This window comes from Microlunatus flavus (assembly GCF_900110855.1).
Lineage (GTDB): Bacteria > Actinomycetota > Actinomycetes > Propionibacteriales > Propionibacteriaceae > Microlunatus > Microlunatus flavus.
This window is the reverse complement of sequence record NZ_FOFA01000009.1, coordinates 1-111,946: the sequence shown is the minus strand read 5'-3', so window position 1 is coordinate 111,946 and position 111,946 is coordinate 1. Positions and strand designations below refer to the sequence as shown.

General features: G+C 72.0%; 122 protein-coding genes, 5 tRNA genes and 1 pseudogene (1 of these 128 cut by a window edge). 103 read left to right on the top strand and 25 right to left on the bottom strand.

Annotated features, from left to right (window positions below):
* The 6 genes in view from BMY04_RS18465 to BMY04_RS23420 are tightly spaced (at most 44 nt apart) and all read left to right on the top strand, a layout consistent with a single transcriptional unit that may run on beyond the window.
* On the top strand, positions 1–2,273 hold the 3' portion of the coding sequence (locus tag BMY04_RS18465) for an Ig-like domain-containing protein (protein WP_091184765.1). It extends 724 nt beyond the left edge of the window; 2,273 of the gene's 2,997 nt are visible here — the last part of the coding sequence; its start codon lies off the left edge, out of view; it ends in the stop codon at positions 2,271–2,273.
* A gap of 26 nt (positions 2,274–2,299) precedes the next feature.
* The gene (locus tag BMY04_RS18460) at positions 2,300–4,573 is read left to right on the top strand and encodes an Ig-like domain-containing protein (RefSeq protein WP_091184760.1); all 2,274 of its coding nucleotides are present in this window, start codon (positions 2,300–2,302) and stop codon (positions 4,571–4,573) included.
* A complete protein-coding gene (locus tag BMY04_RS22905; RefSeq protein WP_170854215.1) occupies positions 4,570–6,087 on the top strand; it encodes an Ig-like domain-containing protein in 1,518 nt (505 codons plus the stop codon). The genes BMY04_RS18460 and BMY04_RS22905 overlap by 4 nt, the downstream gene beginning before the upstream one ends.
* Before the next feature lie 44 nt (positions 6,088–6,131).
* Entirely contained in the window at positions 6,132–6,539 is a 408-nt protein-coding gene (locus BMY04_RS22900; protein ID WP_170854214.1) for an NADH-quinone oxidoreductase subunit B, read from the top strand.
* Entirely contained in the window at positions 6,536–7,108 is a 573-nt protein-coding gene (locus BMY04_RS18450) for an NADH-quinone oxidoreductase subunit C (RefSeq protein WP_198410260.1), read from the top strand. The genes BMY04_RS22900 and BMY04_RS18450 overlap by 4 nt, the downstream gene beginning before the upstream one ends.
* The gene (locus BMY04_RS23420) at positions 7,105–7,440 is read left to right on the top strand and encodes a 4Fe-4S binding protein (protein WP_091184754.1); all 336 of its coding nucleotides are present in this window, start codon (positions 7,105–7,107) and stop codon (positions 7,438–7,440) included. Before BMY04_RS18450 ends, BMY04_RS23420 begins: the two co-directional genes overlap by 4 nt.
* A 93-nt stretch (positions 7,441–7,533) precedes the next feature.
* Here the strand turns inward: BMY04_RS23420 and BMY04_RS18440 are convergent, their stop codons facing one another.
* The 8 genes from BMY04_RS18440 to BMY04_RS18405 all read right to left on the bottom strand — a co-directional run bounded on the left by BMY04_RS18440 (position 7,534) and on the right by BMY04_RS18405 (position 13,271).
* Entirely contained in the window at positions 7,534–8,061 is a 528-nt protein-coding gene (locus BMY04_RS18440; RefSeq protein WP_091184751.1) for a GNAT family N-acetyltransferase, read from the bottom strand.
* Positions 8,062–8,136: 75 nt separating this feature from the next.
* Entirely contained in the window at positions 8,137–8,580 is a 444-nt protein-coding gene (locus tag BMY04_RS18435; protein WP_091184748.1) for a hypothetical protein, read from the bottom strand.
* 54 nt (positions 8,581–8,634) lie between these two features.
* The gene (locus BMY04_RS18430; protein ID WP_091184745.1) at positions 8,635–9,042 is read right to left on the bottom strand and encodes a VOC family protein; all 408 of its coding nucleotides are present in this window, start codon (positions 9,040–9,042) and stop codon (positions 8,635–8,637) included.
* A 4-nt stretch (positions 9,043–9,046) separates the two neighbouring features.
* Positions 9,047–10,150 (bottom strand): alpha-hydroxy acid oxidase, encoded by a 1,104-nt coding sequence (locus tag BMY04_RS18425; protein WP_232506492.1) that lies wholly within the window; start codon positions 10,148–10,150, stop codon positions 9,047–9,049.
* 8 nt (positions 10,151–10,158) lie between these two features.
* Complete coding sequence (locus BMY04_RS18420) at positions 10,159–10,860, bottom strand: hypothetical protein (protein WP_091184741.1); 702 nt, start codon at positions 10,858–10,860, stop codon at positions 10,159–10,161.
* Between the two features lie 28 nt (positions 10,861–10,888).
* Positions 10,889–11,380 (bottom strand): YajQ family cyclic di-GMP-binding protein, encoded by a 492-nt coding sequence (locus BMY04_RS18415; RefSeq protein WP_091184738.1) that lies wholly within the window; start codon positions 11,378–11,380, stop codon positions 10,889–10,891.
* 33 nt (positions 11,381–11,413) lie between these two features.
* Positions 11,414–12,226, bottom strand: a complete 813-nt coding sequence (locus BMY04_RS18410) for a class I SAM-dependent methyltransferase (protein ID WP_198410259.1) — start codon at positions 12,224–12,226, stop codon at positions 11,414–11,416.
* Positions 12,227–12,236: 10 nt separating this feature from the next.
* Positions 12,237–13,271: a methylenetetrahydrofolate reductase C-terminal domain-containing protein gene (locus BMY04_RS18405; protein ID WP_198410258.1), complete on the bottom strand. Its 1,035-nt coding sequence runs from the start codon at positions 13,269–13,271 to the stop codon at positions 12,237–12,239.
* A gap of 108 nt (positions 13,272–13,379) precedes the next feature.
* Here BMY04_RS18405 and BMY04_RS18400 point away from each other — a divergent pair.
* Positions 13,380–13,462: transfer RNA gene (locus BMY04_RS18400), tRNA-Tyr, on the top strand.
* Positions 13,463–13,631: 169 nt separating this feature from the next.
* On the opposite strand, the gene BMY04_RS18395 is transcribed toward BMY04_RS18400, so the two are convergent.
* On the bottom strand, positions 13,632–14,363 hold the full coding sequence (locus BMY04_RS18395) for a dienelactone hydrolase family protein (protein ID WP_170854213.1): 732 nt from the start codon (positions 14,361–14,363) through the stop codon (positions 13,632–13,634).
* A gap of 19 nt (positions 14,364–14,382) precedes the next feature.
* Here BMY04_RS18395 and BMY04_RS18390 point away from each other — a divergent pair, with 19 nt between their 5' ends.
* The 9 genes from BMY04_RS18390 to treZ all read left to right on the top strand — a co-directional run bounded on the left by BMY04_RS18390 (position 14,383) and on the right by treZ (position 20,460).
* On the top strand, positions 14,383–15,021 hold the full coding sequence (locus BMY04_RS18390; protein ID WP_139209981.1) for a hypothetical protein: 639 nt from the start codon (positions 14,383–14,385) through the stop codon (positions 15,019–15,021).
* Between the two features lie 111 nt (positions 15,022–15,132).
* Positions 15,133–15,205: transfer RNA gene (locus tag BMY04_RS18385), tRNA-Thr, on the top strand.
* 88 nt (positions 15,206–15,293) lie between these two features.
* A tRNA-Met gene (locus BMY04_RS18380) sits at positions 15,294–15,366 on the top strand.
* 131 nt (positions 15,367–15,497) lie between these two features.
* Positions 15,498–15,665 carry a 50S ribosomal protein L33 gene (rpmG, locus tag BMY04_RS18375; protein ID WP_091184730.1) on the top strand — a complete coding sequence of 56 codons (168 nt, stop codon included), beginning with the start codon at positions 15,498–15,500 and terminating at the stop codon, positions 15,663–15,665.
* Positions 15,666–15,698: 33 nt separating this feature from the next.
* Positions 15,699–16,454 carry a sirohydrochlorin chelatase gene (locus tag BMY04_RS18370; RefSeq protein WP_091184727.1) on the top strand — a complete coding sequence of 252 codons (756 nt, stop codon included), beginning with the start codon at positions 15,699–15,701 and terminating at the stop codon, positions 16,452–16,454.
* 70 nt (positions 16,455–16,524) lie between these two features.
* Positions 16,525–16,947, top strand: a complete 423-nt coding sequence (locus BMY04_RS18365) for an FAS1-like dehydratase domain-containing protein (protein WP_091184725.1) — start codon at positions 16,525–16,527, stop codon at positions 16,945–16,947.
* Complete coding sequence (locus BMY04_RS18360) at positions 16,944–17,381, top strand: MaoC/PaaZ C-terminal domain-containing protein (RefSeq protein ID WP_198410257.1); 438 nt, start codon at positions 16,944–16,946, stop codon at positions 17,379–17,381. Before BMY04_RS18365 ends, BMY04_RS18360 begins: the two co-directional genes overlap by 4 nt.
* On the top strand, positions 17,378–18,439 hold the full coding sequence (locus BMY04_RS18355; protein WP_232506491.1) for a UDP-N-acetylmuramate dehydrogenase: 1,062 nt from the start codon (positions 17,378–17,380) through the stop codon (positions 18,437–18,439). Before BMY04_RS18360 ends, BMY04_RS18355 begins: the two co-directional genes overlap by 4 nt.
* A 200-nt stretch (positions 18,440–18,639) precedes the next feature.
* Entirely contained in the window at positions 18,640–20,460 is a 1,821-nt protein-coding gene (gene treZ, locus BMY04_RS18350) for a malto-oligosyltrehalose trehalohydrolase (protein ID WP_091184722.1), read from the top strand.
* Positions 20,461–20,503: 43 nt separating this feature from the next.
* Here the strand turns inward: treZ and BMY04_RS18345 are convergent, their stop codons facing one another.
* Positions 20,504–21,259 carry a response regulator transcription factor gene (locus BMY04_RS18345; RefSeq protein WP_456299057.1) on the bottom strand — a complete coding sequence of 252 codons (756 nt, stop codon included), beginning with the start codon at positions 21,257–21,259 and terminating at the stop codon, positions 20,504–20,506.
* Positions 21,260–21,389: 130 nt separating this feature from the next.
* On the opposite strand from BMY04_RS18345, the gene BMY04_RS22480 reads away from it, so the two are divergent.
* From BMY04_RS22480 to BMY04_RS18335, 3 genes are all read left to right on the top strand, one after another.
* The gene (locus BMY04_RS22480) at positions 21,390–22,187 is read left to right on the top strand and encodes a phosphatase PAP2 family protein (RefSeq protein WP_139209979.1); all 798 of its coding nucleotides are present in this window, start codon (positions 21,390–21,392) and stop codon (positions 22,185–22,187) included.
* On the top strand, positions 22,184–23,641 hold the full coding sequence (locus BMY04_RS22475) for a sensor histidine kinase (protein WP_139209977.1): 1,458 nt from the start codon (positions 22,184–22,186) through the stop codon (positions 23,639–23,641). Before BMY04_RS22480 ends, BMY04_RS22475 begins: the two co-directional genes overlap by 4 nt.
* A 134-nt stretch (positions 23,642–23,775) precedes the next feature.
* Positions 23,776–24,828 carry an alpha/beta hydrolase gene (locus BMY04_RS18335; RefSeq protein ID WP_091184711.1) on the top strand — a complete coding sequence of 351 codons (1,053 nt, stop codon included), beginning with the start codon at positions 23,776–23,778 and terminating at the stop codon, positions 24,826–24,828.
* Between the two features lie 27 nt (positions 24,829–24,855).
* Here BMY04_RS18335 and BMY04_RS18330 read toward each other — a convergent pair whose 3' ends face one another.
* A complete protein-coding gene (locus BMY04_RS18330) occupies positions 24,856–26,430 on the bottom strand; it encodes a long-chain-fatty-acid--CoA ligase (protein WP_232506490.1) in 1,575 nt (524 codons plus the stop codon).
* Between the two features lie 50 nt (positions 26,431–26,480).
* Here BMY04_RS18330 and BMY04_RS18325 point away from each other — a divergent pair, with 50 nt between their 5' ends.
* The 8 genes from BMY04_RS18325 (at position 26,481) to BMY04_RS18290 (ending at position 33,331) form a co-directional block, all read left to right on the top strand.
* Positions 26,481–27,752, top strand: a complete 1,272-nt coding sequence (locus tag BMY04_RS18325) for an aspartate aminotransferase type Ic (RefSeq protein WP_091184704.1) — start codon at positions 26,481–26,483, stop codon at positions 27,750–27,752.
* A 358-nt stretch (positions 27,753–28,110) separates the two neighbouring features.
* Positions 28,111–28,183 (top strand) — tRNA-Trp (locus BMY04_RS18320).
* Positions 28,184–28,213: 30 nt separating this feature from the next.
* Positions 28,214–28,648, top strand: a complete 435-nt coding sequence (secE, locus tag BMY04_RS23415; RefSeq protein WP_232506489.1) for a preprotein translocase subunit SecE — start codon at positions 28,214–28,216, stop codon at positions 28,646–28,648.
* A 141-nt stretch (positions 28,649–28,789) separates the two neighbouring features.
* Positions 28,790–29,572, top strand: coding sequence for a transcription termination/antitermination protein NusG (gene nusG, locus BMY04_RS18310; protein ID WP_232506504.1), 783 nt, complete (start codon positions 28,790–28,792; stop codon positions 29,570–29,572).
* Positions 29,573–29,633: 61 nt separating this feature from the next.
* On the top strand, positions 29,634–30,065 hold the full coding sequence (rplK, locus tag BMY04_RS18305; protein ID WP_091184693.1) for a 50S ribosomal protein L11: 432 nt from the start codon (positions 29,634–29,636) through the stop codon (positions 30,063–30,065).
* A 233-nt stretch (positions 30,066–30,298) separates the two neighbouring features.
* The gene (gene rplA / locus BMY04_RS18300) at positions 30,299–31,003 is read left to right on the top strand and encodes a 50S ribosomal protein L1 (protein WP_091184688.1); all 705 of its coding nucleotides are present in this window, start codon (positions 30,299–30,301) and stop codon (positions 31,001–31,003) included.
* Positions 31,004–31,037: 34 nt separating this feature from the next.
* Complete coding sequence (locus BMY04_RS18295) at positions 31,038–31,850, top strand: hypothetical protein (RefSeq protein WP_091184684.1); 813 nt, start codon at positions 31,038–31,040, stop codon at positions 31,848–31,850.
* 47 nt (positions 31,851–31,897) lie between these two features.
* Complete coding sequence (locus tag BMY04_RS18290; protein ID WP_198410256.1) at positions 31,898–33,331, top strand: DHA2 family efflux MFS transporter permease subunit; 1,434 nt, start codon at positions 31,898–31,900, stop codon at positions 33,329–33,331.
* Here the strand turns inward: BMY04_RS18290 and BMY04_RS18285 are convergent.
* Together BMY04_RS18285 and BMY04_RS18280 are read right to left on the bottom strand one after the other, a co-directional pair.
* Positions 33,289–33,825, bottom strand: a complete 537-nt coding sequence (locus tag BMY04_RS18285) for a GNAT family N-acetyltransferase (RefSeq protein ID WP_091184677.1) — start codon at positions 33,823–33,825, stop codon at positions 33,289–33,291. The genes BMY04_RS18290 and BMY04_RS18285 overlap by 43 nt on opposite strands.
* 44 nt (positions 33,826–33,869) lie before the next feature.
* Positions 33,870–34,457, bottom strand: a complete 588-nt coding sequence (locus BMY04_RS18280; RefSeq protein WP_091184673.1) for a C40 family peptidase — start codon at positions 34,455–34,457, stop codon at positions 33,870–33,872.
* 400 nt (positions 34,458–34,857) lie between these two features.
* Between BMY04_RS18280 and rplJ the strand changes: the two genes are divergently transcribed.
* The 5 genes from rplJ (at position 34,858) to BMY04_RS18255 (ending at position 44,995) form a co-directional block, all read left to right on the top strand.
* Entirely contained in the window at positions 34,858–35,535 is a 678-nt protein-coding gene (gene rplJ / locus BMY04_RS18275; RefSeq protein WP_091184670.1) for a 50S ribosomal protein L10, read from the top strand.
* A 15-nt stretch (positions 35,536–35,550) separates the two neighbouring features.
* Positions 35,551–35,943, top strand: a complete 393-nt coding sequence (gene rplL, locus BMY04_RS18270; protein WP_091184665.1) for a 50S ribosomal protein L7/L12 — start codon at positions 35,551–35,553, stop codon at positions 35,941–35,943.
* A 943-nt stretch (positions 35,944–36,886) separates the two neighbouring features.
* Positions 36,887–40,372, top strand: a complete 3,486-nt coding sequence (gene rpoB / locus BMY04_RS18265) for a DNA-directed RNA polymerase subunit beta (protein WP_091184661.1) — start codon at positions 36,887–36,889, stop codon at positions 40,370–40,372.
* A 112-nt stretch (positions 40,373–40,484) separates the two neighbouring features.
* On the top strand, positions 40,485–44,339 hold the full coding sequence (locus tag BMY04_RS18260; RefSeq protein WP_091184658.1) for a DNA-directed RNA polymerase subunit beta': 3,855 nt from the start codon (positions 40,485–40,487) through the stop codon (positions 44,337–44,339).
* A 206-nt stretch (positions 44,340–44,545) separates the two neighbouring features.
* Positions 44,546–44,995: a hypothetical protein gene (locus BMY04_RS18255; RefSeq protein WP_091184655.1), complete on the top strand. Its 450-nt coding sequence runs from the start codon at positions 44,546–44,548 to the stop codon at positions 44,993–44,995.
* Between the two features lie 74 nt (positions 44,996–45,069).
* Here BMY04_RS18255 and BMY04_RS18250 read toward each other — a convergent pair whose 3' ends face one another.
* Both BMY04_RS18250 and BMY04_RS18245 read right to left on the bottom strand, forming a co-directional pair.
* Positions 45,070–45,870, bottom strand: a complete 801-nt coding sequence (locus BMY04_RS18250; RefSeq protein ID WP_091184650.1) for an ABC transporter permease — start codon at positions 45,868–45,870, stop codon at positions 45,070–45,072.
* Positions 45,867–46,865, bottom strand: coding sequence for an ATP-binding cassette domain-containing protein (locus tag BMY04_RS18245; RefSeq protein ID WP_332452338.1), 999 nt, complete (start codon positions 46,863–46,865; stop codon positions 45,867–45,869). Before BMY04_RS18245 ends, BMY04_RS18250 begins: the two co-directional genes overlap by 4 nt.
* A 153-nt stretch (positions 46,866–47,018) precedes the next feature.
* On the opposite strand from BMY04_RS18245, the gene BMY04_RS18240 reads away from it, so the two are divergent.
* The 8 genes from BMY04_RS18240 (at position 47,019) to BMY04_RS18205 (ending at position 55,695) form a co-directional block, all read left to right on the top strand.
* Positions 47,019–47,714 (top strand): MOSC domain-containing protein, encoded by a 696-nt coding sequence (locus BMY04_RS18240; RefSeq protein ID WP_091184644.1) that lies wholly within the window; start codon positions 47,019–47,021, stop codon positions 47,712–47,714.
* A 326-nt stretch (positions 47,715–48,040) separates the two neighbouring features.
* A complete protein-coding gene (gene rpsL, locus BMY04_RS18235) occupies positions 48,041–48,412 on the top strand; it encodes a 30S ribosomal protein S12 (protein ID WP_091184640.1) in 372 nt (123 codons plus the stop codon).
* The gene (gene rpsG, locus BMY04_RS18230; protein WP_091184636.1) at positions 48,412–48,882 is read left to right on the top strand and encodes a 30S ribosomal protein S7; all 471 of its coding nucleotides are present in this window, start codon (positions 48,412–48,414) and stop codon (positions 48,880–48,882) included. Before rpsL ends, rpsG begins: the two co-directional genes overlap by 1 nt.
* A gap of 123 nt (positions 48,883–49,005) precedes the next feature.
* A complete protein-coding gene (fusA, locus tag BMY04_RS18225) occupies positions 49,006–51,099 on the top strand; it encodes an elongation factor G (protein ID WP_091184632.1) in 2,094 nt (697 codons plus the stop codon).
* A 164-nt stretch (positions 51,100–51,263) separates the two neighbouring features.
* The gene (gene tuf / locus BMY04_RS18220; protein WP_091184629.1) at positions 51,264–52,457 is read left to right on the top strand and encodes an elongation factor Tu; all 1,194 of its coding nucleotides are present in this window, start codon (positions 51,264–51,266) and stop codon (positions 52,455–52,457) included.
* Between the two features lie 120 nt (positions 52,458–52,577).
* A complete protein-coding gene (locus BMY04_RS18215; RefSeq protein ID WP_091184626.1) occupies positions 52,578–53,291 on the top strand; it encodes a GNAT family N-acetyltransferase in 714 nt (237 codons plus the stop codon).
* Between the two features lie 110 nt (positions 53,292–53,401).
* Positions 53,402–54,904 (top strand): ABC transporter permease subunit, encoded by a 1,503-nt coding sequence (locus BMY04_RS18210; RefSeq protein ID WP_232506487.1) that lies wholly within the window; start codon positions 53,402–53,404, stop codon positions 54,902–54,904.
* Positions 54,901–55,695, top strand: a complete 795-nt coding sequence (locus BMY04_RS18205; RefSeq protein WP_091184623.1) for an amino acid ABC transporter ATP-binding protein — start codon at positions 54,901–54,903, stop codon at positions 55,693–55,695. The genes BMY04_RS18210 and BMY04_RS18205 overlap by 4 nt, the downstream gene beginning before the upstream one ends.
* Positions 55,696–55,716: 21 nt before the next feature.
* Here BMY04_RS18205 and treY read toward each other — a convergent pair whose 3' ends face one another.
* Positions 55,717–57,987 carry a malto-oligosyltrehalose synthase gene (gene treY / locus BMY04_RS18200; RefSeq protein WP_091184619.1) on the bottom strand — a complete coding sequence of 757 codons (2,271 nt, stop codon included), beginning with the start codon at positions 57,985–57,987 and terminating at the stop codon, positions 55,717–55,719.
* Positions 57,988–58,184: 197 nt separating this feature from the next.
* A complete protein-coding gene (locus BMY04_RS18195; RefSeq protein WP_198410255.1) occupies positions 58,185–59,612 on the bottom strand; it encodes a gamma-glutamyltransferase in 1,428 nt (475 codons plus the stop codon).
* Between the two features lie 443 nt (positions 59,613–60,055).
* Between BMY04_RS18195 and rpsJ the strand changes: the two genes are divergently transcribed.
* The 32 genes and pseudogenes from rpsJ (at position 60,056) to BMY04_RS18035 (ending at position 82,167) form a co-directional block, all read left to right on the top strand.
* Positions 60,056–60,364, top strand: coding sequence for a 30S ribosomal protein S10 (gene rpsJ, locus BMY04_RS18190; protein ID WP_091075623.1), 309 nt, complete (start codon positions 60,056–60,058; stop codon positions 60,362–60,364).
* A gap of 13 nt (positions 60,365–60,377) precedes the next feature.
* On the top strand, positions 60,378–61,064 hold the full coding sequence (rplC, locus tag BMY04_RS18185) for a 50S ribosomal protein L3 (RefSeq protein WP_091184615.1): 687 nt from the start codon (positions 60,378–60,380) through the stop codon (positions 61,062–61,064).
* Positions 61,061–61,777: pseudogene (gene rplD / locus BMY04_RS18180) on the top strand (50S ribosomal protein L4); the annotation flags it as partial. The gene rplC and the pseudogene rplD, both read left to right, overlap by 4 nt.
* Positions 61,778–61,899: 122 nt before the next feature.
* Positions 61,900–62,208, top strand: coding sequence for a 50S ribosomal protein L23 (gene rplW / locus BMY04_RS18175; protein WP_170854212.1), 309 nt, complete (start codon positions 61,900–61,902; stop codon positions 62,206–62,208).
* Positions 62,209–62,226: 18 nt separating this feature from the next.
* On the top strand, positions 62,227–63,063 hold the full coding sequence (gene rplB, locus BMY04_RS18170; RefSeq protein ID WP_091184608.1) for a 50S ribosomal protein L2: 837 nt from the start codon (positions 62,227–62,229) through the stop codon (positions 63,061–63,063).
* An 18-nt stretch (positions 63,064–63,081) separates the two neighbouring features.
* Entirely contained in the window at positions 63,082–63,363 is a 282-nt protein-coding gene (gene rpsS, locus BMY04_RS18165) for a 30S ribosomal protein S19 (RefSeq protein WP_091184604.1), read from the top strand.
* Between the two features lie 28 nt (positions 63,364–63,391).
* Positions 63,392–63,793 (top strand): 50S ribosomal protein L22, encoded by a 402-nt coding sequence (gene rplV, locus BMY04_RS18160; RefSeq protein ID WP_091184600.1) that lies wholly within the window; start codon positions 63,392–63,394, stop codon positions 63,791–63,793.
* 2 nt (positions 63,794–63,795) lie between these two features.
* Positions 63,796–64,641, top strand: a complete 846-nt coding sequence (gene rpsC, locus BMY04_RS18155; protein ID WP_091184597.1) for a 30S ribosomal protein S3 — start codon at positions 63,796–63,798, stop codon at positions 64,639–64,641.
* A 2-nt stretch (positions 64,642–64,643) separates the two neighbouring features.
* Complete coding sequence (gene rplP, locus BMY04_RS18150; protein WP_091184594.1) at positions 64,644–65,063, top strand: 50S ribosomal protein L16; 420 nt, start codon at positions 64,644–64,646, stop codon at positions 65,061–65,063.
* A complete protein-coding gene (gene rpmC, locus BMY04_RS18145) occupies positions 65,063–65,311 on the top strand; it encodes a 50S ribosomal protein L29 (protein ID WP_091184590.1) in 249 nt (82 codons plus the stop codon). The genes rplP and rpmC overlap by 1 nt, the downstream gene beginning before the upstream one ends.
* Positions 65,308–65,601, top strand: coding sequence for a 30S ribosomal protein S17 (rpsQ, locus tag BMY04_RS18140; RefSeq protein ID WP_091184586.1), 294 nt, complete (start codon positions 65,308–65,310; stop codon positions 65,599–65,601). Before rpmC ends, rpsQ begins: the two co-directional genes overlap by 4 nt.
* 112 nt (positions 65,602–65,713) lie before the next feature.
* On the top strand, positions 65,714–66,085 hold the full coding sequence (rplN, locus tag BMY04_RS18135; protein WP_091184582.1) for a 50S ribosomal protein L14: 372 nt from the start codon (positions 65,714–65,716) through the stop codon (positions 66,083–66,085).
* Between the two features lies 1 nt (position 66,086).
* Positions 66,087–66,497 (top strand): 50S ribosomal protein L24, encoded by a 411-nt coding sequence (gene rplX / locus BMY04_RS18130; protein ID WP_091184579.1) that lies wholly within the window; start codon positions 66,087–66,089, stop codon positions 66,495–66,497.
* The gene (rplE, locus tag BMY04_RS18125) at positions 66,497–67,087 is read left to right on the top strand and encodes a 50S ribosomal protein L5 (RefSeq protein WP_091184576.1); all 591 of its coding nucleotides are present in this window, start codon (positions 66,497–66,499) and stop codon (positions 67,085–67,087) included. The genes rplX and rplE overlap by 1 nt, the downstream gene beginning before the upstream one ends.
* Positions 67,088–67,099: 12 nt before the next feature.
* Complete coding sequence (locus BMY04_RS18120) at positions 67,100–67,285, top strand: type Z 30S ribosomal protein S14 (protein ID WP_091184572.1); 186 nt, start codon at positions 67,100–67,102, stop codon at positions 67,283–67,285.
* Between the two features lie 85 nt (positions 67,286–67,370).
* The gene (rpsH, locus tag BMY04_RS18115; RefSeq protein ID WP_091184570.1) at positions 67,371–67,778 is read left to right on the top strand and encodes a 30S ribosomal protein S8; all 408 of its coding nucleotides are present in this window, start codon (positions 67,371–67,373) and stop codon (positions 67,776–67,778) included.
* 30 nt (positions 67,779–67,808) lie between these two features.
* Entirely contained in the window at positions 67,809–68,351 is a 543-nt protein-coding gene (gene rplF / locus BMY04_RS18110) for a 50S ribosomal protein L6 (protein ID WP_091184567.1), read from the top strand.
* Positions 68,351–68,734: a 50S ribosomal protein L18 gene (rplR, locus tag BMY04_RS18105; RefSeq protein WP_091184563.1), complete on the top strand. Its 384-nt coding sequence runs from the start codon at positions 68,351–68,353 to the stop codon at positions 68,732–68,734. The genes rplF and rplR overlap by 1 nt, the downstream gene beginning before the upstream one ends.
* 39 nt (positions 68,735–68,773) lie before the next feature.
* A complete protein-coding gene (gene rpsE / locus BMY04_RS18100) occupies positions 68,774–69,379 on the top strand; it encodes a 30S ribosomal protein S5 (protein WP_091184560.1) in 606 nt (201 codons plus the stop codon).
* The gene (rpmD, locus tag BMY04_RS18095; RefSeq protein WP_091184558.1) at positions 69,376–69,558 is read left to right on the top strand and encodes a 50S ribosomal protein L30; all 183 of its coding nucleotides are present in this window, start codon (positions 69,376–69,378) and stop codon (positions 69,556–69,558) included. The genes rpsE and rpmD overlap by 4 nt, the downstream gene beginning before the upstream one ends.
* A 1-nt stretch (position 69,559) precedes the next feature.
* Positions 69,560–70,003 (top strand): 50S ribosomal protein L15, encoded by a 444-nt coding sequence (rplO, locus tag BMY04_RS18090; RefSeq protein ID WP_091184555.1) that lies wholly within the window; start codon positions 69,560–69,562, stop codon positions 70,001–70,003.
* A 208-nt stretch (positions 70,004–70,211) separates the two neighbouring features.
* A complete protein-coding gene (locus BMY04_RS18085) occupies positions 70,212–71,204 on the top strand; it encodes a YncE family protein (RefSeq protein ID WP_232506486.1) in 993 nt (330 codons plus the stop codon).
* A 359-nt stretch (positions 71,205–71,563) separates the two neighbouring features.
* Complete coding sequence (gene secY / locus BMY04_RS18080; protein WP_091184551.1) at positions 71,564–72,871, top strand: preprotein translocase subunit SecY; 1,308 nt, start codon at positions 71,564–71,566, stop codon at positions 72,869–72,871.
* A complete protein-coding gene (locus tag BMY04_RS18075; RefSeq protein WP_198410254.1) occupies positions 72,871–73,467 on the top strand; it encodes an adenylate kinase in 597 nt (198 codons plus the stop codon). The genes secY and BMY04_RS18075 overlap by 1 nt, the downstream gene beginning before the upstream one ends.
* 22 nt (positions 73,468–73,489) lie before the next feature.
* Positions 73,490–74,344: a type I methionyl aminopeptidase gene (gene map / locus BMY04_RS18070; protein WP_091184548.1), complete on the top strand. Its 855-nt coding sequence runs from the start codon at positions 73,490–73,492 to the stop codon at positions 74,342–74,344.
* A gap of 49 nt (positions 74,345–74,393) precedes the next feature.
* Positions 74,394–75,443 (top strand): sigma-70 family RNA polymerase sigma factor, encoded by a 1,050-nt coding sequence (locus BMY04_RS18065; protein ID WP_091184544.1) that lies wholly within the window; start codon positions 74,394–74,396, stop codon positions 75,441–75,443.
* Positions 75,444–75,452: 9 nt separating this feature from the next.
* Positions 75,453–75,827 (top strand): DUF1707 SHOCT-like domain-containing protein, encoded by a 375-nt coding sequence (locus tag BMY04_RS18060; RefSeq protein WP_091184540.1) that lies wholly within the window; start codon positions 75,453–75,455, stop codon positions 75,825–75,827.
* A 134-nt stretch (positions 75,828–75,961) separates the two neighbouring features.
* The gene (locus BMY04_RS18055) at positions 75,962–76,837 is read left to right on the top strand and encodes a GTP-binding protein LepA (protein ID WP_091184536.1); all 876 of its coding nucleotides are present in this window, start codon (positions 75,962–75,964) and stop codon (positions 76,835–76,837) included.
* 37 nt (positions 76,838–76,874) lie between these two features.
* A complete protein-coding gene (locus BMY04_RS18050) occupies positions 76,875–78,200 on the top strand; it encodes a type I glutamate--ammonia ligase (protein WP_091184532.1) in 1,326 nt (441 codons plus the stop codon).
* Positions 78,197–79,357 carry an amidohydrolase family protein gene (locus tag BMY04_RS18045; protein WP_091185057.1) on the top strand — a complete coding sequence of 387 codons (1,161 nt, stop codon included), beginning with the start codon at positions 78,197–78,199 and terminating at the stop codon, positions 79,355–79,357. The genes BMY04_RS18050 and BMY04_RS18045 overlap by 4 nt, the downstream gene beginning before the upstream one ends.
* Before the next feature lie 133 nt (positions 79,358–79,490).
* Positions 79,491–81,131 (top strand): L-glutamate gamma-semialdehyde dehydrogenase, encoded by a 1,641-nt coding sequence (gene pruA, locus BMY04_RS18040; RefSeq protein ID WP_091185051.1) that lies wholly within the window; start codon positions 79,491–79,493, stop codon positions 81,129–81,131.
* Between the two features lies 1 nt (position 81,132).
* Positions 81,133–82,167: a proline dehydrogenase family protein gene (locus tag BMY04_RS18035; protein ID WP_232506485.1), complete on the top strand. Its 1,035-nt coding sequence runs from the start codon at positions 81,133–81,135 to the stop codon at positions 82,165–82,167.
* Positions 82,168–82,320: 153 nt separating this feature from the next.
* Here the strand turns inward: BMY04_RS18035 and BMY04_RS18030 are convergent, their stop codons facing one another.
* Both BMY04_RS18030 and BMY04_RS18025 read right to left on the bottom strand, forming a co-directional pair.
* Positions 82,321–83,184 carry a universal stress protein gene (locus BMY04_RS18030; protein ID WP_091184529.1) on the bottom strand — a complete coding sequence of 288 codons (864 nt, stop codon included), beginning with the start codon at positions 83,182–83,184 and terminating at the stop codon, positions 82,321–82,323.
* Positions 83,185–83,209: 25 nt separating this feature from the next.
* Positions 83,210–85,054, bottom strand: a complete 1,845-nt coding sequence (locus BMY04_RS18025) for an amino acid permease (protein WP_091184525.1) — start codon at positions 85,052–85,054, stop codon at positions 83,210–83,212.
* A gap of 327 nt (positions 85,055–85,381) precedes the next feature.
* On the opposite strand from BMY04_RS18025, the gene infA reads away from it, so the two are divergent.
* The 8 genes from infA (at position 85,382) to BMY04_RS17985 (ending at position 89,967) form a co-directional block, all read left to right on the top strand.
* The gene (gene infA, locus BMY04_RS18020) at positions 85,382–85,603 is read left to right on the top strand and encodes a translation initiation factor IF-1 (protein WP_091075514.1); all 222 of its coding nucleotides are present in this window, start codon (positions 85,382–85,384) and stop codon (positions 85,601–85,603) included.
* Positions 85,604–85,682: 79 nt separating this feature from the next.
* Complete coding sequence (gene rpmJ / locus BMY04_RS18015) at positions 85,683–85,796, top strand: 50S ribosomal protein L36 (RefSeq protein WP_091075509.1); 114 nt, start codon at positions 85,683–85,685, stop codon at positions 85,794–85,796.
* Positions 85,797–86,054: 258 nt separating this feature from the next.
* Positions 86,055–86,429: a 30S ribosomal protein S13 gene (rpsM, locus tag BMY04_RS18010; RefSeq protein ID WP_091075506.1), complete on the top strand. Its 375-nt coding sequence runs from the start codon at positions 86,055–86,057 to the stop codon at positions 86,427–86,429.
* Positions 86,430–86,473: 44 nt separating this feature from the next.
* Positions 86,474–86,878 (top strand): 30S ribosomal protein S11, encoded by a 405-nt coding sequence (rpsK, locus tag BMY04_RS18005; RefSeq protein WP_091075503.1) that lies wholly within the window; start codon positions 86,474–86,476, stop codon positions 86,876–86,878.
* Positions 86,879–86,910: 32 nt separating this feature from the next.
* Positions 86,911–87,516 carry a 30S ribosomal protein S4 gene (gene rpsD, locus BMY04_RS18000; RefSeq protein ID WP_091184521.1) on the top strand — a complete coding sequence of 202 codons (606 nt, stop codon included), beginning with the start codon at positions 86,911–86,913 and terminating at the stop codon, positions 87,514–87,516.
* A gap of 147 nt (positions 87,517–87,663) precedes the next feature.
* On the top strand, positions 87,664–88,680 hold the full coding sequence (locus BMY04_RS17995) for a DNA-directed RNA polymerase subunit alpha (protein WP_091184517.1): 1,017 nt from the start codon (positions 87,664–87,666) through the stop codon (positions 88,678–88,680).
* Positions 88,681–88,764: 84 nt separating this feature from the next.
* Positions 88,765–89,433, top strand: a complete 669-nt coding sequence (gene rplQ, locus BMY04_RS17990; RefSeq protein WP_091184513.1) for a 50S ribosomal protein L17 — start codon at positions 88,765–88,767, stop codon at positions 89,431–89,433.
* A gap of 81 nt (positions 89,434–89,514) precedes the next feature.
* Entirely contained in the window at positions 89,515–89,967 is a 453-nt protein-coding gene (locus BMY04_RS17985) for a rhodanese-like domain-containing protein (RefSeq protein WP_232506484.1), read from the top strand.
* A 62-nt stretch (positions 89,968–90,029) separates the two neighbouring features.
* Here BMY04_RS17985 and BMY04_RS17980 read toward each other — a convergent pair whose 3' ends face one another.
* The gene (locus BMY04_RS17980; protein ID WP_091184508.1) at positions 90,030–90,710 is read right to left on the bottom strand and encodes an HAD family hydrolase; all 681 of its coding nucleotides are present in this window, start codon (positions 90,708–90,710) and stop codon (positions 90,030–90,032) included.
* Between the two features lie 134 nt (positions 90,711–90,844).
* Between BMY04_RS17980 and BMY04_RS17975 the strand changes: the two genes are divergently transcribed.
* The 3 genes from BMY04_RS17975 to BMY04_RS17965 all read left to right on the top strand — a co-directional run bounded on the left by BMY04_RS17975 (position 90,845) and on the right by BMY04_RS17965 (position 95,206).
* The gene (locus BMY04_RS17975; RefSeq protein WP_139209973.1) at positions 90,845–92,230 is read left to right on the top strand and encodes a glycosyltransferase 87 family protein; all 1,386 of its coding nucleotides are present in this window, start codon (positions 90,845–90,847) and stop codon (positions 92,228–92,230) included.
* 7 nt (positions 92,231–92,237) lie between these two features.
* Entirely contained in the window at positions 92,238–93,797 is a 1,560-nt protein-coding gene (locus BMY04_RS17970) for an ATP-dependent DNA ligase (RefSeq protein WP_091184503.1), read from the top strand.
* A 494-nt stretch (positions 93,798–94,291) separates the two neighbouring features.
* Positions 94,292–95,206 carry a phosphotransferase enzyme family protein gene (locus BMY04_RS17965; protein WP_139209971.1) on the top strand — a complete coding sequence of 305 codons (915 nt, stop codon included), beginning with the start codon at positions 94,292–94,294 and terminating at the stop codon, positions 95,204–95,206.
* A gap of 27 nt (positions 95,207–95,233) precedes the next feature.
* Here the strand turns inward: BMY04_RS17965 and BMY04_RS17960 are convergent, their stop codons facing one another.
* Entirely contained in the window at positions 95,234–96,631 is a 1,398-nt protein-coding gene (locus BMY04_RS17960) for a cryptochrome/photolyase family protein (RefSeq protein WP_091185043.1), read from the bottom strand.
* A gap of 83 nt (positions 96,632–96,714) precedes the next feature.
* Here BMY04_RS17960 and BMY04_RS17955 point away from each other — a divergent pair, with 83 nt between their 5' ends.
* The 3 genes from BMY04_RS17955 (at position 96,715) to trxA (ending at position 98,675) form a co-directional block, all read left to right on the top strand.
* Positions 96,715–97,404, top strand: coding sequence for an iron-dependent transcriptional repressor DtxR (locus BMY04_RS17955; RefSeq protein ID WP_091184496.1), 690 nt, complete (start codon positions 96,715–96,717; stop codon positions 97,402–97,404).
* Positions 97,404–98,177 (top strand): class I SAM-dependent methyltransferase, encoded by a 774-nt coding sequence (locus BMY04_RS17950; RefSeq protein WP_091184493.1) that lies wholly within the window; start codon positions 97,404–97,406, stop codon positions 98,175–98,177. The genes BMY04_RS17955 and BMY04_RS17950 overlap by 1 nt, the downstream gene beginning before the upstream one ends.
* A 108-nt stretch (positions 98,178–98,285) precedes the next feature.
* On the top strand, positions 98,286–98,675 hold the full coding sequence (gene trxA, locus BMY04_RS17945) for a thioredoxin (protein WP_091184488.1): 390 nt from the start codon (positions 98,286–98,288) through the stop codon (positions 98,673–98,675).
* Between the two features lie 51 nt (positions 98,676–98,726).
* On the opposite strand, the gene BMY04_RS17940 is transcribed toward trxA, so the two are convergent.
* The gene (locus tag BMY04_RS17940; RefSeq protein ID WP_091185040.1) at positions 98,727–99,707 is read right to left on the bottom strand and encodes a nucleoside hydrolase; all 981 of its coding nucleotides are present in this window, start codon (positions 99,705–99,707) and stop codon (positions 98,727–98,729) included.
* Positions 99,708–99,847: 140 nt separating this feature from the next.
* Between BMY04_RS17940 and BMY04_RS17935 the strand changes: the two genes are divergently transcribed.
* The 6 genes from BMY04_RS17935 to BMY04_RS17910 all read left to right on the top strand — a co-directional run bounded on the left by BMY04_RS17935 (position 99,848) and on the right by BMY04_RS17910 (position 102,307).
* A tRNA-Arg gene (locus BMY04_RS17935) sits at positions 99,848–99,920 on the top strand.
* Positions 99,921–100,124: 204 nt separating this feature from the next.
* The gene (locus BMY04_RS17930; protein WP_091184485.1) at positions 100,125–100,574 is read left to right on the top strand and encodes a hypothetical protein; all 450 of its coding nucleotides are present in this window, start codon (positions 100,125–100,127) and stop codon (positions 100,572–100,574) included.
* Positions 100,493–101,224, top strand: a complete 732-nt coding sequence (locus BMY04_RS17925; protein WP_091184482.1) for a tyrosine-type recombinase/integrase — start codon at positions 100,493–100,495, stop codon at positions 101,222–101,224. The genes BMY04_RS17930 and BMY04_RS17925 overlap by 82 nt, the downstream gene beginning before the upstream one ends.
* A gap of 22 nt (positions 101,225–101,246) precedes the next feature.
* Positions 101,247–101,711 carry a hypothetical protein gene (locus tag BMY04_RS17920; protein WP_091184478.1) on the top strand — a complete coding sequence of 155 codons (465 nt, stop codon included), beginning with the start codon at positions 101,247–101,249 and terminating at the stop codon, positions 101,709–101,711.
* 15 nt (positions 101,712–101,726) lie between these two features.
* A complete protein-coding gene (locus tag BMY04_RS17915; protein WP_091184475.1) occupies positions 101,727–102,077 on the top strand; it encodes a hypothetical protein in 351 nt (116 codons plus the stop codon).
* Complete coding sequence (locus BMY04_RS17910; protein WP_091184472.1) at positions 102,074–102,307, top strand: hypothetical protein; 234 nt, start codon at positions 102,074–102,076, stop codon at positions 102,305–102,307. The genes BMY04_RS17915 and BMY04_RS17910 overlap by 4 nt, the downstream gene beginning before the upstream one ends.
* 413 nt (positions 102,308–102,720) lie before the next feature.
* Here BMY04_RS17910 and BMY04_RS22470 read toward each other — a convergent pair whose 3' ends face one another.
* Positions 102,721–103,059, bottom strand: a complete 339-nt coding sequence (locus BMY04_RS22470; RefSeq protein WP_139209970.1) for a hypothetical protein — start codon at positions 103,057–103,059, stop codon at positions 102,721–102,723.
* Between the two features lie 29 nt (positions 103,060–103,088).
* On the opposite strand from BMY04_RS22470, the gene BMY04_RS17900 reads away from it, so the two are divergent.
* Genes BMY04_RS17900 through BMY04_RS17880 form a run of 5 tightly spaced genes read left to right on the top strand, consistent with a single transcriptional unit; the run spans position 103,089 to position 107,427 of the window.
* Positions 103,089–104,582 (top strand): terminase large subunit domain-containing protein, encoded by a 1,494-nt coding sequence (locus BMY04_RS17900; protein WP_091184464.1) that lies wholly within the window; start codon positions 103,089–103,091, stop codon positions 104,580–104,582.
* Positions 104,570–105,913 carry a phage portal protein gene (locus tag BMY04_RS17895; protein ID WP_091184461.1) on the top strand — a complete coding sequence of 448 codons (1,344 nt, stop codon included), beginning with the start codon at positions 104,570–104,572 and terminating at the stop codon, positions 105,911–105,913. Before BMY04_RS17900 ends, BMY04_RS17895 begins: the two co-directional genes overlap by 13 nt.
* A complete protein-coding gene (locus BMY04_RS17890; protein ID WP_091184458.1) occupies positions 105,910–106,605 on the top strand; it encodes a hypothetical protein in 696 nt (231 codons plus the stop codon). The genes BMY04_RS17895 and BMY04_RS17890 overlap by 4 nt, the downstream gene beginning before the upstream one ends.
* Positions 106,602–107,027: a hypothetical protein gene (locus BMY04_RS17885; protein WP_139209968.1), complete on the top strand. Its 426-nt coding sequence runs from the start codon at positions 106,602–106,604 to the stop codon at positions 107,025–107,027. Before BMY04_RS17890 ends, BMY04_RS17885 begins: the two co-directional genes overlap by 4 nt.
* A gap of 4 nt (positions 107,028–107,031) precedes the next feature.
* The gene (locus BMY04_RS17880) at positions 107,032–107,427 is read left to right on the top strand and encodes a hypothetical protein (protein ID WP_091184451.1); all 396 of its coding nucleotides are present in this window, start codon (positions 107,032–107,034) and stop codon (positions 107,425–107,427) included.
* Here the strand turns inward: BMY04_RS17880 and BMY04_RS17875 are convergent.
* The gene (locus BMY04_RS17875) at positions 107,424–107,687 is read right to left on the bottom strand and encodes a hypothetical protein (RefSeq protein ID WP_091184449.1); all 264 of its coding nucleotides are present in this window, start codon (positions 107,685–107,687) and stop codon (positions 107,424–107,426) included. The genes BMY04_RS17880 and BMY04_RS17875 overlap by 4 nt on opposite strands.
* Before the next feature lie 457 nt (positions 107,688–108,144).
* On the opposite strand from BMY04_RS17875, the gene BMY04_RS17870 reads away from it, so the two are divergent.
* From BMY04_RS17870 to BMY04_RS17850, 5 genes are all read left to right on the top strand, one after another.
* On the top strand, positions 108,145–108,648 hold the full coding sequence (locus tag BMY04_RS17870; protein ID WP_139209966.1) for a hypothetical protein: 504 nt from the start codon (positions 108,145–108,147) through the stop codon (positions 108,646–108,648).
* Between the two features lie 12 nt (positions 108,649–108,660).
* Positions 108,661–109,317, top strand: coding sequence for a hypothetical protein (locus BMY04_RS17865; protein WP_091184444.1), 657 nt, complete (start codon positions 108,661–108,663; stop codon positions 109,315–109,317).
* 44 nt (positions 109,318–109,361) lie between these two features.
* The gene (locus BMY04_RS17860; RefSeq protein WP_091184440.1) at positions 109,362–109,724 is read left to right on the top strand and encodes a hypothetical protein; all 363 of its coding nucleotides are present in this window, start codon (positions 109,362–109,364) and stop codon (positions 109,722–109,724) included.
* A 246-nt stretch (positions 109,725–109,970) separates the two neighbouring features.
* Positions 109,971–110,861 carry a phage major capsid protein gene (locus BMY04_RS17855; RefSeq protein WP_091184436.1) on the top strand — a complete coding sequence of 297 codons (891 nt, stop codon included), beginning with the start codon at positions 109,971–109,973 and terminating at the stop codon, positions 110,859–110,861.
* Between the two features lie 2 nt (positions 110,862–110,863).
* The gene (locus BMY04_RS17850; RefSeq protein WP_091184433.1) at positions 110,864–111,199 is read left to right on the top strand and encodes a hypothetical protein; all 336 of its coding nucleotides are present in this window, start codon (positions 110,864–110,866) and stop codon (positions 111,197–111,199) included.
* A 29-nt stretch (positions 111,200–111,228) separates the two neighbouring features.
* Here BMY04_RS17850 and BMY04_RS17845 read toward each other — a convergent pair whose 3' ends face one another.
* Positions 111,229–111,420: a helix-turn-helix domain-containing protein gene (locus BMY04_RS17845; RefSeq protein ID WP_091184431.1), complete on the bottom strand. Its 192-nt coding sequence runs from the start codon at positions 111,418–111,420 to the stop codon at positions 111,229–111,231.
* Positions 111,421–111,697: 277 nt separating this feature from the next.
* On the opposite strand from BMY04_RS17845, the gene BMY04_RS17840 reads away from it, so the two are divergent.
* A partial coding sequence (locus BMY04_RS17840; protein ID WP_139209965.1) for a helix-turn-helix domain-containing protein occupies positions 111,698–111,946 on the top strand: 249 nt, incomplete at its 3' end.

Below are 111,946 nucleotides of genomic sequence, written 5' to 3'. Positions count from 1 at the left end.
GTGACGAGGGCGACCCGCTCACCTACGAGGTGCAGGACACGACGCGGACGGCGGACGGGCACGTCACGCACCACCTGCTCGGCTCCGCGCTGCGCTGGAAGGTCACGCCGGCGCCGGCCGCCGCGGACGGCCTGTCGGTCACGGCCACGGCCAGCCCGACGTCGGTCGCCACGGCCGGACAGCAGGTGGGCTACCGCGTGAGCGTCCGCAACCGCGGCGACCGGGCGGCGCGCGCCCTCCTCGTCTCGGCACCCGGGCTGCCGGCCCTCACCTGCTCGCCCGTCGCGCTCGGGGGCTCGCTCGGTGCGGGTGCGGCGACGACCTGCCGCGGGACGAGGACCGTCGTCCCCGCCCACCTGTCGACGTCTGCGCTCACCGCCCGGGTGAAGGCCTCGGCGGTGCCGGTCGGCGCCACCGCCGCCGTCAACGCCGTGGTCAGCGTCTCGGTCCGCGTCGCCGCGGCGTCGCCGGTCGCCACCGACGACACCGTCCCGGCCGTGGACGGAGGACCGTCGGTGCTGCTGCCGGGGGCGACGAACGACCGCCCCTCCGCGGCCGGCGGACCGGCGCTCGACCCGACCCGGACGGTCCTGGTCGGCGGAACGCCGGACGCGGCGTACGGGGACCGGGCGGTGACGACCGCCGACGGACGCTGGGCCGTCCTGCCCGACGGCTCGGTCCGCTTCACGCCCGCCGCCGGCGGCCACGCGGGGACGACCGCGCAGCTCTCCTACCGCGTCTACGACGTCGCTGGGCGCAGCGCCGTCGGCCGGCTGGCCGTACCCCTGCGACGAGGGCCGACGGCCGCGCCGATCGCGGTGACGACCGCGCAGGGCACGGCGGTGACGGTGGACGTGCTGGCCGAGGCGGACCCGGGGCTGAACGCCGACGGGTCGCCCGCCACGTTCGACCGGACCACGCTGGAGCTGGCGTCGGTGTCCCCGACGGCCGGGCGGCGGATCAGCACCGTCGCCGACCGCTCGAGCATCCGGATCCAGGGCGTCGGCGACTTCGTCCAGACGCGGGACTGGACGCTCACCTTCGACGCGAGCCCGTACCCCGGCTTCGCCGGCACGGTGCCCACCCTGACCTACGAGGCGCTGACGACCGGCGGCACGCGGCTCACGGGGACCCTCAGCGTCACCGTGCCCGGCACGCCCGTCCCGCCGACGCCCGCCGCGCTGCCGGAGGCGTCCGACGACCACGGCGTCACCACCACCCAGCTCCCGGTCACCCTCGCGGCCCAGTCGAACGACGTCCCCGGGATCCACCCGCTCGTGAACGCGAAGCTCGGCTTCCTGCGCGACCAGGTGCCGCTGCTCCCGGCCGGCACCCGGATCGAGGACGTCGGCAGCGAGCAGCGCCTGGTCGTCCCCGGCCAGGGCGTCTACCAGACCCGTCGCGCGGCCGGGACGATCGTCTTCACCCCGAGCCCCGACTTCGTGGGGACCGTGCCGCCGGTGGCGGGCTACGTCGGGGACACGATCCCGGTCGGCTACTCGATCACCGACACGTACGGCAACCACGACTACGCCACCCTGACCGTCACGATCCTGCCGGGCGCCTCCGCGGAGCCGGACGCCGCGACCACGCGGCAGGGCCGGCGCGTGGACGTCAACGTGCTCCTGAACGACTACCCGGGCCGGAGCCCCCAGATCGGCACGCCGTCCCGTTGGCTGGACCCGCGGCTCACCACCCGTGGCCTCCCCGCCGGGTCGACGACGAGCGCGGGCGGCTCCCGCCTGACCGTGCCGGGCCAGGGCTCGTACGCGGTGAGCCCCGGCAACCAGACGGTCGGCTTCACCCCGGAACGCGGGTTCCGCGGGACGGCCGGCCCGGTCACCGTCGCGCTGCGCGACCGCGTGCCCGTGCTCGGCGCGAACCCGGCCGTCCTCGACCTCACCTCCACCCTGACCGTCACCGTGCTGGGGTCCGACCCGGTCGCGAAGCCGGACACGGCGACGACCGCGGCGGGCGAGCCGGTCGTCGTCCCGGTGCTGGCGAACGACCTGCCCGGCTCACCCGCGGTGCCGCTCGTCGCCCCGAGCGTGCGGCTGCGGACCACGCCCGGCCTGCCGTCCGGATCCGTCCTCGCGGGCGACGCGAAGACGCTCGCGGTCGCCGGTCACGGGACCTTCCTGGTCTCCGTGAGCGGCCAGATCACCTTCGTCCCGTCCGGCACGGCGACCGGTCCCGTGCCGCCGGTCGGCTACCAGGTCGCCGACGTGAACGGCACGACGGCGCGCTCGACGTTCGACGTGACGGTTCGCTGATGCCCGGCCAGGAGCGAGGAGACGAGATGACGACGACGGTGGGGTCGCCTGCGGCGGCGACCGGAGCGGCCGCGAGGCGTACGGGTCGGGCGAGGGCGCTGCTGCCCGGTGCCCTGGCCGCAGGCCTCGCGCTGGCGGCGCTGCTCACGGCGCCGCCCGGTGCGTCGGCGGCCACGACGGGTCTGTCGCTGACGGCCACGGCCAGCCCGGCCTCGGTCGCGCAGGCCGGAGACCACGTCGACTACACGGTCGTCGTCCGCAACCGCGGCGACCAGGGCGTGCGCGACCTGCTCGTCACGCTCCCGACGCGAGGCGTCTCCGCGCCGGTGTGCGCACCGGTGCCGCTCGGCGGGACGCTCGGTGCCGGAGCCACCACGACCTGCCGGGCATCACGGACGGTGGGCCTCGAGGACCTGGGCGGCGCCGAGGTGGACGCCACGGTGCGGGCGACCGGCGTGCCCGTGGGCAGCAGGACGGCCGTCAACGCCTCGGCCACCGTGTCCGTCTCCGTCGCCACGGCGCGGCCCGTCGCGACCGACGACACCGCGGGCGCGGTCGACGGCGGTCCGAGCGTCCTCCTGGCCGGGGCGTCCGACGACCGGCGCGGGCCGTCGGGCGGCGCGCCGATCGTCCCGGCGCGCACGGTCCTCGTCGGCTCGGCGTACACGCTCTCCTACGACGGTCGCCGCGCCGACAGCAACGCCGGGAACGGGACCTGGTCGGTCCTGCCGGACGGCCGGGTCCGGTTCAGCCCCGGCTACCAGACCGCCTTCACGAACCAGACGATCGACTACCGCGTCTTCGACGCGGCGGGGCGGAGCGCGCTCGGCACGCTGGCGGTCCTGGTGCAGCCGGGACCCGCGAGCCCGACGGTGCACGCCTACACGACCCCGCAGGGCAGGGCCGTCGCCCTCGACCCGCTCGGCGCCGACGACCCCGGGCGCAACGCCGACGGCTCACCCAGCTCCTTCGAGCCGACCTCGCTCAAGGTGAACGCCGGGGGCTTCCCGCCGCCGTACCCCACGACCAACGGCCTCGACGGCAAGAGCGTCGACCTCGGCCTCGTGGGTCGCTTCGTCGTCGACTCGGGCAAGGTCGTCTTCACCCCGGTCACGGGCTTCGTCGGGAAGGCGTCGGTGTCCTACCTCGCGACGACGACCTCGGGCGTACGGGTCTCGGGCACCCTCGACGTCACCGTCACGGCGGTCCCCGGCGGACCGACCCTGGTCCGCCCGGCGCTCCCGGTCGCGACGGACGACCACGTCGTCACCACGACGCAGATCGCCACCGCCCTGCCCGCCCAGCTGAACGACATCCCGGGCGCCAACCCCTTCGTCAACTCCAAGCTGACCTTCCCGGGCGACCAGCTCTCGAGGCTCCCGGCGGGCAGCACGATCGTCTACCGCGACGGCGTCACGCTGACCGTGCCCGGGCAGGGCGTCTACCAGACCCAGTTCGGCACCCAGCAGGTCCTGTTCACGCCCAAGGCCGGTTTCGTCGGGGACGCCGCCCCGGTGCAGTACCGCGTGACCGACACCGCGGGGAACACCGCACGGGCGACCCTGTCGGTGACGGTGCTGCCCGGCATCACCGAGCGTGCCGACTTCAAGGGGACCGCGCAGGGCCGCCCGGTGACCGTCGACGTCCGGGCCAACGACGACCTCGGTCCGAGCGACCGGACCTGGACGTCGGCCCCGGTCACCGAGCCCCGGCTGACGACGCACGGCAACCCGGGATCGGTCCTGTCCGGGACCTACCAGGAGAAGCTCACGGTCCCGGGCCAGGGCGTCTACACCGTCGACCCCGGGAGCGGGACGGTCACCTTCGCCCCGGCGCCGGGCTTCGTCGGCGCGTCGACCGCCAGCATCGGGCTCCGGATCCAGGTCCAGCGTCCGGACATCGGGTCGGAGGAGCTGGGCTTCGAGACCAGGCTGACCGTCACCGTCACGGCCAGCACCCCGGTCGCCCGGGGCGACAGCGCCTCGACCTCCGTCGGGCAGCCGGTCACCGTGCCGGTCCTGGGCAACGACAGCGCCGGGTCCGCCGCCGTCCCGCTCGTGGGCTCGAGCGTCCGGCTCCGGACGACCTCCTCGCTGCCGGCGGGCTCCGTCCTCTACGGCGACGCCAAGACGCTCAAGGTCGCCGGCCGGGGCGTGTTCCTGGTGTCGGGGACCGGGCAGGTCACGTTCGTGCCGCTCGGCACGTCGACCGGGCCGGTACCGACCATCGGCTACCAGGTCGCCGACGCGAACGGCACGACCGCGCGCTCGAGCCTCACCGTGGCGGTGGTCTCCCGATGACCGTGCTGACCCGACGCGGGCCGGTGCTCCTGCTCGCGGCGGTCCTCGTCGCGGCTCCGCTGACGCTGGGGGCGCAGGTCGCCTCCGCGGCGACCGGACCGACCGCGGTGGACGACACCGCGACCCTGCCGAGCGGCGGGTTCGCGGTGCTGGCGGGTGCCAAGAACGACAGGCCGGGGTCGGCGGCGATCCAGCCCGGGCTCACGGTCTTCCCGACCGAGGGGCAGCCCGCCGGTTCGACGATCAGCGACGCCGGCCGGACGATCCAGGTGCCCAAGCACGGGACCTTCCAGCTGGCCGGCGACGGGACGGTGGGCTTCACGTCCTGGGCGCGTCTGACCGGCACCGCCTCCGTGCGCTACCGGATCACCGACGCCGCCGGCGCGACCGACGACGGGCTGCTCACCGCCGTCGTCACCGGGGGCGGGACCGGAGACGACGCCTTGACGGAGTTCGGCACCGAGCTGGCGGTCACCGACCTGCTCGCGAACGACACCCCCGGCCGGAACGCCGACCAGACGTTCGGCACCCTCGACCGGACGTCGGTCCGCTTCCAGCCGGATCAGTACGCCGCCACCATCACCGACGACGGGCGCACCGCCACCGTCGGGACCGTCGGGGTCGCGACCCTCGACGGCCAGGGCCTGCTGACCTGGCGGGCGAACCCCTCGTCCTCGCCGTACGGGCTCGGCGCCGGGCTCGCCTACACCGCGCGAGACACCACGAGGGCCGCCGACGGCTCGATCGAGCACCACGCGTACGACAGCACCGTCAACGTGGGCGGCTACCCGAACTCGAACCCCGAACGCGTCCGAACCACCGACGACCGTGCGAGCACGCCCTACAACGCCTCGGTGACCCTGCCCGGCGGCGTGAACGACCACCCCTATCGGGCAGGGGCCACGATCGTGCCCCGGTGGAGCACGTTCGACGTCGGGGCGGTCGCGCCCGACGCGTCCCTCTCGTCGGACAAGCGCAAGATCCGCTACCCGGGCCGCGGCACCTGGACGATCAACCCCGACGGCTCGGTCCTCTACGTGCCCCGCCGGGGCTTCGTCGGCCGGGACGCCGTCAACCTCCGGGTCGTCGACGACAGCCACGAGGACGGCTACGAGGAGCTCGTCGTCGTCGTCCAGCCGGGCCCGAAGGGCACCCCGGACACGGCCACCACGCCGCGGGGCGTCGCGGTCACGGCGGCCGTGCTCGCCAACGACGTCTCCGGGCGGGACGCCGACGGCACGGCGGGGTCCCTCGACCAGACGTACGTCCGGTTCCCGACCGACGGGCAGCCCTCCGGTGCGGTCGTGTCCGCGTACGCACGGACGCTGACGGTGCCGGGCCAGGGGGTCTACGTGGCCGACCGGGCGACGGGCAAGGTCACGTTCCGCCCGGCGGCGGGGTTGGTCGGGCGGGCGTCGCCGATCACCTGCTCCGCCCGCGACACCGTCACCCGCACCGACGGCCGGGTGGTCCACACCCCCTTCACCTCGACGCTGACCGTGACGGTCGGCTGAGGCGGGCACCTGGTCCGGCCGCCCGGCCCGCGTACGGTGTGGCCGTGCGCTGGGTGGACTGGTACTCCGACGGGTCCCTGCACGTCCTCGACGTCGCCCTCGCCTGCTGCTCGCTGGAGTTCGACGCGGCGGCGCGCGGGGCCGCGCTGGTCGCTGAACCGTCCCCGGACGCGCGGACGGCGGTCGTCGTCTCCGGCACCGTGACCGACCGGCTCGCGCCCGCCGTCGCGGCGGTGGTGGACGGGCTCCGCGCCCGGCAGGAGGTGGCGCCGGTCGTGGTCGCGTACGGGGTCTGCGCCTGCACCGGCGGTCCCTACTGGGACTCCTACGCGGTGACGAAGGGCGTGGACACGCTCGTGCCCGTCGACGTCTACGTGCCCGGCTGCCCGCCCACGCCCGCCGCGCTGCGCGAGGTGCTCGACACGGTCGCCGACCGCGGGGGCGTGGCGTGAGGGACGTGCCGCCGCAGGACTGGCACGCGGCCGTGGTGGCGGCCCGCGAGGACGGTCATGGGTGGTTCGACTGGCTGGGCTGCGTCGACGAGATCGGCGTCGCCGACGAGCTGCGGGTGGTGCTGTCGCTGCGGCGCCTCGACGACCCGGGCGCGCCCGAGCTGCTGCTGCAGTGCCGGCTGCCGCGCTCCGAACCCCGCATCGACAGCGTCCGGGACGTCTTCGCCGGCGCGGCCTGGCACGAGCGGGAGGCGGCGGAGGAGTTCGGGCTCGACGTGGTCGGCGGCGACCGGCGCCGGCTGCTGCTCGACCCCTCGTTCACCGGGGCGCCGCTGCGCAAGGACGAGGTGCTCGCGTCCCGGACGGCGCAGCCGTGGCCGGGGGCGAAGGAGCCGGGGGAGAGCGACGCCGGCGCGGGCGGGCGGTCACCGAGCCGGCGCCGGATGGTTCCGCCGGGGGTCCCCGCCCCGGAGGTGTGGGGCGACCGCGACCCGGCCGAGCCGCCCCCGGACCCGGGCGAGGTGGCGGCCGCGACGAGCGGCGGGCGCGTACGCCGGAGGGCACGATGAGCGGCGCGCCGGACGAGGCTCAGCAGCCTGTCCACGGGCGGATCCGGCTCATCGAACCCGCCTGCACCTCCTGCATGCTCTGCGTCCGCGAGTGCCCGGTCTGGTGCATCTCGCTCGACTCCCACACCGAGCCCGACCCCGACGTCCCCACCGGCGCGCGGCCCCGGATGGTCAACGTCCTGGACCGCTTCGAGATCGACTGGGGCACCTGCATGTACTGCGGCATCTGCGTCGAGGAGTGCCCCTTCGACGCGCTCGAGTGGGACACGGCCCACCCGGCCGCGGCGGACGGTTCCGCGGACCTGCACCACGGGATCGCCGAGCTCGCCTGACCTCGTTCCTTGCGGCGGGAGGCCGTCGTACCTCGACTGCCCGGAAACCGGGCGACGCGCCGGGTGCGTCGCCTGCTTTCCGCGCACTCGGCGTCAGGTCTCGATCCAGAAGCGGAGCTTGGACCCGCGCTGGTCCTCCAGCCGGCCCCCGTTGTGCTCGATCACCCGGCGCGAGCCGACGTTGTCGGCGTCGCAGGTGACGAGCGCGCGTTCGACGCCGAGCGCACGCGCCACGACGAGCGCCTCGGTCAGCATCGCCGTGGCGTGGCCCTGCCGCCGCGCGCTGGGCCGGACGGCGTAGCCGATGTGCCCACCCACCTCCGTCAGCGCCGGCGTGAGCCGGTGCCGCACGTCGATCCGCCCGAGGTAGCGCTCGCCGTGGGTCCACCACAGCCGGGTGCTCGGCACCCGGCCCGGCGCGACCCGTGACTCGTCGACGGCGTCGGTGGTGACCGCGCGGACGTACGCGGCGAAGCCGGTCGGCGAGGCCCAGTCGCCGTGCAGGTCCTGGTCGCTGCGGGTGCGGTCGCTCAGTCCCTCGGCCCGGAACTCGGCGACCGCGTCGACGAAGGAGGCGCGGAAGCGGGTGCTGGGTCGGCGCAGGTGGGGTTCGGCGGGCACGAGACCCACGTTCCGTCGCGGCGTGGGGCGGCGCAACGGGATTCAGCCGAGGCGCACGTTCCGCTGCGAGGGAGATCAGCGGGCGAGCGCGGTGGCCAGGCCGAGGTAGACGACCACGCCTGCCAGCGGGACGAGGGCGGCGGCGACCACGATCGAGGCCGGCCGGTCCTCGCGGCGCAGGAGCGCGGCGCTGCCCATCGCGCTGGCCACGGCGACCAGGCCCCCGAGCGCGCCGCCGAGCCCGACGCCGACGACGAGCAGCACGAGGTACGCCACCCGCACCCAGCCCGGGATGGGGCGACCGAGCAGGACGTCGGTGTCGCCGACGCGCAGGCGCGGGCCGAACTGGCGCCAGTCGAACGTGGTCGTCACGGTGCGCACCCCGCGCCGGTCGCGCAGCTGGTAGTGCCCGAGCTCGTCCTTGGGCAGCTCGCGCCCGCCGGCGGTGATCACCGGGCGCCGGGACCACAGGCGGGCGATCTCCAGCTCGGTGCCGTCGACCTTCGCGCTCATCACCACGGGCCGAAGGCTAGGCGATCCGGGACCGGCCCCGGCTCACCGACGGCACCCGCCTCAGCGCACCAGGTGCGCGTACGGGTCCGGTCGGTCGAGCTCCGAGGTGAGGACGCAGAGCTCGTTGCCCTCCGGGTCGGCGAGCGTGATCCAGCCGGTGCCGTCGGGCCGGCGGTGGTCGGCCAGCTGCGTCGCGCCAAGATCGAGCAGGCGCTCGACCTCCTCCTCGCGGCTGCGGTCGGTGGGCACGAGGTCGAGGTGCAGCCGGTTCTTGACGGCCTTGGCGTCGGGCACCTCGATGAACAGCAGCCGTCGGCGCCCGTCCGGGGAGAAGATCATGCACTCCTCGTGGCCGGGCAGGTTCGGGTCCTCGGGGTCCTCCGACCAGCCGAGCACCTCCGACCACCAGTGGGACTGGGCGTGCGCGTCGTGCGAGTCGACGCTGAGGTGGCTGATGCGCAGGGCCATGGCCTCACACCACCAGATCGGGTCCGAGCTCGGCCAGGGCATTGACGCCCAGGGAGCGCAGCACCCGCTCGAGCTGGGTCTCGAAGCCCTCCAGCAGCTGCTCGACGCGGCGGTCGCCGCCGGTCGCCAGCGCCCAGAGCACCGGCCGGCCGAGGAACACCGCCCGGGCGCCCAGGCACAGCGCCGCCGCCACGTGCTCCGGCGTGCGCAGGCCGCTGTCGACGTAGACCTCGGCCTGGTCGCCTACCGCCGCCACGACCTCGGGCAGGGCGTCCGCCGAGCGGACCGTCTGGTTGAGGCAGCGGCCGCCGTGGGTGGAGACGACGACACCGACCGCTCCCGCGTCGACGCAGGCGCGGGCGTCGTCCCCGCGCAGCACGCCCTTGACGACCACCGGCAGCCCGGTGAGCTCGCGCAGCCACCCGATGTCGCGCACGGAGAGGTCCCGCGTCCCGCGGAACACGCGCCGTCCGTCCTCGCCGCCGGGGATGTTCACCTGCATGCCGTAGCGCTCCGGCCACGACCGCGGCTCGAACCGGGGCCGGCGCGGGTCGACGCCCGGCGTGTCGACGGTGAGGACCAGGGCGCGGGCCCCCGCCTGCGCCGCGCGGGTGACGAGCTCGGCGGTCGCCTCGCGGTCGTCCATCACGTACACCTGGAACCACCACGGAGCGCCCACCGCGTCGATGTCGGCGAAGCGCACCCCGGTGTTGCTCGAGACCCCGAGCAGGGTGCCGCGGCGCCCGACGGCCCGGGCCGTGGCCACCTCACCGTCGGGGTGCGCCGCCCGCTGCTGCGCCATCGGCGCCACCAGCACGGGGCTGGCGACCGGCGTGCCGAGCACCGTCGTCGCCAGACCGAGACCGCTCGTGTCCCGCAGCACGTGCGGCCGGAACCGCACCTGCGACCACCGGTCGGCGTCGGTCGCGATCCCGTACGCGCCCGTCGGCCCGCGGAAGTAGCCGACGACGTGGTCCGGGAGGACCTCGGCCGCCTCGGCCTCGAGGCCGTCGACGTCCGGCAGCGCCTCGTCGAGCGGCTCGGCCCCCGTCGTGGCCGGGTCGTCGACCGCCGTCCCGGCGCGCGCGGCGTCCTCCGGGCCGCGCACCCCCGCGGTCAGGAGTCCTGCCCCGGGCGGCCGGACGACCCGCCCTCGACCGCCTCGGTCAGCGCCTCGCGGTCCGCGTCGGACAGCTCCGCACCGATCGACTCCGACAGCGGCTCGTCGTACGGGTCGACCTCGGTCGCGAGCGGCTCCAACGGCGCCTCGTCGGCCGCGTCGTCACCGACCGTCCCCGACGTCGCGTCGTCGCCCGCGTCGTCGCTCGAGGCGTCCGCACCGTGGTCGACGCCCTCGGCGCCCGCCGGGTCGACGGTGTCGAGCGCGTCGGCGGAACCGGCGGCGCCGTCGGCGTCAGCGGCGTCGGTCTCGGTGGTCGTCGCGCTGTCCGGCTCGGCGACGAGGGCCTCCTCCTCGACGACGGCGTCGTCGGCAGCGGCTGCCGGGTCCTGCGCGTCCGGGTCGGCCTCGGCCTCGTCGGCGTCGGTCTCGTCGTCGAGGGCGTCCTCGCCGGTGCCGGCGCCCACGACGTCGTCCTCGCCGGTCACGTAGCCGGGCTGGACCGCGTCGGTGCTGCTGGAGTCGGGGCCGATGTCGCTGCTCTCGCCGGTCGGGGCGTGGTCGCCCTCGTGCTGGCCGACGCGCTCCTTCACGTCGTCGACGAGGTCGCCGGCCTTGTCGCGGGCGACGTCGAGGCCCTCGCGGGCCTTCTCGCCCAGCGCTTCGGCCTTGTGCTTCAGGTCGTCGAGGATCCCCATGGCTGCGCTCCTGAGTCTGCGGTGGTGGTCAGCGGTAGTTGGTGAACTGCACGGCGAAGTCGTAGTCGGCGCCCTTGACGAGGGCCTGCACGGCCTGCAGGTCGTCGCGGCTCTTGCTGCTCACGCGCAGCTCCTCGCCCTGGACCTGCGTCTTGACGCCTTTGGGGCCCTCGTCGCGGATGAGCTTGGCGACCTTCTTGGCGTTCTCGGTGCTGATGCCCTCGGTCGTCGTCGCGGTGATCTTGTAGACCTTGCCGGAGGAGCGTGGCTCGCCGGCGTCCAGCGACTTGAGGCTCACGCCGCGGCGGACGAGCTTGGACTCGAAGACGTCCAGCACCGCCTTCACGCGCTCCTCCGAGACGGCCTCCATCTCGATGGCCTCGCCGGACCAGGCGATGGACGCCTCGGCGTTCTTGAAGTCGAACCGTTGCCGGATCTCCTTCGCCGCCTGGTTGAGGGCGTTGTCGACCTCCTGGCGGTCGACCTTGCTGACGATGTCGAACGAGCTCTCCGCAGCCACGGCCCCATCCTGCCCCGTTCGCGGTCCGCGGGCTCAGGCGGGCCGGGAGGTCCGTACGGGGCGCGGGCGGACGACGAGCATCGTCCCGCGCACCTCGCCCGACGCGATCAGGCGACCGATCCGGCCCGACTGCTCCTCGGCCGTCCGCCAGCGCGGGTCGTCGCCGTGGCGCCGCTCGAGCTCGGCGTCCACGGCGTCGGCCCGCTCCTGCCACAGGGCCGGGGTGCCGGCGAAGTCGGCGAGGTGGGCGCTGTCCTCCACGTCCAGCCCGGCTCCGTCGAGCAGGCGCGCCAGTCCGTCAGCGGTGGGGAAGTGGTTGCCCTCGGGTGCGTCGGCCACGTCCGCCCGCTCCGCCACGTAGACGAGCAGCCCCAGGCGGGCGCCCGGCGCGAGCACCCGGCGCAGCTCGGCGACGAAGGCCGGCTGGTCGGCGACCGTGCACAGCACGCCCAGGCACCACCCGACGTCGACGCTCGCGTCCCGCACGGGCAGCGCGCTGCCCGCCTGCACGACCGGCACCCCGAACAGCCGACGCGCCGCCCGGCAGGCGCCCGCCTGCGGCTCGGTGAGGACGGGGCGTACGCCGGCCTCCTGGGCCGCGAAGCCGGCCGGCCCGCCGACCCCGGCGCCCACGTCGAGGAACGTTGCGCGCGGCTCCGGGGCGAGCCGGTCGAGGAACCAGTGCAGCGCCGCCGGGCCGCCGCTGCCCCGGCAGCCCGCCGGGACGTGGTGCTCGGGCCCGAGGTCGAGCGCGACGTCGGCGGTCCAGGCGGCGACCGTGTCGAACTCGGCGTCCATCGCGGCCGACTCGCCCTGGCCGTCGACGTCGGTCGCCTCCTGCTTCACGGTGCGCTCGTCAGCGGCTGGTCTCGGGGCTCGCTCCACGCGCCTGCGTTACCCGCGCGCGGACCGCCCGACCCGTCTCCGCCTGGATCTCCGCCGCCTCGAGGACCCCGCGCGCCGAGGCCATGCCGGACAGGTTCACGCCGGCGACGCCCGGGACGGCGAGCAGCGCCTCGGCCTCCCGGACGGCGCGGTCGATGCCCGCCGCCACGGGGTCGTCGGCGCCGAGGACCTCCTCGACCTGGTCGGGGTCGATCTCGAGGCCGGGCAGGGCGCGCAGGACCGCGGCCGAGCGGGCGTCGGTGAAGACCGGCACCGAGGCGACGACCGGCATCCAGAGCCCGAGGCGCCGGGCCTCGCCGACGAACGTGGCGACGTCGGCCGTACGGGGCACGTGGTTGAGCACCGCGACCCCGGCGCCGGCTCGCTGCTTGTGGACGAGGCGGGCCGGCCGGAACCGTCGCGGCGGCGCGGTCGGCGTCTCCGGCACCGCCACGGGCAGGCCCAGGGCCGCCGCCAGGGAGGCGAGGCGGGTGCCGTCGAGGTCGAACACCTGCGTGACGTCGGGGCGGACGTCGTACGCGCGCCCGTCCCCGGTGACGCAGAGCACCGTCGCCAGGCCGTCGAGGGCGAGGGCCCGCAGCTCCTGCTCGAGGGTCACGCGGTTGCGGTCGCGGCAGGCGATCGTCACCCAGGGCACGCCGCCCGCGGCGTCGACGAGGCGGGCCAGCGTGCTCGGCGGGAAGTCCGGGCGGTCCTGGTGGTCGCCCACCAGGACGGCGTCGCAGGTGGGGGCGAGCACCTCGACCACGCGGGCGAGGGTCGCCGCGTCGGCGGGTGGCGCGCTGAGGTCGGTGAGCACCAGCGGGGCGCGGACGGCGGTCCGCGTCGTCGCGGGCTCCGGGGCGGAGGGCCAGTCGGGCGGTTCGAGGAACACGCACGGCGTCGCCGCCATCTCGCACAACCCGTCGGCCCGGACGCCCCCGCACGGCCCGTGGTGCATCCGCTTCGGGCAGCCGGGACGCGGCGGTTCGGTGACCACGTGCACCGCCCCAGCCTTCCACCGTCGGGCGAACCGACCGTCCCGCGGTCGTGAACGGTTTCGCGGCAGCCGCCCGGCGTTGGTAGTGTTCCGCTGCGCCGGTCCGCCGGCGATGGCAGGTTGCCCGAGCGGCCAAAGGGAGCAGACTGTAAATCTGCCGGTGTACACCTACGTTGGTTCGAACCCAACACCTGCCACACCACGACGAAGGCCGACGCTCCCACCGGGAACGTCGGCCTTCGTCGTCCCCCGGCCGCCGGCGTACGACGCGTCCGGTCCGGCGTGCGCCCGGGCAGTGGCCGGTCCGGGGCTCCGACACACCGTGCGACCCGCTGCGGACGACCACTTCCCTCGGTGGCGCGATGGTCAGGAGCGGCCGTGCAGGAAGGACACCGCCTCCACCAGCGCCCGGTCGGTGAGCTCCGGGTCGTGCCGCGCGCCGACGTCGCGCATGAAGGCGTGCTCCCCGCCGGCGAACACGTGCAGCTCCAGGTGCTCGTGCCCGGCCTCGTACAGGGCGGTGATCGTCCGCAGCCGCGCGGGCGCCGGGACGTGCGGGTCGGCGCTGCCGAAGATCACCATCAGCCGGCCCTGCACGTCGGCGGCCCGCTCGAGCGAGTCGGCCACGTCGGCGCCGAGCTTTCCGTCGTGCAGGCCGGTGGGGTAGAAGCAGACGGTCGCCGCGACCCGCGGGTCGAAGGCGGCCCGGAACGCCAGGTGGCCGCCGAGGCAGAAGCCGACGGCCACCACTTCGTCGAGGTCCTCCCGCGCGGCGAGGTGGTCCAGGACGACGGCGGCGTCCGCGTCGAACTGCGCGGTGGTCGTCCGCGCGGCCCCCTCCAGCCCGTCGGCCTTGCCGGCGTCGTCGAACTCCAGCGCGACGCCGGGGAAGTCGCGCGGGTAGATCTCGGGCAGGCAGACCAGGAAGCCCTCGGCGGCGAGCCGGCGCGCGGTCCGCAGCGTCGACTCCGTGACCTGGAAGATGTCGGTGAAGTAGAGGACCCCGGTCCGTGCCGGAGCGCCCACCGGCTCGATGACGACGGCCTGGATCTCGACGTCGGCGGCAGGGATGACGATGCGGTGCTCCCGGGTCTTCACGCGCGGCACCCTAGGGCACGTGACGCCGAACGCCAGCGGTCGTGCGAACCGGGTCGCACCGGACGGTTCGCTGCACGCCGTCGCGGCCCGCGGCATCCTGTGGGGCAACCGCGGCGCGCTGCTCGACGAGCGCGGGCGGCTCGCCCGTCACGCCCGCGGCCTGGGCTGGGTCTGCTGCGTGCTGGAGTTCCACGGTCGGCACCGGGATCAGTGGCGCCCTGGTCGGCTCACGGAGCTCTACGTGCTCGACGAGCCGACGGCCCTGGCCGCCGGTCACCGGCCGTGCGGCGAGTGCCGGTCCGCCGACCACCGGCGGTTCCGTGAGGCGTGGACGCAGACCTTCCCGGCCGACACGACCGCGGCCCTGGTCGACCGCCGCCTGCACGCCGCCCGGCTCGTCGCTCCCGGGGTGCACCGCACGTACGAGGCGCCACTGGCCACCCTGCCCGACGGGACGTTGGTCGAGCACGACGACGGAGCCTGGCTCGTCGCGGGGAAGCGGGTGCTGCGCTGGTCGTTCGAGGGCTACGGCGAGCCCCTCGTCCGCGAGTCTCTGCCGGGCATCGTCACCGTTCGTACGCCGGCCCCCACCGTCGCCGCGCTCGCCGCCGGCTACGTCCCCCTGCTGCACCCGTCGGCGCTGCGGGCGGCGGACTGAGCGGGCGCCGGGGGACCACGTCTCGTTCCGGTTCGCTTCCGGGGGTCAGGTCTGTGTACATTTGTGCGCCGGTGCCGGGCCCCAGGGTCAGGCGCCGACCAGCAGGGAAGTGCCCCTATAGCTCAGTAGGCAGAGCGTCTCCATGGTAAGGAGAAGGTCTGCGGTTCGATTCCGCATGGGGGCTCGGTCAGACGCTCCGGTGCCGCCGCGCACCGGCGGAACATCCGGGGTTCGCGCCTCGTTGGACCGACCGGTCACCGGTAGCCGACCACGGCGGGATAGCTCAGGCGGTAGAGCAAGCGGCTCATAATCGCTGTGTCGCGGGTTCGAGTCCCGCTCCCGCTACGCGCACGACCAGCACGGCAGCAGCACCGCCCCGCGAGGGGCGCGCCCCGTCAGGGGCACGTCTCGTGAGAGACACAGGGCTCGGGCATCACACAGTCGGTCCGGGCACCCCACCAGGAAGAAGCACCACCATGGCCAAGTCCTCGGACGTCCGACCGAAGATCACGCTCGCCTGCACCGAGTGCAAGGAGCGCAACTACATCACCAAGAAGAACCGGCGCAACGACCCCGACCGCCTGGAGCTGAAGAAGTTCTGCCCCAAGGACCGGCGTCACACGGTCCACCGCGAGACCCGCTGAGGTCCGCGGGGCCTGCGCCCGCATGATCCCCGCATGACGTTCTTCCACGAGCCGCCCGCCACCGCGGGCGGCTCGTCTGCTTCCTCCTCCGTCGCGGCCGCCGACGTGGTCCCCGTGGTCGGGCTCGCCCACGGCAGCCGCCACCCCCGCGGGTCCGACGCCATCGAGGCGCTGATGATCGCCGTCGGGGCCGCGGCCGGCGTCCCGGCGCACGCGGCGTACCTGGACCTGGCCGAGCCGGACCTCGGCGCCGTCGCCGCCCTCCTGGCCGAGGAGGGCCACGAACGTGCGGTGGTCGTCCCGCTGCTGTTCACGCAGGCGTTCCACGCCCGGGTCGACGTTCCCGAGGCGGTCGCGGCCGCGTCCGCGTCCAGCGGGCTCGACCTCGTCGTCGCCGACGTCCTCGGGACCGGCGACGACGTGGGCGACGTGCTCCGCGGCGCGCTGGACGGGGCCGGCGTCGACGGCGACCTCGACGCCGTGCTGCTCGCGGTCGGCTCGTCGCGCGCCGAGGCCAACGAGGCGGTCGCCGACCTCGCCGCCCGGCTGTCGGACGGCCGCCGCGGCCGCGTCCGCGCCGCCTTCGGCACCTGCGACCCGCGGGTGGACCAGGTCCTGGGCGACCTGGGCGAGCCGGTCGCGCTCTGGCCGCTGTTCCTGGCCGACGGGCTGCTGCTCGACCCGGTCCGCGCCCGGTTCGAGGAGCGCGGCTGGCCCGTCGTCGAGCCGCTCGGCGCCTTCGCCGCACCGCTCGTGCTCGCGCGCTACGCAGCGGCGCTCGGCCGGTAGGTGCCGGCCCGGCGCGTGCCGTCCCCGCTCAGCAGGCGGGGCCGGCCCGCTCCCGGCTAGCCTCGTCCCCGTGCCGATCACGCCCGACCACGCCGGCAAGGCGTACGCACCCACCGAGCCGTACGAGGTCACGCGCGTCAAGCTGGCGGAGTTCGCGGCGGCCGTCGGCGAGCCCGCGCTGGTCGAGGAGGCGCACCCGGCGGCGCCGCCGACCTTCGCCGCCGTCGTCACCAACGCGGCCTGGGGCTCGCTGTTCACCGACCCCGAGCTCGGGCTCAGCCTGGAGCGCGTCGTGCACGCCGACCAGCAGTTCCGCTACACCCGCGAGCTGCGCGCCGGCGACCTGGTCACGGCCACGCTGCGGATCGACAAGGTGCGGGTGCGCGGGGCGACCGAGATCGTCTCGGTGACGGTCGACGTCGCCGACGTCCTCGGCGCCCCGGTGCTCAGCGCCGCGTCCACGTTCGTGCACACCCGCGAGGAGGCCGCGTGACCACCGAGACCACGGAGACCGCTGGGACCGTCGGGACCGGGACGGTCCTGCCGCCCCTCACCGCCCACCTGACGCGTGAGTCGCTCGTGCGCTACGCCGGCGCGTCCGGCGACTTCAACCCCATCCACTACTCCGACCACGCGGCGACCTCGCTGGGGCTGCCCGGCGTCGTCGCCCACGGCATGCTCACCATGGCCGTCGCCGCGCGGGCGGTGACCGCCTGGGCCGGCCCGGACGCGCGGCTCGTGTCGTACGGGGCGCGGTTCACGCGTCCGGTGCCCGTGCCCGACGACGGGGTCGGCGCCGAGCTGCTCGTCTCCGGAACGGTCACCGCCGCCGACGAGGAGACCACCACGGTGACCCTCGAGGTCACCTGCGGCGGCGAGAAGGTGCTCGGCGCGGCCCGCGTCGTCCTCGCCCGGGACCCCGCGTGACGGCGGCGGTGCTGGGCGGGCTCCCCGCCCGCCACGGCGTGCCCCTCGCGACGCAGACCACCCTCCGCGTCGGTGGCCCCGCCCGCGACTACGTCGAGGTCACCTCCGCCACCGAGCTCGTCGCGGTCGTCCGCGCCCTCGACGCGGCCGGCGAGCCCGTCCTGGTGCTCGGCGGCGGGTCGAACCTCCTCGTCGGCGACGCCGGCTTCGACGGCACCGTGGTCAAGGTGGCGACGCGCGGCGTCGCCGACGACGTGGCCGCCTGCTCCGGCGCGGTCCTCACCGTGGCCGCCGGGGAGCCGTGGGACCCGTTCGTCGCGCTGACCGTCGAGCGCGGCTTCAGCGGGCTCGAGGCGCTGTCCGGCATCCCCGGCTCCGTCGGCGCGACGCCGATCCAGAACGTCGGCGCGTACGGGGCCGAGGTCGGCCAGCACATCACCACCGTGCGGACGCTCGACCGCAGCACCGGGAAGGTGCGCACGCTCTTCGCGGTGGAGTGCGGCTTCGGCTACCGCAGCTCGGTGTTCAAGGCCCACCCCGGGCGCTACGTGGTGCTCGACGTGACCTTCCAGCTGCGGCTCGGCTCGCTGTCCGCGCCGGTGCGCTACGCCGAGCTCGCGCGCGTCCTGGGGGTCGAGGCGGGCGCGCGGGTGCCGGCCGCCGAGGTGCGCGAGGCGGTGCTCCGGCTGCGCTCGTCCAAGGGCATGGTGCTCGACGACGTCGATCCCGACACCTGGTCGGCCGGGTCGTTCTTCACCAACCCCGTCCTCGACGAGGCCGCCGCAGCGGGGCTACCCGAGGGCGCGCCGCGCTACCCGCAGCCCGACGGGCAGGTCAAGACCAGTGCCGCCTGGCTCATCGAGCGTGCCGGCTTCGGCCGTGGGTTCGGCGACGGGCCGGCCCGGCTCTCGACCAAGCACACGCTCGCCCTGACCAACCGCGGGTCGGCGCACGCCTCCGACGTCCTGGCCCTGGCCCGCGAGGTCCGCGACGGGGTCCGCCGCGCGTACGGCATCACCCTCGAGCCCGAGCCGGTCCTGGTCGGCTGCGAGCTCTGAGCGACGGCTCGCCGTCCTCCCCCCACTCGATGGCGTCGGCGGCCGCGGCCGGGCGGGGACCCGGGGCCGGCCGCGCATCGAGCGGGTCGATCCCAGCGGGTGCCGGGCAAGACCCGCAGCCACTCCGGCTCCCGGGCCGGTAGCGTCACCGCGACGCGCGGCCCTTCGTAGACCGTGCGCCTGATCAGAGAGACGACGCCGTGAGCATCCCCCCGTTCGCCGTGTGGGCGCCGATCCCCTCCTCGGTGACCCTCCACGTCCGCCCCGTCGGCGGCACCGCGACCACCGTGCCGATGACGCGCGACGACGAGGGCTGGTGGACCGTCGACGGCGCGCTGCCGTCCGGCCCCTCCGGCGAGCCCGGCGTGGGGGAGTTCGACTACGGCTACGAGCTCGACGGTTCCGGCGAGGTCCGCCCCGACCCCCGCTCGCGCCGGCAGCCCGAGGGCGTGCACGGCTGGTCGCGCACCTACGACCCCTTCGCCTTCGGCTGGACCGACGAGCGCTGGACCGGCCGGCAGCTGCCGGGCGGCGTGATCTACGAGATGCACGTCGGGACGTTCACGCCCGAGGGGACCCTCGACGCGGCCGCCGGGCGGCTCGACCACCTCGTCGAGCTCGGTATCGACTTCGTCGAGATCATGCCGGTCAACGACTACAACGGCACCTGGAACTGGGGCTACGACGGCGTGCTCTGGTTCGCCGTCCACGAGGCGTACGGCGGCCCGGTCGCCTACCAGCGCTTCGTCGACGCCTGCCACGCCCGGGGCATGGGCGTCATCCAGGACGTCGTCTACAACCACATGGGCCCGAGCGGCAACTACCTGCCCGAGTTCGGCCCGTACCTCAACGCCGGCGGCACCAACACCTGGGGCGAGTCGCCGAACCTCGACGGCGAGGACTCCGACGAGGTCCGCGCCTACATCGTCGACAACGTGCACCAGTGGCTGCGCGACTACCACGTCGACGGCCTGCGCCTCGACGCCGTGCACGCGCTGCACGACACCCGCGCCATCCACATCCTCGAGGAGCTGGCGATCGAGGCCGAGGTGCTGAGCGCCTTCGTCGGTCGCCCGCTGACCCTGATCGCCGAGTCCGACCTCAACGACCCCCGCCTCATCACCTCGCGCGAGGGCGGCGGCTACGGGCTCGACGCGCAGTGGAGCGACGACTTCCACCACGCCCTGTACGTCAGCCTCACCGGCGACACGAGCGGCTACTACGCCGACTTCGACTCCCTCGACGCGCTCGGCAAGGTCACCGAGGCGGGCTTCTTCCACACCGGTACGCGCTCGTCGTTCCGCGGGCGCAGCCACGGCAGCCCGATCGACACGCTGCGGACCCGCACCTGGCGCCTGGTCGTCTGCAGCGACAACCACGACCAGATCGGCAACCGGGCCACCGGCGAGCGGCTCTCGGCGCGGCTGAGCACCGACCAGCTCTCCATCGCCGCGGTCGTCACGCTGCTCAGCCCCTTCACGCCGATGATCTTCATGGGCGAGGAGTGGGGCGCGAGCACGCCCTGGCGGTTCTTCACCTCCCACCCCGAGCCCGAGCTCGCCACGGCCGTCCAGGAGGGGCGGATCGAGGAGTTCAAGGCGATGGACTGGGACACCTCGAACATCCCCGACCCGCAGGACCCCGAGACCTTCTACGGCTCCAAGCTGGCGTGGGACGAGGTCGACTCCGACGGGCACGCCGAGCTGCTCGACCTCTACCGCCGCCTGCTGGAGATCCGCCGGACGGAGCCCGCCTTCACCGACCCGCGCTTCGAGGCCGGCCACGCGCAGTCCGACGACGACGAGGGCTGGCTGCTGATGACGCGCGACGACACGGTCGTCGTCGTGAACTTCGGCCAGCAGCCCGCCGACGTCGAGCTCGAGCACCCGGTGGTGGGCGAGCTGCTGAGCGTCGGCAAGGTCGAGCTCGGCGACGCGACCGTGCACCTCGGCCCGACCAGCGCCCTCGTGGCCCGCGTCGAGCTGCCGACGCTGCCGACCTCGTACACGCCGGGCGGCTAGGGCCCCGGCGCCCGATCAGTCCGACCGCACGGGCGGTCCGCGCTCAGCGGCGCGGGCCGCGGGCGCGGACGGGGCCGGTCGGCACCCGCACGGGCTCGGCCCCCGAGTCGGGGACGAGGCGGTAGCCGACGCCCCGGACGGTGGTGAGCGTCGTGAGGCCGAACGGTTCGTCGATCTTGCGGCGCAGGTAGCCGACGTAGATCTCGACCACATTGGTGCCGCCCTCGAAGGCCGGGTCCCAGACGTTGTCGAGGATCTGGCCCTTGGTCACCGTCGCGCCGGCGTTGCGGACCAGGTACTCCAGCAGGCCGAGCTCGCGGGCGGTCAGCGGCACCTCGGTCGACCCGCGGTGCACGGTCCGCCGCACCGGGTCGAGCGCCAGCGACCCCACCTTGAGCACCACCGGCCGGGTGCCCGGCCCGCGCCGCGCGAGCGCGTGCAGCCGGGCGACGAGCAGCGAGAAGGCGAAGGGCTTGGTCAGGTAGTCGTCGGCGCCGAGCTCGAAGGCGTCGGTCTGGTCGTACTCGCCGTCCTTGGCCGTGAGCATCAGCACGGGGGTCCAGATCTCGCGCGCCCGCAGCTGCTTGAGCACGTCGTAGCCGTTGAGGCGCGGCAGCATGATGTCGAGGACGATCACGTCGTACGCGTGCTCGGTCGCTGCCCACAGCCCGTCGACCCCGTCGGCCTGGTGGTCGACCCGGAAGCCCTCGGCCCCCAGCCCGGCCACCAGGGTGCGCGCCAGCAGCGGCTCGTCCTCCACCAGCAGCACCCGCATGTCCGCCTCTCCCGTTCCTCGCACGGCGCAGCCGCCTCGTCCGGGCCCGCCTCGCACGAGGCTCGGGCACCGGGCTGTGCGCACGCTGTGCAGGCGGGCGGAGGTGGCTCGACGTGCTCAGTCTGACCACAGCCCGTCGTGCGGACCATGGCCCATGCCTGCTCCCGTCCCCCTCCTCGGGCGGCGCCGCCGCGCGGGTGCCGGCCCGCCCGCCCCGCCGCCGACCCCCCAGGTGCTGCCGCACCGGGTCGTCGCGGTCGGCGGCGCGACGGTCGCCGCGGCCGCGCTCGCGCTGTTCGGCGTCGTCGCGGCCGTGGTGCTGCGCAGCGACGGCCGGGACCGCTGGGACGCCGCGGTGCGCCGCGACCTCGGGCACGGCGGGGGACCGGTGGGCTCGGAGGTGGCCCGCGTCGCGGTCGGCCTGGCAACGCCGCTGGTGCTCGTGCTGGTCACGGTCGTGGCGGTCGTGCTGCTGTGGCGCTGGGCCCACCGGCCGCTGCTGGGGGCCGCCGTCCTGGGAGTGGCCGTGGCCACCGCCGCGCTGGTCCAGCTGCTCGCGCTCGCCCTGGGCACCGTCCGGCCCGCGCCGGCGGTGATGCTCGGGGTGCCGCTCTTCGACGGCTCGTTCCCGTCCGTCCGCACCGCCGACGCCGAGGCCCTGTGGGGCGTGCTCGCCCTGGCGGGCGTCCTGCTGGTGCACCGTGGGAGCGCCCGGGCCGCCTGCCTCGTCGCCGGCCTCCTGCTGAGCGCCGGCGTGGCCTGGGGCCAGCTCGACCGGGCGCACGCCTGGCCCACCGACGTGCTCGGCGGGTGGCTGCTCGGCCTCGCCGCCGCCGGCGTCGCGGCCGCGCTGGTCGCGGCCTGGCCGGTCCTGCCGACCTCGGCCCCGCCGACCGGTCGCGGGGACGAGGAGGAGCACGCCCGCGACGGCGGCTCCGCACCCCGCTGGTGACCCGGGCGTCCCCACCCCGCCGCGAGCCGGGGCAGGCCGCCGCCGACGACGGGGGGCGCGACGCCGTACGGATCTGGGGGCCGGCGCGCTGGGGCCTGCGGCGCCGCTCGGTGGTGACGGCCGTGGTCGTCGTCGGCGTGGCCCTGCTCGCCGGCTCGGCCGTGCTGCTGGTCCTGCTCCAGGCCGCCCTGGTCACGACCGAGCGGACCGAGGTGTCCAACCGGGCCAGCGACATCACGGCGCTGGTGCGCAGCGACGGGCTCGCGGCGGCCGAGCTCGCCGTGCAGCGTGGCGGCCGGCGCGGCGAGGTGACCCAGGTGGTCGGGGCCGCCGGCGACGTCCTCGCCACCTCGGACCCGCGCCTCGCCGGGACCCCGCTGTCGTCGCTGCGGCCGACGACGGACTCCACGGTCATCACGACGCTGCCCGAGCTGCCCCTGCTCGACGACCCCGACGACCACCTCGTCGCGGTCCGGCGCGTGGTCGCCGACCGCGGGCCCGTCTGGGTGCTGGTCGCCTCACCGGTCCAGGTGCAGGCCGACACCGTCCGTACGGTCGCGCTCTTCCTGCTCCTCGCCCTGCCGCTGCTGCTGGTGCTCGTCGGGCTGGCCGTGCGGTTCCTCGTGGGGCGCTCGCTGCAGTCGGTGGAACGCATCCGGCGGCAGGTCGAGGCCGTCGACGCGGCGCACCTCTCGGCCCGCGTCCCGGTGCCGCCGACCGGCGACGAGGTCGCGCTGCTCGCCCAGACGATGAACGCGATGCTCGGCCGTCTCGAGGACTCCGACGAGGCCCTGCGCGCCTTCCTCTCCGACGCGGGGCACGAGCTGCGCAGCCCGCTCGCGACCCTCGTCGCGGCGCTCGACCTCACCGCGGCCGACCCCGGCGCCGCGGCCCGCCTGGAGCTGGCGCCGGTCGTCCGTGCGGAGGTGCAGCGGCTGCAGGGCCTCGTCGAGGACCTCCTGACGCTGGCCAAGGCCGACGCGCACACGCTGCTCCCGGTGCTGCGCGACGTCGACCTCGACGACGTGCTGGAGGGCGAGGTGCGCCGGCTGCGCGCCCTCGGCGGACCCGTCGTCCGCGCCGAGCTGCCGCCCGCCCAGGTCAGCGGCGACGCGGGCCGGCTGGGGCAGGTGTTCCGGAACCTGCTCGACAACGCCGTACGGCACGCCGTGGCCGAGGTCGCGGTCACGCTCCGGCCGGGGGAGTCGGAGGTGCGCGTCGACGTCGACAACGACGGCCCGCCCGTGCGCGCCGAGGACCGCGAGCGCGTCTTCGAGCGCTTCGTCCGGCTCGAGCCGGGCCGGGCCCGCGAGGCCGGCGGCACGGGTCTCGGCCTCGCCATCAGCGCGGCGGTGGTCCGTCTGCACGGCGGGACGATCAGCACCGGGGCCACGCCCGAGGGCTGGTGCCGCTTCAGCGTCGTGCTGCCGGTGGTGGAGGTGGACGCTCCCTGAGCCTGCCGGTGGGCTTTCAAGAGGTCGGCGGCTGCGGGTCCGGGAGGCAGGAGCCGTGCACAGCGCTGGCTCAGTGCTCGGCGGCACCGTCGGTGTGCTGGACCGGTGCGGGTCCGGCGTACGGAGGAGGACCCATGGGCCTGACCAGCCACTCGTTGCTCGTGCTCTCGATCGTGCTGGCCTGCCTGGCCCCGGTCGGGCTGGCGCTGCTGTGGCGGTCCCGGCCGCACGGACGGGTCCTGGGCACCGCCACCCGCCTGGTCGCGGTGCTCCTCTGCCAGGTCCTCGCGGTCTTCTCGCTGTTCTTCTACGTCAACGACCAGTACAGCTTCTACAGCTCGTGGGCCGACCTGTTCGGCCGCTCCGCCCCCGCGCCGGGCATCCGGACCGCGGGCCTGGTGCGCAACGGGCAGGGCACGATCAAGACCCTCGCCGTCGCGGGCGGCCCGACGAACGAGGGCAGCCACCAGGTGCTCGTCTGGCTGCCGCCGGGCTACGACGCCCCGCAGAACGCGCAGAGGCGCTACCCGGTGCTGATGTTCCTCCCCGGCCAGCCCTCCGACCCGTCGACGACCTTCAGCCACTTCGGCTTCGCCGACGCGGCGGTGCAGGAGATCCAGAGCGGGAAGGTCGCGCCGTTCGTCGCCGTCTTCCCGCCGCTGATGACGGACCCGCCGCGCGACACCGAGTGCACGAACGTCCCCGGCGGCCCGCAGGCGGAGAACTGGCTCGACCAGGACGTGTACTCCGCCGTCGACCGCGACCTGCGCACGGACCACCGGCCGTGGACGGAGATCGGCTGGAGCACCGGGGCCTTCTGCGCCGCGAAGCTGATGCTCAGCCACCCCCAGCAGTTCAGCGCCGCGGTCGGGCTCGGCGGCTACTACACGCCGCTGACCGACCACACCACCGGCAACCTCTTCGGCAACCGGCCCAAGCTGCGCGAGGAGAACTCGCCGACCTGGCTGTACGAGCACGAGGACGGCATGAAGGGCCGGCGGCTCCTCGTCGTGACGGGCGAGCAGGACCGCGACTCGTACGCGATGTCCCGCGCGTTCCTGAACCTGGTCGGCACCGACCCCGGGGTCTCCTCGGTCGTGTTCCCCACGGGCGGGCACAACTACCGCAACTACGCCGCCTTCGTGCCGCAGGCGCTGGAGTGGCTGTACCACCCGCACAAGGGCTGACGCCTCGCCCCGTGCGCGGGGGAGGCGTCAGCGCTCGAGGTGGATCTCGCGCTTGAGGATCTTGCCGGTGGGGCCCTTGGGGACCGGCCCGAAGCGCACCACCCGCGGGTACTTGAAGGCCGCGATGCGCTGGGCCACGAAGTCGCGCAGCTCCTCCTCGCTCGCCTGCGCGCCGTCCTTGAGCTGCACGAGGGCGCCGACCTCCTCGCCGTGGGCCGGGTCGGGAACGCCGACGACGGCCGCCTCGGCCACGGCCGGGTGCGCGTAGAGCACCTCCTCGACCTCGCGGGGGTAGACGTTGAACCCGTTGCGGATGATCAGGTCCTTGACCCGGTCGACGATGAAGAAGTAGCCGTCGGCGTCGCGCCGGGCCAGGTCGCCGGTGTGGAACCAGCCCCCGCGTACCGCCTCGGCCGTTGCCGCCGGGTCGCCGCGGTAGCCGCGCATCACGTTCTCCCCGCGCACGACGATCTCCCCGATGGCGTCGGGGTCGTCGGCGAGCAGCTCGACCTCGTCGTGGTGGGTGTCGTCCTCGTCCTCCTGCGGCGGTCGCGCCAGGGCCATCTCGACGCCGCGGATCGGCACCCCCACCGAACCCGCCCTGCTGGGACGGTCCGGATGGTTGAAGGAGGCGACCGGCGAGGTCTCCGACAGCCCGTAGCCCTCGAGGACCTGCATCCCGAAGGCCTCCTCGACGCCGTGCAGCACCTCGACGGGCAGCGACGAGCCGCCGGAGACGCCGAGGCGGACCGAGCTGGTGTCGTACGCGTCGCGGTCGGCCACGCCGAGCAGCGCCATGTACATCGTGGGCACGCCGAGGAAGATCGTCACGCGGTCGCGCGCGACCACCTCGAGCGCCTCGCGCGGGTCGAACCTCGGCAGCAGCGTCAGGCAGGACCCGCCGGCGACGGAGGTGTTGAGGGCGCAGGTCTGGCCGAAGGAGTGGAACAGCGGCAGCCCGCCGAAGAGCACGTCGTCGGGACCGTTGCGGAACAGGGTCTCGACGCAGACGAGGGTGTTGGAGCGCAGGTTGGCGAAGGTGAGCTCGGCGCCCTTGGGCCGCCCGGTGGTGCCGGAGGTGTAGAGGATCACCGCGGTGTCCTCGGGCTCACGCTCGGCGACCTCCAGCGCGTCGGCGTCCACCTCGTCGGGCGCCGCCAGGTCGTCGGGACCGACGACGACGACCGTGGTCCCCGTGGTCGCGGCCGCCGCCTGCGCCTCGCCGGCGAACATCGCGTGCACGACCGCGACGCGCGCCCCGGAGTCCTGCCAGGTGTAGGCCACCTCGCCCGCCTTGAGCAGCGGGTTCATCGGGACGACGACGCCCCCGGTGCGCAGGATGGCGTAGTAGGCGACCGGGAACGCGAGCACGTTGGGGGCCACGAGGGCCACCCGGTCGCCGGGGGCGACGCCGAGGTCCCGCAGCCGCACGGCGAAGGCGGCGGACGCCCGGTCGAGCGCGGCGTACGTCAGGTCCGTCCCGCCCTGGCGCACGGCGACGGCGTCCGGGCTGGCGTGGGCCCGCTGGCGGACCCAGTGCGCGAGGTTCACCCGCCCGCCGCTCGAACCGTCCCGGCCACCGGTCCCCGACGTCGCTGTCACGGGCCAAGAATGGCAGGGGCCGCTCGGCCGCGCTCGATAGGCTGAGCCCCATGCGCCTGTCCGAGCTGTCCCACGACGAGCTGGTCGCCCTGCACGCGGAGCAGACCGCGGCGTACGAGGCCCTGGTCGCCCAGGGGCTCAAGCTCGACCTCACCCGGGGCAAGCCGTCCGCGGCCCAGCTCGACCTCTCCAACGAGCTCCTCGAGCTGCCGGGGGCGGGCCGCTACACCGACGCCGCCGGGGTCGACTGCCGCAACTACGGCGGGACGCAGGGCCTGACGGAGATCCGCGAGATCTTCGCGCCGCTGCTGAACATCCCGCCCGCGCAGCTGGTCGCCGGCGACAACGCGAGCCTGTCGATCATGCACGACGCGCTCGTCTTCAGCCTGCTGAAGGGCACCACCGACGGTCCCCGCTGGGTGGACCAGCCGGTCAAGTTCCTGTGCCCGGTCCCCGGCTACGACCGGCACTTCGCGCTCTGCGAGACCTACGGCATCGAGATGGTCTCGGTCGACCTCGGACCCGACGGCCCCGACCTGGAGCAGGTCCGCTCCCTCGTCGCCGACGACCCGAGCGTCAAGGGCATGTGGGTCGTGCCGACCTACGCCAACCCCGACGGCGCCGTCTACACCGAGGAGGTCACCCGCGCCCTCGTCGAGATGGAGACCGCGGCGTCCGACTTCCGGATCTTCTGGGACAACGCGTACGCCGTCCACCACCTGACCGAGGAGGAGCGGCCCGCGATCGACGTCCTCGGCCTCGCGGCCGCGGCGGGCCACCCGGACCGGGTCCTGGTGTTCGCCTCGAGCTCGAAGATCACGTTCGCCGGTGCCGGCGTCTCGTTCTTCGGCAGCAGCCCCGCGAACGTCGCCTGGTACCTCGGCCACCTCGCCAAGCGCACCATCGGCCCGGACAAGCTCAACCACCTGAGCCACGCGCTCTTCCTGCGCGACGCGGACGGGGTGCGCCGCCTGATGCGCGAGCACCGCGCGATCCTGCGGCCCAAGTTCGACCAGGTCGCCGAGATCCTGGCCAAGCGGCTGGGAGAGCACGAGCTGGCGTCGTGGACCGACCCCGAGGGCGGCTACTTCATCAGCCTCGACGTCCCCGACGGGACGGCGTCCCGCGTCGTCGCTTTGGCCAAGGACGCCGGCATCGCCATGACCGGCGCCGGCGCGGCGTTCCCGTACGGCCGCGACCCCCGCGACCGCAACATCCGCATCGCGCCCTCGATGCCCGCGCCCTCCGACGTGGCCGCCGCGATCGAGGGCCTCGCCACCTGCGTCCTCCTCGCCGCCACCGAGCAGCGCCTGAACGGTTGAGCGCCCGGAACGCTCCCTGAGCTCGCTGGGGAATCAGCGAGGAACGCTCCCTGAGCGCGGTGAAACGCTCCCTGAGCTTGTCGAAGGGCCTCGAAGAGGTCGGCGGGTTCTGAGCCGGACCACCGCCGGACCAGGCGCCCCTGCCTGGACGAGGAGAGGATGACGACACGCTTCTCGTCGTCAGCCTCGACGAGGAAGGCGGGGGACCAGAGCCTGGTCCGCGTCTGAGCGGAGCGAGGACAGAGAACATGCGCGTTCGACCCGTCCTCCGACCTCGACTACTATGAACTCTTGGCGCTGCACCCCTGCCCCGCCGTGCCCGGAGACCGGGTACGTCGTCGCGAGGGCGGAGCGCCGGAGGGCAATAGCTCAACTGGCAGAGCATCGGTCTCCAAAACCGAAGGTTGGGGGTTCAAGTCCCTCTTGCCCTGCGAACGCGAACGAGACGACCGGGAGGACACGTGGCAGACAAGGACGAGGCAGCGGCTTCGGACCCTTCGTCGGACGCCGACCTCCCGGCGGAGCTGACCGAGTCCGACGCGTCGGACTCCGAGCGCGTCGCGTCCGACGACCTCGAGCCGGCTGAGCTCGAGACCGCCGGCGTCGGGGTCGCAGCCGGTGCCGGCAGCAGCGCGGTGGCGCGCGGCTCCAAGACCGCTCCGGTGCCCAAGGGCACCCCGACGGCCAAGCGCGACGTGGCGGAGACGCCCGGGCGCACCACGCCTGCGGCGTTCGTCCGGCAGTCGGTCGGCGAGCTGCGCAAGGTCGTCTACCCGACCGGGCAGCAGCTCGGCAACTACTTCCTCGTCGTGCTGGTGTTCGTGCTGTTCGTCATCGCGTTCGTGAGCCTGCTCGACCTGGGCATCGGCAAGCTGATCTTCGCGATCTTCAGCTGAACCCGCCCGCACCCGAGAACACTGGAGACGACTGACGTGCCCGACACCTTCGACGACGACACGCGCCCTGAGGCGGGGTCGGCAGAAGGCTCTGCCCCCACGACCGCCGACGCGAGCACCACGGACGACGCCGACTTCGACATCGACCTCGGCCCCACCACCGCGTCGAGCACCGACAGCGACGTGGACATCGACCTCGACTTCGGCGGCCCGAGCGCCCCGGAGGAGAGCGACACCGACGACATCGACCTCGACTTCGGCGCCTCCAGCGAGCCGGAGGAGGACGAGGACGAGGGTGACGACGACCAGACCGACGTCGGTGCCGCAGCGCTCGAGACGTTCCGCACGGAGCTCCGCGCGAAGTTCGGCGACTGGTACGTCATCCACACGTACTCCGGGATGGAGAACCGTGTGCTGCAGAACCTGGAGAACCGGGTGTCCTCGCTGAACATGGAGGACTACATCTACGAGATCGTGGTGCCCACCGAAGAGGTCACCGAGATCCGCAACGGCCAGCGCAAGCAGGTCCGTCGCACGGTGCTCCCGGGCTACGTGCTCGTCCGCATGGACCTGACCGACGAGTCCTGGTCGACCGTGCGGCACACGCCGTCGGTCACCGGCTTCGTCGGCCACTCGAACTCGCCCGTGCCGCTGAGCCTGGACGAGGTCGAGAAGATGCTGGCCCCGTCCGTCGTCGCCGCGGCGACCGCCGGTGCCGACGTCCCGCAGCGCCGCAAGAAGAAGATCGAGGTCGCCGACTTCGCGGTGGGCGACTCCGTGATGGTCGTGGACGGGCCGTTCGCCGGCGTGCACGCCACCATCACCGAGATCAACGTCAACAACCAGCGGCTCAAGGCCCTCGTCGAGATCCTCGGTCGTGAGACCCCGGTCGACCTGACCTTCCCGCAGATCCAGAAGATCTGACCCGTCCCGCGAGCCTGTCGCCGGGCACAGCACCAACCCACCCACGAAGGACCCACACGCAATGCCTCCCAAGAAGAAGGTCGCCGCGCTCGTCAAGGTCGCGCTGAACGCCGGTTCCGCGACGCCCGCGCCGCCCGTCGGTACGGCTCTCGGCCCGCACGGCGTCAACATCATGGAGTTCGTCAAGGCGTACAACGCCGCGACGGAAGCCCAGCGTGGCACCGTGATCCCGGTCGAGATCACGATCTACGAGGACCGCTCGTTCACGTTCATCACCAAGACGCCGCCGGCTGCGGAGCTCATCAAGAAGGCCGCCGGCATCGCCAAGGGCTCGGGCGTCCCGCAGACCACCAAGGTCGGCAAGCTCACGCGCGACCAGGTCCGCGAGATCGCGACGACCAAGCTGCCGGACCTCAACGCGAACGACGTCGACGCCGCGATGAAGATCGTCGAGGGCACGGCCCGCTCGATGGGCGTCACCGTCGCTGAGTGATCGGCGCCCGCTCGCAAGCTCGCGGATCGCGCTCGGACCGCCCTCCACGGCCTGTCTTCCTCGCCGCTGACGAACGAAAGGCGTGTTCGTCAGCGACTCGTCCAGACAGGCCGGGCGGTCCTCGGTGACCGGTGGGAATGCGCCCACCGACACCCGGGGTTGAGCACCCACACCACGAAGTACCTGGGAGAGCGCGCAGCTCGTACCAGAACTGGCCAGTGAAAGGACCAGAGATGAAGCGCAGCAAGAACTACAACGCCGTCGCCGAGCAGGTCGACGCCGACAAGCTGTACGGTCCGGGCGAGGCCCTGGACTTCGCCAAGGCGAACATCAAGGCGAAGTTCGACGAGACCGTCGACGTGTCCATGCGGCTGGGTGTCGACCCGCGCAAGGCCGACCAGATGGTCCGCGGCACCGTGAACCTGCCGAACGGCACCGGCAAGACCGCCCGCGTGCTCGTCTTCGCGACCGGGGACCGGGCGCAGCAGGCGCTGGACGCCGGCGCCGACGAGGTCGGCTCGGACGACCTCATCGCCAAGGTGGCCGGCGGCTACCTCGACTTCGACGCCGTCGTCGCGACGCCGGACCTCATGGGCAAGGTCGGTCGCCTCGGCCGCGTCCTCGGCCCGCGCGGCCTGATGCCCAACCCGAAGACCGGCACCGTGACCGTCGACGTGGCGAAGGCCGTGACCGACATCAAGGGCGGCAAGATCGAGTTCCGCGTCGACCGGCACGCCAACCTGCACTTCATCATCGGGAAGGCCTCCTTCTCGACCGAGCAGCTGCAGCAGAACTACTTCGCCGCGCTCGACGAGGTGCTCCGGCTCAAGCCGAGCGCGTCCAAGGGCCGCTACCTCAAGAAGATCACCTTCTCCACCACGATGGGCCCGGGCATCCCGGTCGACCCGAACCGCGTCAAGGCGGACGTGGAGCAGTAGAAGCTCCCCGTCTCGTCCCCGAAGGCCGTCACCCGTGCTCGCTCTGAGCTGGGTGGCGGCCTTCGTCGCGTGCGTGGGCTACGGCCTCGGCTCGGTCCTGCAGTCGGTCGGGGCCAACTCCACCGGTGAGGTGAGCGGCCTCGGCGGGGTGGGGCGCATCCTGCGGCAGCTGCCGTACCTCGTGGGCCTGGGGCTCGACGGGGTCGGCTTCGTCGGCAACGTCGTCGCCCTCCAGCGGCTGCCGCTGTTCCTCGTGCAGTCGATCCTCGTGGGCAGCGTCGGGGTCACCGCGCTCGTCGCCGCGCTCCGGGGCCAGCGCCTGGACTGGCGGGACTGGGCCTCGTTGGGCGGTCTCGCCGCCGGCCTGGTCCTGCTCTGCGTGACGGCCGACCCCGCGCCGGCCGCGCCGCTCCTGCCGCCGGGGCAGTGGCTGCTGCTCGCGGCCACGGTCGTGCCGGTCGCCGTCGGCCTGGTAGGGCTCCGGCTCCGGGGCAAGACGGCCGCTGTCGTCCTCGCGGCCGCGGCGGGGCTCGCCTGGACGGGCGTGGCGCTGGCCTCCCGCGCCTTCTCCGCCGAGCACCTGAGCTGGTCCGCCCTCGCCCACCCGCTCGTGTGGACGGTCGTGGTGCAGGGCGTCCTGGGCACGATCTTCTTCGCGCTCGCCCTGCAGCGCGGCGACGTCACGACCGTGACGGCGGTGACCTTCATGCTCGAGCTGCTCGTGCCGTCGCTGCTCGGGGTCGTCCTCTTCGGCGACGGCGTGCTCCCGGGGCAGCTCCCGCTCGCGGGTCTGGGCTTCGTCCTCGCCGTCGCCGGTACGGTCTCCCTGGTGAGGTTCGCCGAGTAGGCGCGGGGCACGCCGCGCCGGCACCGGCAACCCCAGGGGGTTGGGACGTGGCCGGGTCCGTACGCATGGGGACGGCGCAGGGTCGCTGGGTGCTCGCGGCGACGATCGCCGGCTCCGGGATGGCCTTCCTCGACTCGACCGTGGTGAACGTCGCGCTCGCCCGGATCGGCGAGGACTTCGACGCGGGCTTCGTGGCGCTGCAGTGGATCACGAACGCCTACACGCTGACGCTGGCGGCGCTGATCCTGCTCGGCGGCGTCCTCGGCGACCGTCTGGGCCGGCGCCGCGTCTTCCTCGCCGGGGTCGTGTGGTTCGCGGTCGCGTCCGCGCTGTGTGCGGCCAGCCCGTCGTCGGAGGTCCTCATCGGCGCCCGCGCCTTGCAGGGGGTGGGGGCCGCCCTGCTGACCCCGGGCAGCCTGGCCATCCTGTCCTCGGCCTTCGTCCCGCGCGACCAGCCGCGGGCGGTCGGGCTGTGGGCCGGGCTCAGCGGGCTGTCCGGGGCGGTGGGCCCGTTCCTCGGCGGCTGGCTGGTCGCGCTCGACTGGCGCCTGGTGTTCCTGATCAACCTCCCGCTCGCCGCGCTGGTGCTGTTCGGCACGCTCCGCCACGTCCCCGAGACGCGCGACACCCTCGACGCCACGAGCCGGCTCGACCTCCTCGGGACGGTCGCGGTCGTCGTGAGCCTGTCCGGGCTGACCTGGTCCCTGACCGAGGCTGGCAGCCGGGGCTGGACGGCCCCGGTCGTCGCCGCCGGCGTGGTCGGGCTGGCCGCCGGGGTCGCGTTCGTCGTCGTGGAGGACCGCAGCTCGCACCCGCTCGTGCCGCTGCGGATCTTCCGCGACCGCGTCTTCACCGCCACCAACGCCGCCACGTTCTTCATCTACGGCGGGCTGGGCGTCTACGGGTTCCTGGTGGTCCTGCAGCTGCAGGTGGTAGCCCGCTGGTCACCGCTGGCCGCGGGCACGGCGATGCTGCCGGCCACGGTGCTCATGCTGCTGCTGTCGTCGCGGATGGGGGCCCTGGCCGTCCGCACCGGGCCACGGGTCCTGATGGCGACCGGGAGCCTGCTGGCGGCCGCGTCCTTCGCGCTCGCCGCGCGGCTGGACGCCGACGTGCACTGGCTGACCGACCTGGCGCCCTCGGCCGTCCTGCTGGGGCTCGGGCTCTCGCTCGCCGTGGCGCCGCTGACCGCCACCGTCCTCGCGGCCGCCCCCGAGCAGCTGTCCGGCGCGGCGTCCGGGGTGAACAACGCGGTCGCGCGTACGGCGGGGCTGCTGGCCGTCGCGGTGATCCCCGCGCTGGCCGGGCTCTCCACGGCCAGCACCGAGGACCCCACGGCGCTGCAGCACGGCTTCCCCACGGCGATGCTCGCCGGGGCCGCCGCCCTGCTCGTCGGAGCCGGGGTCAGCTGGTTCGGGCTGGGTCGCGGCGCGCGGGTTCAGCGGGCCAGCGACGCGAGCGCCGAGCCCGTCAAGCGGTAGGTGCGCCACTCCTCGAGCGGGATCGCGCCGATGCGGCGGTAGAAGCCGATCGCCGGCTCGTTCCAGGTGAGGACCGACCAGTCCACCCGGGCGTAGCCCCGCTCGACGGCGGTGCGGGCGAGGGCGGTCAGCAGGGCCCGGCCGGCTCCGGTGCCGCGGGAGGCGGGACGGACGTAGAGGTCCTCGAGGTAGATCCCGTGGACGCCCTCCCAGGTGGAGTAGTTCAGGAACCACAGCGCGAAGCCGACGACCACGGGACCGTCGGCGCCGGGCTCCTCGGCGACGAGCAGGTAGGCGGCGGGGTGCCCGCCCGGGGCCGCGCCCTCGAACACCGCGCGGTGCAGCTGCTCGGGCGTGATGCGCGCCTGGTCGGCCGCCCGCTCGTACTCGGCGAGCTCGCGGACCATGTCCACGACCGTGCCCACGTCGTCGGGGCGTCCCTCACGGACGGTGGCGGTGGGCTCGAACGGGGCGGCGGAGTGCTGGACGGACATGCCCGTACTGTGCCCGTCCAGCCTCACCGGGCCGCCACCAGGGCTCAGCCCGGTCGGCGCGCGCCCTTGAACGGCATGTACTTCATCTTGATGTAGCTGACCTTCGAGCCGGGCTTCGGCGCGTGGATGACCTTGCCGCCGCCGGCGTAGATGCCCACGTGGGAGGGCCCGGAGTAGAAGAAGACGAGGTCGCCCTTGCGGAGCTTCGACTTCTTGATCTTCTTGCCCTTCTTGTACTGCGCCTTCGCGCTGTGCGGCAGCTTCTTGCCCGCCGCGCCCCAGGCCTTCATCGTCAGCCCGGAGCAGTCCCAGCGGTTCGGGCCGGCGGCGCCGTACTTGTACTTCTCGCCCAGCTGCTTCTTGGCGAAGGCGAGCGCCTTCTCGCCCTTGGTCTTCTTCTTCTTCTTGGTGGTGCTGGCCTTGGCGGTGCTCTTCACGGCGACGTCCTGCGCCGTGACCGTGGCGCTGGCGAGGGTCGTGGTGCTCGGGACCGGGGCGCTGCTCACCGCCGTGGCGCCGCTCGACGGGACCGGCTCGTCCGCGGACGCGGAACCGGAGCTCCCCACCAGGAGGCCGAGGGACACCGCCAGCGCGACCAGCGCGGTCACGAGGCGGGACGTCTGAACCTTCACGCAAAACTCCTTCGTCGAGCGGAGTGCCGGACGTTATCAACTTGAGATACACCTGTGAAGTCGTCGTGAAATGGATCACCGTTACCGTGATCTGGCCGAGATATCGGCCGGCGGGCAGAACATCTGCCCCCACCGACGGCCGCCGTCCGACGATTTGGGGCCAGGGGTGCGGGCCGCGTACGATGGCGGACGCCGAAGACCGCTGGTCGGCGCCTCCTCGCGGAGGTGCCCGAAGAGCCCGTACGCCGGGTGGCCCGCGCAGGTGAGACCGACCAGCCGGAGCGCGCACCCGATGCGCGGAACACGGCTGCACGACCTCGCTGCGCGTGACCATCCCGCGCCGGGTCCAGCTCCTTCGGAAGCGCTACGCACCGTAGCGTGACGAAGTGGAGGGAGATCCATGGCGAGGCCGGACAAGGCAGCCGCGGTCGCCGAGCTCACGGAGAAGTTCCAGGGTTCGCAGGGCGCCGTGCTGACCGAGTACCGCGGACTCACCGTGAAGGCGCTGAAGGACCTGCGCCGTTCACTCGGTGAGGACGCCACCTACGCCGTGTCGAAGAACACGCTCACCACGATCGCCGCCCGCAACGCCGGAGTCCCCGGCGTCGAGGAGCACCTCAGCGGGCCGACGGCGATCGCCTTCATCGAGGGCGACGCCGTCGCCGTCGCGAAGGGGCTGCGCGACTTCGCACGGGCCAACCCGCTCCTGATCATCAAGGGTGGCGTCCTGGACGGAAAGTCCATGACGTCCGACGAGTTCCGCCGGCTGGCCGACCTGGAGTCCCGCGAGGTCCTCCTGGCCAAGGTCGCCGGTGGCATGCAGGGTGTCCTGCAGCAGGCCATCGGCCTCGTCTCCGCCCCGCTCTCCCAGGCCGCCCGTCTGCTGGCGGCGCTGGAGCAGGCCGCCACCGAGAACCCGGCGGTCATCGCCGGGGCCGGGACGCCCGCCGCGAGCACCGATCCGGAGCCCGACACCACCGCCAGCCCCGTCGACGACGAGGCCGGCACCGCAGCAGCCGCTGCACCCCAGGCGGAGGACTCCGCCGAGACGGCAGCTCCTGCTGCGGACAACAACTAAGAAGGGACTGCCATCATGGCGAAGCTCAGCACCGCCGAGCTCCTCGACGCGTTCAAGGAGCTCACCCTCATCGAGCTCAGCGAGTTCGTGAAGGAGTTCGAGACCACGTTCGGCGTCACCGCGGCCGCTCCGGTCGCCGTTGCCGCGGCCCCCGCGGCCGGCGGCGCCGGCGGCGCTGCCGAGGAGGAGGAGGCCTCTGACGAGGTCGACGTCATCCTCGAGGCGGCCGGCGACAAGAAGATCCAGGTCATCAAGGAGGTGCGCACCCTCACCAGCCTCGGTCTCAAGGAGGCCAAGGACCTGGTCGAGGCCGCGCCGAAGGCCGTCCTGGAGCGCGTCAACAAGGAGACCGCGGACAAGGCCAAGGCTGCCCTCGAGGCCGCCGGCGCCACCGTCTCCTACAAGTGAGCTGATCCCCTGGTCCGCCGGGGGAGAGCACGCTGCACCACCACCGAGGCCCGGTCCCCGTACAGGGGGCCGGGCCTCGGCGCGTCCGGGGACCCGAGCAGCCGGTCGGCCCCGGCAGGCGGCGCGAGACGACCGTCGGCACGGGCGCGTGATCTCCCCTCGGCGAGGTACGCGTCTACTGAGAGCGGGTCGCTCGATCCGGCTGGGCGGTCGCGCTGAGCGTGGAGCTCCGGCTCCTGCGCGATCCAGAGACCCGCTTTCAGCGGCGGAGCCCCCGCATGAACTGCACGGCGAAGTCGCGGTCGGCGCCCTTGACGAGGGCCTGCACGGGCCCGTCCGTCTGCCGACGCCGCCTCGCCAGGCGCCCGGCTCTCCACCGGCCGCGACCAGTGGTCAGCAGTGGCGCGACCCGCCGTGGAGGTCGCCGACCGGTGACCACTGGTCGGCCGGGGAAGGGGCGCGGGTCGCGCGCAGACCCAGGCGCCGGGGTGGTGCGGCAACCGCGAGCGGTACGCGGCGGGGCCGAGCGGCCGGTGTTCCCGATCCCGGCGCGACCTGGACCGGGAAGGCGTACCGGCCGGGCCCTCGTCCAGGAGACCGGCGGCCGCGCGGGGGCCGCGTCACGCCGGCGCGTCCCGCCTGACGACGCGCGCCCGCCACCCCCGCCTCGACTTTCGCGTCGCTCCTTGTCAGACCGCCTCCCGGCGGTATGCTCTTCACCGAGCCGCGCAGATTTGCGTGGTTCGGTTTGGCCTGCTCCCGTGCCTTGACGTGCGCGGTTGTAGCGGCTAACCTTGGGGTTTGCCCTCGCCATCTCCTTCGACCCGGACCGGTTTGTCTCGGGTCGCTTGCCATGCGCGCGGGCAGCAGCTCAGCACCAGCTCGACACCTGGGCTGAGACAACAGCTCAACAGCACCCGAGTGCCTCGGAAGGACACAGCAGTTGGCCGCCTCGCGCACCGCCTCGAAGAACATCAACCCGGTCATCTCGACCACCGGCCGGATCTCGTTCGCGAAGATCGCCGAACCCATGGAAGTCCCCGACCTGCTGGACCTGCAGGTCGACGCGTTCGACTGGCTGGTCGGTAACGCCGACTGGCGCGAGCGGGTGGACTCCGCCCTCGCCGAGGGCAAGACCGACGTGAACAACAAGTCCGGCCTGGAGGAGATCTTCGAGGAGATCTCCCCGATCGAGGACTTCAGCGGCACGATGTCGCTGTCCTTCCGCGACCACCGCTTCGAGCCGCCCAAGAACTCCGTCGACGAGTGCAAGGAGCGCGACGTCACGTACGCCGCCCCGCTCTTCGTCACGGCCGAGTTCATGAACAACGAGACCGGCGAGATCAAGAGCCAGACGGTCTTCATGGGCGACTTCCCGCTCATGACCGACAAGGGCACCTTCGTCATCAACGGCACCGAGCGCGTCGTGGTCTCCCAGCTCGTCCGCTCGCCGGGCGTCTACTTCGAGCAGACCACCGACAAGACCTCGGACAAGGACATCTTCACCTGCAAGATGATCCCGAGCCGCGGTGCGTGGCTCGAGTTCGAGATCGACAAGCGCGACATGGTCGGCGTCCGCCTGGACCGCAAGCGCAAGCAGAACGTCACCGTCCTGCTCAAGGCGCTCGGCTGGACCGACGCGCAGATCCTCGAGGAGTTCGGCGAGTACGAGTCCATGCGGCTCACGCTCGAGAAGGACCACGTCACCACCCAGGACGAGGCGCTCCTCGACATCTACCGCAAGCTGCGCCCGGGCGAGCCGCCGACGCGCGAGGCCGCTCAGGCGCTGCTGGAGAACTACTACTTCAACCCGAAGCGCTACGACCTCGCCAAGGTCGGCCGGTACAAGATCAACAAGAAGCTGGGCCTGGACGCGCCGTTCGACCAGCAGGTGCTGCGGACCGAGGACATCGTCGCCGCCATCCGCTTCATCGTGGCGCTGCACGAGGGCAAGGAGACCCTCGAGTCCCCGCGCGGCGAGCTGCTGGTCGAAGAGGACGACATCGACCACTTCGGCAACCGTCGCCTGCGCACCGTGGGCGAGCTGATCCAGAACCAGCTGCGCACCGGCCTCGGCCGCATGGAGCGCGTGGTCCGCGACCGGATGACGACCCAGGACGTCGAGGCCATCACGCCGCAGACCCTGATCAACATCCGCCCGGTCGTCGCGGCGCTGAAGGAGTTCTTCGGCACCTCGCAGCTCAGCCAGTTCATGGACCAGACCAACCCGGTCGCCGGCCTGACGCACAAGCGGCGTCTGAACGCGCTCGGCCCGGGTGGTCTGTCCCGCGACCGCGCCGGCATGGAGGTCCGTGACGTCCACCCGTCGCACTACGGCCGCATGTGCCCGATCGAGACGCCCGAGGGCCCGAACATCGGCCTCATCGGCTCGCTCGCGTCCTTCGCGCGGGTCAACGCGTTCGGCTTCGTCGAGACGCCGTACCGCAAGGTCGTCGAGGGTCAGGTCACCGACCAGATCGACTACCTGACCGCCGACGTCGAGGACCGCTACACGATCGCCCAGGCGAACGCGGCCCTGACCGAGGACGGCCACTTCGCGGAGGAGCGGGTCCTCGCCCGTCGCCGCAAGGCCGACCCGGACACCGTGCCGGCCAACGACATCCAGTACATGGACGTCTCGCCGCGCCAGATGGTCTCGGTCGCCACCGCGATGATCCCGTTCCTCGAGCACGACGACGCGTCGCGTGCCCTGATGGGCGCGAACATGCAGCGGCAGGCCGTGCCGCTGCTCCGCTCCGAGGCCCCGTACGTGGGCACCGGCATGGAGTACCGCGGGGCCGTCGACGCCGGTGACGTGACCGTCGCCAAGAAGCCCGGTGTGGTCACCGCCGTGTCCGCCGACCTCGTCGAGATCGCCGAGGACGAGGGCACCTACACGACCTACCGGCTGTCGAAGTTCAAGCGCTCCAACCAGGGCACCTGCATCAACCAGCGCCCGCTGGTGAGCGAGGGGCAGCGCGTGGAGAAGGGGTCGCCGCTCGCCGACGGTCCCTGCACCGACAACGGCGAGATGGCGCTCGGCCGCAACATGCTGGTCGCCTTCATGCCGTGGGAGGGCCACAACTACGAGGACGCGATCATCCTCAGCCAGCGGATCGTCCAGGACGACATCCTCACCTCGATCCACATCGAGGAGCACGAGGTCGACGCCCGCGACACCAAGCTGGGGGCGGAGGAGATCACCCGCGACATCCCCAACGTCAGCGAGGAGATGCTGGCCGACCTCGACGAGCGCGGCATCATCCGCATCGGCGCCGAGGTCTCGACCGGTGACATCCTCGTCGGCAAGGTCACGCCCAAGGGCGAGACCGAGCTGACGCCGGAGGAGCGGCTGCTGCGCGCGATCTTCGGCGAGAAGGCGCGCGAGGTCCGCGACACCTCCCTCAAGGTGCCCCACGGCGAGTCCGGGACCGTCATCGGCGTCCGGGTCTTCGACCGCGAGTCCGACGACGAGCTGGCCCCCGGGGTCAACCAGCTGGTCCGCGTCTACGTGGCCCAGAAGCGCAAGGTGCAGGACGGCGACAAGCTCGCCGGCCGGCACGGCAACAAGGGCGTCATCTCGAAGATCCTGCCCGTCGAGGACATGCCGTTCCTCGAGGACGGGACCCCCGTCGACATCGTGCTCAACCCGCTGGGTGTGCCGAGCCGGATGAACGTCGGCCAGGTGCTGGAGACGCACCTCGGCTGGCTGGGCAAGACCGGCTGGGACCTCGAGGGTGTCGAGGGCGAGTGGGCGGCCCGCCTGCGCGACGTCGGTGTCGGTCACGTCGAGGCGAACTCCCGCCTGGCCACGCCGGTCTTCGACGGCGCGACCGAGGAGGAGATCACCGGGCTGCTCAGCCAGACGCTCCCGACGCGCGACGGCGACCGTCTCGTGAACGGCGACGGCAAGGCGCACCTGTTCGACGGCCGCTCCGGGGAGCCCTTCCCCGAGCCCGTCGGCGTGGGCTACATCTACATGCTCAAGCTGCACCACCTGGTCGACGACAAGATCCACGCGCGCTCGACCGGCCCGTACTCGATGATCACGCAGCAGCCGCTGGGTGGTAAGGCGCAGTTCGGTGGCCAGCGGTTCGGCGAGATGGAGGTGTGGGCCCTCGAGGCGTACGGCGCGGCCTGGGCCCTGCAGGAGCTGCTCACCATCAAGTCCGACGACGTCCCCGGCCGCGTGAAGGTGTACGAGGCCATCGTCAAGGGCGAGAACATCCCCGAGCCCGGGATCCCGGAGTCCTTCAAGGTGCTGGTGAAGGAGATGAAGTCCCTCTGCCTGAACGTCGAGGTGCTCTCCTCCGACGGCACCGAGGTGGAGCTCCGCGACTCCGAGGACGACTACCGCAGCAGCGAGGACTTCGGCATCGACCTGTCCCGCCGCCCCGGTGAGGGCTTCGGGGCCGTCGAAGAAGTCTGAGGTCGGCCTCCCTCCGGCGGGCTCGCGGCACTGCTCGCGAGCCCGCCGGGGGACCGGCACCAGTCACACGTTCTGTGAACCACGCGCGTAACGAGAAGAGAGAACCAACAACGTGCTCGATGTGAACTTCTTCGACGAGATCCGCATCGGCCTCGCCACCGCTGACGAGATCCGTCAGTGGTCCCACGGCGAGGTGAAGAAGCCCGAGACCATCAACTACCGCACGCTCAAGCCGGAGCGTGACGGTCTGTTCTGCGAGAAGATCTTCGGTCCCACCCGGGACTGGGAGTGCTACTGCGGCAAGTACAAGCGCGTCCGCTTCAAGGGCATCATCTGCGAGCGCTGCGGCGTCGAGGTGACCCGGAGCAAGGTGCGCCGTGAGCGCATGGGCCACATCGAGCTGGCGGCCCCCGTCACGCACATCTGGTACTTCAAGGGCGTCCCGTCGCGCCTCGGCTACCTGCTCGACATCGCCCCGAAGGATCTCGAGAAGGTCATCTACTTCGCGGCGTACATGATCACGTCCGTCGACGACGAGTCGCGTCACCGCGACCTGTCCTCGCTCGAGGCCAAGATCGACGTCGAGCGCAAGCAGCTCGAGGGCCGCCGGGACTCCGACATCGAGACCCGGATGAAGAAGCTCGAGGAGGACACCGCCGCGCTCGAGGCCGAGGGCGCCAAGTCCGACGCCAAGCGCAAGGTCCGCGAGGGCGCCGAGCGTGAGGTCAAGCAGCTGCGCGACCGTTCGCAGCGCGAGCTCGACCGTCTCGACGCGGTCTGGACCCGGTTCAAGAACCTCAAGGTCCAGGACCTCGAGGGCGACGAGATCCTCTACCGCGAGATGAAGAACCGGTTCGGCCGGTACTTCGAGGGCTCGATGGGCGCCGACGCGATCCAGAAGCGCCTCGACACCTTCGACCTCGAGGCCGAGGCCGTGGAGCTGCGCGACACGATCGTCAACGGCAAGGGCCAGCGCAAGACCCGCGCCCTCAAGCGGCTGAAGGTCGTCTCGGCGTTCCTCTCCACGAAGAACAGCCCGACCTGCATGGTGCTGGACGCCGTCCCGGTCATCCCGCCGGACCTGCGCCCGATGGTGCAGCTCGACGGTGGCCGCTTCGCGACCTCCGACCTGAACGACCTGTACCGCCGCGTCATCAACCGGAACAACCGCCTCAAGCGGCTGCTCGACCTCGGCGCGCCCGAGATCATCGTCAACAACGAGAAGCGGATGCTCCAGGAGGCCGTCGACTCGCTGTTCGACAACGGCCGTCGTGGTCGTCCGGTCACCGGCCCTGGCAACCGGCCGCTGAAGTCGATCTCGGACATGCTCAAGGGCAAGCAGGGCCGGTTCCGTCAGAACCTGCTCGGCAAGCGCGTCGACTACTCCGGCCGTTCGGTCATCGTCGTCGGCCCGCAGCTCAAGCTGCACCAGTGCGGCCTGCCGAAGGCGATGGCGCTGGAGCTGTTCAAGCCCTTCGTCATGAAGCGGCTCGACGACCTCAACCACGCGCAGAACATCAAGTCCGCCAAGCGCATGGTCGAGCGTCAGCGTCCCGTCGTCTGGGACGTGCTCGAGGAGGTCATCACCGAGCACCCGGTCCTGCTGAACCGGGCGCCGACCCTGCACCGCCTCGGCATCCAGGCCTTCGAGCCGCAGCTGATCGAGGGCAAGGCCATCCAGATCCACCCGCTCGTCTGCACCGCGTTCAACGCGGACTTCGACGGTGACCAGATGGCCGTGCACCTGCCGCTGTCCGCGGAGGCGCAGGCCGAGGCCCGCATCCTGATGCTGTCGACCAACAACATCCTCAAGCCGGCCGACGGCCGGCCGGTGACCATGCCCACCCAGGACATGATCATCGGGATGTACTACCTGACGATGCAGAACGACGGCGTCGCCGGGGAGGGTCGTGCGTTCGGCTCGACGTCGGAGGCCCTCATGGCCTTCGACCGCGGCGAGCTGAGCGTCCAGGCCAAGATCAAGCTGCGCCTCGACGGGATCCGGCCGCCGGCCGGCTTCGAGCTGAACGAGCGCGGCTCGATCACGCTCGAGACGACGCTGGGTCGCGCCCTGTTCAACGAGGCGCTCCCGACCGACTACGCCTTCGTCGACTACGAGGTGGGCAAGAAGCAGCTCGGTCAGATCGTCAACGACCTGGCGGAGCGCTACCCCAAGGTCCAGGTGGCCAACTGCCTCGACGCGCTGAAGGACCTCGGCTTCCACTGGGCCACGCGCTCGGGGGTCACCGTGTCCATCGGTGACGTGGAGACACCGCCCAACAAGGCGGAGCTCCTGGCCGGGTACGAGGACCGGGCGAGCAAGATCGACCGCCAGTACGAGCGTGGTCTGATCACCGAGGACGAGCGGCGCCAGGAGCTCATCGAGATCTGGACCGACGCGACCTCGCGGCTCGGTGCGGCGATGGAGGCCAACTTCTCCAAGACCAACCCGATCTACATGATGGTCCACTCCGGTGCCCGCGGGAACATGGTGCAGATGCGCCAGATCGCCGCCATGCGTGGCCTCGTGGTGAACCCGAAGGGCGAGATCATCGCCCGCCCGATCAAGTCGAACTTCCGTGAGGGCCTCTCGGTCCTGGAGTACTTCATCTCCACCCACGGTGGCCGAAAGGGTCAGGCGGACACCGCCCTGCGTACGGCCGACTCCGGCTACCTGACGCGTCGTCTGGTGGACGTGAGCCAGGACGTGATCATCCGCGAGGAGGACTGCGGCACCGAGCGCGGCCTGACCAAGGTCATCGCCACGCAGGAGGGTGACCGCCTGGTCGCCGACGAGCACGTCGAGACCGCGGTGTACGCCCGTACGCTCGCCACCGACGTCCTCGACGCCGACGGCAACGTCCTGCTGCCGGCCGGGGTCGACCTGGGTGACGTGAACATCGCCACCCTGATCGGGCACGGTGTCACCCAGGTGCGGGTGCGCAGCGTCCTGACGTGCGAGGCCGTGACCGGCACGTGCGCCATGTGCTACGGCCGCTCCCTGGCGACGGGCAAGCTCGTCGACGTGGGCGAGGCCGTGGGCATCGTGGCGGCGCAGTCGATCGGTGAGCCCGGCACCCAGCTGACGATGCGTACCTTCCACACCGGTGGTGTGGCGGGTGACGACATCACGCAGGGTCTGCCGCGCGTGGTCGAGCTCTTCGAGGCCCGCCAGCCCAAGGGCAAGGCGCCGATCTCGGAGGCCGCGGGTCGCGTGGCCGTCGAGGACGCCGACCGCTCGCGCAAGATCGTCGTCACCCCTGACGACGGTTCCGAGCCGACCGAGTTCGTGGTGAGCCGTCGTTCTCGGCTGCTCGTCGAGGACGGCGACCACGTCGAGGTGGGCCAGCAGCTCACCGCCGGCACGCCCGACCCGCAGGACGTCCTGCGGATCCTCGGTGTGCGCCGGGTCCAGGAGCACCTGGTCGACGAGGTGCAGTCGGTCTACCGGACCCAGGGTGCGCCGATCCACGACAAGCACATCGAGATCATCATCCGGCAGATGCTGCGCCGGGTGACGGTCATCGAGTCGGGGAACTCCAACCTGCTGACCGGTGACCTGGTCGACCGGCGTGCCTACGAGGGCGCCAACCGCCAGGTCGTCGCCGAGGGCGGCACCCCCGCCTCCGGCCGCCCGGTGCTGATGGGGATCACCAAGGCCTCGCTGGCCACCGAGTCGTGGCTCTCGGCCGCCTCCTTCCAGGAGACGACCAAGGTCCTCACCGACGCAGCGATCAACGGCAAGTCCGACAGCCTCGTCGGTCTGAAGGAGAACGTCATCCTCGGCAAGCTGATCCCGGCCGGCACCGGTCTGGACCGCTACCGCAACATCCGGGTCGAGCCGACGGAGGAGGCGAAGGCGCAGGCGTACTCGATGGTCGGGTACGACACCTTCGACTACGACTTCGGCCAGGGCTCGGGCGCTGCGGTGCCGCTGGAGGAGTTCGACCTGGGCGACTACCGCTAGTCGCACCACCTGCACGACCCCGAAGGGCGGGTCCGGCTCCGGCCAGACCCGCCCTTCGGCGTCCCCGGACATGCCGCTCGGGATCGCCCCCCGAGCTCGTCGAAGGGCCCTCGAGCGGGATCGGCGTGCCCGTGCGCCTTCCGGACCTCGTGCCGCCGCTGTCAGCCCGGTACTCCTGGGCAGACGGGCATGGCTACCGTGACGCTGTGAGCGTCGCCGAGCTGCTGTGGGACCTCCTGGGCAACTGGCAGGGGGTCGAGGAGCAGTCGGCCTCGCCGTTCGCCCCGGCCGCCACGACGCGGGCGATGCTCACGTTCAAGCAGGACCTCGCCGGCACGGCCGTGCTGCAGGACTACCGCCAGGTGCGTGACGACGGCGCCGAGTTCCTGGCCCACGGGGTCTTCCTCGCCGGTCCGTCGTCGCCGGACGCGGTCCTGTGGTGGCTCTTCGACTCCGCGGCGCAGGCGCCTGAGCCCGCACCCGGCACCTGGGCCGGCCGGCACCTCGCCCTCGTCCGCCGCAGCCCGCGGGGCAGCGCCCACCACGACTTCCGGCTCGACGGCCGGCGGCTGGCGTACGCCATCGACCTCGAGCTGGCGGACCAGCCGCGGACGCCCTTCCTCCGCGGCCGCTACGAGCGCGTCAGCGGCCACTGAGCCTCCTGCGCGCGCCCGCTCGGGCTCCGACGCTCCCGCCTCTTAGGCCCCCTTCGCGGCCGCCGCTCCAGGGCTCAGCGGCTGGCTGCGCGCCGGTACTGCAGGTTGGTCAGCGGCACGAAGACCGCCAGGATGATGACGGTCCAGATCAGCGTGTAGAGCGCCGGGTGCTGCAGCGGCCAGGCGTCGCTCGGCGCGACGAGGGCGGTGTTGCCGAACAGCTCCCGCGCGGCCTGGGTGATGGCCGAGACCGGGTTCCACTCCGCGAAGGCCTCGAGCGGCCCGGGGAGCGACTGCAGCGGCACGAACGTGTTCGCCAGGAACGTCAGCGGGAAGATGACGATGAACGACGCCTGGTTGAGCACCTCGACGCTCGGGATCAGCAGGCCGACCCACGCCATCACCCACGAGATGGCGTACGCGAAGAGGAGCAGCAGCAGGTAGCCGGCCAGCGCCTCGCCGACGGAGGTGTGGATCCGCCAACCCACGAGCAGCCCGGTCAGCGACATCACCACGAGCACGATGACGTTGTTGATGACGTCGGAGAGGGTGCGACCGGTGAGAACGGCCGACGGGGCCATCGGCAGGGACCGGAAGCGGTCGATGATCCCCTTCTGCACGTCGTCGGCGAGCCCGGCCCCCGTGGTCGTCGCCCCGAAGATGACGGTCTGGGCGAAGATCCCGGCCATCAGGAACTCGCGGTACTGCTGCGGGTCGCCCCCGGCGATCGCGCCGCCGAAGACGTAGGCGAAGAGCAGCACGAACATGATCGGCGACAGCGTCGTGAACACGAGCAGCTCGGGCACCCGCTTGATCTTGATGAGGTTGCGCCTCGCGACGATCGCGCCGTCGGTGAGCGTGGTGGCCAGGCTCATCGGTCTCCTCCTGCAGTGGTGCGGCCCTGGCCGCCCCGGTCGGGCCGGTCGTCGCCGGTGCTGGCGTGACCGGTCAGGGTGAGGAACACCTCGTCGAGCGTCGGGCGCCGCAGGCCCACGTCCTCGAGGTCGACCCCGGCCTCCGCGAGGCGGCGCAGGGCCTCCGCGAGGGCGGGGGCGCCGCCCGTCACCGGAACCACCACCGAGCGGCTGGCGACGTCGGAGCCGGTCTCGCCGGTGGCGAGGTCGGCGAGGGCCGCGACGGCCTGCTCGACCTGGGCGCCGTCGCGGACCGTGAGCTCGACCCGCTCGCCGCCGATCTGCGACTTGAGCTGGCTCGAGGTGCCCTGGGCGATCACCCGCCCGTGGTCGATGACGACGATCTCGTCGGCCAGGCGGTCGGCCTCCTCCAGGTACTGCGTGGTGAGCAGCAGGGTCGTGCCGCCCGCGACGAGCGACGCGATGACCTCCCACATGTCCAGCCGGGCCCGCGGGTCGAGGCCGGTCGTCGGCTCGTCGAGGAAGATCACCTCGGGGTCGGCGACGAGGGCGCCGGCGAGGTCGAGGCGGCGGCGCATGCCGCCGGAGTACGTCTTGGCCGGGCGGTTGGCCGCGTCGCCCAGGCCGAACTGGTCGAGCAGCTCACGTGCCCGGTCCCGGCTCCGCCGCCGGCCGAGGTGGTAGAGCCGCCCGACCATCTCGAGGTTCTCGTAGCCGGTGAGGTACTCGTCGACGGCCGCGTACTGCCCGGACAGCCCGATCCGGCTGCGCACGCCGGCGGGGTCGCCCACGACGTCGACGCCGGCCACGCGCGCGCTGCCGCCGTCGGGCTGGAGCAGCGTGGTCAGCACGCGCACGGTCGTCGTCTTGCCCGCGCCGTTGGGCCCGAGCAGGCCCAGCACGGTCCCGCGGGGGACCGCGAGGTCGACCCCGTCGAGCGCGACCACGTCCTTGTACCGCTTCGTGAGGCCGGACGCCTCGATCCCCAGGTCCACGGCGCGAACGCTAGCCGCGGGCCCTGACACTTCCGCCTGCTCGGTCCTCTGCACGCCGCTCAGACCCGCCCGGGGCCGCCGACTCATCGGCGGACCCGTGCCAGGGTGGGAAACAGGTCATCGGCACCTGCCCGGACCCACTAGCCTTTCCCCGTGCCCAGGGTCTGCTCGGTCAACGTCGGCAAGGGCATCGACCAGCCGTTCAGCACCAAGACCGGCCGGACCGGCATCGACAAGCGCCCGGTCACGGGTCCGGTCGAGGTGCGGCCCCCGGGGCCCAAGAAGGGCGGGCTCGGCAGCGGGCTGGTGGGGGACTACATCGGGGACGCGCGCCACCACGGCGGCGACCGGCAGGCCGTGTACGCCTTCGCGCGCGAGGACCTCGACCGCTGGGAGCCCGAGCTCGGGCGCAGCCTGTCCGACGGCTCGTTCGGGGAGAACCTCACGACCGTCGGGATCGACCTCGCCGACGCCCTGGTGGGGGAGCGCTGGGTCGTGGGCGACCCCGACGACCCGGAGCGCTCGGTGGAGCTCGAGGTCACCGACCCGCGCGTCCCGTGCCGCACCTTCGCCGGCTGGCTCGCCGAGCGGGGCTGGGTCAGGCGGTTCACGGCGGAGGCCCGGACCGGGACCTACCTCGCCGTGGTGCGGGCCGGGACCGTGCGCGCGGGCGACGAGATCGTGCGGACGTTCGTCCCCGACCACGACGTCACCTCGGGGCTGGTGTTCCGGGCGACGACCACGCAGCGCGAGCTCCTTCCCCGCCTGCTGGCGGCCCGCGCCTACCTCGACGCGGAGACGCTCGAGGTCGTCGAGCGCCACGGCCAGCTCGTCCTCGACGACGCCTGAGGGCTCGGTGCGGCTGCCGCGTCCCGGACGCCGGCACCCGACGCGCCGCGCGTCGGGACGTGCGCGGACCCGGGTCGGCATGGCACCCTTTTGACCCCTTTGGGTCGGCGGGATAACCTAATCCCTTGTGTGTTCGGGCGCGCCCGACCTCTCGCGCGAGCTCCATGGCTGCGACCTCCTGCACGAGGACCGATCAGATCCCTGATCGGCGGTCCTCGGCGGGTGCTCGACCAGCGCAGGTGGTCGCACCCGTGCCCCGGGGACGACCCTGGAGCACGCGAGGAACACAGACCACCAGGCTGGAAGACAGAAAGAGAAACGACGCGGTGCCCACCATTAACCAGCTCGTCCGCAAGGGCCGCCAGGACAAGGTCGCGAAGACCAAGACCCCGGCCCTCAAGGGTTCGCCCCAGCGCCGGGGCGTCTGCACCCGGGTGTACACGACCACCCCGAAGAAGCCGAACTCGGCGCTCCGCAAGGTCGCTCGTGTCCGGCTGAGCTCGGGTGTCGAGGTCACCGCGTACATCCCCGGCGTCGGCCACAACCTGCAGGAGCACTCGATGGTGCTCGTGCGCGGCGGCCGCGTGAAGGACCTGCCGGGTGTCCGTTACAAGATCATCCGCGGCACGCTCGACACCCAGGGCGTCAAGAACCGCAAGCAGGCCCGCAGCCGCTACGGCGCCAAGAAGGAGAAGTAATGCCCCGCAAGGGTCCCGCCCCGAAGCGGCCGCTCCCGGCCGACCCGGTCTACGGCTCGCCGCTGGTGAGCCAGCTCGTCAGCAAGATCCTGCAGGACGGCAAGAAGACCGTCGCGCAGGGCATCGTCTACACCGCCATGGAAGGCACCCGCACCAAGACGGGCATCGACCCGGTGCAGACGCTCAAGCGTGCGCTGGACAACGTCCGCCCGTCGCTGGAGGTCAAGAGCCGCCGTGTCGGTGGTGCGACCTACCAGGTCCCGATCGAGGTCAAGCCCGCCCGTGCGACGACGCTCGCCATGCGCTGGCTGGTCAGCTTCTCCCGCGCGCGTCGCGAGAAGACGATGGCCGAGCGCCTGATGAACGAGATCCTGGACGCCTCGAACGGTCTGGGTGCCGCGGTCAAGCGCCGCGAGGACACGCACAAGATGGCCGAGGCCAACAAGGCGTTCGCGCACTACCGCTGGTGACCAGCGGCGGTCGTCCCGCCCCCTCTTCCTTCGCCGTCGTGGGAATCAGCAGCGCCTCCGCGTTGCTGATACCTGCGTAACCACGGCACACGAGCACACACGAGAGGTTGAGTAGCCAACTTCATGGCTGTCGACATCAAGACCGACCTGTCCAAGGTCCGCAACATCGGGATCATGGCGCACATCGACGCGGGCAAGACCACGACGACCGAGCGCATCCTGTTCTACACCGGCATCAACTACAAGATCGGTGAGGTCCACGAGGGCGCCGCCACGATGGACTGGATGGAGCAGGAGCAGGAGCGCGGCATCACCATCACGTCCGCCGCGACGACCTGCCACTGGAAGAACCACCAGATCAACATCATCGACACGCCCGGGCACGTGGACTTCACCGTCGAGGTCGAGCGCTCCCTGCGCGTGCTCGACGGTGCCGTCGCGGTCTTCGACGGTGTCGCGGGTGTCGAGCCCCAGAGCCAGACCGTGTGGCGCCAGGCCGACCGCTACGGCGTGCCGCGCATCTGCTTCGTGAACAAGCTGGACCGCACGGGCGCGAGCTTCGACTTCTGCGTCTCGACGATCAAGAACCGTCTGAACGCGACGCCGGCCGTCCTGCAGCTGCCGATCGGTTCCGAGGGCGGCTTCCTCGGTGTCGTCGACCTCGTGCAGATGCGGGCGCTGACCTGGCGCGGGGAGACCACGATCGGCGAGGACTACGCCGTCGAGGAGATCCCGGCCGACATGGTCGACGCCGCCGAGGAGGCGCACGCCGCGCTCGTCGAGCTGGTCTCCGACCACGACGACGTGCTGGCCGAGGCCTACCTCGAGGACGCCGTCACCCCCGAGCTGCTGCAGGCCGCCATCCGTCGTGGCGTGCTGTCGGCGAGCTTCACCGCGGTGCTGTGCGGGAGCGCGTTCAAGAACAAGGGCGTGCAGCCCCTGCTCGACGCGGTCATCGCCTACCTGCCCTCGCCGCTCGACGTGCCGGCCATCAACGGGTTCAAGCCCGGCGACGAGTCGACGGTCATCGAGCGTCACCCGGACAGCAGCGACCCCTTCTCCGCGCTCGCGTTCAAGATCGCGGCCGACCCGCACCTGGGCCGGCTCACCTACATCCGGCTCTACTCGGGCAAGCTCGAGGCCGGGTCCACAGTGCTGAACTCGACCAAGGGCCGCAAGGAGCGGATCGGCAAGATCTACCAGATGCACGCGAACAAGCGTGAGGAGATCGCGTCGGTCGGTGCCGGTCAGATCGTCGCCGTGATGGGTCTGAAGGACACCACCACGGGCGAGACGCTGTCGGACCAGCAGAGCCCCGTGCAGCTGGAGTCGATGGACTTCCCGGCGCCGGTCATCGAGCAGGCCATCGAGCCGAAGACGAAGTCCGACCAGGAGAAGCTCGGCACCGCCATCCAGCGGCTCGCCGAGGAGGACCCGACCTTCCGCGTCCACACGGACGAGGAGACCGGTCAGACGATCATCGCCGGCATGGGCGAGCTGCACCTCGAGGTGCTGATCGACCGCATGAAGCGCGAGTTCCGCGTCGAGGCCAACATCGGCAAGCCGCAGGTGGCCTACCGCGAGACGCTGCGCCGCCCGGTCGAGAAGGTCGAGTACACCCACAAGAAGCAGTCGGGCGGCTCGGGCCAGTACGGTCGCGTGATCATCAACCTGGAGCCGCAGGAGGCGGGCTCGGGCTACGAGTTCGTCAACGCGGTCACCGGTGGTCGCATCCCCCGCGAGTACATCCCGGCGGTGGACGAGGGCATCCAGGACGCGATGCAGTTCGGCGTGCTCGCCGGCTACCCGGTCGAGGACATCAAGGTGACGCTGGTCGACGGCGCCTACCACGACGTCGACTCCTCCGAGCTCGCGTTCAAGATCGCCGGCTCGATGGTCTTCAAGGAGGCCGCCCGCAAGGCCGACCCGGCCCTGCTCGAGCCCGTGATGGCCGTCGAGGTCACGACGCCCGAGGACTACCTCGGCACCGTGATCGGCGACCTGAACGCGCGTCGCGGACAGATCCAGTCCATGGACGACATGCACGGCAACAAGGTCGTCTCGGCCCTGGTCCCGCTGTCGGAGATGTTCGGCTACGTCGGCGACCTGCGGTCCAAGACCTCGGGCCAGGCGTCGTACTCGATGGAGTTCCACTCCTACGCCGAGACGCCGAAGTCGATCTCCGACGAGATCATCCAGAAGGCACGCGGGGAGTGATCCCCGGGCGTCCTGCACAAGGACGCCTCCCGCTCCGTACGGCTCGGTTTGACCTGAGCCGTACGGGCGGGAAAACTTGACAGCCGGGTCAGAACCGGCAACCAGCCAGTCACCCAGAAAGCGCCGCGCGAGTGCGTGGCGGACACCCAGAAGGAGCCCCAGCAGTGGCCAAGGCCAAGTTCGAGCGGACCAAGCCGCACGTCAACATCGGCACCATCGGGCACATCGACCACGGCAAGACCACGCTGACCGCGGCGATCACCAAGGTGCTGCACGACAAGTACCCGACCCTGAACCAGGCGTCGGCGTTCGACCAGATCGACAAGGCGCCCGAAGAGCGTCAGCGCGGCATCACGATCTCCATCGCGCACGTCGAGTACCAGACCGAGGCGCGTCACTACGCCCACGTCGACTGCCCCGGTCACGCCGACTACATCAAGAACATGATCACCGGTGCGGCCCAGATGGACGGCGCGATCCTCGTGGTCGCCGCCACCGACGGCCCGATGCCGCAGACCCGCGAGCACGTGCTGCTCGCCCGCCAGGTCGGGGTGCCGGCCCTGGTCGTGGCGCTCAACAAGTGCGACATGGTCGACGACGAGGAGATCCTGGAGCTCGTCGAGCTCGAGGTGCGCGAGCTGCTCTCCGAGTACGAGTTCCCGGGCGACGACGTCCCGGTCGTCAAGGTCGCGGCCTTCCCGGCGCTGAACGGCGACGAGAAGTGGGGTGAGTCGATCATGGAGCTCATGAACGCGGTCGACACCTACATCCCGCAGCCGGTCCGCGAGATCGACAAGCCCTTCCTCATGCCCGTCGAGGACGTCTTCACGATCACCGGTCGTGGCACCGTCATCACCGGTCGCATCGAGCGCGGCGTCGTCAAGGTCAACGAGACCGTCGACATCATCGGCATCCGCAACACCAAGCAGACCACCACGGTCACCGGTGTCGAGATGTTCCGCAAGCTGCTCGACGAGGGCCAGGCGGGCGAGAACGTCGGCCTCCTGCTCCGTGGCACCAAGCGCGAGGACGTCGAGCGCGGCATGGTCGTCATCAAGCCGGGCACCACGACCCCGCACACGGACTTCGAGGCGCGCGTCTACATCCTGTCGAAGGAGGAGGGTGGTCGTCACACCCCGTTCTTCAACAACTACCGCCCGCAGTTCTACTTCCGCACCACCGACGTGACCGGTGTGGTGAACCTCCCCGAGGGCACCGACATGGTCATGCCGGGCGACAACACCGACATGAGCGTTCAGCTGATCCAGCCGATCGCCATGGAGGAGGAGCTGAAGTTCGCCATCCGCGAGGGTGGTCGCACGGTCGGCGCCGGTCGCGTCACCAAGATCCTCAAGTGATCTGACCTAGCTCCATCCAGAAGGGCCCCGGGCATCTGCCCGGGGCCCTTCTGCGTCCCGGGGACGTTCCGCACCGGGACCCGCCGTCCGCGCCCTGGTCCGGTCCCTAGGCTCGAACCCGTGGAGGACGGGACGCGGGCCATCGTGGAGCTGGCGTGGGCGCGGGAGCTGGGGTTGCTCGACGACGCGTTCACGTTCGCCGAGCCGGGGGAGCGGCTGACCCGGACGAGGACGGAGCTGGCGATGTTCGTGTCGCTGTGGGAGCACCGCGTCCTGGTCGGGCCCGGCTGGCTGCTGGAACGCGCGGCGGACGTCGACGACCTCACGCTCGGCTCGGGCCCCGGCCTCCTTCGGCTGGCCGGCGAGGGGCCGGAGGGACCGGGCTCGGCCCGGCTCCTGGGCGAGGCGGTGCTCGCCTTCACCGACGCGTACGCCGACCACCCGGGTCTGGACGCCGCCGTCGTCGCCGACGAGGAGGGCCTGCTCGCCGACCTGCAGCGGGAGTGCCCGCCGGACGACGTCACCGAGGTCGGCCTGGCCGGCATGGAGCAGCGCTTCGTCCTCCTCGACGACCGGGAGGCGCCCGTCGCCGGTGCCGGGTACGCCGAGCGGCAGGGCATCCTCGCCCACCTCGGCGTCCTGACCCCGCCTGCGCTGCGGCACGAGGGCCACGGGACCCTCGTCGGGGCGCTCGCGCTCAACGACGCCCTCGACGCCGGGCTCGTCGCCGAGTGGCGTTGCCGCGAGACGAACCTGGCCTCGCTCGCCCTCGGCCGCAGGCTCGGCTTCGAGCCCGTCGGGCGCCAGACGACGGTCCTCCTCGCGCCCGCCTGACCACGGCACGCACGTACCCACTCCAGCGGCGCGGACCTCGGCTACGGTCGAGGGCATTCCCGGCCGCCGGTGCCGGGAACCGATCGAGGAGGACCGCCATCCGCCGCGTCGTGGGTCTGCTGCTCGCCCTCGTGCTGGGCCTTCTCGTGACCGCCTGCTCGGGCGGCGCGCCGGCCGGCGACGCCAGCTCGGGCGGAGCCGACCCCTCCCTGCAGAAGATCAAGGACGTCGGGGTCCTGCGGGTCGGGACCGAGGGCACGTACGCGCCCTTCACCTACCACGACCCCGCGAACAACCAGCTGACCGGCTACGACGTCGAGGCCATCGAGGCCGTCGCGGCCAAGCTCGGCGTCCGGACGGAGTTCGTCGAGGCGCCCTTCGACTCGATCTTCGCGAGCCTCCAGGCCGAACGCTTCGACCTCGTCGCCAACCAGGTCACCAAGAACCCGCAGCGGGACGCCACGTACGCGCTGTCGGACACCTACACGGTCTCCGACGGGGTGATCGTCACGCGGGCCGACGACGGCTCCATCACCTCGCTCGCCGACCTCAAGGGCAAGACGACGGCGCAGAGCTCGACGAGCAACTGGGCGCAGGTCGCCAAGGACGCCGGGGCGAAGGTCGAGGCGGTCGAGGGCTTCACGCAGGGGGTGACGCTCGTCAAGCAGGGCCGCGTCGACGCCACCGTGAACGACAACCTGGCGGTCGCGGAGTACACGAAGACGACCGGCGACACGAGCGTCAAGATCGCGGCGAAGACCGGCGACACCAGCGAGCAGGTCTTCGCCATGCGCAAGGCCGACGTCTCGCTGCGCGACGCCGTGAACACGGCCCTGGCCCAGGTGAAGCAGGACGGGCAGCTGACGCAGATCTCGGAGAAGTACTTCGGGCAGGACGTCAGCCAGGGCGAGGCCAGCCCGCAGCAGGAGCAGCCCGCGCAGGCCGCGCCGCAGTCGACGTGGCAGCTGATCAAGGAGACCGCCGGGCCGATGGCGCTGGCCGCGCTCAAGGCGACGATCCCGCTGACCGCGATCAGCTTCGTCGTCGGCCTCGTCATCGCCCTCGTCGTGGCCCTGATGCGCCTCTCGCGGGTGGGGGTGGTCTCGCAGCTCGCGCGCTTCTACATCTCGGTGATCCGAGGGACTCCGCTGCTGGTGCAGCTCTTCCTGATCTTCTACGGGCTGCCGGCGATCGGGCTGACGTTCAACCCGTTCACGGCCGCCGTCATCGCCTTCAGCCTCAACGTCGGCGGCTACGCGGCGGAGATCATCCGGGCGGCGATCCTGTCGGTGCCGCGGGGGCAGTGGGAGGCGGCGCAGACGATCGGGATGGGGTACGCCACGACGCTGCGCCGGATCGTCCTGCCCCAGGCCGCGCGCACCGCCGTGCCCCCGCTGTCCAACACGCTCATCTCGCTGGTCAAGGACACCTCGCTGGCCTCGGTCGTGCTGGTGACCGAGCTGCTGCGGGTCGCGCAGGTCGCGGCTGCGCCGACCTTCAAGTTCTTCGCGCTGTACGGCGTCGCCGCGGCGTACTACTGGGTGATCTGCCTGGTGCTCTCCTTCGTCCAGGGACGACTGGAGCACCGGCTGGAGAGGTACGTGGCGCGATGAGCGAGCAGCAGGACCCGCCCCGCACCGAGGACGTCGACGGGCAGCCCCTGGTCGAGGTCGTCGGCCTGGCCAAGGCGTTCGGCGGCGTGGAGGTGCTCCGCGACGTCGAGTTCACGGTCCCGACGGGCTCGGTGACCGTGCTCATCGGGCCCTCGGGGTCGGGCAAGACCACCGTCCTGCGCTGCCTCAACGCCCTCGAGACCGGCGACGCCGGCACCGTGCGGATCGGCGACGTCTCGGTCGACTACGCCCAGCATCCCGGCAAGCGGGTCCTCGGCCGGCTGCGGGGGCAGAGCGCGATGGTCTTCCAGGCGCACAACCTCTTCCCCCACCTCACCGTGCTCCGCAACGTCACCGAGGGCCCGGTCGTCGTGCAGGGGAAGCCCCGCGAGGAGGCCGAGGCGCAGGCGCGGGCGCTGCTGGAGAGCGTCGGGCTGGGCGGCAAGGCCGACCAGCACCCGTACCAGCTGTCGGGCGGCCAGCAGCAGCGCGTCGGGATCGCCCGGGCGCTCGCCCTGCAGCCCGAGCTGCTGCTGTTCGACGAGCCGACCTCGGCCCTGGACCCCGAGCTGGTGGGGGAGGTGCTGGCGGTCATGAAGGACCTGGCCGTCCAGGGCCGCACCATGGTCGTCGTCACCCACGAGATGCGCTTCGCGCAGTCGGTCTCCGACCAGGTGCTGTTCATGGACGGCGGCGTCGTCGTCGAGCGCGGGGAGCCCGCGGCCGTCCTCACGGACCCGCGCGAGGCGCGGACGCGCACGTTCCTGCAGCGGGTGCTGAACCCCATCTGAGGCCCAGCACCCGCCCGTGCGTCAGGCCCGGAGCAGCAGCGCCACCGGGTAGCGGTCGAGCACCTCGCCGACGTCCAGGGTCCCCTGGTGCTGGCGACCGGTCAGCAGGTCCACGTGCGGCTCCTGCAGCGTGATCGCGGTGCCCCGCCAGCCGCCCTCCGCCGCCAGCGTGACGGGCAGCCGGGTGGCCAGCGTGATCGCCCCGCCCCGGTCGAAGCCCACCAGGTGCGCCGCGGCGGGACCGTCGGCCGCGACCGGGTCGTACGCCCGGAACAGCTCGGGGTGCTCCGCGCGGGCCCGCAGGGCCTGACGCACGACCCACAGCTTGGCCGCGCCCGATGCGTCCACGGCCGGCGGCTCCGCCACGACCGAGGCCAGCAGGGCGCGCAGCGCGACGTGGTCGACCGGGCGCCGGTTGTCGGGGTCGACGAGCGAGTCCTCCCAGACCTCGGTGCCCTGGTAGACGTCCGGCACCCCGGGCATCGTCAGCTGCACCAGCTTCTGGCCGAGCGCGTTCGACCAGCCGGGCGCGGTGAGGACCGCCGTCAGCGCGTCCCAGTCGTCGCCCAGGGGACCGTCGTACGCGGCGTCGACCAGCGCGTGCACCGACGCCTCGAAGGCCTCGTCCGGCTCCGTCCAGGTGGTCCCGTCGGAGGCCTCCCGCATCGCCTTCTCGGCGTACGCGTGCATCCGCTCCCGCTCGACGCGCCCGGCGCCGGCCAGCGTCTGCGCCATGAAGTAGGCGAAGGCCTCGTTGGGCACGGTGCTGACCTCGAGCACCCGCCGGGCGAAGCGCTCCCAGTCGTCACCGACCTCGGCGAGCACGGCCAGCCGGGCGCGCACGTCCTCGCCGCGCTTGGTGTCGTGGGTCGACAGCGCGGTCATCGAGTCCGGCTGGTGCTCCTGCCGGTCCGCCTGCAGCTCGTGGAAGCGGGCGAGCGGGATCCCGAGCTCGTCGGGGTTGCCGCCGACCTCGTTCAGCGCGACGAAGCGCGCATAGCGGTAGTAGGCGGTGTCCTCGACGCCCTTGGCCATCGTCGCCCCGGACAGCTGCTGCATGCGCCGCGCCAGCTCGTCGTCGGCGTCGTGCAGGCGCGGCCGCAGCGCCTCGAGGCGCTCGACCAGCTCGGGGCGGCGCTGCGCCGCGAGGGCCAGCGCGGCGTCGAGGTGCTCGACGCCGGCGGGCAGGTAGGAGCGGTAGACGTCGAAGGCGACCGCGACCTCGGCGAGCGCCGGCTCGGCGTCGGGAACCTCCGGCACGAGCCGGGCCATCCGGTGCAGCTCGGCCGGCAGCAGGGTCTCGTCGACCATGCGCTTGCCCGCCTCGACGTGCTCCGCGATGGTCAGGCGGTCGCCGGTGAGGCTGCGGTAGAGGTCGGTGAGGCGCGCCTCGGCCTCGTGGTCGACGAAGACGCCGTTGACCTCGCGCATGGCGTCGTAGCCCGTCGTGCCCTCGACCGGCCACGGCGGCAGCTCCTCGCCGGGCTCGAGGATCTTCTCGACGGTGATCCACGCGTCGGGGGCGATCGCGCGGAGCTGCTCGAGGTAGCCCGCCGGGTCCACGAGGCCGTCGGGGTGGTCGACGCGCAGGCCGGTGACGCCCTGGCCGGGCAGCGTGGCCACCAGCGCGTGGGTCGCCTCGAAGACGTCCGGGTCCTCCTGGCGCACCCCGGCGAGCGTGGTGACGGCGAAGAAGCGGCGGTAGTTCAGCTCCTCGTTCGCCCGCGTCCAGTGGGCGAGCTCGTAGTGCTGGCGGGCGTGGACCGCCTCGGCCGGCTCGTCGGCGTCGTCCTCGCTCCAGGTCCCGGGCGCGAGCGGGAAGCGGTGGTCGTAGTAGCGCAGCTCGCCGTCCTCGACACGCAGCACCGCGTCGTCGCCGAGGACGGGCAGCAGCACCCGACCGCCGTTCGCGGCCCAGTCGATGTCGAACCAGGGCGCGTACGCGGACTCCTGGCCGAGCCGCAGGACGTCGAAGAACGCCGGGTTCTCCGACGGCTCGGCGATGCCGAGGTGGTTCGGGACGATGTCGACGACGACGCCGAGGCCCTCGTCGCCGGCCTTCGCGAGCAGCGTGCGCAGGCCCTCCTCGCCGCCACGGTCGGCGTCGATCCGCGTGGGGTCGACGGTGTCGTAGCCGTGGTCGGAACCGCTGGCGGCCTGCAGCAGCGGGGAGCAGTAGACGGCGCCCACCCCGAGGTCGCGCAGGTAGTCGGTGAGCGCGGCGGCGTCACCCAGGGTGAAGGAGCCGGTGATCTGGAGCCGGTAGGTCGAGCTGGGCACGGTAGGTGTCACGCGACGAACCCTAGGGCTCGGCGCAGCAACCCTCCTGCGCCCAGACGTCGGTGAACCGGGCGGTCACCGCCGGGCGCGCCTCCGCCTGGACGACCGGACGCTGACGACACGCTTTTCGTCGTCAGCGGGAGGGAGGAAGGCGGAGGGTTCGAGCGCCCGGCGCGCCGGAGCGAAGCGGAGGCGGAGGGCGCGGAGGATCAGAGCGCCGGGCGCGCCGGAGCGGAGCGGAGGCCATGTGGCCGCAGCCACACGTGCCCGCTACGACGGGGATCGGAACCCGCGCCGAGCGGGCTGAGGGCGGAGACGCCCCCGAAGTAGGGGTCGAGGCCGTGGGCGACCGCGACCGGCACCCCGGCGGCCTCGAGGCCGTGCAGCACCGCGTCGTCGAAGCCTGGCTCGAGCCGGACGAGGTCGGGCAGCGCGTTCAGCCGGGGGGCGTCGACGGCCTCCTGCGGCGGGGTCCCGCGCAGCACCCGCAGCAGCGTCTGCACCAGGGCCGGGCGGATGCGGCTGCCTCCGGCGGCCCCGGCGGCGGCCGCCAGCCGACCCTCGGCGTCGAGCGCCACGAGCGGCGACATCATCGACCCCATCCGCGCCCCCGGGTCGAGCGCGGCGCGGATCAGCTCGCCCTCGCCGAGCATCGAGTTGAGGTGCACCCCGAAGCCGGGCACCCACACGCCGGACCCCAGCCCGAGGCTCGTGGTGATGACGCAGGCGTCGCCGCGCTCGTCGACGGCGACGAGGTTCGTCGTCTCCGCCCGGCGGTCGGGGGCGCGCAGCGCCTCGACCAGCCCCAGCGCCGAGCCCAGGTCGTGGTGGGGGTCGGCGGCCACGGCGGTGCCCGCCGCCTGCAGCGTGCCGAGGACGTCGTCGAGGTCGTCCCCGCGCGCGTGGACGTCGAAGGCGTCGAACCGCGCCGTGGCCGGCGGGCTCTCGACCACCGCGTACGCGTCGAGGTCGGCCTGCGAGAGGGCCGAGCCCTCCTCGAGGACGTCCAGCAGGGCGTCGGCGTAGTCGCCGCGGTAGAAGCCCCGCGGGTCGTGGGCGAGCAGCTCGTAGGCGTGGTGGTGGTCGGGGTGGCGCAGCAGGTCGCCGGCCTGCAGCAACGAACCGTCGGCGCGCCGGTAGACGAGGTCGCCGTCGCTGACGCACATGGCCGGGGTGACGCGCGGCAGCAGCTCGGCGTGGGTCGCCGGGAACGGGGTGCCGTACGAGGCCGCCAGCCCGGGGGCGACGACGTCGGCCCAGGGCAGCCGGCCCCAGCGCGACCACAGGTGCAGCGCGCCCGCCGGCACCCCGGGAACGGCCACGGTCGCCGGCCCGATCTCGTACGGCACGCGCTGGCCGACGAAGGTGATCTCGATGGCGGTGCCGGGACCGGCCGTCCGGTCGCCCAGGCCCGGGACCGCGACGAAGAAGTCGACGCAGGTGACCGTGCGGGTGGCGGCCTCGTAGACGGTGGCGAAGCCACCGCCCGCCAGCCCGGTGAAGATGGTCTCCGCCGCGCAGCTGACCAGCATCATGGCCACGGCCGCGTCGACGGCGCCGCCGCCCGCCTCCAGCACGACGCGCCCCGCGTCCACGGTCGCCTCGTGCCCGGCGGCCACGCCGACGGGTACGCTCACGAACGAGCCTGCAGGTGGCGACGGGGGATCGGCGGGCGCACCGGCCCAGCCTAGAGGCCTCCCGGGCGGTGACGACGTCACGCCCGAGCCTGAGCCCAGGCCAAGGATGTCCGCCCGGATTTGATCCGTCCGTGCGCGTCTGACAAGATTGTCCGGTTGCTCCGACGAGGTCGCCGGGGTGCGCGCAGGTAGGTGTGTCTCTCCGGGCCCGGGAACGGGCTCGACCGGACGCTGACCGGCGCGGCCGCACCAGGAGACCTCGTTCCGCTCGACCGACCGGACCACGTCCGATCGACCGGGCCACACCCCATGGCAGGGCAGGCAGTGTCGTGGTGTGCCGGAGGACGGGCGACACGCCCGACCGCGGGGGTCGGAGAAGACCGCAAGCAGGACCCGTACGACTGCAGCACGAGACAGCACGAGAACAGCGAGAAGAGGACACGGTGGCGGGACAGAAGATCCGCATCAGGCTCAAGGCCTACGACCACGAGGTCATCGACTCCTCGGCGCGCAAGATCGTCGACACGGTGACCCGCACGGGTGCACGCGTCGCCGGCCCGGTGCCGCTGCCGACGGAGAAGAACGTCTACGTCGTCATCCGCTCCCCGCACAAGTACAAGGACAGCCGGGAGCAGTTCGAGATGCGTACGCACAAGCGTCTCATCGACATCATCGACCCGACCCCGAAGACCGTCGACTCCCTGATGCGCCTCGACCTGCCGGCCGGGGTCGACATCGAGATCAAGCTCTGAGGATCGAATCAGCATGAGCACCACTGCCATCTCGGCCGGCGCGCAGACCGGTCGCACCGTGAAGGGCCTGCTGGGCAAGAAGCTCGGCATGACCCAGGTCTGGGACGCGAACAACCGCGTCGTGCCCGTGACCGTCGTCCAGGCCGGCCCGTGCGTCGTGACCCAGGTCCGCACGCCCTCCTCCGACGGCTACTCGGCCGTCCAGCTCGGCTTCGGCGCCGTCAAGGCCAAGCAGGTCACCAAGCCCGACGCCGGCCACTTCGAGCGCGCCGGGGTCACCCCGCGCAAGCACCTCGTCGAGATCCGGACCGCCGACGCCAGCGAGTACACGCTCGGCCAGGAGGTCACGGCCGAGCTGTTCGCCGCCGACGAGGTCATCGACGTGACCGGCGTCAGCAAGGGCAAGGGGACCGCGGGCGTCATGAAGCGCCACGGCTTCCACGGCCTGCGTGCCAGCCACGGTGTCCACCGCAAGCACCGCTCGCCCGGTTCCATCGGCGGCTGCGCGACCCCCGGTCGCGTGTTCAAGGGCCTCAAGATGGCCGGCCGCATGGGTGTGGAGCGCGTCACCGTGCAGAACCTGCAGGTGCACGCGATCGACGCCGAGCGCGGCCTCGTCCTGATCAAGGGCGCCATCCCGGGCAACAAGAACGGCCTGGTCGTCCTGCGCAGCGCCAGCAAGAAGGGAGACGCCAAGTGAGCACCGTTGACGTCCTCGCTGCCGACGGCAGCACCTCGGGCACGACCGAGCTCCCCGCCGAGCTCTTCGACGTGACCACGAACATCCCCCTGATCCACCAGGTCGTCACCGCGCAGCTCGCGGCGGCCCGGCAGGGCACCCACGCCACCAAGACCCGCGGCGACGTCCGCGGTGGTGGCAAGAAGCCGTACCGCCAGAAGGGCACCGGCCGCGCCCGCCAGGGCTCGACCCGCTCGCCGCAGTTCGCCGGCGGTGGCGTGGCCCACGGTCCCGTGCCGCACGGCTACGCGCAGCGCACGCCCAAGAAGATGATCGCCGCCGCCCTGCGCGGGGCGCTCTCCGACCGGGCCCGCGACGGCCGCGTGCACGTGGTCAGCGACCTCGTCGCCGGTGACACGCCCTCGACGAAGGCGGCGCTCGCCTCCCTCTCGCGGGTGGCGCAGACCGACAAGGTCCTCGTGGTCCTGCACCGCGACGACGACCTCGCCTGGATCAGCCTGCGCAACGTCGCCACGGTCCACGTGATCTCGGTCGACCAGCTGAACGCCTACGACGTGCTCGTGTGCGACGAGGTGGTCTTCACCTCCGCCGCGCTCGACGCCTTCGTGGCCGGCCCGGTCTCCGGCCGCTCCGCCAAGGCCTCGGCCCGCGGGAGCGAGGTCTTTGAGGACGAGCTCGACGCCGCCTCGGTCGAGGGTTCGGCCGAGCCGAGCAACGCCGAGCTGGCCGCGGCCGCCGCGAGCGTGGCCGAGGTGCTCGAGCCGACCGACGACGTCACCGCCGCCGGCGAGCCCGTCGCCGTCCAGCCCACGCCCGAGGCCGAAGGGGACGCCCAGTGAGCTCCATCAAGATCCGCAACCACCGCGACATCCTGCTGGCGCCCGTCGTCAGCGAGAAGTCGTACGCGCTGCTCGACGAGAACAAGTACACGTTCCTCGTCGCGACGGACGCCAACAAGACCGAGATCAAGATCGCGGTCGAGTCGGTGTTCGACGTCAAGGTCACCGGGGTCAACACCCTGAACCGCTCCGGCAAGAAGCGGCGCACCCGCTCCGGCACCGGCAAGCGGCCCGACACCAAGCGCGCCATCGTCTCGGTGGCCGACGGCCAGCGCATCGACATCTTCTCGGCTCCGGCGAGCTGAGCGAAGGACTGATCTGTCATGGGTATCCGTAAGTACAAGCCGACCACCCCGGGCCGTCGCGGCTCGTCCGTGGCCGACTTCGTCGAGCTGACCCGGTCGACGCCGGAGAAGTCGCTCCTCGTCCCCAGCCCGAAGACCGGCGGCCGCAACAACACCGGCCGGATCACCACCCGGCACATCGGTGGCGGTCACAAGCAGGCCTACCGCCTGGTCGACTTCAAGCGCTACGACAAGGACGGCGTGCCGGCCAAGGTCGCGCACATCGAGTACGACCCGAACCGCACGGCGCGGATCGCGCTGCTGCACTTCGCGGACGGCGAGAAGCGCTACATCATCGCGCCGAACGGGCTGAGCCAGGGCGCTGCTGTCGAGGCCGGCGAGGCCGCCGACATCAAGCCGGGCAACAACCTGCCGCTGGCCCGCATCCCCGTCGGTACGACGATCCACGCCGTCGAGCTGCGACCGGGCGGCGGCGCCAAGCTCGGCCGCTCGGCCGGCGCGAGCATCCAGCTGGTGGCCCGCGAGGGCAAGAACGCCACGCTGCGCATGCCGTCCGGCGAGATGCGGATGGTCGACGTCCGCTGCCGCGCCACGGTCGGCGCGGTCGGCAACGCCGAGCAGTCCAACATCAACTGGGGCAAGGCCGGGCGCAACCGCTGGAAGGGGAAGCGTCCGACCGTCCGCGGTGTTGCCATGAACCCGATCGACCACCCGCACGGTGGTGGTGAGGGCAAGACGTCCGGTGGTCGCCACCCGGTGTCGCCGTGGGGCAAGCCCGAGGGCCGTACCCGCAACCCCAACAAGGCGAGCAACCGCCAGATCGTCCGCCGCCGCAAGTCCGGCAAGAAGCGCTGAGCAGGAGCGAAGTAGAAGATGCCACGCAGCCTGAAGAAGGGCCCGTTCGTCGACGACCACCTGGCCAAGAAGGTCGAGGTGCAGAACACGCGGGGGACCAAGAACGTCATCCGCACCTGGTCGCGTCGCTCGATGATCGTGCCCGACATGCTCGGCCACACGATCGCGGTGCACGACGGCCGCAAGCACGTCCCGGTCTTCGTGACCGAGGCGATGGTCGGTCACAAGCTGGGCGAGTTCGCGCCCACCCGTACCTTCCGCGGCCACGTCAAGGACGACCGGAAGGCGCGCCGCCGCTGAGCGGCGGGCGCAGAGGAGAAGAGCACTCATGAGCAAGGACAAGGACTCCCGCCCGAGCCGGCGCAAGGCGCTGCTCGGCGACCGTCCGGGGTCGTACGCGATCGCGAAGCAGGTCCGCATCTCCGCGACCAAGAGCCGCCGGGTCGTCGACCTGGTGCGCGGCATGGACGTGAACGCGGCCCTGGACACCCTCAAGTTCGCGCCGCAGGCCGCGAGCGAGCCGGTCTACAAGGTCGTCGCGAGCGCGGCGGCCAACGCGGAGCAGACGCACAACCTGCGCCGCGACGACCTGTTCATCTCGGCCGCGTTCGTGGACGAGGGCGTCACCATGCGCCGCATCCGCCCGCGGGCGAAGGGGAGCGCGAGCCGCATCCTCAAGCGGAGCAGCCACATCACCGTCGTCGTCGAGCCCAAGACCAAGGAGGCCTGAGCATGGGGCAGAAGATCCAGCCGTACGGCTTCCGTCTGGGCATCAGCACCGACCACAAGAGCCGCTGGTACACCGACAAGGCGTACAAGGAGTACATCGGCGAGGACATCAAGGTCCGCGCGATGCTCACCAAGACCCTCGAGCGGGCCGGCATCTCCTCGGTGGAGATCGAGCGCACCCGTGACCGGGTCCGCGTGGACATCTACACCGCGCGTCCGGGCATCGTCATCGGCCGCAACGGCGCCGAGGCGGAGCGCGTGCGCGGCGAGCTCGAGAAGCTCACGGGCAAGCAGGTCCAGCTGAACATCCTCGAGGTCAAGAACCCCGAGACCGACGCACAGCTCGTCGCGCAGGGCGTGGCCGAGCAGCTCGCCTCGCGCGTGCAGTTCCGCCGCGCGATGCGCAAGGCGCAGCAGTCGGCCATGCGCTCCGGTGCCGCCAAGGGCATCCGGATCCAGTGCTCCGGCCGTCTGGGCGGCGCCGAGATGAGCCGCTCGGAGTTCTACCGCGAGGGCCAGGTGCCGCTGCACACGCTGCGCGCCGACATCGACTACGGCTTCTTCGAGGCCAAGACCACCTTCGGCCGCATCGGCGTGAAGGTCTGGATCTACAAGGGCGACGTCTCGGGCACCCGCACCGAGCGCGCGGCCCAGAAGGCGGCCCGCAACGCCGCCGGCGGTCGTGGCCGTCCCGGCCGCGGCGACCGTCCCGGTCGCGGTGACCGTCCGGCCCGCGGCGACCGTCCCGAGCGCGGTGGCGCACGCCGTCGCGACGACGCCCCGGCCGAGGCCGTGTCCGCCGGTGCCACGGCCGACGCGGGTGCGGCTCCGAGCACGCAGGAGGCCTGAGCATGCTGATCCCTCGCAAGGTCAAGTTCCGCAAGCAGCACCACCCGAAGCGGACCGGTGCGGCCAAGGGCGGCACCTCGCTGGCGTTCGGCGAGTTCGGCATCCAGGCGGTCGAGGCCTCGTACCTCACCAACCGCCAGATCGAGTCCGCGCGTATCGCCATGACCCGCCACATCAAGCGTGGCGGCAAGGTCTGGATCAACGTCTACCCGGACCGCCCGCTCACCAAGAAGCCCGCCGAGACCCGCATGGGTTCCGGCAAGGGCTCGCCGGAGTGGTGGATCGCCAACATCAAGCCGGGCCGCGTGCTCTTCGAGCTGGCCGGCGTCGACGAAGAGGTGGCTCGTGAGGCGATGCGCCTGGCGATCCACAAGCTGCCGATGAAGGCGCGCTTCATCAAGCGCGAAGCAGGTGACATCTGATGGCCAAGGGACTGACCGCCGCCGAGCTGCGCGGCCTGTCGCGCAGCGAGCTGGACCGCAAGGTCGGCGAGCTGAAGGAGGAGCTCTTCGGGCTCCGCTTCTCCAACGCCACCGGGCAGCTGGAGAGCCACGGCCGCCTGCGCGCCGTGCGCAAGGACATCGCCCGGATCTACACCGTGCTCACCGAGCGCGAGCTCGGGATCACGACCGATCCCGACGCAGAGGTTGCCGAGGAAGTGAACGCATGAGCGAGACGACGAACGAGACCGTCGAGGCCTCGACGACCGAGCGCAGCGCGCGCAAGGTCCGCGAGGGCTACGTGGTCAGCGACAAGATGGACAAGACCGTCGTGGTCGCCGTCGAGGACCGGGTCAAGCACCGCCTCTACGGCAAGGTCCTCCGTCAGAGCGTGCGGCTGAAGGCCCACGACGAGGCGAACAGCGCCGGCGTGGGCGACCGCGTCCGGATCATGGAGACCCGGCCCCTCAGCGCCACCAAGCGCTGGCGGCTCGTGGAGATCCTCGAGAAGGCGAAGTAAGGCAGACAGCCTTCTCACAGCAGGACCAGCAAGGCCCCCGGCTCGTACGGGCTGAGGGCACGAGTTCCACCAGGCCCGCGAGGGAACCGGTGAGACAACCAGGAGACAGCAGATGATCCAGCAGGAGTCGCGGCTCAAGGTCGCCGACAACACGGGTGCCAAGGAGATCTTGTGCATCCGCGTGCTCGGCGGGTCCGGTCGTCGCTACGCCGGCATCGGCGACGTCATCGTCGCCACCGTCAAGGACGCCATCCCCGGCGGCAACGTCAAGAAGGGCGACGTCGTCAAGGCGGTCGTCGTGCGCACCGTCAAGGAGAACCGTCGCGGCGACGGGTCGTACATCAAGTTCGACGAGAACGCCGCCGTGATCCTCCGTGCCGACGGCGCCGAGCCGCGCGGCACCCGCATCTTCGGCCCGGTCGGCCGTGAGCTCCGCGAGAAGCGCTTCATGCGCATCATCTCGCTCGCCCCGGAGGTGATCTGACATGGCACGGACGTCCACCAAGCCGACGAAGAGCGTCAAGCTGCACGTGCGCAAGGGTGACCGCGTCAAGGTCATCGCCGGCAAGGACAAGGGCCTGGTCGGTGAGGTCCTCGCGACCCAGCCCGAGCGTGGCACCGTGACCGTCGCCGGCGTGAACATCGTCAAGCGCCACCTCAAGGACAGCTCGGCCCAGCCGCAGTCGCGCCAGACCACGAAGGGCGGCATCGTCTCCTCCGAGGCGCCGGTGCACGCGTCCAACGTGCAGCTGGTCGTCAAGAACGGCGACGGCGACGAGGTCGTGACCCGCGTGGGCTACGAGCGCGTCGAGGTGACCAAGCGCCGTCCCGACGGCAGCGAGTACAAGTCGACCCGCAGCATGCGGATCGCCCGGGTGACCGGGGAGGAGATCTGATGACCACCACCGCCGCCGAGGAGACCCAGGAGCGCACGGCTCGTCCGGTGCCCCGGCTCAAGCAGCGCTACCGCGACGAGATCGCGCCCGCGCTGAACACCGAGTTCGGCTTCGCCAACGTCATGCAGATCCCGCGCCTGGTCAAGGTTGTCGTGAACATGGGTGTCGGCGACGCCGCCCGTGACTCGAAGCTGATCGACGGGGCGACCCGCGACCTGGCCGCGATCACCGGCCAGAAGCCGCAGGTGACCCGGGCCCGCAAGTCCATCGCCCAGTTCAAGCTGCGCGAGGGCATGCCGATCGGTGCGCACGTCACGCTGCGCGGCGACCGCATGTGGGAGTTCGCGGACCGTCTGGTCAGCCTCGCGCTGCCCCGTATCCGTGACTTCCGCGGCCTCTCGCCGAAGCAGTTCGACGGCAACGGGAACTACACCTTCGGCCTCAACGAGCAGGTCATGTTCCACGAGATCGACCCGGACCGGATCGACCGCACGCGCGGCATGGACATCACCTTCGTGACGACCGCCACGACCGACGAGCAGGGCCGGGCCCTGCTGCGCGGCCTCGGCTTCCCCTTCCGGACCAACTGAGGAACAAGACAGATGGCGAAGACAGCACTCAAGGTCAAGCAGGCCCGCAAGCCCAAGTTCGCGGTCCGCGCGTACACCCGTTGCCAGAAGTGCGGCCGGCCGCGCGCGGTCTACCGCAAGTTCGGCCTGTGCCGGATCTGCTTCCGCGACATGTCGCACAAGGGCGAGCTCCCCGGCATCACCAAGTCCTCCTGGTGACCAGGGCCCCTCAGCGGGCCCGGGCACCGATCCCACGCTGCAGGTCCCTCGGTGAGGGAAACCGCGCGAGAAAGAAGCAGCACCCATGACCATGACAGACCCGATCGCGGACATGCTGACCCGCGTCCGGAACGCCTCGCAGGCGTTCCACGACACGGCGACCATGCCCAGCAGCACCATCAAGGTCGGCATCGCCGAGATCCTCACGTCCGAGGGCTACATCGCGGGCTACGAGGTCAACGAGCCCGCCGAGGGCGAGGTCGGCCGCACGCTGTCGATCACGCTCAAGTACGGGACCAACCGGGAGCGGGCCATCGCCGGCGTCCGGCGCGTGTCCAAGCCCGGCCTGCGCGTGTACGCGAAGTCCACCGGTCTGCCCAAGGTTCTCGGTGGCCTGGGGATCGCGATCATCTCGACCTCCCAGGGGCTGCTGACCGACCGTCAGGCCCACCGCAGCGGCGTCGGCGGCGAAGTCGTCGCCTACGTCTGGTGACCCGGCGAGCCACGGAGAGTAGGTAAAGAGATGTCCCGCATCGGCAGGCTGCCGGTCCCCGTCCCGTCCGGCGTCGAAGTGACCCTGGACGGCCAGCACGTCGAGGTGAAGGGCCCGAAGGGCACCCTCAACCACGTCGTCGCCCAGCCCATCACCATCGCGCGCGCCGAGAACGGCGAGCTCGAGGTGAGCCGCCCCGACGACGAGCGCGTGAGCCGCTCGCTGCACGGCCTGACCCGCACCCTGGTGGCCAACATGGTCCAGGGCGTGACGGCCGGCTACGAGAAGAAGCTCGAGATCCGCGGCGTCGGCTACCGCGTCGTGGCCAAGGGTCCGACGCAGCTCGAGTTCGCGCTCGGCTACAGCCACCCCGTGAACGTGACCGCCCCCGAGGGCATCACGTTCAACGTCGAGGCGCCGACCCGCTTCTCGGTCATCGGCATCGACAAGCAGCAGGTGGGCGAGGTCGCCGCGAACATCCGCAAGCTGCGCAAGCCGGAGCCCTACAAGGGCAAGGGCGTGCGCTACGTGGGCGAGCACGTCCGCATGAAGGCCGGAAAGGCTGGTAAGTGATGGCTGTCTCGCTGTCGCAGCACAAGGGCACCGCGGCCAAGACGCGTTCACGCCTGCGTCGTCAGGTCCGGGGTCGCAAGAAGATCTTCGGTGCGCCCGACCGCCCGCGGCTGGTCGTCACCCGTTCGGCCCGCCACATCACCGCCCAGGTGATCGACGACGTCGCCGGCCGCACGCTGGCGTACGCCTCGACGATGGAGGGTGACCTCCGGGGCACCGAGGGTGACAAGTCGGCCAAGGCGCGCCAGGTCGGCGAACTCGTCGCCTCCCGCGCCAAGGCGGCTGGTGTCGAGCAGGTCGTCTTCGACCGCGCCGGCAACAAGTACCACGGACGGATCGCGGCCCTGGCCGACGCCGCCCGCGAAGCCGGCCTCGGCTTCTGACCGGCACGGCTTCGTAGGAATCAGGAAGAGGGAAGTCAGATGAGTGGAACCCAGCGCCGCGGAGGCGGCCAGGGCGGCGACCGTCGTGGCGGCGGCCGTGACGGCGGCCGCGGTGGGCCTGCCGAGAAGAGCAACTACATCGAGCGCGTCGTCGCCATCAACCGGGTGGCGAAGGTCGTGAAGGGTGGTCGCCGCTTCAGCTTCACCGCGCTGGTCGTGGTGGGCGACGGCGACGGCACCGTGGGTGTCGGCTACGGCAAGGCCAAGGAGGTGCCCGCGGCGATCGCCAAGGGTGTCGAGGAGGCCAAGAAGCACTTCTTCGCCGTCCCGCGCATCCAGGGCACCATCCCGCACCCCGTGCAGGGTGAGAAGGCGGCCGGTGTGGTCATGCTGCGTCCGGCGTCGCCCGGTACCGGTGTGATCGCGGGCGGTTCGGCCCGTGCGGTGCTCGAGTGCGCCGGCGTGCACGACGTGCTCGCCAAGTCGCTCGGCTCGGCCAACGCCATCAACGTGGTCCACGCGACCGTCGCGGCGTTGCAGGGGCTCGAGCAGCCCGAGCAGGTCGCCCGTCGTCGTGGGCTGTCCGTCGAGCAGGTCACGCCCGCCGCGATCCTGCGGGCCCGCGAGGCGGTGACCACGTCGTGACGCAGCTCCTGGTCCGTCAGATCCGCAGCAGCGTCGGCGGCAAGCAGAACCAGCGCGACACGCTCCGGACCCTCGGCCTGCGCAAGATCGGGGACTCCTCGGTCCGCGAGGACCGGCCCGAGGTCCGCGGCATGATCAGCACGGTCGCCCACCTGGTGACCGTCGAGGAGGTGAGCTGACATGGCTCTCAAGGTCCACCACCTGCGCCCGGCCCCGGGCGCGAAGACGGCCAAGACCCGCGTGGGTCGAGGCGAGGGCGGCAAGGGCGGCAAGACCGCCGGCCGTGGCACCAAGGGCACGGGCGCTCGCAAGGGCACCCCGGCCAACTTCGAGGGCGGGCAGATGCCGCTCCAGATGCGGCTGCCCAAGCTGCGCGGGTTCAAGAACCCGTTCCGCGTCGAGTACCAGGTCGTGAACCTGGACCGGCTCGGCAGCCTGTTCCCGCAGGGCGGCACCGTGGGCGTCGACGAGCTCGTCGCCGCCGGGGCGGTCCGCTCGGGGCACCCCGTCAAGGTCCTCGGCAGCGGGGAGATCAGCGTGCCCGTGCAGGTCAGCGCCCACGCGTTCTCCGGCAGCGCGAAGGACAAGATCGCGGCTGCCGGTGGGAGCACCACCCAGCTGTGACGAACGTCCGGACCCCGTGACCCGGGGGCCGGAACCGGTCCGAAGGGCCGCCCGCGTACCTGCGGGCGGCCCTTCGGTGTCCCCGGGGGCCCACGGGTGCTCGCGGAACGGGCGGGCCCTGAGCGGATTCTCAGCGCTCCAGGTCTTCCCCTGGCGGGGCCGATGACGTTGACTTCTCAACCACCGGCCCACGACCACGAGGAACGCCATGACAGAGCCGTCCCGCCCCTCCGTACGCCGCCCGTCCCGCCTCGCCACCGGTCTCCGGCGCGCGGTCGTGGGGCTTACCACGCTCGGCCTGGGCGCCGGCCTGGTGCTCGTGGGGGCCGACGCCGCCTCCGCGAAGCCGAAGCACGACCACGGCGCTCCCGGTCCGGCCTCCATCGCCCTGCCCATCGGCTTCCAGCCCGAGGGCATCGCCGTCAAGGGCACGAAGGTCTACTCCGGCTCGCGGGCCACCGGCGACATCTACGTCGCCGACCTGCGCACCGGGAACGGCCGGGTCCTGTCCAAGGGCCCGGGCACGCCGTCGCTGGGGCTGAAGGTCGACGGCCGACGCCTCTGGGTGGCCGGCGGCGCAGCCGGGGACGCCCGGGTCCTCGACACCCGTACCGGGAAGGTGCTCGCGAGCATCACGCTCGCGCAGGACGTCAGCACGGAGAAGCCGTCGTTCGTCAACGACGAGGTCCTCGCCGGCCGGTACGTGTGGTTCACCGACTCCGTGCGCCCGCAGCTCTACCGGGTCGACCGCCGCCACCCGCGGCGCGTCACGACCGTCGACCTGACCGGCGACTGGAAGCAGACCGCGGGGACGAACGCCAACGGCATCGTCCGCACGCCCGACGGCACCGCGCTGCTGGTCGTCAAGTCCGACACCGGGCAGCTGTTCCGGGTCGACCCGAGGACGGGCGTCGCCACGGTCGTCGACCTCGGCGGGTACGCCCTCACCGCCGGCGACGGGCTGCTGCTCAAGGGCCGCACGCTGTACGCGGTCCAGAACCGCCTCGACAAGATCGCCGTCGTCGTGCTGAACCAGGCCGGCACGCGGGGCGAGCTCCGGCGCACCATCACCAGCCCGGCCTTCGACGTGCCCAGCACGGTGGCCCGCGCGGGCAAGTACCTGTACCTCCCCAACGCCCGCTTCACCGCCACCGGTGAGCCGGCGACGCTCGCGTACAGCATCAACCGCGTGAAGGCGTAGCTCGGTCCTCGCTCCGCCCGGACGCGTTCGGTGCTCCGACCCGGCGCACGCTCCCTCTGTCCTCGCTCCGCTCGGACGCGGTCGGTGCTCTGACCCGGCGCCTTCCTCCCTCGCTCGCAGGAAGAAGAACGTGTCCTGCTCGCTCGGTCGTCCAGGCGCCGGCGCACCGACCGGCTGCGGGCCGTCGCTGAGGCGAGCCCTCCACGAGGCGCACCCCGCTGATGGGTGCGCCTCGTGCGCGTCCGAAAGGTCCTCTCGTCGAGGATGAGGGGAGCAGGTCAATCGCTTGATAGTCTCGGGCGGTCCTGAGGCGCGCGTACCCTCGCCAGGACGCTCGCGACTTGAAAGGGAGGGCCGGAGTGCTTTCCGCGTTCGCCAACGCCTTCCGGACCCCGGACCTGCGCAAGAAGATCCTCTTCACGCTCGGGATCCTGGCCATCTTCCGGCTCGGCTCGATCATCCCGACGCCCAACGTCAACGCCGCCCAGGTGAACCTGTGCCTGCGGCAGGCGACGTCCGGCGACCAGCAGGGTCTCTACTCGCTGATCAACCTCTTCTCGGGCGGGGCGCTGCTCCAGCTCGCCATCTTCGCGCTCGGGATCATGCCGTACATCACGGCGAGCATCATCCTGCAGCTGCTCACCGTCGTGATCCCGCGGCTGGAGGCCCTCAAGAAGGAGGGCCAGTCCGGCCAGACGAAGATCACGCAGTACACGCGGTACCTGACCCTGGTCCTCGCGCTGCTGAACTCGACGGCGTTCGTCACGGTGGCGGTCAACGACCGGCTCTTCACCGGCTGCACCGGCATCGTCTACGACAAGGGCTACTTCCCGGTCATCGTCATGATCCTGACGATGACGGCCGGCACCAGCGTCATCATGTGGCTCGGCGAGCTCGTGACCGAGCGCGGCGTCGGCAACGGCATGTCGGTCCTGATCTTCACCCAGATCGCGGCCACCTTCCCGTCGGCCCTGTGGAGCCTCAAGGTGGCCCGCCCGGGTCAGCAGGGCTGGGTCGTCTTCCTGCTCGTCATCGCCCTCGGCCTGCTGGTCATGGTCGGCGTCATCTTCGTCGAGCAGTCGCAGCGCCGGATCCCGGTGCAGTACGCCAAGCGCATGGTCGGGCGGCGGATGTTCGGCGGCACCACGACGTACATCCCCATCAAGGTCAACCAGGCCGGCGTCATCCCGGTCATCTTCGCCAGCTCGCTGCTCTACCTGCCGGCGCTCTACGCGCAGTTCCGGCCGGAGGACCGCTTCTCGAGCTGGATCTCGGGGCACTTCGTCAAGGGCGACCACCCGATCTACATGGTGACGTTCTTCGTGCTGATCGTGTTCTTCGCCTACTTCTACGTCGCGATCACCTTCAACCCCGAAGAGGTCGCCGACAACATGAAGAAGTACGGCGGCTTCATCCCCGGCATCCGGGCCGGCAAGCCGACCGAGAACTACCTCGCGTTCGTGCTGTCGCGTCTCACCCTGCCGGGTGCTCTCTACCTCGGACTGATCGCACTGCTGCCGTCGGTCGCGTTCATCTTCTTGAACGCCAACCAGAACTTCCCCTTCGGCGGTACGTCGATCCTCATCATCGTCGGCGTCGGCCTCGACACGGTGAAGCAGATCGAGTCGCAGCTGCAGCAACGCAACTACGAAGGGTTCCTCCGCTGATGCACCTGTTGATCATGGGGCCGCCCGGCGCCGGCAAGGGCACGCAGGCCGGCCGCATCGGCGAGCACTACAAGATCCCGGCGATCTCCACGGGCGACATGTTCCGGGCGATGCGCGACTCCGACACCCCGCTCGCGCGGCAGGTGCAGGACATCATGGCGTCCGGCGCGTACGTGCCCGACGACGTCACCAACCAGGTCGTGGCCGACCGGCTCGTCGCCGACGACTGCGCCGGCGGGTTCCTGCTCGACGGCTACCCCCGGACGCTGGACCAGGTGGCGTTCCTCGACGGCGTCCTCAAGGAGGCCGACTGCGAGCTCGACGCCGTCGTGTCCCTGGCGGTCGACCCCGACGAGCTCGTCGCCCGGCTGACGCGGCGCAGCGCGACCGACGGCCGGGCCGACGACAGCCCCGAGGCCATCCGGACGCGGCAGCAGGTCTACGTCGACCAGACCGCACCGCTGCTCGAGGTCTACCGGCAACGCGGGCTGCTCGTCGAGGTCGACGGTCTCGGCGAGGTCGACGAGGTCACGCGGCGGTTGTTCTCCGCGCTCGACCGCCACGCCGGCAGCACGCCGGCCACCAGCGCGTCCTGATCCCGCGCGCCCAGCGCCTGCGATGAGCGGCCGACCCGGCCCGAAGTCCGCCGACGAGGTCCGGCTGATGCGCCGCGCCGGCCTGGTCGTCGCGCAGGCCCTCGAGGCCGTCGTCGCGCAGGTGCACCCGGGCGTGACCACCCGGGAGCTCGACGCCGTCGCCGCCGCGGTCATCGCCGGGGCCGGCGCCTCCCCGTCCTTCCTCGGCTACGGCGCCGACGAGGACCGGCCCGGCTTCCCCGGCGTGCTCTGCCTCTCCGTCGGCGAGGAGGTCGTGCACGGCATCCCGGGCGAGCGCGAGCTGCGGGACGGCGACCTGCTGTCCGTCGACTGCGGCGCGATCGTCGACGGCTGGCACGGCGACGCCGCCGTGAGCGTGGTGGTCGGGGCGGACGAACCGCCGGCCGACGTCGTGGGACTGGTCGAGACGACCCGGACCGCGCTGTGGCACGGGATCGCGGCGCTGCGGCCGGGCGGGCGGATCGGCGACGTCGCGGTCGCCGTGGAGCAGGCCGTCCGGGCGGCCGGGTCGTACGGGATCGTCGACGACTACGTCGGGCACGGCATCGGGACGGCCATGCACGAGGACCCCGACGTTCCCAACCGGTTGCCGTCCGGCCCGCTGGCCCGGCTCCGCGGCCGCGGCGGCCGGGTCGTGCCCGGGACGGTCCTGGCGGTTGAGCCGATGCTCACCCTCGGCGCGCCGGAGACGCACGAGCTCGACGACGGCTGGACCGCGGTCACCGACGACGGCAGCCTGGCCTGCCACTTCGAGCACACGGTCGCGGTCACGCCCGGTGGGCTCTGGGTGCTGACGGCCGCCGACGGCGGCGAGGCGGCGCTGGGCGCGCTCGGCGCGCCCTACGCCCCGCTCTGACCCCGCCGAGGGGCTGCGAACTGTCGGTGGGTCCCGGTAGTTTCGGGCCATGACGCTGGCGACGGACGACGACGTCTTCACCGCAGCGGTCGAGCCGCTCCGCGGCGAGCTGACCGCGCACTGCTACCGCATGCTCGGCTCGGTCCACGACGCCGAGGACCTGGTCCAGGAGACCTACATCCGGGCCTGGCGCTCGTACGGCAAGTTCGAGGGCCGGTCCTCGCTGCGCACCTGGATGTACAAGATCGCGACGAACGTCTGCCTCACCGCGCTCGACGGGCGGGCCCGCCGGCCGATGCCGACCGGTCTCGGCCAGCCCGCCGCCGACCCGCGGGGCGCGCTCGAGTCGCGACCCGAGGTCACCTGGCTGGAGCCGCTCCCGGACTCCGTGGTCTGGGGCGGGCGCCCCGACGACCCCGAGGCCGCGACGCTCGACCGGGAGGGCGTGCGGCTCGCCTTCGTGGCGGCCCTGCAGCACCTCACGCCGCCGCAGCGGGCGGCGGTCGTGCTCTTCGACGTGCTCGGCATGCAGGCCAGCGAGGTCGCCGAGCTCCTCGACACCTCGGTCGCGGCCGTGAACAGCAGCCTCCAGCGCGCACGGGCCCACCTGGCGAAGCTCGACCCCGAGGAGGAGCGGGCCAGCGCGCGCACGCTCGACGACGCCCGCAAGCGCAGCCTGCTGGCGCAGTACGTCGACGCCTTCGAGCGCTACGACATCCCCCGCATCGTGGCGCTGCTCAGCGCGGACGCGGTGTGGGAGATGCCGCCCTTCACCGGCTGGTACGCCGGCGCGGAGGCCATCGGCGACCTCATCAGGAGCAACTGCCCGGCCGAGCAGGCCGGCGACCAGATCCTCGTCGAGACCTCGGCCAACGGGGGACCCGCGTTCGCGCTCTACATGCGCGACCCGTCCGACGGGGTGCACCGGGCCTTCCAGCTGCAGGTCCCCACGGTGGGGGTCGACGGCGTGACGCACGTGTCGGTGTTCTTCGACCCGGGCCTCTTCGCCCGGTTCGGCCTGCCCGAGGAGCTCCCCGCGGAGCACCGGGCGCGGGCGGAGGCCCTGCTCGCCACCGGTGGGGGATCCTGCTCGCAGTAGCCTGAGGGCGTGTCCGAGCTGCCGATCTCGTCGCCGTACCGGAGCCGGCCCGACGCGCCGGTGACCGACACCGAGCGCGAGCAGCTGAACGCGCGGCTCAACCAGGCGTACACCGACGGGCGCTTGGACGCCGACGACTACCAGGCCCGCCTCGACACCCTGTTCGGCGCGATCACGCTCGGTCAGCTCGTCCCCGTCGTCGACGGGCTGCCGCCGGCGGCGACCTACGACAGCCCCGCCCTGGTCCCCAGCGGCGGTGGCGCACCGGGCGAGCTGTCGCCGGCGCGTGACGCCCGCGGGGTGTCGCTGGGCGTCGTCGTCGGGGTGACCGGCGTCGTCGTGGTCCTGGCGATCCTGTTCCTGGTGCTCTTCGGCCTCGTCTGAACCGCTTCGACGCCAGGTTCACCCGGACGAGGCCCTGACGCCGGTCCGGGCACACCCCTGGACCTTCCCGTGCGACGGGTCACTGTTTGACCGACGTGGGATGCGGGAACGGTCGCGCCCACTAAGATTCGGCCGTGGCCAGGCAGGACTCGCACGCGAAGATCGCGGAGCACGTGCAGCGGCTCGGCGAGAAGCACCCGCCGATCCCGCTCGACTCCGTCGACCGCACCATCCACGACGCCGAGGCCGTGAAGGCCCGCTTCGGCCACACCATCGACTACCTGGCGCGCGTCGAGCTCGAGGTCGACCGCAACGTGCTCGAGCTGCTGGTGCTGCTCCCCGACGTCGACGACACCAACAAGATCTTCTACTCCGACGTCTGGCAGCCGCAGGAGATCCAGCACGGCCTGATCCTGGACCGGCTGCAGACCGACCTCGGCCGCGAGCCGGCCGCCCCGCACATGGACGTGTCGTTCAAGATCAAGATCCTGGGTGCGCTGGCGAACCTCAAGCCCATCCAGGAGGTCGCCAAGCTCATGTACTTCCTGACCGGGGCGAGCACCGAGCGGCAGGCCGTGCTGGCGTACAACCAGATCAGCGCCGGGCTGAAGGAGATGGGCGAGACGGCCATCGCCGAGACGATCATCAACCCGATCAAGCAGCAGGAACCGGGCCACTTCGCCTTCTACAACATGTCCGCCTCGGCGATGGTCAGCGACCGGGTCCTCAAGCCGTGGCAGCTGTTCCTCGCCCGGGTGCTGCGCGAGCGCAGCTACGGGCTCGTCGGCACCAACGGCCGTCCCGACCACAAGGCCGCGATGGGCCGGGTCGCGCACGACCTCGGCATCGACGCCGACCTCGAGGGGTACGCCCGCGAGATCGGCCGCGTGGAGCAGCGGCTGCTGTGGGCCCACCGGCAGGGCATGCCCTTCCCGCCGTACATCCTCAAGGCCCTGCGCGAGAGCGTCGACCTGTACCGCGAGCGCGGCTTCGGGCCCGCCACGGCCTGACACGAGCCCGTCACGCCGCAGCCCTAGGCTGCGGCCCATGATCGACAGCGACCTGGAGGCGGCGGGCGTCCGCACCGTCCTCGGCACCATGGTGAACGCCGGGGGCCTGGTGCTGGCCAAGATCGTGCCGCTGGGCCGCCTGGACGCCTTCGCCACCTCGGGCGTGGGCGCGGCGCCCGTCTGGGACGTCTACACCGCCGACGGCGCCATCGCCTTCACCGACTCCATCACCGCCGTCGGCGACCGCCGCCTCCGCGTCGACCCCGAGGCGCTGGCCCTGCTCGACGGCGGGCTGGCCTGGGGACCGCTCGACCTGGTCACGCAGGACGGGTCGCCGGCGCCGAGCTGCCCGCGGACCACCCTGCGCAGGGTCACCGACCGGCTGGCCGCCGCCGGGCTGGAGGCCCGGGTGGGTCACGAGCTCGAGCTCGTCCTCGTCCAGCCCGACGGCTCGGCGCTCGAGACGGGCTCGTGGGTCCCGTACGGGGCGACGGGGCTGCTCGACCACGCCGCGCTCGTCGACGACCTGGTGAGCGCCCTGACGCGGGCCGGCGTGCCGCCCGAGCAGGTCCACGCCGAGTACGGCCGCCAGCAGCTCGAGCTGTCGCTGCCGCCGGCCGACCCGGTGCGTGCGGCCGACTCCGTCGTGCTCGCCCGTGTCGTGATCGGGCAGGTCACCCGCCGCCACGGGGTCCGCGCCTCCTTCTCGCCGACCCCGTTCCCGGGCTCGGTCGGCAGCGGCGCGCACCAGCACCTGTCCCTGACCCGCGACGGGGTCCCGCTGCTGTCCGGCGGCACCGGGCCGCACGGGCTGACCGCCGAGGGCGGGTCGGTGATCGGGGCGCTGGTCGCCGGGCTGCCGGAGGCGCAGGGGCTCCTCGGCGGGTCGGTGCTGTCGGGGTCACGGCTCGCGCCGGGCGGCTGGTCCGGGGCGTTCCGCTGCTGGGGGACCGAGAACCGCGAGGCCGCCGTGCGCTACCTCGAGGCCCGCGCGGGCAACCCGCACGGGGCGAACGTCGAGGTCAAGATCATCGACCCGTCCGCCTGCGTCTACCTCGCCTCGGCGGTGCTGCTCGCGCTCGCCCTGGACGGCGTGGAGCGCGGGGCGGACCTGCCGGCCGAGGTCGTCGACGACCCGAGCACGGTGCCGGAGGCCGGGCGTGCGGCCGCGGGCCTGGAGGTCCTGCCGACCGACCTCGACGTCGTCCTCGACGCCCTCGACGACTCGGCGCTGGTGCGCCGGCTCCTCGGTGACGCGGTGGTCGACGCGACGGTCGCGGTGCACCGCCTCGAGCGGCGGACGTTCGCCGGCCTCGCGGTCGAGGACGTGGCCGCGCGGCTGCGGCTGGCGTGGTCGGCATGACCGCCGACGACCGGGCGCTCCGGGCGCTGACCGAGCACGTCGAGCAGGTCGCCCTCGTCGACCACCACGTGCACGGGACGTGGGCCGAGGACGGCGACCCCGTGGCGCTGGCGAACGCGCTCAACGAGGCCGACACCGAACCGCTGGCCGACCCGGCCACCGCCTGGGACACCCAGCTCGGGTTCGCGGTCCGTCGCTGGTGCGCACCGTTGCTCGACCTCGAGCCGCACGCGTCCGTGGCCGCGTACACCGCCCGGCGCGCCGAGCTCGGCGAGCCCGAGGTCGCCCGCCGGCTGCTGGGGGCGGCGGGCGTGGACGCGTGGTTCGTCGACACCGGCTGGAGCACCGGCCTGACGAGCCCGGACGGGCTGGCCGCGCTGGGCGGCGGGACCGCGTACGAGGTCGCCCGGCTCGAGACCCTGGCCGAGCGGCTGCTGCCGACCCTCGACGACCCCGGCGACCTCGCCGAGACGTTCGCCGCGCACGTCGAGGAGACGGCCGCGACGAGCGTCGGCTTCAAGTCCGTGATCGCCTACCGCTGCGGCTTCGGGGTCGACCTGGACCCACCGGCGCCCCGCGCCGTGGCGGAGGCGGCCCGCCGGTGGGCCGACGGCGTGCGCGACGGCCGTGCGCCGCGGCTCGACGACCCCACGCTCATCGTGTCCGGCCTGTACGCGGCGCTGCGCACGCGACGCCCGCTCCAGCTGCACGTCGGCTTCGGGGACCGTGACCTCGACCTCGCCGCGGTCGACCCGCTGCTCCTCACGCCCCTGCTGCGCCGCCCGGAGGTCCGGGGCGTCCCGGTGATGCTGCTGCACTGCTACCCCTACGAGCGCGCGGCCGGCTACCTCGCGCAGGCGTTCGCCGAGGTGCACCTCGACGTCGGGCTGACCACGCACTTCCTCGGAGCCCGCGGGGTCGGCGCGGTCGCCCGGTCCCTCGAGCTCGCGCCCTTCGGCAAGGTCCTCTACTCCTCCGACGCGGCGGGGCCGGCGGAGCTCCACCTCCTCGGCGCCCGGCTGTGGCGCAACGCCTTCGCCACGGTCGCGGGCGGCTGGGTCTCGTCGGGGGAGTGGTCGCTCGACGACGCGGTCCGGGTCGCCTCGATGGTCGGCCGGGACAACGCCCGCCGCGTCTACCTGGGCGTCGACCTCTGATCTTCGACAGAAGTCGAAACCCGTCCGCGGGCCCTGCGACCCCTGTCGGGTGACTTCGGGGGCGCGAGACGATGGAATGGTCAGTGCCGGCCCGACCAGCGTGACCGGCGTCGTCGAGAGGTCGAGGAGCGACGTGGACGCGATCACCCAGGTGCCGGCCCCGGTCAACGAGCCGGTGCACGACTACGCCCCGGGCAGCCCCGAGCGGGCCCGCCTGACCGAGGCGCTGAGCCGGATCGGCGGTGAGGTCACCGAGATCAGCCAGGTCGTCGGCGGCGAGCACAAGCCGGCGTCCGGCGACGCGTACGAGGTCGTGCAGCCGCACCGCCACAGCGCCGTGCTCGGGCGCTACGCCAGCAGCACCCACGCCGACGTGGCCGCCGCGATCGAGGCCTCGCAGGCCGCGGCGCCCGGCTGGCGCGCGCTGTCCTACGACGACCGCGCGGCGGTGTTCCTCCGGGCCGCCGACCTGCTGTGGGGCCCCTGGCGGGAGACGCTGGCGGCGGCCACCATGCTCGGTCAGTCGAAGACGGCCTACCAGGCCGAGATCGACACCCCGTGCGAGCTCATCGACTTCTGGCGCTTCAACGTCGGCTTCGGCCGCCAGATCCTCGCCGAGCAGCCCGTGTCGGGCGCCGGCGTCTGGAACCGGGTCGACCACCGCCCGCTCGAGGGCTTCGTCTACGCCATCACGCCCTTCAACTTCACCGCCATCGCCGGCAACCTGCCGACCGCGCCGGCGCTGATGGGCAACGTCGTGGTGTGGAAGCCGTCGCCGACCCAGGCGCTCTCGGCGTACCTCACCCTGCAGCTGCTCGAGGAGGCCGGGCTGCCCGCCGGTGTCATCAACCTCGTCCTCGGTGACGGCAAGGTCGTCTCCGAGGTCGCGCTGGCCGACCGCCGGCTGGCCGGCATCCACTTCACCGGCAGCACCAAGACCTTCCAGTGGCTGTGGCGCGAGGTCGGGCAGAACATCGACCGCTACGCGTCGTACCCGCGGCTGGTGGGCGAGACCGGCGGCAAGGACTTCGTCCTCGCGCACGCCTCGGCCGACCCCGAGGTGCTCACCACCGCGCTGATCCGCGGCGCCTTCGACTACCAGGGCCAGAAGTGCTCGGCCGCCTCGCGCGCCTTCGTCCCGCGCTCGGTGTGGTCGCGCATGGGCGACGACTTCCTCGACCAGGTCAAGGCCCTGCGCTACGGCGACGTGACCGACCTGTCGAACTTCGGCGGTGCGGTCATCGACCAGCGCTCGTTCGACAAGAACAAGGCCGCCATCGAGCGGGCCCGCGCCACCGCCGGCATCACCGTCGCGGCGGGCGGCGGGACCGACGACTCCGAGGGCTTCTTCGTCGAGCCGACCGTGCTGCTCGGCGAGGACCCGACCGACGCCGCCTTCTGCGACGAGTACTTCGGCCCGATCCTGTCGGTGCACGTCTACGAGGACGGCCCGACCGCCTTCGCCGACGTCATGCGCGTCATCGACACGGGCACGCCGTACGCGCTCACCGGCGCGGTCGTCGCCACCGACCGGACCGCGGTCGCCGAGGCGAGCGAGGGCCTGCGCTTCGCGGCCGGCAACTTCTACGTCAACGACAAGCCGACCGGTGCCGTCGTCGGTCAGCAGCCCTTCGGCGGCGGCCGCGCGTCGGGCACCAACGACAAGGCCGGCTCGGCGCAGAACCTGCTGCGCTGGACCTCCGCGCGCTCGATGAAGGAGACCTTCGTCCCGCCGCGCAGCCCCCGCTACCCGCACCAGGCGAAGGAGTCCTGACGTGGTGTCCTCCACGGCCGCCGGGCTGAACCCGAGCAGCGGTGCCCTCTCGCGCCTGCGTGACCGGGTCCCGGCCCTGGGCAACCCGCTGCGCCCGCTGCTGCTCGCGGCCGGGCGCTCGACGCTGCTGCGTCGCGTCGTGACGGCGCTGCCCGTGACCCGCTCCGTGGTGCGGCGCTACGTCCCCGGCGAGGGCCAGGACGCGGTCGTCGACGCGACGCGCGACATCCTCGCGTCGGGCCGGGCCATCAGCATCGACCACCTCGGCGAGGACACCTCCGACCCCGCGCAGGCGGAGGCGACGGTGCAGGCCTACCTCGCGCTGCTCGCGGCGTTCGGCCGCCTGGACGTCCCGGCCGGCCTGCCCGTGCCGGCGCTCGAGGTGTCGCTCAAGCTGTCAGCCCTCGGGCAGTTCCTGCCGCAGGACGGCCACGCCGTCGCCCTCGCCAACGCCCGGCGCATCTGCTCCGCCGCCGAGGCCGTCGGCGCCTGGGTGAACGTCGACGCCGAGGACCACACGACGACGGACTCGACCCTGTCGATCGTGCGCGAGCTCCGCGCCGACCACCCGAGCGTGGCGACGGTGCTGCAGGCCTACCTGCGCCGCACCGAGGACGACTGCCGCACGCTCGCCGGCGAGGGTTCGCGGATCCGCCTGTGCAAGGGCGCGTACGCCGAGCCGGCCGACGTGGCCTTCCAGCGCAGCGAGGAGGTGGACGACTCCTACCGTCGGTGCCTGGAGGTCCTCTTCACCGGCGACGGCTACCCGATGGTCGCCTCGCACGACCCGGCGATGATCGACGCCGCGCACGACCTCGCCCGCCGGACGGGCCGGGCCGACGACTCCTACGAGTTCCAGATGCTCTACGGCATCCGCGACGACGAGCAGCGCCGCCTGGCCGCCGACGGGCACACCGTCCGCGTCTACACCCCGTACGGCGACGAGTGGTACGGCTACTTCATGCGCCGCCTCGCGGAGCGCCCGGCGAACCTGCTGTTCTTCCTGCGCTCGCTGGTGCCCAGCCGCTCGCACTGAGCACTGCCTGTTCGCTGAGCCGGCCGGAGAGCACGCCGGGACGCTCCCTGGACTCGTCGAAGGGCCACGCAGTGGTCGGCGTTCTGGACGCCCACCTCGTCGAGGCCCTTCGGCGGCTCAGGGGGCGTTGCTGGCTCAGGGGGTGTCCGCGGCTCAGGCCGCCTCCGCGCGCCGGCGCGGGACGAGGGTCACCGGGACCGGCGCGCTCCGCACGATCTTGGAGGCGTGGGAGCCGAGGAAGAACCGGCTGACCGCCGAGCTGTTGGCGCCGACGGCCAGGACCTCGGTCGACGACCAGCCGACGTCGGCGATCGCGTCGGTCCAGGTCGGCCCCTGCCCGACGGCGACCTCCACGGAGCGCCCGGCCGCGCGGTCGACGTCGGCCTGCACGGCGTGGCGCCACTCCTCGAGCACCACCGACTCGGCCCCGGCCTCGACGCTGATGCCGACCTCGGGCCGTACGGCGAAGCACGCCACCCGGAAGGCCGCTCCCACCCGGTCGGCGACGGCTGCCGCGGCGGGCAGGAGGTCGCTCTCGGCGTCGGCACGCCCGAAGCCGACCGTGATGCGGTCCAGCCGTGCGGCCGGAGGCGCCACGAACCCGCGCGGTGCGAGCGAGAGGGGGACCGCCGAGCTGTGCAGGACGCGCTCGGCCACCCCGCCGAGGCTGACGCGGCCCAGGCCGCCCGAGGTCGCCGACCCGAGCACGACCGAGGTCGCCGACTCCTGCTCGACGACCTCGAGCAGGCCCGAGGACACCGACCGGGCCCGGTGGAGCCGGAACCGTGCGGCGAGGCCGGGCCCGACGACGGCGGCCGCCGACTCCAGGGCACCCTGCGCCTCGCGCTCCTGCACCTGCTGGAACTCGAGGTCGGCGCGGTAGGGGTTCGGCGGCCACGGCGTCGGCACCACGACGGCCACGCAGAGGTCGTCCGCCGTCGAGCGGGCGAGCAGCGCGCCGAGGTGCAGCCCGGCGTCGTCGCGCTCGCCGGGGGCGAGGCCGACGACGACGGTCACGGCCGGCCCGCCGCGCTCAGCGCCCTCATCGGGAGCCGGCCACCGCGGGCTGCGGCGTCACCACCACGTGGGTGACCGGCAGGTGGTGCTGCTCCCGGGCGCGCTCGACGACGTCGAAGCGCAGCCACGCCGACTGGTCCTCGGGCAACGTGCAGACCACCAGGCGGTCGGGGTGGAAGGACTCGACGGCCTCGGCCAGGGCCCGCAGCGGCCGGTAGTTCCCGAGCGAGCCGTCGGCCTCCAGGCCCTCGCCGCGCAGGATCTCCAGCGTCCGGTCGAGCCGGCGCTGCGCCGCCGCCGTCGTCGCGTCCCACACGAAGGCCGCGCCCTCGTGCATCGCCTGACCGGTGTCGATCGGGTTCGCCGGCACGCAGACGAAGTACCGGGCCTGGCGCTCGTGGTCGATCCGGCGCAGCTCGTCGAGCAGCTCGGCGCCGTTGACGGTCTCGTTGGCGAGGACGAGCACGCGCGTGGCGGGCGCGTCCGGCGTCGGCGCACCGGCCCGCCCCTGCTGCTCCCCGGGGGCCCGGCCCTGGAGCTTCTTGGACAGGAAGTAGAGGACGACCACGACCGCCCACGCCAGCAGGCTCAGCACGAGCTGCGGCCGCACCTTCTCGTTCACCCCCATCTGCACGAGGACGGCGAGGATCGCCACGACCACGACGATCGACAGCACCGGGAAGAGCCACATCTTCACCGTCAGCCCCTCCGAGCCGCTCCGGCGGCGCAGGACGATCTGGGAGATCGCGATCAGCAGGTAGACGAAGAGGATGACCGCGCCGGAGGAGTTCAGCAGGAACAGGAAGACCGTGTCCGGCGACACCGCCGCGGCGATGACGCAGAGGAAGCCGACGACGGTCGAGGCGAGGATCGCGTTGCGCGGGACGCCGCGCCCGGTCACCTCCATGAGCGCGGTCGGGGCCTCGCGGCGCGCGGCGAGCACGAAGAGCATCCGCGACGACGTGTAGAGCCCCGAGTTCAGGCACGACAGGACCGCCGTGAGCACGACGGCGTTCATGATGTGGTCCGCGTACGGGATCCCCATCACCTTGAACGCGGCGACGTAGGGCGAGGCGGCCAGGCCGGCGTCGTTCCAGGGCAGGATCACCGCGAGCAGGAAGATCGAGCCGACGAAGAAGATCGCGATGCGCAGGATGACCGAGTTCGTCGCCCGGGCGATCGACTTGCCGGGGTCGGGCGACTCGGCGGCGGCGATGGTCGCGACCTCGGCCCCGACCATCGAGAAGATGACGACCACGATGGCGGAGAAGATCGCGCCGGCCCCGAGCGGCAGGAAGCCGTCGTGGGCGGTGAGGTTGCTGAAGTCGAGGTCTTTGCCGGGCCAGGCGCCGAAGACGAACAGGCCGCCGAGCACCAGGAAGACGACGATGGCCGCGACCTTGATGCCGGCGAACCAGAACTCGAACTCCCCGAACGAGCCGACCGAGAACAGGTTGGTCGCCGTCATCAGCGTCATGAGGACCAGCGACATGAGCCAGAGCGGGACGCCGGGGAGCCAGTACTGGATGACCTTGGCGCCGGCGACCGCCTCGAAGCCGATGACGATGACCCAGAAGTACCAGTAGAGCCAGCCGACGCTGAAGCCCGCCCAGCCGCCGATCGCCTGGCGCGCGTAGTCGGCGAACGACCCCGTCGAGGGGTTCGCCGTCGCCATCTCGCCGAGCATCCGCATCACCAGGATGATCAGCACGCCGGTGATGGCGTAGCTGAGGAAGGCCGCGGGCCCCGCCTCGGAGATGACCGTGCCCGACCCGACGAACAGTCCGGCCCCGATCACCCCACCCATCGCGATCATGGTCAGGTGCCTCTGCTTGAGGCCCTTCTTCAGCTCCACCGGCGCTGCCTGCATGGCGACCTCTTCGGGGTCGGGCGGCTCGCCGAGCCGCAGGGACGGGGACGCGCTCGGTCGGCACCCTTCTGGCGCCGGCCTCCTCCTTCATCCCACGCCGGGCGTAGGAAGGGCAACAGGTGGGGCCGGACCGTACGAGGAATGGACTCACCGGGTGCGGCGTTGACGAGCCTGCAGCGTGGGGAGCAGCCCGGTGGGCGAGGCCCCTTTACGCCACCACGTCTCGATTTGGGGCGTGCGACGCGCTGACGTAACATTGTCCGTCGGTCACCTGTCGGTGACGCGATGCCTCATGCAATCAGATCTATGCAAGACCGAACGGGAGTCATGGCGAAGAAAGAAGGCGCACTCGAGCTGGAGGGCACCGTGGTCGAGGCCCTGCCGAACGCGATGTTCCGCGTGGAGCTGGCCAACGGTCACAAGGTCCTCGCCACCATCAGTGGCAAGATGCGGCAGCACTACATCCGCATCCTCCCGGCCGACCGCGTCGTCGTCGAGCTCTCCGCGTACGACCTGACGCGTGGCCGCATCGTCTACCGGCACAAGTAGCCCCAGGCGGACAAGACCCACCCTGCGCCCGAGCCTCTGGCTCAGGGTGCCCCGAGGAAGACCAAGTGAGGAAAGCTCGATGAAGGTCCAGCCGAGCGTCAAGCCGATCTGCGACAAGTGCAAGGTGATCCGTCGTCACGGCAACGTGATGGTCATCTGCGAGAACCCGCGTCACAAGCAGCGGCAGGGCTGAGCCGAAGGCTCACCCCCCAGCTCCACCCGCACGACCCGGGCCAGCCCGGCAGCACGACCAGTACCACCCAGAAAGTGTGATCGCAGCCCCGCGGACTCCAGTCCGCGGGGACACCCCCGGTCGGAGGCCGGGGCCCAGGCGGTGAGGACCCGAGACCGGGGTCTCGCCACAAGGCAGCCGGGGACGCGTCACGCCAGACACCTCCGCGGCGCAGCGCCCCGACAGGCGCGCGCCGTCATCTGAAAGGTCGTAAGCCTGATGGCTCGCCTGATCGGGGTTGACCTCCCGCGCGACAAGCGCCTCGAGGTCGCCCTCACCTACATCTTCGGCGTGGGTCACACCCGCGCTCTGGAGACCCTGGAGAACACCGGGATCAGCGGGGACACGCGTGTCCACCAGCTGAACGACGAGCAACTCGTCGCCCTGCGTGACTGGATCGAAGCGCACTACCAGACCGAGGGTGACCTCCGTCGCGAGGTGGCCGCCGACATCCGCCGCAAGGTCGAGATCGGCTCCTACCAGGGCCGTCGTCACCGCGCCGGTCTGCCCGTCCGTGGTCAGCGCACCCGGACCAACGCCCGTGGCCGCAAGGGTGCGCGCAAGCCCGTCGCCGGCAAGAAGAAGGCGCGCTGACCCCCCGGGGCTGGCGCACCTAGATCCAGGAGACCAGAGAGCACATGGCTACCGCAGGCCGTAACACCCGCGCCACGAAGGTGCGGAAGAAGGAAAAGAAGAACGTGGTGTCGGGCCAGGCCCACATCAAGAGCACGTTCAACAACACCGTCATCTCGATCACCGACCCGACTGGCGCCGTCATCGCCTGGGCCTCGGCCGGCACCGTGGGCTTCAAGGGCTCGCGCAAGTCGACCCCGTACGCCGCGCAGATGGCCGCCGAGGCCGCTGGTCGCCGCGCCATGGAGCACGGCATGAAGCGCATCGACGTCTTCGTCAAGGGCCCGGGCTCGGGCCGCGAGACCGCGATCCGCTCGCTCGGGGCCGTCGGCCTCGAGGTCGGCGCGATCGCCGACGTCACCCCCATCCCGCACAACGGCTGCCGCCCGCCCAAGCGGCGCCGGGTCTGACCTCCAACACCCAGAAAGGAAGCTGAACAGACATGGCTCGTTACACCGGTCCCATGACCAAGAAGTCGCGTCGGCTGGGTGTCGACCTGGTCGGCGGCGACAGCTCGTTCGAGAAGCGCCCCTACCCGCCCGGTGCCCACGGCAAGGGCCGCATCAAGGAGTCCGAGTACCTCCTGCAGATGCGCGAGAAGCAGAAGGCCCGCTTCTCCTACGGCGTCCTCGAGAAGCAGTTCCGCCTGTACTACGAGGAGGCGAACCGGGTCCAGGGCAAGACGGGTGACAACCTGCTGCAGATCCTGGAGTCGCGCCTCGACAACGTGGTCTACCGCGCCGGGCTCGCCCGCACGCGTCGCCAGGCCCGTCAGTTCGTCGTGCACGGTCACTTCCTCGTGAACGGTCGTAAGGTCGACATCCCCTCGTACCGCGTCAGCGAGCACGACATCGTCGACCTGGCCCCCAAGGTCCTCGAGCAGACCCCGCACGTCATCAACCGTGAGACCCACGGCGAGCGCGAGGTCCCGGCCTGGCTGCAGGTGCTCCCCGAGCGCGGCCGCGTCTTCGTCCACTCCCTCCCGAGCCGGGCGCAGATCGCGATCGACGTGCAGGAGCAGCTGATCGTCGAGCTCTACTCGAAGTAGCACGTACCCGTCCCGAGCCCGTCGGGGAGCCGCGCGTCGGCCCCCGGCGGGCTCGGGCCCGGTCAGATCGAGGCAACACCACCGGCACCGGACGTGCCGGGGTTCCGCACCGTCAAATAGTGGGTGGTGCGGGGAAGGAAGAGAAGCATGCTGATCGCTCAGCGCCCCACGCTGTCGGAAGAGGCGGTCGACGAGAACCGCTCGCGGTTCGTCATCGAGCCCCTCGAGCCCGGCTTCGGCTACACCCTCGGCAACTCGCTGCGACGCACCCTGCTGTCGTCCATCCCGGGCGCGGCCGTGACGAGCATCAAGGTCGAGGGCAACCTCCACGAGTTCTCCACCATCGAGGGTGTGGTCGAGGACGTCACCGAGATCATCCTCAACCTCAAGGCCCTCGTCGTCTCCTCCGAGGAGGACGAGCCGGTCACGATGTACCTGCGCAAGTCCGGCGCCGGTGAGGTCACCGCCGCCGACATCGCGCCGCCCGCGGGCGTCGAGGTGCACAACCCCGAGCTGCACATCGCCACGCTGAACGACTCCGGCCGCCTGGACATGGAGCTCGTCGTCGAGCGCGGCCGCGGCTACGTGTCCGCCGTGCAGAACAAGTCGATCGACGCCGAGATCGGCCGCATCCCGGTCGACTCGATCTACTCACCCGTCCTCAAGGTCACCTACAAGGTCGAGGCGACGCGCGTCGAGCAGCGCACGGACTTCGACCGGCTGATCCTGGACGTCGAGACCAAGCCGGCCATCCGCCCGCGCGACGCCGTCGCCTCGGCGGGGCGCACGCTGACCGAGCTGTTCGGCCTGGCGCGCGAGCTCAACGTCGAGGCCGAGGGCATCGAGATCGGCCCGTCGCCGATCGACGAGCAGCTGGCCGCCGACCTGGCCCTGCCGGTCGAGGACCTCAACCTGACGGTCCGGTCGTACAACTGCCTCAAGCGCGAGGGCATCCACACGGTGTCCGAGCTCGTGTCGCGCAGCGAGCAGGACCTGCTCGACATCCGCAACTTCGGCTCCAAGTCCATCGACGAGGTCAAGCTGAAGCTGCACGAGATGGGTCTGTCGCTCAAGGACAGCGCCCCGGGCTTCGACCCGCTGAGCGCCATCCGCTACGACGACGACGCCGAAGAGGCCGACTACAGCGAGACCGAGCAGTACTGATCCTCACCCCGTGCCCGTCCGCCGACCTGGCGGACGGGCACGGGTGGGCCTGAGCAAGCACCAGACAGACGGAGAACGGACACCATGCCCACACCCACGAAGGGCGCCCGCCTCGGCGGCAGCCCGTCGCACGAGCGGATCATCCTCGCCAACCTGGCGACGCAGCTCTTCGAGCACGGCAAGATCGTGACGACCGAGGCGAAGGCCAAGCGGCTGCGCCCGCTCGCGGAGAAGCTGATCACCAAGGCGAAGCGCGGTGACATCCACGCCCGCCGCTCGGTGCTGACCACCGTCCGCGACAAGGGCGTGGTGCACGTGCTGTTCACCGAGATCGCCCCGACCCTCGCCGACCGCGAGGGCGGCTACCTGCGCATCACCAAGGTGGGTCCCCGCAAGGGCGACAACGCTCCGATGGCGCAGATCGAGATCGTGACCGAGACGGTCGAGGCCGGTCGCTCGAACCGCGCCAAGGGTTCCGCCCCGGCTCCGGCCCCGCGCAAGTCCGCCGAGCGTGGCGGTGCGGCCAAGAAGGCCGACCCGGCCGCGGCCGCGACGGCCGCCCCGGGCGCCACCGACGGTGCGCAGGAGCAGGTCAGCCCGGACGCCCCGACCCAGGAGGCCCCGGCCGAGGACCTGGTCGAGGACACGAACGAGCGCGACGAGGCCACCTCCGAGCAGGAGCAGCCGAGCGACGACGTCAACGCCGAAGAGGCCGAGGCCGTCGAGGCGCCCGAGGGCGAGCAGAAGGCCTGACCCCGGCTCTCGTACGAGCACCAGCACCACCGGACGGCGTCCACCCCAGCGGGGTGGGCGCCGTTCGTGCATCCTCGTGCGGTGCCCGACCTCGTCCGTACGCCCGACCCCGACCTGGCAGCCGCGTCCGGGGCAGCTCCACCCGCCCGGATCGACGGCCTGCTCGCCCGCGCCCGCGAGGGCTGGGACCGCCTGACCGCACCCGAGGCGTACGCCGCCGTCGCCGACGGTGCCCTCCTGGTGGACACCCGGACCGACGCCCAGCGCGCGCGGACGGGTGAGCTGCCAGGGGCGCTCGTCATCGACCGGACCGTGCTGGAGTGGCGCCTCGACCCGACCAGCCCCGTCCGCATCCCCGAGGCCGACGCCCGCCCGCGTGTCGTGGTGGTGTGTCGGCAGGGCTACAGCTCCTCGCTCGCCGCCCGCTCCCTGCGCGACCTCGGCCTCGACGCGACCGACGTCGTCGACGGCGTCGAGGGCTGGCTCGCCGCCGGCCTCCCGCTGGTCGAGGGTCCCGCGGACGTGCGGGAGTAGGGCGACGCGGAACGTCCCGGTCGGCCGGCTCAGCGGGCGTTCGCGCCCCCTCGCGCAGCCGGTCAGACCAGGCGCGAGAGCAGGGACTGCTCCCAGCGGTCGACGAGGTCGGCGGGGCCGTCGAAGATCTCGTCGGCCCCCGCCTCTGCGAGCTCGCAGCGCGGGATGCCGCCGCAGGTGACGGCGATGATGCGCACGCCGGTCTCGTGCGCGGCCTGGACGTCCCAGACGGTGTCGCCGACCGCCACCGTGCGGGCCGGGTCGAGGTCGTGCTGACGGATGGCCGTCCTCATCAGGTCGGGGGCGGGCTTGCCCGCGGCGACGTCGTCGGAGGTCGTCGTCCCGGCCAGGACACCCTCGCCGACGCCGATGGCGGGCAGCATCCAGTCGAGGTCGCTGCGGGGGCCGCTGGTGGCCAGCACGACCCGGAAGCCGGCCTCCTGGCAGCGGCGCACGAAGTGGTCGGCGCCGGAGAAGGCGACGACCTCGCCCTGGAGCTTGGCGTAGCGCTTCTCGTGGCGCTTGACGACCTTGCGCTTGGTCTTCTCGTCGGCCTCGTGGGCGAGCCGGTCGACGAGGCCCTCGCTGGCGATCCCCACCGCCTGGTGGGTGTCGGCCATCGTGACGCCCGCGACCCCGGCGTCGCGGAACGCCTGCCACCACGCGAGCGCATGCAGGTAGTTGGTGTCGAGGAGGGTGCCGTCGACGTCCAGCAGCACCCCGGGCTTGTCGTTCTCGCTCATCCGTCGATGCTCGCAGGGCGCGGCGACGGCCGACGGGGTCGCCACACCCTGGGCAAAGCGAGCGCACAGCCGAGGCCGCGAGGGTGGGCGTCGCCCGGCCGCCCGGCCGGCGTCCGCGTACGAGAAGGCCCGCCGTGACGACGACCTCCGCACCAGCCCCGGCCGACCCGGCGGCACCTGGGCTCCCGACGTGCTCCTCGGACCCCGTACGCAGCCGCCGCGTGCCGGTGGTGCTCGTCGCCCTGCTCCTGGTCGGGCTCGCCGTCCGGGTCCCGATGCTGGGGCAGCAGTCGGGCGACTACCGCGCGTTCCTGCTGCCCTGGTACTCCCACCTCGTCGACGCGGGCGGGTTCGCGGGGCTGGCCGACTCGTTCTCGAACTACAACACCCCCTACCTCGCGCTGCTCGCCCTCCTGACCTACCTGCCGGTCGGCCCGCTGGTCGGGATCAAGGCGATCTCGATCGTCTTCGACGTCGTGCTCGCCGCCTTCGCGTACGGGATCGTCCGGCGGGTGCGCCCTGACGCGCGGTGGCTGCCGACGGTCGCCTTCGGCGCGACGTTCCTGCTGCCGACCGTCTTGCTCAACGGCGCCTGGTGGGCCCAGTGCGACTCGCTCTACGCCTCCCTCTGCCTCGGCAGCCTGCACTTCCTGCTGCGCCGTCGCACGGCGCTGGCGTGCGCGTTCTTCGGGCTGGCCTTCGCCTTCAAGCTGCAGGCGGTCTTCTTCCTGCCCGCCCTGCTGGTGCTCCTCGTCGTGGACCGGCAGCGCCTGCGCGGGCTCGTGCTCGCCCCGCTCGCGTTCGTGGCGGCGCTCGTCCCGGCGTGGCTGGCCGGTCGGAGCCTGCTGAGCCAGCTGTCGGTCTACCCCCAGCAGGTCGCGAACCCGTCCGGCGCCGGCGGTAGCGGCGTCGCCCGCTCGGGGTCCGGCGGCTTCCGCGGCGCACCGGGCGGCGTGCCGGGCCGGGGCGGGTTCGGGCAGGGCGGCTTCGGCCAGGGCGGTCCTGGCCGTGGCGGCGGCGGAGGAGGCGGCTCGGAGACCGCGCACAGCTTCACCCACAACGCACCCACCTGGTACGCCTGGCTCCCCGGTGACGCCGCGGCCACCTGGAAGTGGGTGGGGCTCGCGGTCGCGGCCGCCGTGGCGCTGGCCTTCGCGGTCTGGCTCGTCGCCCGGCGCCGCCGCCTCGCCCCGGCCGAGATGCTGCTCGTCGCCGCGACGCTGTCCCTGGTCGTCCCGCTGCTGCTGCCCGAGATGCACGAGCGCTACTTCTTCCTGGGCGAGGTGATGGCGGTCGTCGCCGTCTTCGTGGACCGGCGCTTCCTCGTCGTGGCGGGCCTGATGCAGGTCGCCACGCTCAGCACCTACTGGACCTACCTGGAGCGCCAGACGGTCCTCCCGCTGGAGGCGGCCGCCGTCGTGGCGCTGGCTGCCGCGGCGACGGCGACCGTCGTGCTCGTCCTCAGGCTCCGCGCCGCGACCGGGAGGGTCGAGGAGGAACGTCAGACCGTCGCGGCATGATCGCCCCATGCTGCTCCAGCGCCTGGCCGACACCTGGGCCGCGCTCGCGGCCACGCGCAGCCGGATCGCCAAGCGCGACCTGATCGCCGGCGTCCTCACCGACCTCGTCGAGGCGGGCGAGGCCGACGAGCTCGAGACCGTCGTGTCCTACCTGATCGGCTCGCTGCGCCAGCGCCGTACGGGCGTGGGCGGGCGTTCGTTGTCGCAGCTGCCGCCGCCCGCGCCGGCCGCCACGCTCACCGTCGCCGAGGTCGACGACGCCTTCGCGCGCATCGCCGCGCTGTCCGGCCCGGGTTCCGCAGGCACGCGGTCCGCCGCGGTGGCCGAGGTGTTCGGCCGGGCGACGGCGAGCGAGCAGCCCTTCCTCCGGGGCCTGGTCTTCGGCGAGCTGCGGCAGGGCGCGTCCGAGGCCGCCGTGCAGGACGCGCTCGCGCAGGCGTACGGGGTCCCGCTCGCCGCCGTCCGCCGGGCCGCGATGCTGCGCAGCTCGACCGTGGCCGCCGCGGCGGTGCTGCAGGCCGGAGGGCTGCCGGCGCTCGAGGCGGTCGGGCTGGAGGTCGGGACGGCCGTGCAGCCCATGCTCGCGTCGAGCGAGCCGGACCCGGTCGCCGCGGTCGGCCGGACCGACCTGCCGGCCCTCGTCGACGCCAAGCTCGACGGCATCCGGGTGCAGGTGCACCGCGACGGCGACGAGGTCCGCGTCTTCACCCGGAGCCTCGACGACATCACGGCACGGCTGCCCGAGGTGGTCGCGGCGGCCCGGGCGCTGCCGCACGAGCGGCTCGTGCTCGACGGGGAGGTGCTCGCGCTGCGTGACGACGGCCGGCCGGAGGTGTTCCAGGCGGTGGCGTCGCGGACCATGAGCAGCACCGACGTGCCGGCGGCGGAGCGCAGGCTGCCGCTGCGGCCCTTCTTCTTCGACGTCCTGCACGTCGACGGGCAGGACTACCTCGACGTGCCGCTCGAGGACAGGCTCGCGGTGATGCAGGCGCTCCTGCCGGCCGAGCAGCTCGTGCCGCGGGTGGTGGCGACCGACGTCGAGACGGTGGAGCGCGTGTTCGGCGAGTGGGTCGGTCAGGGCTTCGAGGGCGTGGTGGTCAAGCGGCTCGCCGCCCCGTACGCGGCCGGGCGCCGCAACGCGGCCTGGGTCAAGCTCAAGCCGCGCCACACCTTCGACCTGGTCGTCACCGCCGTCGAGTGGGGGAGCGGGCGCCGGCAGGGCTGGCTGTCGAACCTGCACCTGGCCGCCCGCGATCCCGAGCGTGGCTTCGTGATGCTCGGCAAGACGTTCAAGGGCCTGACCGACGAGATGCTGCGCTGGCAGACCGAGCACTTCCTCGCCCTGGAGACGAGCCGCACGCGTCACGTGGTCCACGTCGAGCCGACGACCGTGGTCGAGATCGCCATCGACGGCCTGCAGGTCTCGACGCGCTACCCGGGCGGCGTCGCCCTGAGGTTCGCCCGCGTGCTGCGCTACCGCCCGGACAAGACGCCCGAGGAGGCCGACCTGCTCGAGACGGTCCGTGCCCTCGCTCCGGTCCTCCCGGGCGCCGATCCCGGCGACTGATCAGCGCGGCACAACGCCGACCCGTTCCGGGCCCTTCGACAGGCTCAGGGAGCGTGCGGGCGGTTCAGCCTAGAAGGCGGGGGACGAGAGCCGTGTCGCGTCGGACCAGAGCCCGGTTCGCGTCGGAGCGAAGCGGAGACAAAAAGACAGGACAAACCCGCGAGCTTGGCGACGGGGCTCCGGTGGAGCCCGGACGTCGGCCAGATGGACGGTCTGGCACTCGCGGGTTCGGGTGTTGGCTGTGGATTAGCCGGCCTTTCGACCGGGCGGATCACGCCGCGTCCTGGGTCGAACGGCTAGGCCGCCGCCACCTCACTTGTCCGAAGAGAACTCATGAATCGGACCACCTCCTTTCCGTGTACCGACAACGTTAGGTCGGCCGTTCAAGAGGGTCAACGGCTTTCTCGCGAGGACTTCCGCACGGGCCCGCCCAGGCGCCCCGCGCCCGCCGAAAGCGCTCGCCCGGGAGGGGCCGCGCGGGCAGGATCAGGGCCGTGGGTCTGGGCATGGACGAGGCGCTGGCCGAGCGGCTCGCGGTGCGGTCCGGGCTGCACGTGCGCGCCGTCGAGGTGCTCGACGTGCCCGTCAACGACGTCGCACGCGTCGAGACCGACGAGGGCTGCTTCGCGCTGAAGCTCTACCACCCGGGGCGCTCCCGCGCGCAGGTCGCGTGGGAGGTGGAGCTGGTCCGGCACCTGGGTGCGCGCGGTGCCCCGGTGGCGCTGCCGTTCGCGGGCCCCGCGGGGTCCCTGCTCGTCTCCGAAGACTTGGGCCGGCCCCGCTGCGCGGTGCTCTGGACCTGGGTCGAGGGGTGCAAGCCCCGACCGGGGGCCACGACGTACGAGCGGCTCGGCCGGGTGGCCGCCCTGCTCCACGCCGCGGCCGACGACGTCGCGGCGTCGCCCGTCCGGGAGCGCTACGACCTGCGGCTGCTGGTCGACGAGCAGCTCGCGCGGATGCGGCCGTCCCTGCTCGCGGTGGGGGAGTGGGCGCGCGTCGTCGCGCTGGGCGAGCGCCTGCGGGCCCGGCTCGGCGACCCGCGCCTGGACCGCGGGGTCTGCCACATGGACCTCACGCTCGACAACGTCCTGGAGCAGGACGGTGCGCTGACGGCCATCGACTTCGACAGCGCCGGCCCGTCCTGGCGGGCCGTCGAGCCGTACGGCGTCCTCCGCTTCTCCGAGGCGCACTTCCGGTCGTGGCTCGCCGGCTACCGCGCGGTCCGCCCGTTCTCGCGGGTCGACGAGGAGGCCGTGGCGGTCTTCGGCGTCGTCGGCGACCTCCGCGTCACGACCTGGAAGCTCGGGTTCGCCGACTCGTCCTCGGGCCCGCCCCTGCTGACGCTCGCCGAGCTGCCCGCGGTGGTCGAGGGCTGGCTCGGCTGGGAGCGCCGCCACCTCACCGGCTGAGCCCGACCTGCCCGACCTGCTCCGCGCTCAGCCGCGCACCTGCTGGTAGCGGTCCAGGGCCTCGAGGCGCTCGGCCTTGTGGTCGACCACGGGCCCGGGGTAGCCGGCGGGCGGACCCCCCGGCGCGAGCCAGGGCTCGTGGACGTGCGGGCCGGTCAGCGCGCCGAGCTCGGGCACCCAGCGGCGGATGTAGGCGCCGTCGGGGTCGAACTTCTGCGACTGCAGCACCGGGTTGAAGACGCGGTAGAAGGGCGAGGGGTCGTTGCCGCAGCCGGCGACCCACTGCCAGTTCAGCTGGTTGTTGGCCACGTCGCCGTCGTGCAGGTGCTCCATGAACCAGGCCGCCCCGTCCTCCCACGGCAGGTGCAGGTCCTTGACCAGGAACGAGCCGACCACGAGGCGTACGCGGTTGTGCATCCAGCCCTCGGCGAGCATCTGGCGCATCCCCGCGTCGACGAGGGGATAGCCGGTACGCCCCTGCTGCCAGGCGTCGAGGCGGGCGGCCGCCGTGCCCGACGTCCGTGGGTCGTCGCGCTCGAAGTCACGGAACCGCGGCTGCACGGGCCGCCGGGTGGCGTCGGGGCGGTGCCACAGCACGTCGGCGTAGAAGTCGCGCCAGGCGACCTGGCGGGCGATCGCCGCCGGGCCCTCCCCGGTCAGCTCCGCGAGGTCGGCGAGGAGGGTCCGCGGGTGCAGGTGGCCCCAGCGCAGCGCCTTCGAGACGTGGGCGGTGGCGTCGACGGCGGGCACGTCGTGGAGCCGCTTGTAGTCGGCCGGGCCGTCCTGCCCGCGCGCGAGCCACGCGTGCCAGGAGGCGCGGGCCGCCCGCTCGCCCGCGTGGCGGGCCAGCTCCGGGTCCGGCTCCTCCAGCCCGACCCGCTGCGTGCTCGCCGTCCACGTGACGGCGTCGGCCGCGACGGCGGGTGCCGGGCCGTGCACGCCGTGCGCCAGCCAGGTGCGGTGGAACGGCGAGAACACCGAGAACGGGGTGCCGTACTGGTTGAGCAGCGTGCCGGGCGCCACCCCGTACGGCGACCCCGTCGCGTGCAGCTCGCGCCCGGCGGCGGTCAGGGCGTCGGCGACTCGGGCGTCGCGCAGGCGGCCGTACGGCCCGAAGTCGGCGCTCACGTGGACCGTGGGCGCGTCGACCTCGGCGGCCACGCCGGCGACGACGTCCTCCGGGCGGCCCTCGACGACGCTGAGGCCCGGGCCGCCGGCCTCGCGCAGGTCGCGGTCGAGGTCGGCGCGGGCGGCGGCGAGCCAGGCCGCCCGCGCCCGGCCGGCCGAGCCGCGCAGCACCGGGTCGCTCACGAACAGCGGCAGGACGGCCGCGCCGCCCTCGAGCGCCGCGCCCAGCGCGGGGTTGTCGGCGAGGCGGAAGTCGCGTCGCACCCACCAGATCGTGGGGCGGTCCCGGTCAGCCATGTCCACTAGTCTTGCCCCGGGTCGAGCACGCGTGGGGAGCCGTCGCTCCCGAGGGCCCGAGGGCCGACACGGAGGGACCAGGCGTGAGTGACCTGATCGACACCACGGAGATGTACCTCCGCACGATCTACGAGCTCGAGGAGGAGGGCATCGTCCCCCTCCGGGCGCGGATCGCCGAGCGGCTGCACCAGAGCGGGCCGACCGTGTCGCAGACCGTCGCCCGCATGGAGCGCGACAACCTCGTCCGCGTCCAGGGCGACCGGCACCTCGAGCTGAGCGACGAGGGACGTTCCCGGGCCATCCGGGTGATGCGCAAGCACCGCCTGGCCGAGCGCCTCCTCATCGACGTCATCGGGCTCGACTGGGAGCTCGTGCACGACGAGGCCTGCCGCTGGGAGCACGTCATCTCCGAGGACGTCGAGCGCAAGCTCGTCGACCTGCTCGGGCAGCCGACCGAGTCCCCGTACGGCAACCCGATCCCCGGCCTCGACGAGCTCGGGGTCGGCCAGGCGCCCGGGCCGTTCCGCGACGGCAACGTCCAGCTCGCCGACGCGCTGCGCGACGCGCCCCTGCGCGTCGTCATCGAGCGGATGAGCGAGGAGATCCAGAAGGACGTCGAGATGATGGGCACCCTCCGCGTCGCGGGCATCCGCCCCGGGACCGAGGTCGCCGTCGAGGCCGGCGGGCTGGGCGTGCGCCTCTCCGCCGACGGCCACCCCGGGTGCGAGATCGACCGCGAGGCCTCGACCCACCTCTTCGTCACCCCGGCCTAGTGCCGGACCGCGAGGTCGACTGGCCGGCCTACCTGGCGCGCTTCCACGCCGAGCGTCCGGGCGTCGTCGAGGACGTCCTGTCCCGCTCCCTGCGCTCCGACCACAACCCCTACCGCTGGCTGGCCCGCGCCGTCTCGGCCGACGCCGCCACGGTGGTCGACCTCGCCTCGGGCTCTGGGCCGGTCGCCCGCGAGCTCGCGCTCCCCGGCCGTACGGTCGTCGGCCTCGACCTGTCCGCCGCCGAGCTCGGTCTGGCGCGGCGCCGGGGCGCGGGCCCGCTCGTCCGCGCCGACGCCAGGACGCTGCCGTTCCGCGACGGTTCGGTGGACGTCGTGACGAGCGCCCTCGGCCTGGTCGTCGTGCAGCCGCTGGCCGCCGTCCTGTCGGAGGTGGCCCGGGTGCTGCGCCCCGGCGGCGTCCTCGCAGCGATCGCCCCCGCCGTGCGGCCGCTGGCCGCGAGCGACCTGCGCCGGCTGGGCCAGCTCAACGCCCGCCTGCGCGGCTGGCCGCGGTTCCCGGGACCGGTCGAGCTCACCGGCTTCCGCCGCACGCTCGCCGAGCACGGGCTGCAGGCCGTCGAGGACAAGCGTGAGCGCTACCGCTACACCGTCGCCACGCCGGACGACGCCTGGCTGCTGCTCTCCGCGCTCTACCTGCCGCTGACGCCGCAGTCCCGGGTCGCCGCCGCGGTCGACCACCTCTGCGACGTGGCCGAGCGCAGGGGACCGGTCGAGATCGCCATCCCGGTACGGCGGCTGGTGGCCATCAAGTAGCGGGGCCGTGCTGCCCGACCCGCTCGGAATAGCGGTGCGGTCGGGGTCGTTGCGCAGTGCAGGCTCGCGACGTACGTCAGGCGGGTCCCGCGACATGGAGGAGCAACAATGGCGACGGTCGAGATCAACGCCGACAACTTCGAGCAGACGATCAGCGACAACGACATCGTGCTGGTCGACTTCTGGGCCGACTGGTGCGGCCCGTGCAAGCGCTTCGGCCCGATCTTCGAGAAGGAGTCGGAGGAGAACGGCGACATCGTGTTCGCCAAGCTCGACACCGACGCGAACCAGCAGCTCTCCGGCTCCCTCGGCATCGAGGGCATCCCGACCCTGATGGCCTTCCGCGAGGGCGTCCTCGTCTTCAACCAGGCCGGCGCCCTGCCGGGCCCGGCCCTGAAGCAGGTCGTGGACGCGGTCAAGGGCCTCGACATGGTCGAGGTGCACAAGCAGGTGGCCGAGCTCAAGGACAAGCACGAGGCCGGCCACTCGCACGAGTGACCGTCCGACCCGCGCGGGGTGCTCCCCGCGCGGGTCGTCTGCTCTCCGGGGCTAGGCGGGCTCGACGGCCGAGGTGGTCCGTTCGAACGCGTCGACCACCTCGACGAACGCGGCCGCGGCCCCCTCGAGGTCCGCGTCGAGCGCGACCTCGAGCACCGGCCACGGGTCCCGCGACAGCGCCTCGGCGTCCTGGGCCTGCGGGCGCCGGTCGACGATCGTCTGGCCGCGACCGAGACCCTCGAGGTTGACCCGGACCGGCAGCGCCTCGGTCGTGAACAGCGCCGGGTGCGTCAGCACCAGCAGGGCGCCCGCGTCCCCGAGGACGCCGACGTAGTCCTGCTCGAACCCGGCGGCCCGGGTGCCGCGGCGGTGGAGCAGCCCGCCCGCCGCGCGGACCGCCGGATGGTGAGAACCGGACCACCGGTCGGCGACGTCCCGGCCGATGACCAGCCGGTTGAACACGTCGAGCCCGTACATCGTCACCGGCAGCCCCGACTCGACGACGCAGGTCGCGGCCTCCGGGTCCTGCCAGACGTTGAACTCGGCCACGGCCGTCACGTTGCCCACGGACGCCGAGCCGCCCATGAACACCAGCCGCTCGAGGTGGTCGGCGACGTCCGGGTGCAGCGTGAGCAGCATCGCGACGTTCGTCATCGGGGCCAGGCTGACCAGCGTCACCGGGTCGGCGGACCCCACGATCGCCGCGTGCAGGAGCTCCGTGGCGCTCTCGGGCACCGGCCTGCGGCTCGTCGGCGCCAGCGCCACGCCCCCGAGCCCGTCAGCGCCGTGGAACTGCCCCTCGGGGCGCATCCGCTCGATGAGCGGCTTGGTCGCCCCGGCCGCCACCGGCACGTCGCCGGCGCCCGCCGCCTCCAGGACCCGCAGCGTGTTCTCGACGACCTGCTCCAGCCCGGCGTTCCCGGCCACGCAGGTCACCGCCCGCAGGTCGAGGTCGGCGCAGCCCACCGCGTAGAGCAGGGCGAGCGCGTCGTCGGTACCGGTGTCGACGTCCACCACGATCGGTCGGGTCATGCCGTCATGCTCGCAGCCCACCGCGTACGCCCCGCGGGCTCGGGCCACGGCGTGCACGGCCGGCCCGCCCCGGCCGTGGGATCGTCGCGCGGTGAAGGGATCGCTGCGGGGTGCGCCGAGCGGCTAGCCTGTGGCGCCAGGCCCTCATAGCTCAGGGGATAGAGCGTCGGTTTCCTAAACCGTGCGTCGCAGGTTCGAATCCTGCTGGGGGCGCTCCTAGTCAGAGGTCATTTCCCGCCTCTGACTAGGCGAATGGTGCAGATGGGTAGTGGAGTCGAGTGGTGCTCACTGGAGTCCTCGGAGGTCATCAGAAGACCCACAGAGGACCCATGTGGCACCCGAAAGACCCACAGATGACCCATGGGACCCCTCGAAGTTGGCTCTGGCCGTACTCACGTCATGAGACCGAGGAGACCCATGCCGGATACCAACTACACCCGTCGCAAGCACCCAGGCATCGAAGACCGCTGGGAGGACCTGACCAAGGCCGAGCAGGACGCCCGCCGTGCGAAGGGGGAGCTCCGCTATCGGGTGCGCTTCACCAAGCCCGACGGTAGGAAGGGCTCCCAAGGCTTCGAGACGTTGAGGAAGGCCCAGGCCTTCCAGGCTCAGCGCCGGGTGTCGCCCGAGCAGAAGTTCGAGAAGGCGATGCGCTCGGTGACCGTCGGTGAGGTCATGGAGCGGTGGCTTGCCGTCAAGGTCCAGCACGAGCCGAACACGATCACTTCGTACAAGACCGACGTGGCCGGGATCGTGGCCCAGTGGGGGACCACCTGGCGGCAGCCATGGACGAGTACGCCGTTCTGGTGTGGTCTCTGCGCGAGGGACCAAGTTCGTCCGTACGGCGCAAGCAGGTCACCGCGCTGAAGGCTGCGTTCGCGTTAGCGACCAAGGGCAAGTCGCGCCTGCTGGCGGAGAATCCTCTGTCGGACGTGCCGCTTCCGCCTGCGGTCGCACGAGAGCGCCACTACCTGGACTGGCCCCAGCTCGACGCTCTGGCTGAGGCGTGCGGCACCTACGCGGGCCTCATCTACGTGCTCGGGACCTCGGGACCTCGGATTGAAGAGGCGGCGCGGCTCGACGTGAAGGACCTCAACCGGAACAAGAACACCCTCTTCATCCGCAAGTCGAAGACCGACGCTGGCAAGAACCGCACGACCCCCATCGACCCGGAATACGTGGCGATGCTGCGCACGGGAATCGGTCCGCTGTTCCTCTCCCCGGATCAGCAGCACCGCATCAACACCAACAACTTCCGACAGCGCGTTTTCGACCCCGCCGTTGATAAGTTGTTCGACTTCCCGCTGACGCCACACGACCTGCGCCACACGTGCGCCTCGCTAGCCATCGCAGCAGGCGTAGACGTGCTCCAGGTAGCGAACATGCTGGGCCACGCTGACCCCTCGGTCACCCTCCGGGTCTACGGGCACCTGTTCAAGGCCCGAGGTCTCGACAGCGTGCTCGCCAAGATGCGCCAGGCGCACGAGCAGGCACTCGTGTTGGTCGGCAATCGCTAGTCGTGACCCCCGTACTGATGGTGTGCCCGATCTTGGACCTGCCGACCTAGCCCTGATCGCCCGAGCCCGCCGGGCCTTCACGCAAGACTTCCGCTACCTGGAAGCGCTCTTGTGGGAGGCCCGGCGGCGGCAGGCGAAGGCAGCCACACCGGAGCCGGTCGTGGAGAATCTGCCTTTCAAGCGCGACCTGTCGCACCTCGGGGACTTGGAACCCCGCCTGCTGAGCTACACGTGCGAGGACCGGTCGGGGTGTTGGACGTGGCAAGGGACGCTCACGGGGTCGGGTCAGCCCGCGCTGCGGTTGGGACCTGAGCGCAAGGTCCAGCAGGTGCGGCGCTGGGTCTTCGAGGCGACGTACGGAACGATCCCGAACGGGCGGCGAGCGTTGGCCGGGGACGGCTGTCGTCCTCGATGCGTGCATCCCGACCACACGCTGGTGCTGCCCGAGGGCGTGCGCTTCCGCAGCCAGATCAAGAGCCGCGACTGAGCCGATACCTCTGGTGTGAGCATCCTCAACGTCCTGGCGCACCGGGCCACGGTCGAGCGATCCACCGAGACGATGGCCGACGGCGTGCCGGTGCGGTCTTGGTCGGTGGTGGGTGCGCGGATCCCAGTTCTGCTCAGCCGCGACAAGGTAGTGCTGGACCCGACCTGGACGGCTGAGCAGCACCGTGAGGCCGGGGTGATGTGCACGTTGTTCGCGCTGCCCGCCGCCGATATCGCACCCGGTGACCGGGTGCACCTGACCCGGCCTGCCCTGGCCGGGACGTTCGAGGTGCTGCCCGATCCGTCGGCGGTGCTCGACCTGCACGGGGTCCACCACCACGAGCACAAGGTGCGGAGCGTGGCATGACGACCGGGCAGCTCTTGCAAGTCATCGCCTTGGTCAGCGCGCGGGCGCGCCATGACGAGGAGGCCGTGAAGCTGCTCATCACCGAGGCCGGGCCGCACGTGATCCCGAACCTGATCGAGCTGCTGCTGCTGGTGCTTCAGCAGAACACCGAGGGCAACGCGATCGCGTACCTGCGCTTCCTCTCGGAGCAGGCGCTCGCGATCCAAGCGGACGAGGAAGCCGACCTGTGAGCCTTCCTCGCCCGTGCCTGACCTGCGGCACCCTCACCGCGACGGGCTACTGCGCTGAGCACGTCCCGCACCGCCCAGACCTCCGGCGTGGTCGCGAGCGGTCTCACATGGGTCGTGATGGCGCGTGGGACCGGCTGAGCCGTCGGGCGCGGGCCATGCAGGACTGGTGCACGGACTGCGGCACCCGTTCCGACCTGACGGCTGATCACCTGCCGAGCGCGTGGGCGGCGGTGTCCGAGCACCGACCGATCACGCTTCGCGACGTGGAGGTGGTGTGCCGATCCTGCAACGCCCGGCGTGGACCGGCGCAGCCCGGCTCAGCCAGGTTCACGGCGTGGTTCTTTGCGAAGAACTCGGAGGCCAGGGGGCGCTCGAAGGGGCCGAAGGGGTCTCGCGCCCCAGGGGTCAGGCCCTCAGTCAGTTACTCCGGGGCCCCGAGGTGCTCGGATTGCACGTGCGAGGAGGCCGAGGAGGGCGACGGCTTCGCCGTTCACGCTGATGATCAAACCGAATTGAGCCCACGCTGCGTTGCCCCCGTAGTCCTGATTCGCGACCCAGAGGATGGCCCCGAGGATGGATGCGGCAATGCCGCAAATCATCATCCAGTTGGCGATCTTGTTGCCGCTGTCCGCCGCCCGGTTGGAGCTAGTACCGCCCGATCCGATCCAGGACCCGTTGGGCTCGGGAAGGCTCTTCGTGGGGGTGAGGTCGGGCCCTCCGGGCGCGGGGGTGCGTGTGGGATCGAGCGACATGGTGGGTCTCCTGTTAGAGGTGGCCCCGAGTGAGCGCAATCCTAGGGCTCCGCGCTGGTCCTAAGTCGCTGGGAACGACAAGTCCCCTGGATTTGACCTCGCTTCCGGAAGCGCGGGACTGGCGTCGGGTGGAGGCGTTCCTGGGTGAGTTCCTCTTGATCCCGAAGGGCACGAACGCGCGGCAGCCGTTCCGCCTAGAGCCGTTCCAGCGGACCATCCTCCGGGGTCTGTTCCCGGCACGGGGAGTGCGGCCCTGGCAGGCGCTGACCGCGATCAGCCGGGGGAACGGCAAGTCGAGCCTGGCGGCTGCGGTGGCGTTGTACTGCCTGCTGGGTGACGAGGTGGAGGCCGCGCAGGTGCTGTGCGTGGCGTCGGACCTGCGGCAGGCGATGATCGTGTTCGGCGGGGCGGCACGGATGGTCGCGACCAGTCCAGAGCTGGCCGCGCGGTGCAAGGTCTACTCCGACCGGATCACGGTGCCGATCACGGGCTCGGAGATGTTCCCGCTGCCCGCGAACGAGGGCGCGTTGCAGGGGTTTGACCCATCGTTCGCGGTGGTGGACGAGCTGGCCTACGTGCCGCCCGAGGTGTGGGAGTCGGTGACCGGCGCGACGGGGAAGCGGGAACAGTCGCTGGTGTGGGCGATCAGCACCCCGCCGTTGAACGACACGAGCGTGATGCACCGGCTGGTCACCCAGGCCAAGACCGACCCGCGCCCCGATTTCGCCTACGCCGAGTGGACCTCCGACCCGACTCACGACGTTACGTGTGAGTGCTGCTGGCGCAGCGCCAATCCGGCGCTGGGTCGTTTCCTCAAGATCGACGGGCTGCGCTCAGTGCAGCGGACGATGCGGGAGTCGTCGTTTCGCCGGTTGCGGCTGGGGCAGTTCGTCGCGACCGCCGAGGACCAGTGGCTTAGTCCCGAGTCGTGGGCGGCGTGCGCCCACGGGCGGGACATCGAGCCGGGCAGCCCGGTGGTGCTCGCCTTCGACGGCAGCCGCAACGGTGACGCGACCGTGCTGGTCGCGGTCAGCGTGGAGCAGGTGCCGCACGTCGCGCCGGTCGCGGTGTGGTCCAGCGACGGCAAGCCCGAGGGCTGGCAGGTGCCGATGGAGGAGGTCGAGCAGACCATTCTGGACACCTGTCGCCGCTTCAAGGTGACCGAGGTGTGCGCCGACCCGTACCTGTGGTGGGGCTCGCTCCAGCGCCTCGCCCGGCAGGGAGTGCCGGTCGCGGAGTTCCCGCAGTCGGCGCAGCGGATGACCCCGGCCACCTCGGGAACCTTCCAGGCCGTGGTGAACGGGGCGCTGACCCACGACGGGAACACCATGCTGACGGAGCACGTGATGAACGCCCGTTGCATCGAGGACCACCGAGGCACCCGGCTCGCCAAGCCCGGACCCAGTCACCACGACGCCCGCCGCATCGACCTGGCCGTGTCGATGGTCATGGGCTGGGCCCGCGCCACCCACTACGCCTCCCAGCCCGTGAAGCGAGCGAGGGCCGTCTCATGGCGCTACTGACCCAGGTCGAGGCCCTGTCGCGCCAGATCGACGCCCGCCAGGTGCGCCTGCACGAGGCCGACCGCTACTACGCAGGCACCCAGCCGCTGGCCTACCTCTCACCCGCCGCCCGCAAGGCGCTCGGGGACCGGTTGGCGTCAGTGGCCGCGAACTACGTGAAGCTCGCCACCGACAGCTTGGCCGAGCGGCTGGCGGTGGACGGGTTCCGGGTCGGCGGGCAGACGCTCACCGATGTGTGGGTCGATTGGCGGGCCTGCGGGATGGACCGGGCGCACCGGGTCGCGATCACCGAAGCCCTGGTGCTCGGGCAGGCGTTCCTCACGTGCTGGGCCGACCCGACGGGCGCACCCGTCGTCACCGTGGACAGCCCCCGCGAGGTCGCAGTCACGCGAGACCCCCTCAGCCGCGAGGTGACCACCGCGTTGAAGCGGTGGCGCGACGACGACGGCACCGCCCGTGCGGTCCTCTACGCCGCCGAGACGATCACCTTGTGGCGTGGACCGGAGGTCCCCGAGGGCGGGGCGCTGCCGACCACGGGCTGGCGCTACTCCGACACCCGCGCGAACCCGCTCGGGGTGGTGCCGGTCGTCGAGCTGACCAACGCCGGGCGGCTGCTCGACACCTACGGCACGCCTGAGGCCCGCGACATCTGGACCTTGTGCGACGCCCTCGCCAAGCTGCTCTCCGACGTGCTCGTGGCGTCCGAGGCGACCGCTCTCCCGCGCCGTTGGGCCACCGGCCTCCAGATCGTGGAGGACGACGACGGCAACCCCGTCAACCCGTTCTCCACCGAGCCCGGCTCGGTCTGGCAGTCCGAGAGCGAGGCCACCCGGTTCGGGTCGTGCCCCGAGCCGACGCTGGGCGGCTACGGGGGGCTGATCGAGGTGATCCTGCGCCAGATCGGCAGCATCGCCGGCCTTCCGGACCACCTCATGGGCTTCGCCGGGACCGAGCCCTCCAGCGCCGAGCAGATCAGGGCGTCGGAGTCGAGCCTGGTGGCCCGCGCCAACGCCCGTCAGGTCACCTTCAGCCCGGCGTTCTCCAAGGTCGCCGCCCTCGTGCAGGCCATCCGCACCGGGGGCCGGGTCCGCACCGACGTGGAGGTGGTCTGGGCGTCCCCGGAGTCCAGGACCGTCGCCCAGGCAGCCGACGCCGCCGCCAAGGTCGTCGCCGCTGGCCTGCTGTCGGTCGAGCGGGCCCAGGCCGTCTACCTCGGGCTCACCCCCGCTGAGGTCGAGGCCGAACGCGCAGCCAAGGTCCGCGCCGCGCTCGACGCCGCTCCGCTCACCCTGCCTCCAGCCATCCCGGTCGGCACGAGCCCGACGCCATGACCACCACGCCCGTCGCCGTGGAGCAGGCCCCGGACGCCGCCGAGCCCGAGCAGGCGGCCACGCCCGCCCAGCAGGCCCTTACGGTCGCCCTCACGTTCGCAGCCGCTGCCCAGGTTGGGGTGGAGCAGCGCTGCCGGGCCTGGCTCGCGGGCCGGATCAGCGCGACCGACCTGGCCTACTCCGGTGCGAGCATCGTCCTCCAGGCCGTCGCCAAGGCGCTGCTGGCCTCCGAGCACTTCGCCATGATCGAGTGGAGCACCCGTGTCTCACCGATGGTCATTGCCGCTGGCGAGCACGAACGTCTCACCCGCGCGTTGTTCACCGTGGTGCGCGACGCCGAGCAGGCTCGGGCAAGCAACCTTCGAGGTGCCGTCGTCGCCAAAGTCTCGGAAGTCACAGCGAGTCCAGGCGAAGTCTCCGAAACCTCAGAAGTCTCCGACGCTCTCCTGACGCGCTCCACCCGGCTCGCCCACGCCGAGGTGGTCACCGCCGCGCGCGTCGCCTACGGCGAAGCCGTCGAGCAGGTCGTGGGCGACCCGGACTACGCCTGGCGCTTCCGTCTCTCGACGAACCCATGCGGACGCTGCGTCGCGCTCGCCGCTCGCACGTTCTCCACGTTCATCCAGACCCCCAAGCAGGGGGCCCACGTCGGGTGCCGCTGCACCGCTGAAGTCGAGATGAGGACGCCATGATGGACACGATCGAGAACGCCTCCAACGACCCCTCGGACCCTGCGGAGAACCCGAGCGAGAACTACGGCATCGAGTCCGACGACGCTCCCGAGACGTTCCCGCGCTCGTACGTGGAGAAGCTGAGGACGGAGGCGAAGGAGCAGCGGGTCAAGGCTTCGCGCGCCGACTACCTGGCGACCGAAGTCCGTCGCCTCGCCATCCGCGAGGCCACTCGCGGCCTCTTGGCTGACCCGTCGGTGCTCTCCTGGTCCGACGAGTTCGAGGGCGAGGACGGGCTGCCCGACCACGACGCCCTCCGCGCTGCCGCCGAGGCGCTGGCGGACGCGAAGCCCTGGCTTGCTCGCCCTCGTGGCGACGTGGGCCAGGGACGCCACAGCACGGGCGACGACGCCCCCAGCCTGTCTGCGCTGCTGCGGGGCTGACGCGGTGGGCATCGTCCTCGCGGTGGTGGCCGAGTTGACGGCTCGCGGCATCCCGGACGTGCTCGCGCACCGGCGCTGGATCGACCCTGAGCCCGGCGGCTCAGTCGTTGTTGTGCGATCCGACAGCACGTGGACCTACGGCTCGACCAGTGCTGAGTTCCCCACGGTCGCCGCCCTCATCTACAGCGCTCCGAGCGCGAGCCAGGACGACGCCGAGACCGTGGGCGAGCCCGTCGCCGCTGACGTCCGCGCCGTCCTTCACCGCGTTCAGGGTGGAGCGGTCACGTGGTCAGGCCAGCGCGTCCTGTCCAGCCAGCACGTCGGAGCCTCGCTTGCGCAGCCTGAAGGGCACCCGGATTGGCGGGTCCGGGTACTCACCTTCGAGGTGCAGACGGGCTAGAGGTTCCCGCCCAACAGGCTTCGGTTCTGCTCCGGGTTGCTGACGATCTGCTCAACATCCTGGAGGCTGAGCCCGAAGCCGGTGTTCGGGTCACCGGCGATGAGGTCGATCCCTCGCCAGTTCGCTGGGTTGCCGGTGTCGCGCGCGACACCGTACGTGCCGTAGTCGGGGGCGCGCGGGTCGCGCTGCTTGAACACGATCAACCCGCCCTTCTCTGCCAATTCCTTCACATGCTCTTCGCGCTCTTCCATGTTGTTCATCCAAATACCCTTCTGGCTCCGAGCTCGTCTCGGGTCCACTTACTTATAGCGCTCCTTCAAGAAAGTCAAGGTAGCCCGAGGGGCCGGAGGTTGCGCATTGTCAACTAGGTCGGCGGCAAACCCTAGTCAGCGCGTCAGATTGACGGGGGAGGGATGAGGTATGGGACCTGGACGGCAGGTCAAGAGTTGCATCGAGCGGACCACCGAGCGAAACTTTTTCCGTTTTATTGCCGTGTTAGAAAGCGGGCAGCCGGTGGCCTATCACCCCCGACCTGATGTGGAAGCTCCCCGTGCGCTTCCACTGTCTGGGGTCGAGGAGCGGATGCTGCGTGAGGGAGGGCACTACCGCCCCCGCTCGGACCTCTACCTCACCAAGGGACGCCGACCCACGGACCCACCGTGGTTCCGAGGCGTCCCCCGTCGGCCTCGCGAGTACGAGTACTACCCAGGGGAGTTCGTGGTGGAGCCCGACCCGAACGTGTCGAACGACAGGACGACGGGGCACCTGATCCGGGTCATGCTCCTCAGGGGCTGGAGCAGGAACCAGATCGCGTACGAGATGTCCCTGGTGCGCAACAAGGGCGGCGCGTGGCTCCGCTGGCAGCGCGACTCCGACCGGGCGCTCGACCGCTTCGTGGAGGGCACGAAGCTCCCCGAGCGAAACCCCCCAATACCTTCTCCGAAGGAGGAGGCAGTGGTCCGTCCCTCAGGTCTGGTGATCGTGCCGGGCATCGCTTTACGCTTCCTCGACTTCATCGAGACGGAGCCCAGGTCCATGACCGACTTGGTGGAGCGCGGACCCATGAAGGACTCTCGCAACGGCAGGGGCGTGGCGCGGGAGTACGTGGACTACCTGACGGAGGAGGGGATGATCCGCTGGGTGCCGGGTTGGCGTACGAGGCCCAGGGGCCCGGTGCCGAACTTCCTCGCGGTGGTCGTGCATCCCGACCCCGAAGCGTGAAACGCTCTGGATGTGTTCGCCTGGGTCTTCGTCGTGTTGTTCCTGGCGGTCATGGTGATGGGCGCGTACGGATGGCACACAGGGCGATTTCCCGGCAACCAGCGCCAGACGTTGCAGTGGGGCGACCGGAAGGTGTCCATCACCAACATGGGGGTCTTGCTGGTGATCTTCGGGTTGGTCGGGGCAGTGATCGTTTGGGGTTTCCTCGTCCCCGAGCGCGCCGACCCGCCCGGCCCAGCCCCGACGCCCCACGTGGGGCCTGCCGTCGCCAACTCGCCTCAACAGTCAGGGCCTTGGCAAGCAGAGTCGAATGGGGTCGTACTTACGGTGGCTACGGTGACCTACGAAGAGGATCACCTGGCGCAGGTGCGCTACCGGATCGACAACACCTCAGCAGCAACCGTGGACGGGCAAAGCGACTACTTCAGCGTGGTGGACAACTTCGGGCGCGCCCGCAACGCGGACCTCGAATCGTCGTCGCTACCTGAACGCTTGACTCTGTCGCCCGGTCAGACTGCATTCGCGAGGGCGCAGGTTGCCCTGCCCTGGGATACGACGACCGAGTTCTTTGATGTTCGGCTCAACCTCTCGTTCACGACCTCCAAGCAGTTCTTCACCATCGCTTCCCCAGGAATCCCAATACCGAAATCGGAAAGGGTCGGCGGCTAGCAGCCGACTAGAAGGGACCGGCCCTCGGCGTCGATACCGAGTACGTGAGAATTAGGATCGACTCCAACGGTCTGCGAGCGCTGAGCGCTGAGCTGCGCGAGCTCGCGTCGAACGGTCCTACGCGAGTTCTACACGCTCTTGACGGCGCTTTGGAGCGCACCGCGGAGGTCAGCAGAGACCTGGCCCACGTCAGCGACGACCACCGTCATACCGGGGACCTGAAGGCCTCGCAGAGCGTCCAGAGCGACCACGGTGCGGGCGGGTGGTCCGGGTTCATCTCCTACGGGGACCCCGGCGCGCACTGGGAGTTGGAGCGCGGCGGGGAGCACGGCGAGTTCATCGAATCGCTGGCCCACCTCAGCGCCGAGGAATTCCAGCGCGCGCTCGACCAGATGTTCAACACGTAGGACGCCAGCTCCTACGTGATCGCCTTCCGCGCCGATACCTCTGGTGACGGGGCACCTACAGCCATGGGTCCTCGTCCCTTTCGGGAAGTCCTCCCCTGCGGTCATGGTGGCCTCCCTCAGCCGGGGAGGACTTTCGAGAGCACGGTTCCGCGCCGATACCTCAGTTGAGCCGGGCAGAAGCCCGCCTCCCGCAGACGGGCAGAGGCCCAGCGGATCAGTGACCGCTCCTGATCTTTCGAGGTGCCCATGGCCGTCAACACCACCGACATCGCCGCGCTCATCCAGACCGTGGTGGCGAAGTCGCTCACCCTCCCGCTCCAGCAGGCGTCGTCGTTCCTGTCGTCGGGCGTCAGCATCACCGATTCCTCGGTGCCGGTGTCGTTCCCCCGGTTGCGCGGGCACTTCGCTCCGGGCTGGGTCGGGGAGTCCGAGCTGATCCCTGAGGACGACGGCACCGAGTTCGACGCGGTGAGCCTGCTGCCGTCCACCATGAAGTCGGTCAAGAGCCTGGTCCGGCTCAGCAACGAGTCCCTGCGACAGTCCAGCCAGTCTCTTGACGCCGTGCTCCAGCAGCGCCTCATCACCGACGTGCAGGCCCAGCTCGACACACAGGCGTGGTCATCGGGAGGCAACGGCACCACGCTGCCCAAGGGCGTGTTCCACGCCGACAACACCGAGAACTTCGCCAGGGTCGACGTCAACGGCACCCTGACGCTCGACCACCTCCACGACGCCTACGGGCGCGCCCTGTCCGACGACGTGCCGCTGTCCGGGCTGCGCTGGATCATGAGCCCTGGCCAGCTCACCGCGCTCCGCAAGGTCAAGGACACTTCGGGGCGGTACATCGTCACCGACGGTGTGGGTGGTGCTCCCGCTGGCCTCTCCCTGCTCGGGGTGCCGGTCACTCTGTCGAAGCGCCTCGCGACGACCGGGGCCGCTCAGACCCTGAAGGAGCAGGTGTTGCTCATGAGCCCGAGCACCTGGCAGGTCGTACGAGACCTCAGTCCGCAGGCGGTCGTGGACCGCTCCCGCTACCTGGAGTTCGACCAGACCGCCCTGCGGATCGTGTGCCGCTTCGACTGGGGCTCGCTGCTGCCCGAGGCCAACGTGCTCCTGACCAACGTCACGCCGGTCTGATCATGACCACCACGGTGGTCCGTGCCCCTGTCGTGGAGGACCTGTGCAACTTCATGGGTTGGTTCGACCTGGACGAGGAGCAGCAGGCCACCGCCCGCGCCCACCTCCTCCGCGCCGTCCACCTCGTCCACGCCTACACGCGCGGACGAGGCTGGACAGGCGACTTCCTTGCTCCCGCAGTCGCCCAGATCGTCGTGTCCGTGGCAGCGCGCACGATGACCAACCCCACCTCAGCCGTCCGCGTCGAAGCCGGGGCGTACAGCTCGGTGCCCGGCCAGCCTGACTTCACGCTCCAGGAGCGGCTGGTGCTCGACGGATGGCGACGCCGGGCGGCGTGAGCGAGTCGGCGCGGGCCGTGCTGCGCCGATCAGTCAGGTAGGGAGTTCCAATACCTCTCGACCTCGGTCTCCCGAATGCGCCAGCGCGCACCGCGTAGGTTCGGGCTGCCGACGTTCTTGGCCTTCAGGTCGCCAGAGGCGATGAGGTCGAGCACCGTGCGAGGGTGGAGATGCAGAGCCTCGGCAGCCTCTTTGACGTTGAGCGCGCGGGGGATGGTCACGGCATGAGTACGGGGTCACCCAACTTGACCCGGGAGTTTCACCTGGCGAGTCCTCCTAGCTGTAAGACCTTTTGAAGACCCACTGCTGCTAACGTTCCTAGTCAGAGCCGTTTCGAGAAGGTTTCCTAAACCGTGCGTCGCAGGTTCGAATCCTGCTGGGGGCGCCGTCCGCGCTGTATGGATCCGCTTGATGGTTGACATCGCGGTTCCGGTTGATGCTTGTCGCGGTTCCGGTTGATGGTCGACACCGGTTCCGGTTGATCCTTGACACTCCCTCATGAGGGAGTTGAGCGTGGCTGAGCAGCGCTATCAAGCAGTGCTGGCAGTGATCAAGGACGGGCGCACGGTGACCGAGGTCGCCGCTGCAGTCGGGGTGTCGAGACAGACGTTGCACGCCTGGCTCGGCAAGTACGAGGCCGGTGGCCTCGAGGGTCTGGCCGACGGCTCGCACCGTCCGGCCGGGCATCCGCGGCAGATGAGCGCGTCGGTGGAGGTCGCGGTTCTGGAGGCGCGTCGTGCGCATCCG

Bases quoted from the DNA above. Each gene is read 5' to 3' on its own strand.
- BMY04_RS18065 (WP_091184544.1), top strand. From the start codon at position 74,394: ATGACGCTGGCGACGGACGACGACGTCTTCACCGCAGCGGTCGAGCCG.
- rpsQ (WP_091184586.1), top strand. From the start codon at position 65,308: ATGAGCGAGACGACGAACGAGACCGTCGAGGCCTCGACGACCGAGCGC.
- BMY04_RS18420 (WP_091184741.1), bottom strand. From the start codon at position 10,860: ATGGGGATCCTCGACGACCTGAAGCACAAGGCCGAAGCGCTGGGCGAG.
- fusA (WP_091184632.1), top strand. From the start codon at position 49,006: ATGGCTGTCGACATCAAGACCGACCTGTCCAAGGTCCGCAACATCGGG.
- rplV (WP_091184600.1), top strand. From the start codon at position 63,392: ATGAGCAAGGACAAGGACTCCCGCCCGAGCCGGCGCAAGGCGCTGCTC.
- rplL (WP_091184665.1), top strand. From the start codon at position 35,551: ATGGCGAAGCTCAGCACCGCCGAGCTCCTCGACGCGTTCAAGGAGCTC.
- rpsE (WP_091184560.1), top strand. From the start codon at position 68,774: ATGAGTGGAACCCAGCGCCGCGGAGGCGGCCAGGGCGGCGACCGTCGT.
- BMY04_RS17925 (WP_091184482.1), top strand. From the start codon at position 100,493: ATGGACGAGTACGCCGTTCTGGTGTGGTCTCTGCGCGAGGGACCAAGT.
- BMY04_RS17940 (WP_091185040.1), bottom strand. From the start codon at position 99,707: ATGACCCGACCGATCGTGGTGGACGTCGACACCGGTACCGACGACGCG.
- BMY04_RS17970 (WP_091184503.1), top strand. From the start codon at position 92,238: ATGCTGCTCCAGCGCCTGGCCGACACCTGGGCCGCGCTCGCGGCCACG.
- rpsC (WP_091184597.1), top strand. From the start codon at position 63,796: ATGGGGCAGAAGATCCAGCCGTACGGCTTCCGTCTGGGCATCAGCACC.
- BMY04_RS17885 (WP_139209968.1), top strand. From the start codon at position 106,602: ATGATGGACACGATCGAGAACGCCTCCAACGACCCCTCGGACCCTGCG.
- BMY04_RS18075 (WP_198410254.1), top strand. From the start codon at position 72,871: ATGCACCTGTTGATCATGGGGCCGCCCGGCGCCGGCAAGGGCACGCAG.
- BMY04_RS18430 (WP_091184745.1), bottom strand. From the start codon at position 9,042: ATGGCCCTGCGCATCAGCCACCTCAGCGTCGACTCGCACGACGCGCAC.
- rplQ (WP_091184513.1), top strand. From the start codon at position 88,765: ATGCCCACACCCACGAAGGGCGCCCGCCTCGGCGGCAGCCCGTCGCAC.
- rpmJ (WP_091075509.1), top strand. From the start codon at position 85,683: ATGAAGGTCCAGCCGAGCGTCAAGCCGATCTGCGACAAGTGCAAGGTG.
- rplR (WP_091184563.1), top strand. From the start codon at position 68,351: ATGGCTGTCTCGCTGTCGCAGCACAAGGGCACCGCGGCCAAGACGCGT.
- BMY04_RS17875 (WP_091184449.1), bottom strand. From the start codon at position 107,687: ATGAACAACATGGAAGAGCGCGAAGAGCATGTGAAGGAATTGGCAGAG.
- rplC (WP_091184615.1), top strand. From the start codon at position 60,378: ATGAGCACCACTGCCATCTCGGCCGGCGCGCAGACCGGTCGCACCGTG.
- BMY04_RS17895 (WP_091184461.1), top strand. From the start codon at position 104,570: ATGGCGCTACTGACCCAGGTCGAGGCCCTGTCGCGCCAGATCGACGCC.
- BMY04_RS17980 (WP_091184508.1), bottom strand. From the start codon at position 90,710: ATGAGCGAGAACGACAAGCCCGGGGTGCTGCTGGACGTCGACGGCACC.
- BMY04_RS17850 (WP_091184433.1), top strand. From the start codon at position 110,864: ATGACCACCACGGTGGTCCGTGCCCCTGTCGTGGAGGACCTGTGCAAC.
- BMY04_RS23420 (WP_091184754.1), top strand. From the start codon at position 7,105: ATGAGCGGCGCGCCGGACGAGGCTCAGCAGCCTGTCCACGGGCGGATC.
- BMY04_RS22470 (WP_139209970.1), bottom strand. From the start codon at position 103,059: ATGTCGCTCGATCCCACACGCACCCCCGCGCCCGGAGGGCCCGACCTC.
- rplK (WP_091184693.1), top strand. From the start codon at position 29,634: ATGCCTCCCAAGAAGAAGGTCGCCGCGCTCGTCAAGGTCGCGCTGAAC.
- BMY04_RS18250 (WP_091184650.1), bottom strand. From the start codon at position 45,870: ATGAGCCTGGCCACCACGCTCACCGACGGCGCGATCGTCGCGAGGCGC.
- rplJ (WP_091184670.1), top strand. From the start codon at position 34,858: ATGGCGAGGCCGGACAAGGCAGCCGCGGTCGCCGAGCTCACGGAGAAG.
- rplN (WP_091184582.1), top strand. From the start codon at position 65,714: ATGATCCAGCAGGAGTCGCGGCTCAAGGTCGCCGACAACACGGGTGCC.
- rplE (WP_091184576.1), top strand. From the start codon at position 66,497: ATGACCACCACCGCCGCCGAGGAGACCCAGGAGCGCACGGCTCGTCCG.
- BMY04_RS18050 (WP_091184532.1), top strand. From the start codon at position 76,875: ATGATCGACAGCGACCTGGAGGCGGCGGGCGTCCGCACCGTCCTCGGC.
- rplF (WP_091184567.1), top strand. From the start codon at position 67,809: ATGTCCCGCATCGGCAGGCTGCCGGTCCCCGTCCCGTCCGGCGTCGAA.
- BMY04_RS18045 (WP_091185057.1), top strand. From the start codon at position 78,197: ATGACCGCCGACGACCGGGCGCTCCGGGCGCTGACCGAGCACGTCGAG.
- BMY04_RS17930 (WP_091184485.1), top strand. From the start codon at position 100,125: ATGCCGGATACCAACTACACCCGTCGCAAGCACCCAGGCATCGAAGAC.
- rpsK (WP_091075503.1), top strand. From the start codon at position 86,474: ATGGCTACCGCAGGCCGTAACACCCGCGCCACGAAGGTGCGGAAGAAG.
- BMY04_RS18025 (WP_091184525.1), bottom strand. From the start codon at position 85,054: ATGCAGGCAGCGCCGGTGGAGCTGAAGAAGGGCCTCAAGCAGAGGCAC.
- rplX (WP_091184579.1), top strand. From the start codon at position 66,087: ATGGCACGGACGTCCACCAAGCCGACGAAGAGCGTCAAGCTGCACGTG.
- rpsG (WP_091184636.1), top strand. From the start codon at position 48,412: ATGCCCCGCAAGGGTCCCGCCCCGAAGCGGCCGCTCCCGGCCGACCCG.
- BMY04_RS22480 (WP_139209979.1), top strand. From the start codon at position 21,390: ATGCCTGCTCCCGTCCCCCTCCTCGGGCGGCGCCGCCGCGCGGGTGCC.
- BMY04_RS18120 (WP_091184572.1), top strand. From the start codon at position 67,100: ATGGCGAAGACAGCACTCAAGGTCAAGCAGGCCCGCAAGCCCAAGTTC.
- BMY04_RS17960 (WP_091185043.1), bottom strand. From the start codon at position 96,631: ATGGCTGACCGGGACCGCCCCACGATCTGGTGGGTGCGACGCGACTTC.
- BMY04_RS17995 (WP_091184517.1), top strand. From the start codon at position 87,664: ATGCTGATCGCTCAGCGCCCCACGCTGTCGGAAGAGGCGGTCGACGAG.
- BMY04_RS18205 (WP_091184623.1), top strand. From the start codon at position 54,901: ATGAGCGAGCAGCAGGACCCGCCCCGCACCGAGGACGTCGACGGGCAG.
- rpsH (WP_091184570.1), top strand. From the start codon at position 67,371: ATGACCATGACAGACCCGATCGCGGACATGCTGACCCGCGTCCGGAAC.
- rpmG (WP_091184730.1), top strand. From the start codon at position 15,498: ATGGCCAAGTCCTCGGACGTCCGACCGAAGATCACGCTCGCCTGCACC.
- BMY04_RS18335 (WP_091184711.1), top strand. From the start codon at position 23,776: ATGGGCCTGACCAGCCACTCGTTGCTCGTGCTCTCGATCGTGCTGGCC.
- trxA (WP_091184488.1), top strand. From the start codon at position 98,286: ATGGCGACGGTCGAGATCAACGCCGACAACTTCGAGCAGACGATCAGC.
- BMY04_RS18460 (WP_091184760.1), top strand. From the start codon at position 2,300: ATGACGACGACGGTGGGGTCGCCTGCGGCGGCGACCGGAGCGGCCGCG.
- rpmC (WP_091184590.1), top strand. From the start codon at position 65,063: ATGGCCAAGGGACTGACCGCCGCCGAGCTGCGCGGCCTGTCGCGCAGC.
- infA (WP_091075514.1), top strand. From the start codon at position 85,382: ATGGCGAAGAAAGAAGGCGCACTCGAGCTGGAGGGCACCGTGGTCGAG.
- BMY04_RS18085 (WP_232506486.1), top strand. From the start codon at position 70,212: ATGACAGAGCCGTCCCGCCCCTCCGTACGCCGCCCGTCCCGCCTCGCC.
- BMY04_RS22905 (WP_170854215.1), top strand. From the start codon at position 4,570: ATGACCGTGCTGACCCGACGCGGGCCGGTGCTCCTGCTCGCGGCGGTC.
- BMY04_RS17910 (WP_091184472.1), top strand. From the start codon at position 102,074: ATGACGACCGGGCAGCTCTTGCAAGTCATCGCCTTGGTCAGCGCGCGG.
- rplP (WP_091184594.1), top strand. From the start codon at position 64,644: ATGCTGATCCCTCGCAAGGTCAAGTTCCGCAAGCAGCACCACCCGAAG.
- map (WP_091184548.1), top strand. From the start codon at position 73,490: ATGAGCGGCCGACCCGGCCCGAAGTCCGCCGACGAGGTCCGGCTGATG.
- rpsD (WP_091184521.1), top strand. From the start codon at position 86,911: ATGGCTCGTTACACCGGTCCCATGACCAAGAAGTCGCGTCGGCTGGGT.
- rplA (WP_091184688.1), top strand. From the start codon at position 30,299: ATGAAGCGCAGCAAGAACTACAACGCCGTCGCCGAGCAGGTCGACGCC.
- BMY04_RS17855 (WP_091184436.1), top strand. From the start codon at position 109,971: ATGGCCGTCAACACCACCGACATCGCCGCGCTCATCCAGACCGTGGTG.
- BMY04_RS18325 (WP_091184704.1), top strand. From the start codon at position 26,481: ATGCGCCTGTCCGAGCTGTCCCACGACGAGCTGGTCGCCCTGCACGCG.
- rplB (WP_091184608.1), top strand. From the start codon at position 62,227: ATGGGTATCCGTAAGTACAAGCCGACCACCCCGGGCCGTCGCGGCTCG.
- rpsM (WP_091075506.1), top strand. From the start codon at position 86,055: ATGGCTCGCCTGATCGGGGTTGACCTCCCGCGCGACAAGCGCCTCGAG.
- BMY04_RS17890 (WP_091184458.1), top strand. From the start codon at position 105,910: ATGACCACCACGCCCGTCGCCGTGGAGCAGGCCCCGGACGCCGCCGAG.
- rpsS (WP_091184604.1), top strand. From the start codon at position 63,082: ATGCCACGCAGCCTGAAGAAGGGCCCGTTCGTCGACGACCACCTGGCC.
- rplO (WP_091184555.1), top strand. From the start codon at position 69,560: ATGGCTCTCAAGGTCCACCACCTGCGCCCGGCCCCGGGCGCGAAGACG.
- BMY04_RS18370 (WP_091184727.1), top strand. From the start codon at position 15,699: ATGACGTTCTTCCACGAGCCGCCCGCCACCGCGGGCGGCTCGTCTGCT.
- BMY04_RS18285 (WP_091184677.1), bottom strand. From the start codon at position 33,825: ATGTCCGTCCAGCACTCCGCCGCCCCGTTCGAGCCCACCGCCACCGTC.